This window comes from Streptomyces sp. NRRL F-2664 (assembly GCF_000719345.1).
In the GTDB taxonomy this organism is placed as follows: domain Bacteria; phylum Actinomycetota; class Actinomycetes; order Streptomycetales; family Streptomycetaceae; genus Streptomyces.
This window is the reverse complement of record NZ_JOFX01000023.1, coordinates 1-97,621: the sequence shown is the minus strand read 5'-3', so window position 1 is coordinate 97,621 and position 97,621 is coordinate 1. Positions and strand designations below refer to the sequence as shown.

The following is a 97,621-nucleotide window of genomic DNA, read 5'->3' as shown; positions in this document are numbered from 1 at the left end:
ACGGGCATCCACCCGGATCTTCTGCGTCAGATCACCCTGGGCCACAGCCGTCGTGACCTCGGCGATCGAGCGGACCTGAGCGGTCAGGTTGTCCGCCATGAAGTTCACCGAGTCGGTCAGATCACGCCAGGTGCCGGAGACGCCCTTCACGTCGGCCTGCCCGCCGAGCCGGCCGTCCGTTCCGACCTCGCGGGCCACGCGGGTGACCTCGTCGGCGAACGCGGACAGCTGGTCCACCATCGTGTTGATCGTGGTCTTGAGTTCCAGGATCTCGCCCCGCGCGTCTACGCGGACCTTCTGCGAGAGGTCGCCCTGTGCCACGGCGGTCGCGACCTGGGCGATGGAGCGCACCTGGGAGGTCAGGTTGCCGGCCATGAAGTTCACCGAGTCGGTCAGGTCACGCCAGGTGCCGGAGACGCCCTTGACGTCGGCCTGGCCGCCGAGGATGCCCTCCGTTCCCACCTCCCGGGCCATCCGGGTCACCTCGCCCGCGAACGCGGACAGCTGGTCGACCATGGTGTTGATCGTGTTCTTCAGCTCCAGGATCTCGCCCCGGGCGTCGACGGCGATCTTCTGGGAGAGGTCGCCCTTGGCGACCGCGGTGGTGACCTGGGCGATGTTGCGGACCTGGTCGGTGAGGTTGCCGGCCATGAAGTTCACCGAGTCGGTGAGGTCGCGCCACACGCCACCCACTCCGGGCACCTCGGCCTGTCCGCCGAGCCGGCCTTCGCTGCCGACCTCGCGGGCGACGCGGGTGACCTCGGCGGCGAACGAGGACAGCTGGTCCACCATCGTGTTGACGGTGTCCTTCAGCTCCAGGATTTCGCCCCGGGCAGCGACGTCGATCTTCTGGGAGAGGTCGCCGCGCGCCACTGCGGTGGCCACCTGGGCGATGTCCCGGACCTGGGTCGTGAGGTTGCCGGCCATGGCGTTCACGGAGTCCGTCAGGTCGGCCCAGGTGCCCGACACCCCCGGGACCTCGGCCTGCCCGCCCAGCGTCCCTTCGGTGCCGACCTCACGGGCGACCCGGGTCACTTCGGAGGTGAAAAGGGACAGCTGGTCCACCATACCGTTGAAGACGGTGGCGATCTCCCCGAGGAGACCGTCGGCCTCGTCGGGCAGCCGCGTGCCGAAGTCGCCGTCACGCACGGCTGTCAACCCCGCCAGGAGCTGCCGCAACTCCGGCTCACCGACCGCCCCTGCCGCTGCTGCCTTGCGTGACGATTCAGCCGTGCTGGCCATCGCAGTCCCATCTCTCGTGCCGCTTACGACACGCCCGCAACCGTCGAGCGTCCCATGCCCCAGTCCACCACATGTGCCACCGCCCCCGAAGCCGCGGGTGGACACTCGTCCGGGGGCAGGGCCGGCAGCAGGGGCGCGGGAGCATCGCCGACCGCCGGCGGGCTACCGCGTCGGGCGACCGCCGCGGTCCGTCAGCTCCGTGCGGGGCGACGGTGACGCGCCGCGCTGGTGCGGGACCGGGGGCGGGGTCGGGTGGTCGTCCCGCTGGAGGGCGACGGTGTGGGTGGGGGCCGGGATCGAGATGCCCTCAGCACGGAAGCGCCGGTGCAGGCGCTTGACGAACTCGTGCTTGATCCGGTACTGGTCGCTGAACTCGCCCACGCCGAGGATCACGGTGAAGTTGATGCGGGAGTCCGCGAACGTGTGGAAGCGAACGGCCGCCTCGTGGTCGGGGACCGCGCCGTTGATGTCGGCCATGACACCGTCGACGACGTCGAGGGTCACCCGCTCGACGTGCTCCAGGTCACTCTCGTAGCCCACTCCCACCTGGACCATGATCGAGAACTGCTGCTCCGGCTGCGTGTAGTTGGTCATGTTGGTGCGTGCCAGGCGCGCGTTCGGGATGATGACCAGGTTGTTCGACAGGTTGCGGACGACGGTGTTGCGCCAGTTGATGTCGACGACGTACCCCTCCTCGCCGCTGGTGAGCCGGATGTAGTCGCCGGGCTGCACGGTTTTCGAGGCGAGGATGTGGACTCCGGCGAAGAGGTTGGCGAGGGTGTCCTGCAGGGCCAGGGCGACCGCGAGACCGCCGACCCCGAGGGCCGTAACCAGGGGCGCGATGGACACGCCGAGGGTTTCCAGGGCGACGAGGACGCCCATCACCAGGACCACGATGCGTGTGATGTTGACGAAGATGGACGCCGAGGCGGCCACCCCGGTACGGGTTCCCGCCACGGACTGGACGAGGCCCGCGACGACCCGCGCCGTGCTGAGCGTGGCGATGAGGATGAGCAGCGCGGTCAGGGACTGGTTCACGAAGCCCGAGACCCGCGCGGTGAGTGGCAGGGTCGTGGCGGCCACCGCCGCACCGGCGATCAGGGCGGCGCCGGGAGCGATGGTGCGCAGCGCGTCGACCATGATGTCGTCGCCCCGCCAGCGGGTCCGTTCGGCGTGCCGGGCCAGCCACCGCAGGAGGGCGCGCAGCAGGACTCCGGCGGCGGCGCCCGCCGCCAGCGCGATGCCGGCGACGAGCCAGTCGTGCAGGACGAGGTCGCGGTTCAACGGCCCCCCTCGGCTGCGCGGTGTCGTCGTATGAGGTGTGTGGTCACCTTTTCACCTGTCAGTTCGTCGTGCTGTGAGCCGCGTTCGGCCGTGCGCGCGCATCGGGAACGGGCCCTGCCATCCTGCCCCATGGCGGGGTGGCGCCCCGGGGCGGGGCGGGTGGCTACCGTCGCACGGCGGCGTGTTCGAGGACGGCGCGGACCTCTGCGGTGATCGCGCTCGCGTTGCGCTCGAACTCGGGTCCGGTCAGCAGGTGCGGTTCGGCCGGCAGGCCGGTGAGGACAGGGGTGTGGAGGTGGCCGCCGGGCAGGTGCGGTGCGAGTGCGGCGCGAAGCCGGTTGGAGCGGTAGGCGACCTCGTTCGACAGGTATCCGCCCCCTCCGCCCGCCACGGCGCGGGAGCCGGGCGTCGGGCCGTCGGTGCGGTCGACGGGGGTCGTGGCTCCGGCCGGGATCTCGGTGACGTCGCTGTTGAGGAGGACCGGGTACGGGGTCTGCACGGCGGCGGTCACCGCGTCGGCGGGGAGGGTGGTGCGGATGAACTCCGGGCCCGGGCCGAGGCCGGGGGCGGTCACCGGGTGTTCGCGGGTGCCGCCAGAGAGGGCGCGCGCGTTGTCGGGGTAGGGGTCGGCGGACCGTGCCCGGCCGGCCCAGTCCTCCAGGGTGAAGATGCCGGGGTAGCCCTGGCTGACGGTGGTGATGATGTCGGCGGCGGCGGGTCCGGCGGTGAGGTGCGGGGTGAAGGCCCGCTCGACGATGCCGGCGTCGAAGTCGGCGTACCGGACGGGCAGGACGACGGCGCGGATCTCTGCGGGGCTTCCGTCGGCGAGGGTCACGCGCCGCCCGTTGAGCTGGAGGGCGGCCGATCCCGACGGGTTGGCGCGGCGTATCTCGGCGTCGAGCCCGAAGGGGTCGAAGCCGCTGATGAAGATCTTCCGTACGCCGGGTGCCGTCCGGAAGGCGTTGTCGGTGAGGCCGCGGGAGGCGTCCTCGAAGCGGGCGCGGAGCGCCGCGTGGTCGGCGGTGAACTCCGGCTGCCAGCGCGCGAGGGCGGCGGTCATGCCGAGCCGCGCCCAGTACAGGGGGCGGTCGTCCCCGGGTGCGAGGTCGCCGCCGGGGCGCTGGCCCTGGGCGCGCCGTACCGAGGCCTGCCAGAGGGCCTGACCCCACGCGTCGAGCAGCCGCCCGGCCTCGGTGGGGTTGCGCGTGGCGCACAGGGCGGCGGGGAAGTGCCGTACGAAGTCGCCGAGGCCGCCGCGCTCGACCAGGGCGGTGGTGCGGGTGTCCGCGAGCCGGGACTGTTCGGCGTCGAGCGGTGCGGGCGCCGGCGGGCGGCAGGCGGTCGCGCCGGCGGCTGCCGCCTGCGCGGGCGGAGCGAGGGTGAGGGTGAGGGGAAGGATGGTGGCGAGAAGGGCGGCGGCCGATGCCGCACGGCGTAAGAACATCACGCGATGTGACATTACATAGCACCCGCCACCCCCACCAGGCACGCCGGCCGCGGCGGCCGGGACTGGCTCAACTCCGCTGCTGCGGCGTCCGGTTCGGCCTTCGTCCCGGTCGGCCGGCGCCTCTCGGGAGCCGCCGGGGAGCCACTCCGGGGACCACCGTGAACTGGTGATCGATTTTCGGCCGCCGGGTGAGTATGATCCCCGACAGCAAGGCCGTAGCGCAGAGGTCGTCGCGCCCACGCATCGAGCTGGAGGACGTCGGTTCGAATCCGACCGGTCTTGCGTATCCTTCCGCAGTTCTGAAGTACTCGTCTCGTTCCACGTCGCGTACTCCAGTGCAGTTCTCACGTCGTGTTGGACCGCCGGGCACCGGCGAAAGAATCCGGTGGAGTGGTGATGACACAGCCGACGCCCGTACGGTGCCCCGCGATCGAGCACCCCGACCTGCCGCCGGCCGACCCGGCCGGCCTGGACCCGCTGCTCGCCCGGCTCGCGGCGGAACGGCCCGTCGAGAGCGACGAGACCTTCCCGCTGGGCACCCTGCGCGCCGACGGCCGCGTGGACCTCTGCAAGCAGGGGCTCGGCCCCGCCGGAGCCGCCCGGCTGCTGCCGGCCGCGGCCGCCTCCCCGCACGCCGCCCACCTGCTGCTCGGCACCAATGCCATCGGCGACACGGGCGCCGCCGCCCTGGCCGGGGCGCTGGCCGCAGGCGGCCACGGGCTGCACACGCTCTACCTCGGCTGCAACCGCATCGGCCCCGACGGCATGGGCTCCCTCGCCGGCGCGCTCGCCGACGACACCACCGTCCGCGCCCTCTGGCTCAAGCGGAACCCGCTCTTCGAGGATGGTGCCCGTACGCTCGCCGCGCTGCTGCGCCGCAACACCGCCCTGCGTACCCTCGACCTGGTCAACACCGGGATCGGCGCCGACGGCGTACGCCTGCTGCGGGACGCCCTGCTGGAGCGCGAACAGCCACTGGAACGGCTCTTCCTCGGCGGCAACGGCCTCGGTCCCGACGCCGCCCCGACGCTGGCCGCCCTCATCCGCGACGCCGGGGTGCGCGAGCTGTACGCCCCGGCCAACCACCTCGGCGACGAAGGCGTTGCGGCCCTCGCCGCCGCCGCGGACGACGCCGCGCACCCGGTCCGCCTCGGACTCGGCGGCAACGGCATCGGCCCGGCCGGAGCGCGGGCCCTGGCCGCCTCCCTCGGCGGCATCGAAGCGCTCGACCTCGGCCGCACCCTGTCCGAGCGCAGCCTCGGCGCCCCCGGCAACCATCCCGGCGACGAAGGGGCGTACGCCTTGGCCGCCGCCCTGCCCGGCAGCCCGCTGCGCCGGCTGGAGCTGCGCCACACCGGCCTGACCGGGCGCGGCGCGAAAGGCCTGCTCGCCGCGGTGCCCCACGACACAGCCCTGGAGTACGTCGGGCTGGGCCCGGGCCTCCCCCGCCGCGTGAAGCGCTCCTTCGCCGACCGGCTGCGCCCCGCCCGGGCCGCCCACCCCGACGTGCGCGCCATCGGCTGCGTGTACCGGTGAGCGCCGCCGACACCGCCGCCGAACGGCCCGGAGGATTCCGTACCCAGGACGGCCCGGCCTGGCAGCGGATCCGCCGCTACGCGGTGCCCGGCTGGATGATCGAGCAGGCCACCGCGCACCGGCTGGCCGGCGACTGGCGGGCGGCCTGTGCGGCCGCCGCCGTGGACGTCGGCTTCGAGCTGCCCGACCTCGAAGTCCGCTACGGCCCCGACATGGCCGCCGCCGTGACCCGGGACCTGCTGCACCTCGCCCCCGACCTGCTGCGCTGGCACCTGCCCCGGTACCTCGGCGGCCGCACCACCCTCACCCCTTACCTGCGGATCGTCCTCGCCACGTACGGCGGCCCGGGCGGGCCCGCCCTGTCGGTCACGACCCCCGCCATGAGCGAGGGCCCCCAGCGGCTGCGCCTGCACTGCGAGCCCGTCGTGGTCGAGCGGAACAAGTACACAGGGCGTGGCTTCGTCCCGGAGGAGTGGAGCGCGATCCGGCCCTTCTGGGACGCCCGCCACGCCGCCGAGCTCGGCGCGCGCTTCGCCGAGCCGGACGGCCTGGCCGAGCGGATCGCCGGGCGGCGGGCCGCCGGGGACACGGTCGGCGCGTTCGGGGCGGCAGGCATCACCTGCGACCTGGCCGTACCTCCCACGCAGCCCTACCAGCGCCCGGCGGACCCGGAAGCCCTCCTCGCGCGGCTGCCCGTCGACCTCACGCGCATCGCGCCGGAGGTGGCGCGGCTGGTGGAGGCAGGCGCGGGTGATCAGTACCGGCTCCCGGCCGGCTGGCCCTACTCGGCCGTACTGGAGCACAGCGGTCCGGGGGCGCTCCGGATCCGGGTCGTCCACCAGGGCGAGGCCGCCTCCGTCCGGGCCCTGCCGCGGTACGCCTGGCAGCGACTGCCCGACCTCGAACTGGTGCGGACCGGCCGGATCTCCCCCCGCGCACTGCATCCGCTGGTGGCCGCGGCGCTGTTCCCCGGTGCCGGCCCGGCGGTGGGCCCGCCCGGACCCGACACGGACGGCGCGCCGGTACGGGTGCGCTGTCACGGCGCGTGGCACGAAGTGCGTTCGCGGGGCGGCGTCCTCGACGTCCCGCACACCGCCGAGGAGCAGCAGCGGGAGCGCGCGATGCGGGCGTTCGGCGGCGCGGTGTCGGGGTGCTTCGCCGTGCAGCAGACCTGGACCACGGGCCAGGGGCGGCTGCCGCGCGGCCTGCAGGCCCAGCGCAACGAGCTCTTCCTGCGCGCCCAGCACGGTGACACCCCGGGTGTCGTGGCCCTGCTGGACGCGAGCGTGGACCCCCGGATCCGGGACGCCCGCCGACGCGGCCTGCTGCACACCCTGCACCTGCTCGACCACGAGGTGCTCCTTCCACGGCTGCTGGCGGCCGGGCTCGACCTGGAGGCGCGGGACGCCTCGGACCGCACGCCGCTGCTGTCCGCGGTGCACTGGGGCGGTTCGGTGGACCTGGTCAAGGCCCTGCTGGCGGCCGGCGCCCGGATCGACGTCGTGGACGAGATGGACCTGTCCGTCTCCCAGGAGATCCGCCGCTACAAGCGCACCGATCTCGCCTTCCTGCGCGAGCGCGTCGACGAGCAGTTCCCGGATGTGGGCGCCGACTGGTTCGACGAGCAGATGGAGTACTGGGACGAAGAGGACGACGACGAGGAAGGGGAGGACGTATGAGTGCCGCCCGGACGCAGCCCGCCCTGACGCAGCCCGCCCGGGCCCTGGCCGCCGCCGACGCCCTGGGCGCCCGCCTCGGCGCCACCCGTACCGAACCCGCCACCAACCCCCAGCTGGAGGCACTGGCCCTGGCCGTGACGGCCAATCAGCCCGTCCTCCTCTGGGGCGAGCCCGGCATCGGCAAGTCCGCGGGCATGGTGCAGCTCGCCACCGCGCTCGGCGTACCGCTGGAGACCGTCATCGCCAGCGTGCACGAGCCCTCCGACTTCGCCGGCCTGCCCGTCGTCGGTGACGACCCCGCCACCACCGGTGTCCCCATGGCGCCGCCGGACTGGGCGGTACGCCTGGCCCGTACCGGCCACGGGCTGCTGTTCTTCGACGAGTTGTCCTCCGCGCCTCCCGCCGTCCAGGCGGCCCTGCTGCGCGTGGTCCTGGAACGCCGGGTCGGCAGCCTCGAACTCCCCCCGGCCGTACGGATCGTCGCCGCGGCCAACCCGCCCGCCAGCGCCGCCGACGGATGGCACCTCAGCCCGCCGCTCGCCAACCGCTTCGTCCACCTCGACTGGACGCACAGCCCGCGCACCGTGGCGCGCGGCATGGCCGGCACCTGGCCCGAAGTGGCGATCCCCACCGTCGATCCCGCCAGGACGTCCGGCGCCGTCGCCCGCGCCCGCGGCGCCGTCTCCGGCTTCCTCACCGCCCGGCCCGGACTGGTCCACCACATGCCGACCGAGGCCGCCGGCCGCGGTCGCGGCTGGCCCTCCCCCCGAACGTGGGAGATGGCCCTGCGGCTCCTGGCCACCGGGTACGCGGCCTCGTCCGGCCGGGAGGCCCTGGCCGCAGCGCTCACCGGCGCCGTCGGCGAGGCCGCCGGGATCGAGCTGCTGTCGTACCTCGAACACCTCGACCTGCCCGACCCGGACCGGGTACTGGCCGATCCGGACGCCTTCGCGCTGCCCGAGCGCGGCGACCGGCAGCTGGCCTTCCTCATCGCCGTGGTCGCAGCCGTGCAGAGCGAGCCGACCCGCCCCCGGTGGGAAGCGGGCTGGGCGGTGCTCGCCAAGGCCGTGGAGGCGGGTGTGCCCGACGTCGCCGCCCGCGCCGCGGCGGACCTCGCCGCGATGCGCGACCTCGACTGGCCGGTGCCCGCCGGCATCGACGCGTTCGTGGAACTGCTCCGGCTGTCCGGCTCGCTGCCGGGCGGCGGCTGAGGCACGGAGCGGCAGGTGGACCGGAGCCTCGACCGGGCGAAGCTGCTGGCGGCCCGCTACAAGGCGGCCGAGGCCCGTCCGTACCTGGCCTCCGCGCTGTACGCCCTGACGGTGGTCCCGTCGGACGGGGTGCGGACCATGGGCGTCGACCGCCACTGGCGCTGCTACGTCTCCCCCGCCTTCGTGGACGCGACCCCGGTCGTCGAGCTGGCGGGAGTGTGGATCCACGAGGTGGCGCACCTGCTGCGCGACCACCACGGCCGGGCCGAGCGGCTGCCGGCCGAGGACCAGGGCGACCACGTCCGGGTCAACATCGCCCAGGACTGCGAGATCAACGACGACCTGCTCGCCGACGGGCTGGTGCTGCCCGACGGCCGGATGGAACCCAGGCTCTACGGCCTGCCCGCCGGCGGGCTCTTCGAGACGTACCTGCCGGGGATCCCGCCGACGCCCCACGGACCGGACTGCGGTTCCGGCGCGCACGGCACGCCCACGCCCTGGGAGCTGGGCGGGGCCGGCGGTCCCGCCCGGGTCGGCCCGGTGGAGGCGGAGGCGCTGCGGCGGCAGACCGCACAGGCCGTACGGGCCCACATGCGCAGCCGGGGCCGGGTTCCCGAGGGCTGGGCACGATGGGCCGACGAACTGCTGGAGCCGTCCGTCGACTGGCGTGAAGCACTTGCGGGCGCGGTGCGCGAAGCCGCGGCGTGGGCGGCCGGCGCGGTGGACTACACCTACCGCCGTCCCTCGCGCCGCACGCCGGCGCTCGGCGGCCGGGTGGTGCTGCCCAGCCTGCGCAGGCCGCTGCCGCGGGTGGCCGTCGTCGTCGACACCTCGGGGTCGATGGGGCCGGAGGATCTGGCGGCGGCGCTGGCCGAAGTCACCGGCGTGCTGCGGGAGGTGGGCGTCGGCGGGAACCGGGTGGCCGTCCTCGCGTGCGACGCCGACGTGCACGTCGTGACCCGGGTGCGCAGTGTCGGCGAGGTGGCTCTGGCAGGCGGTGGAGGCACCGACATGCGGGTCGGCATCGAGGCCGCCCTGGCCCTGCCCGACCGGCCGAACGTCGTGGTCGTCCTGACCGACGGCCACACGCCGTGGCCGGACGAGACGCCGTCCTGCCGCCTGATCGCCGCCCTGATCGGCCAGGCCCCGCCCGCACCCCCGCCGTGGGTGGAGACCGTACGGGTCGACTCCGGCGGCCACGGTCCGGGGTAGGCCGTCTCATCCGTTTCCTCCCGATCCTGCCCCACCCGGCCGGTCGACGCGGTCGGGCGCTGCATGGCGTCGGACGTGCGGGGGTCGGGCAGCGTGCGGGGGGAGGTGGAGGGCGAAGCGGCGGACGGCGTCCGTGAACTCCTGGGGGGCGTCGAAGTTGGCGAGGTGCCGGGCCCGTGGGACCAGCTCGATGCGGGCGTCGTGGTGGGCGCGGGCGAAATCCTGCTCGCCGGAACGGAAGACGGTGTCCTTCTCGCCGTTCAGGATGAGCACCGGGGCCTTCACGTGCCGCATGGCGCCCGCATCGAAGCGGCCCAGCACTTCGCCCCACGCCGCCGGGAGGCTGTGGAAGGCGTAACCGGCCCGGATGGTCGCCTCCACCACCTCGGGCGGATAGAGCCGGCGCAGCAGCCGGTCGTTCCAGCGGGTCAGCCGGTCCGCGGGGAGGCGTCCGGCGAGCCCCGCGACGCAGCGGTACGGGGCCGTCCAGGCTCCGCGTGTGGAGGCGCTGGCGCCGGCCAGGACCAGCCCCCGCAGCAGGTCCGGGCGGCGGCGTGCGAACTCCAGTGCGGCGTAGCCGCCGAGCGAGTGGCCGACGACGAGGGCGGGCCCGCGGTCGAGCGAACCCACTGCGGCGGCGATGACCTCCGTCGCCGCATCCAGGCTCCAGGGCTGGCGGGCACGGGCGCCGTGGCCGGGGAGATCGACGGCTGCGACCGGGAAGTCCGCGCGCAACGGACCGAGTTGCTGGCTCCACTGGGCTGCGCTGAACCTCGTACCGTGCACCAGGACGATGGGCGGTGCGTCCGCGAGCGTCATGGGTCCCCCGATCCGCAGTCGATGCTTGCCAATGCACTCTATCCGTGCCGGAGTTCACCGCCGCCGAGGTCGACCACGCCGCGCGCAGGGCCGGCGTCACGTCCCGGGGGGAGGGCGTGAGCGGGGCGGGTTGGCCGAGAGCCGGGCGCGGATGTATCGCCGGCGTATCGGAAATCCCATACGCCGCCGCAACCGGCCCACCTGTCCAATGGGCGCATGAACGACGACGCTCCGCTGCCCGCGCCGCTGCGGCCCCCTCGACCCGTCCCGGCCGCTCGGTCCGCCACCCGGCCTGCCCGCCGTCCGGGCCGGATCGTGCTCCTCGGGGCGGCGCTCCTGGGCCTCGCGGGCGCGGTGTTCCTGCTGCGTCGGCCGCTCATGATGGCCGCGCCCGCGTGCATGGCCGGGCGGTGGCACGGCTGCTTCGACACGTTCAACGGCGTGGTGCTCATGACGCTGGTCGCGCTGCCGTTGGCGCTGCTGTCGGCGTGGCTCCTGGCACGGGTGCGGCGTGCTGCCGGTGCCGCGTCGGCGTGGCGGATGTCGCTGGCCGAGGTGGGCATGGTGCACGGGACGCTGCCGTTCGTGTGGATGATCCTCATGCCGGGTGCCGCGGCAGGCATGGTTCCCGGCCGGGTGAGCCTCGTACCCCTGCGGGACCTGGTGACGATGGGGCCGCTCGGGATCGTCGGCAACCTGCTCGTCTTCGCCTCCCTCGGGTTCTTCGCCCCGCTGCGGTTCCCGGCGCTGGCGTCCCTGCCGCGCATCCTCGCACTCGGCGCGGCCTGCTCCGTCCTGGTGGAGAGTGCGCAGTACGTGCTGGAACTGGACCGGGTGTCGTCCGTGGACGACGTACTGGTCAACGCCGCCGGTGCGGCGCTGGCCGCGCTGGCGTCGCGCCGCTGGTGGCGCAGGGGGGCGGCGCCCGGACGGCCTAGGCTTCGGTCATGCGTGTACTGATCGTGGAGGACGAGCCCTACCTCGCCGAGGCCGTCCGTGACGGTCTGCGACTGGAGGCGATCGCCGCCGACATCGCCGGTGACGGCGAGTGCGCCCTGGAACTGCTCAGTGTGCATTCCTACGACATCGCGGTCCTGGACCGCGACATCCCGGGCCCCTCCGGTGACGAGGTCGCCCGCCGCATCGTCGCCTCCGGCAGCGGCATCCCGATCCTCATGCTGACCGCCGCCGACCGGATCGACGACAAGGCCTCCGGCTTCGGGCTGGGCGCCGACGACTACCTCACCAAGCCGTTCGAGCTGCGCGAGCTGGTACTGCGGCTGAGGGCGCTGGACCGCAGGCGCGCGCACTCCCGGCCGCCGGTCCGCGAGCTGGCGGGCCTGCGGGTCGACCCCTTCCGCCGCGAGGTGTTCCGCGCCGGACGCTACGTCGCCCTCACCCGCAAGCAGTTCGCCGTGCTGGAGGTCCTCGTCGCCGCCGAGGGCGGGGTGGTGAGCGCGGAGGAGCTGCTGGAACGGGCCTGGGACGAGAACGTCGACCCCCTCACCAATGCCGTGCGCATCACCGTCTCCGCGCTGCGCAAGCGGCTGGGCGAACCGTGGATCATCGCCACGGTGCCGGGCGTCGGCTACCGGATCGACACCCTTGCGTAGGCGCCCGGGACTCAGCGCCCGCGGGAAACTCGCCCTCAGCTATGCCGGGTTCCTCTTCGTCGCCGGGGCCCTGTTGATGGCGGTGGTGTGGGGGTACCTGCTGCGCTATGTTCCCGACAACTCCCAGGGTCTGCTCGGGGTCTCCCCCAACCGCTACCTCCTCGTGCGCACCTTCGCCCCCGCGGCGGCCGTGGCGATGGCCTTCCTGCTGGTGTTCGGGCTGGTGGGGGGATGGCTCCTGGCCGGCCGGATGCTGGCACCGCTCACGCGGATCACCGAGGCGGCACGGACCGCCGGGAAGGGGTCGCTGTCCCACCGGATCCGCATGGAAGGCCGTCAGGACGAGTTCCGGGAACTGGCGGACGCGTTCGACTCGATGCTCGAACAGGTCGAGTCGCACGTCGCGGAACAGCAGCGGTTCGCCGCGAACGCCTCCCACGAGCTGCGCACCCCGCTGGCGATCTCGCGGGCGCTCCTGGACCTCGCGCGCAAGGACCCGACGCAGGATCTGACCGAGATCGTCGAACGCCTGCACACGGTGAACGGGCGGGCCATCGACCTGACGGAAGCCCTGCTGCTGCTCGGCCGGAGCGACCGCGGGAACGTCGGCGGGGAGGAGGTCGACCTGTCCCTGCTCGCGGAGGAGGCCGCCGAAACCCTGCTGCCCCTCGCCGAACAGCGCCGGATCACCCTGGACGTCACCGGGGGCGCGGCACCGGTCTGCGGCTCCGCGGAGCTCCTGCTGCGCATGGTGGCGAACCTCGTCCAGAACGCCGTCGTCCACAACCTGCCCGCCGACGGCACCGTGACGGTCCACACCGGGACCTACGGCGACACCAGCGTGCTGCGTGTCGAGAACACGGGCCGCCCGCTCCCGCCGGAACGGGTGCCGACCCTGACCGAGCCCTTCCAGCGCGGGGCGGAACGCGTGCGCACGGACGAGCACGCCGGCGCGGGCCTCGGTCTGGCCATCGTGCACAGCATCGTCCGCGCGCACGGCGGGATCCTCACCCTCGTCCCCCGCCCCGAGGGCGGACTCACCGTCACGGTCCGGCTGGCCAGCGCGCCGTAGCGCCCGGCCGCGAGCGCGGCCTCGGCGGGCGTGGGGGACGGCAACCGGCCACCGCCGTTCGCCCCGCAGCGGCGCATGGTCGGATAATGCTTCGGACCCCCTGGTCACGACGGGTGTGACCGACCCCTGGGGGCGTGGCCGGCAGCCGCGTGAGGCGGCTTCCCCGACGTACCGAAAAGGCGATCGCGTGAGTCCCCAGCACCCCCGCTCGACACGCAGGAACGACGATCAATTACTGCAGGCCTCCAGCCGTTCCGCAGTGCCCCGGCAGACGTCCGAGCCTCCGACGGCACTGATGGCGCAGCAGGCCGCGGCCGGCAACGCAGCAGTCGTGCAGATGCTCCGCAGGGCCGGTCACGCACTCGCCCGGGAAGAGCACCGGCACACCGACGGGTGCGGGCACCAGCAGGCCGGCGGGCAGCCGGCCGTACGGGGTGCCGCCGTGCAACGGTCCGCCGTGCACGACGTCCTGCGGGCCCCCGGGCGCCCCATGGACACCGCCACCCGCACCGACATGGAAGCCCGGCTCGGCGCGGACTTCTCCGATGTCCGCATCCACGACGACAGCGCCGCCAAGGCTTCCGCAGCGGAGGTCGGCGCCCGCGCCTACACCTCCGGCAGCCACGTCGTCATAGGCTCCGGCGGCGGCGACAGGCACACCCTCGCCCATGAACTGACCCACGTCATCCAGCAGCGCCAGGGACCTGTCGCGGGTACCGACAACGGTGCGGGGCTCAGGGTCTCCGACCCGGCGGACCGGTTCGAGCGGGAGGCGGAGGCGAACGCCACCCGGGTGATGGCACCCGGCCATCGCGCCCCCACGGACGTGCAGCGCCACGCGGCGCCCTCGGCCGGGTCCGGTTCCGGCGCGCCGGTGCAGCGGGTCGACGACCCGCAGGCCCGGCTGACGGAGGAGTACTGGCGGGACAAGGCGGGGCTGGGCGGGGCCAGCAGCAGCGCCGCGAAGAGCAGGGCCACGCACATGGCCGACTCCAAGAAGGCCGCCAGGAAGTTCAAGGCCAGCAAACCTGCCCGCACGATCGACGAGATCATCAAGACCGTCGGGCCCGCACTGCTGGCGGAGCTGTCGAGCAAGGGGCAGGACGCCGGGCGCATGGAGCTGTACCGGTCCATGAGTTTCGAAGAGGCGGAGAGCGCTCTCGCCTACTGGGGCGACGCAGCCGCACGCGAGGAGATGCTGGCGTACGTGGCCTCCGGCGAGGGCTCGGCGAAGGAGTTCCGGGAGAAGGGCTACACCGGTATGACCATCGGGGCCCACCTCGGCGACCAGGGGCAGGCCGACGGGTACTACGACACCCAGGGTGATCCGTACGCCGTCCAGCTGAAGTTCACCCTCAAGCCCGGAGCCCACGAACTCCTCTTCCGGCAGGACCACATGGCCCTGGGCCCGGGCTACAAGAACGACTACATCCGCAAGGCGAACGCGGGCGGCGGCGACTACAAGAACGCCAACCCGAACGAGGGCACTTTGGGTGGCTACATCGGCGTCAAGGCCGAGGACAAGGAGCCGTACAGCCTCGGCATCGCGCAGGGGAACAACGGCAAGAACGGCCGGGAACTCGGGGCGAGCCAGCTGCTCTTCCAGCTGTTCGTCGACAACGTGGAGCTCGTCAAGAACCGGTCGGGGAAGGAACTGCCCTCCGCCGCGTCCCAGCAGGAACTGGCGGCCTGACGCCCGCAGCACCGCGGGGCCCCGGACCGGTCCGGCACGACCGGTCCGGGGCACGGGCGTCTGCGGCAGGGCCGGGGGTGTCCGCCGGGCCGGCGGGACCGATGCGCACCCTAGATCGAGCCGACGACCTTGCGGGGAACCACCCGGACCACGACGCGGGGGGCGTCGTCGACGGAGGCCGGGTTGAAGTCCCGGTACTCCTTGCCTGTGTACTTGCGCGAGAGTTCGTTGATCAGCTCCTGGCCGCCCTCTTCGGTCAGCTCCGCCGTCCCGCGCACCTCGGCATAGGTGTACGGCGCGTCGTGCGGGTTGATCATCACGGTGATCCGCGGATCGCGGCGGAGGTTCTTCTCCTTCCGGCGGCCCACCGTCGTGGAGATGAGCAGCTGGTCGCCGTCCCGCCGGAGCCAGACCACGGACAGTTGCGGGCTGCCGTCGGGCTGGATGGTCGCCACCGTCGCGAACACGGGGGAATCGTCGATGAGACGCTTCAGATCATCGGAGAGCGCAGCAGACACGGGTGAGTACCTTTCCGGAAGGGCGTCCCGCGCGCGGCACGGAACCCGACGACATCCAACCCGGCGCCACCCTATCCCCGCCGCCGCCACCGAGCGTGACGACGCGGCCGCCTACGCGGCGCGGGGTGGGAGGGGTGTGCCGCAGCCGGAGCAGAAGCGGGCGTCCGCCTCTATCGCGTGGCGGTGGCACCGGGGGCAGACCGCGTGCAGCGCGCACGGTTCGGGCGCGGTGGTGGGCGTGGTCCGGCCGATGCTCATACCGCGGCGCCTGCGGTGCGCGGTCAGGACGAGCAGGCCTTCGGGGCCGGCCAGCAGGGCGCGGGAGGTGCCGCGCGGCAGGAGGCCGAGGAAGCCGGGGGTCAGGCGGGACGTCGTCCCGTCCAGGGTGAGGGTGCCGCCGCCCGCGACGACGACGAGCAGCACGTCGACCTCGTCCTCGGTGTAGGCCGCGCCGCCGGTCCCGGGCAGGTGGCGCACCAGGTTCGCGTCGAGCTGGCGGTCCGCGCCCTCCAGCCGCCACAGCGCGCCGCTCTCCCCCTGGGCAACCGCCGCGAGCAGCCCCGCGACCGTTGTGACTTCAGCCTCCCGCACAGCTTGCCTGTCCTTCACGCCCGAGCCGATCCTCATCGCACCACACCATCATGATCTCCCCTTCGCGGCGTACGGGCAGTCCCACAACTTTCGCGGCCCGTGACTGTCGGCCTCGACGGGGCCCGGGGCCGGAGTCCGGTGCAGGGGTCCTGGTGTCGCGGCGTCCGGGGCCACGGCCGAATGCACGTGCGCGCCCTCGCGGCACGCCGAATTCCGGCACTTCCCACGATATCTCCCGTACTCCTATGTTATGGATATACGCGGCAACATCCGCTGAGCAGGAGGTATGTGACGATGCGTACGACTCTTCTTCGTGTGGCGACCGTGCTGGGTGCCGCGGCCGTGGTGGCCGTCGTCGGTGTCGGGGCGGCAGCCGCCGACGGCGTGGGCAGCTCGGGCATCGGCAACTCGGGCGTCGGCAACGCCGGCGCCTTCAACAACGGCGTAGGAAACGCCGGCATCGCCAACTGGGGGCTGGGCAACGCGGGCATCGCCAACACCGGCATCGGCAGCCACGGCATCGGCAACTCGGGCATCGGCACTTCCGGCATCGGCAACTGAGACGGCCCACGGGCCGGCGCGAGGACCGCGTGACACGAGGCGCCCGGCCGACAGCGGCCGGGCGCGTCCCCCACGAGGCCCCCTCCGCTGCGGGCGACGCCCGGGTGCGACGCCCTGCCGGAGAACCGGGCCACCCTGCACCTGGAGGGGAAGGGAACCCGTGGACCGTCGTGTCGTGACCGCCGCATTGCACGTTCCCCTCCCGCCCGAAGTCGCCTTCCGCCTCTTCACCGCCCGGGGCGAGCGCGATTGGGTGCCCGGCTGGGAACCCCTTTTCCCGGTCGCGGCGGCCGACGACACTGCGCCGGGAACCGTCCGGCTCACCTCGTCCCCCGACGAGGAGACGACCTGGCTGGTCGCCGCCCGCGACTTCCCCCGGTCGGTCTCCTACGCCCGCATCACCCCCGGCGTCCGCGCCGGCACGGTCACCGTCGCCCTGGCTGCGACCGCAGCCGGCAGTGAGGTGACGGTCACCTACGACATGACGCCCCTGACTCCCGCCGCAGCCCGGGCACTCGACGCGTTCGCCGCCGATTACCCGTCCTTCATCCGCTCCTGGGAAGAGCTCATCACCGCGCACCTCGTGCGGGGCGGGACAGCGTGAGCCGCCCGGGACCGGCCGTGGCGCCCGCTCCGCTGCCGCGGTCCGGCAGATGCGGACACGCCGCTGACCCGGCCGGCTCCGTCAGCCCACTCCGCCCTGCGTGAGGGACGGGTCCGGCAGCCAGTCGCGCCCAGGGTCGTACTCCAGCCAGCGGCTCCGCCGCGCCTGCGCAGCGCAGGCGGCGGTGAGCCTGTTCAGGCCCGGGTGGCCGTTGCCGGGGCGCCACACCAGGTGCCAGGCATACAGCGGAGTGGGGTCGACCAGGGGGACGGAGCGCAGCCCGGGGAGCTCCGGCCGGGGCACGTCGGCCGGCAGCAGCGAGAAGCGGCGCGGGTCGTCCGCCACCTCGGCGAGGAAGTGGGCGAGACCCAGGTTGACGCTCGATGCCCGGTCGGGGATGTCGAAGCGGTCGGCGAAGCGGTGGAGGAAGTCCAGGCGTTCCAGCGCGCCGGGGGCCCACAGCACGCTGCCGCTCAGTTGCTCGGGGCGCAGGGCCGCCTCGGCCGCCAGCGGATGGTCCGTGCTCAGCACGGCGTCGACCGGTTCGAGACGGACGAGGCGGTGCACCAGTCCGGTGGGCAGGGGCGGGTGGACCCGGCCGAAGGCCGCGTCGACGGCGCCGGACAGCAGGGCGTCCGTCACCGAGGGGAGGTCGCGGCCGTGCCCCAGCACCAGTTCCCCGGCCTCCGCCGCCACCTGGGCCACGGTCCGCAGGGGGGCGTAGAGGTGCCCCCACACGTCCACATGGAGCGGACGGTCCGTGCCGACCGCCGCGGCGACCGCGGCGTCGGCGGCGGACAGGGTCTGCCGTGCGGGCGCAAGGAAGCGCCGCCCGGCCTCGGTCAGGCGTACCGCGTTGCCGTGCCGCTCGAACAGCGTGGTGCCGAGCAGTGATTCCAACCGCGCGACCCGTTTGGACAACCCCTGCTGGGTGATGCCCAGCAGCCCCGCCGCCCGGCCGAAGTGCAGTTCCTCCGCGGCGTGCACGAAGGCACGCACCTGCGCGACGTCAAGATCCACGGCTCCCACCTTAGGGGTGGCCGTCGGTGACCGAGCACGCGGCCGAGCTGCGATGACAACGGATGGTTGTCGCTCGTGCCGGATCGTTGTTGGACCGCGGGGCGGGCGTCGGCGTTGGATGCGCGGCATGCACCGACTGATTCCGCCGGGCGCCGTGGAGCGCCCCGCCGCGTTCGCCGACGTCCCCCGACCCGTCCCGGGGGGGGCGGCGAGGCCGCCCTGCTGACGGGACGAGATCGATGAGCGTCGCCGAGTTCGCCGCCGCGCAGTGGACGCGTGCGACCGGCGCCGGCCTCGACCCCCACGAGTACCGGCACGTCACCGGCGGCCTGACCTCCGTCTCCGACTGGGGGCCGGCCTTCGAGGCCATCGGGCACGCCTACCTCCGGCGTGCGCAGCGGGCGGCATCCGCCGTCTCGGCGGGCGGGTACCTCACGATGGCGGCCCGCTGGTTCCACGTCGCCACGCTCGCGCCGTACCCCGAGGCGCACCGCGCCGCAGCACTGGCGGACGAGGCCCTGGGCCGGGCGCTCGCCGTACGGGAGCCTGCCGCGCGGCGGGTGAGCGGCGCGGGCTTCACCGGCTGGCTGCGCGGCCCGGCGGACCCGGCCCAAGCCGTCGGCACCGTGATCGTCGTACCCGGTCTGGACTCGGCGAAGGAGGAGTTCCTCGACCTGGCGTCCGCGCTGCTGGCGAGGGGCCTCGCGGTGTTCGCGATGGACGGCCCCGGCCAGGGCGTCCTCGCGGCCACCAGCACCCTGAGGGCGGACTACGAGCAGGTCGTGGGCGAGGCGATCGACGCCCTCGGGGTGGCTCGGGTGGGACTCGTCGGCCTCAGCCTGGGCGGGTACTTCGCGGCCCGTACCGCCGCGCTGGAGCCGCGCGTGGCGGCGGCCGCCACGGTGAGCGGGCCCTTCCGCCTCGACTGGGCGCACCTTCCGCCGCCCGTGCGGGAGGTCATGGCCCGGCGGGCCGGAGGGACCGCCGCCGCACGCGAGTTCGCCGGCCAGGTCGATCTCGCCGCTCTCGCACCGCGCATCACGGCGCCGCTCCTGGTCGTGGACGGGGGCCGGGACCTGATCCCCGGCGTCACCGACGCCGCACCGTTGGCCCGGCTGGCGCCGAGCGGCACATACCTGTCCGTCCCGCACGGCGACCACCTCCTCGGCAACGCTCGGCCCGACTGGCTGGCCCCCCTCGCCGATCACCTCGCCCACCACCTGGCCGGCGACGCCGAGGGGGCGTGGCGCCGGCCGGCTCACTGACTGCCGAGGGTCATCCACCGCTCGGGCGCCTCCAGCGGGGCGAAGCCGATCCGGGCGTAGATCTCGTGCGCGTCGGCGGTGGCCAGCAGGACCCGCCGGAGCCTGTAGGGGGCGAGGTGGTCGCGCACGGCGGTGACGAGCGCGGTGCCGATGCCCTTGCCGCGCACCTGTGGGGAGATGTACACGTCGCACAGCCAGGCGAAATCGGCGTGGTCGGTGACCACGCGGGCGTAGCCGACCTGGGCGCCGGAGGCGCGTTCGTATACGCCGAAGTTGAGGGAGCCTGCGATGGCGCGGTCCTGCTTCTCCCTGGACCGGTCGCGGGCCCAGTACGCGTCCTGTGACAACCACTGGTGGACCAGCGCGTTGTCGATCCGTGCCGTGTCGGCGGATATCTCGTATGCAGCGGGAAGGAGAGTGGTCATGGCTGCATCCAAGCAGTCCCGATCACTGTCCCACCGCCGATTTTCCACGGGGCTCCCCTCAGCACCGGAAAGGACGCATGCACCGGCGCACCTGCCTCTCGGTTGAGGACAACAGGCTCCCGGTCACCACCCTGGGCGTTCCGATCGCTGCCGAGCGGCGGACGGCCTCTGCCCGGACCATCGACCGCTTGCTGTGACCGCAGGCCGGCGCCGGGTCGCTCGCCGCCAGACGGCCGCCACCCGGTCGTGTCCGCCAGGGCCGGCCGCTGGGGTCGTACGTCAGCGCGCGGTGACCGAATACGCGGCGAGCGCGCGGTTGCCGTGCGGCTTGGCAATGGCCCGGAGAACGTCGGCCTGGCTCAGGGCGAGGTGTCGCACCGGCTCGGGCAGCGCGGCCAGCCGCTCATCGCTTCCGACCAGGTCGAGGCAGGCTGCGATTTCCCAGTCGCCATCCTGAAGTTCTCCGGTGTCGACCGGCTCGCTGCCGTCGGCGGTCCAGCCGGTGTCAGACAGGAGCCGCAGCAGGCATTCACGGGAGAAGGGTGTGCGGACATTGCCTTGGCCGTGCGATCCCGCGGCCTCGGTCTGCCCCTGGATCAGCACGGCGAGCAGGTGCGCCAACTGGTCGTCGGAGGCAGGCGTCAGGTCCCACTCGGTGAAACACAGCCGCCGCGCCCACGGCCGTACCCGGGTCAGCGTGTCGCGCAGGTGTCCGAGTGAGGAGAAGTACCAGGAGGAATGTGTGAGCACCACGTGGTCGAAGGTGCTTAGGGGGAAGTCGACCGACGGGTCGAGGACGTCGGTGCCGAAGCGGAAGTCGATGCGTGGCCCGAGAGGGCCCGCGGCGAGCCGGGCTGCCGACTCTCCCAGCGTGACCGGCGCCCCGTAGGAGGGTGCGGCCACGTCAACGGCCACCACGCGCCCTTTCGGCCCGACCGCCTCTGCAAGGACGGCGGTCATGTCGCCCTGGCCGCAGCCCAGCTCCAGGACGGTTGAGCCGGGTGCGATGTGCCAGCTCGCCACGAGCGCGGCACGGTGGCGAGTCTGGGACAGCTGGGTGTCCGGGCTGTGATCGGCGGCGGCCATGCCGGCTGCGAGCGAGGGGGCCTTGGTGAGGAGATCGGAGTGATTCACAAAGTCCTTCGTGACATTCGACGGGCCGGTGCGGACCGAGGGTATGAGACGTGCGGCTGGTGGCGCTTCCGATTTCCCGGACGACCGGCGTGACGGCGCCCTGCGCAGCAGTACGCGTACGACTTGATCGGTGCGGCCAGGGACATCCGGACACCGGCTCCGCTCATCGGGCTCGGGTCGGATGGGCAGAGGGGCGCGGGCCGCGGCGGGTGTCTGGCCGCTGGGTTGCGTCTTCGGACCCGGCGGGGTGCCACTCCCCTGCTGCGACCTGCGGGGGCGGCTGTCCCCCACCCCCGCAGGTCGCAGCTGTCACACCCTTCTTCCCTCTAGGTCGTGCCTGCCGGCCCGGAACGCCTCCAGTCCGTCGAGTCCGTTCGCGGCCACCGCTACCTCATAGCTGTACCGTTCAAGGGAAGGCAGCCCCAGACGGTCAGGGGAGCCAGGACTGCGACGGCCGCGAGCCGGGAGCGGCGTACCGCCGCCGCCCCGAGGAGGACGGGGACGGTCAGCCCGGCCCAGGGCAGGAAGGTCTGGAACAGGCTGCCGAGGTTGGCGGCCCCGTTCGGGATTCTGGTGTGCAGGGTCATCGTCAGGGCCGCGCACACCGCGACGGCGGCGATCAGCGAGTCGCGGCCACGGCCGGTGGGCACGAGTACGCGGCAGCGGTTGGCGGACGGAGGCGGAGGCGGGGCGGGCGGCTCCGCCTTCCTGGCGGCCTTGGAACGGTACGGAGTGCTCAGCACGGCATCTGCCTTCCGGGTATCTCGTAAGCCGGTGATCCGGTACCGGCACAGCGTCGGTGAGGCGAGCTTCCAGGGCGTCAGGCGGCCCCTTCGAGGGACCTGCGGTTGCGTTTCAGCCGGGTATCGGTCATGCGGAGCAGACTGACGCCACGGGTCGTTGCCTGCACGGTCACCCGTGCAGGCCGTGATCATGATCTCGGGCACCCTCGTTGTCGTCTCCGCAGGCATCCTTTGGGCCACACCACCAGGAGGAATCTGTGTCATACCCGCAACCGCTGACCCCGGAGGAACAACTCGCCGAAGCGAAGAAGCGGCTGAGCCTCCCCCGTATCGTCGTGATCTGCGGCTCCACCCGCTTCATGGCCGATATGACCGAGGCCGACGTACGGGAGACCAAAGCCGGAAAGATCGTCGTCAAACCGGGCTGCGACATGAAGTCACCACACGAACTGTGGTCTGATCCCGTCGAGGCCGAGGCGCTGAAGGTCCGGCTCGACGAACTGCACCGGGCGAAGATCCGGCTCGCCGACGAAGTCCTGGTCGTCGGCGACTACATCGGAGAGAGCACCCGAGCCGAGATCGCCTACTCCCGGTCACTCGGCAAACCTGTACGGTTCACCCACCCCGAAACGGACCCCGACACCCGACCCGCACACTCCCCCACCCTGCACAGGCACCCTGCGGAGCCGCTGCCGCCGTCGCCGTCCTGACCGGCCACCCGAGCAGTGACCGAAGCCAGCCGCCGGCGGCGGCATCGGCGACATGGACAACCGTCCGTGTCGAGGCCGGGGCCCGCAAGGCAGCTGCGGGCAAAGCCCCGAGCCGAACAACAACCAGGCGGCGGAGGTAGCCGAGGACCGGCTGTCGTTCAACGACGCCTACGCGGCAGCGCCGTCGGCGGCGCCGGATGCTGCGATCCCTGACCCGGACCGCCGGACACGACGGCATCGCCAGGGCATGGGCTGGATGATCCGGCGGCTCCAGCAGCGCTGACCGGTGCAGCCGCCCCCTGGCCGCCCCGGCCGGCTCCCGCGAGGCCGACCGGGGCGCAAGGCCGTGCAGGCAGCCTTGCGCGCTGTGGGATGCGGCTTTCCCTGCGTCGGACGACTGCGAACGCAAGCGCGGCCGAGCGGAAGCGTGGGTGGAAGGCTCGCGGGGCGGTCGGCGATGCGGCGTTCGCACATCGCCCGGTGCTGCTCCGGGAAGCGCACGGCGATCTCAGAGAGCTTGGCTGTCATCAACGCCAGCGTGCGCCGGGAGCAGCACGCGTGGTGCGAGGCGTAGGCGAACGGCATCGTACGCCTTGCGCACGCAGGTACGTCCTTCTCGATGGCCTGGCAGCTCGCCGACCGTAGGCGCCCGGACCCGCCGGGCAGCCGCCCGCCTCGCACACACCTGCGCCCACCAGGACTCCGAAGCCGGGCTGTGCGCCGAATACGCCGCTACGTCGGTGAGCCCGACCGCCACGACGAGGACCGCCGGCGCACCGTGCCCTGCGCCGCGGCAGTCGCCGCCGTATACCCAACCGCAGGCATTCTGTCGTCGCGTGGTGCGCCGACGCCCGCTCGTACGTCGTCACCGGCGGCGCCCTCCGCCAGCGCACCCAGGACCACGGCAAAGGCCGGCACCGGCGGTCGCCTCATGCCCTGACGAGCTGCCCGGGCGCCGTCCGGGGACACCGGGACCGAGGAGCGGTACGGGGACCCAGCCATCGCGTCGACGACCGGGCGCCTGCCCCGCCCCACCCGTCTGCTGCCGACATCCGACGGCGCCTTCGGACCGTACGAAACCACCGGCCGCCTCCTGACCGAAGACCTGCCCGGCCCACCGGACACCGCGGCGCGCAACCTGGTCGGATACGCCGACATCCGCGCCCGGGAGCTGTAGCGCCCCGCGGCCGGCAAAGCCTCCGCCCTCGTGGCAGACCCACCGGGCCCGGCGAGGCCGTCCGGAGCTTTGATCGTCGGTCGACCCAGGGCGCTCCTGGGCCGATGGCTAGCATCGCCGCATGGGTGCGGACATAACAGTCCTGGTCGCCGACTGGGCGCATGTGATGGATCTGGCTCCGGAAGACCGGCTGCGGGTGGTACAGGAGTCGGCGTACGCGGACGACGACCCCGACGGAAGCGGTGACGTCGTCGACGGGTGGGTGTGGCCGGCCGCCGGGTCGGAGCGAGCCTGGCTGGGGCGGTACGAGTTCCCGGGCACGCTCGGCTCGTACAAGCCGCACTTCTGGGCCGCGGAGGGCTGGGAAAGGGTCCGGGGCGCCGCCGAGGACGGGGTGAGGGCGGCGCTGGACGAGTTCCTGGAGGGGTTGATCTGGTGGGGGCCGCAGGCCGACGTCGATGCGGAACAGGTCGACCCCGGGGTGTTCGCCTCGCTGGAGGGACTGTGGAGGCCCGGACCGCTGATCGTGCTCAGTCCGGCGACGGTGGCACGTCTGCGGCGGAGGTGGCTCGAGGCCGCCCCGGGTCTGGAGGGTCTGCGGGTCCCCTACGCGGAGCTCGCGGGGCGGCAACCGGGACAGTGGGTCGCCAGGTTCGATGAGTTCACCGAGTTGGTGTCGGGCTGGGCCGAGGTGGTCGACGAGGCAGACCGACGGGGGTGGCGCGTGATCGGCCTGCCGATCTAGGCCGTATATCGAAAGTGGATCTTGGGTTGTGAATGATCACGGTTCATGGGTCGGGGAGATCTCACGGACGAGCAGTGGGCGGTGCTGGAGCCGTTGTTGCCGAAGGGCGCGAAGGCGGGGCGGCCGGCCGTCTGGTCTCGGCGGCAACTGATCAACGGCATACGGTTCCGGGTCCGGACCGGTGTGCCGTGGCGGGACGTCCCTGTCGAGTACGGGCTGTGGGGCCGGGTCTACGACCTGTTTCGCCGGTGGCAGCGGGACGGCACTTGGCATTGGATCCTCACCTGCCTCCAGTCTTTGGCCGACGCGAAGGGTGCGATCACGTGGGATCTGAGTGTCGACTCCACGGTCTGCCGCGCCCATCAGCATGCGGCCGGGGCCCGCAAGCAGGGAGACCTTCAGAAGGAACCACCAGGTGGCGTGTTCACCGAGCCCCGTGATCACGGGCTTGGGCGAGGCGCTCGCGCGGCGGGTTCACCACCAAGCTGCACCTGGCCGTCGAGCAGGGCCAGAAGCCCATGGCGATCGTGATCACGGCAGGACAGCGCGGGGACTCGCCGCAGTTCGAACCGGTGCTGGAGAAGGTCCGTGTGCCTCGAATTGGGCCGGGCCGGCCGTGTCCGTCCCGATCGGGTGCGGGCGGACAAGGCGTACGCGTCCCGTAGGGACCGCGCCTACCTGCGACGCCGCGGGATCCGCTGCACCATCCCCGACAAGGCCGACCAGGCACGCAACCGCCGGAAGCTCGGCTCCCGCGGCGGCCGACCACCACATTTCGACCCGGCCGACTACCGCCAGCGCCATGCGGTCGAGTGCGGGATCAACCGCCTCAAGAGATACCGCGCCGTCGCCACGCGCTATGACAAGCTCGCGGTCCGCTACGAGGCGACCGTGCTGATCGCAGCTCTCAACGAATGGCTTTGATCGGAGGCGGCTTTCCCGTCCTCGTTCACCAGTCCCGGCCGGAAGCCAGCTCCTCCGCATCCGCGTCCGTGAACCCGTATGCCGACGCGACGAAGCAGAACTCGTCACAGATCCACTCACGTGCAACCGTCTCGATCCCGCTTCCGGCCGCCACGAACTCCCTGTCCAACAGGTTGAACTCCTCCGTCGCAGCCTGGGTAAGTACATACAGGCTCTCCAGATCCGACGGCTGCTCGGCCTCAACGCGTTCGCACAGCCGCAGCAGGATCGCTTTCCCTTGATCGACCACGTGATCAGGAAAGTACGAGTCGTCGTACATCTGCCGCAGGAACGCGTGTCCCGCTATCTGCTGGTTCGTGATCGACATGGTGCTTCCCTACCTCCGTGAAAGGCTGACGCGCCGATCATGCACAGCACCACTGACAACGACGCTCAATCGATGCCGGACCCCACGCGACCTGGACTTTCACAACAGGCCCTAGGTGGGGTCTTGGCGGCCGCCGCGGTGACGGCCTGGCCACCCCGGTCCGTCATCAGGTCGAGCCGGCCGGTCTGGAGGACCGGTTCACCGAGCCCCGCACGGCGCCCCGTGCGTCACCGCGACCGGGGCCCGCCTCCCGAGCGGCAACCGCTCCATCTCCGGGGGCCCTGCACGACGTCGTCCTCCACCGGCTGCCCGGCCGACCGACCGGCCGACCGGCCGACCGGGTGTGCCCCAGCGGCGAGCGCGGGAGGCGCCTCCGGCGCGGGACTCAGGACGCCCCCGGGCCTCGGTGCAGGGAGTCCACAACGGCCAGGTCGGCCGCCGTGAGGCGAAGGGCGCCGGCGGCCACGTTGGCCGCGAGGTGCTCCGGGTCCCCCGTCCCGGGAATCGCCAGTACGTGCGGTCCCCGCTGCAGCGTCCACGCCAGCCGGACCTGGGCCGCGCTCGCCCCGTGCGCACGCGCGACCTCCAGCACCTCGGCGCAGTCGTCCCCGACGGCGCCCGCCTGCCGTCCGGTGCCTGCGATCGAGTAGAACGGCACGAACGCAACACCCCGTTCGCCGCAGATGCGCAGGAACTCGTCCTGCTCCGGCTGTACACCGATGCCATACATGTTCTGCACGCACACCACCGGCGCGATGGCCAGGGCCTCGTCCAGGTGGTGGGGCCGGACGTTCGACAGCCCCAGGTGGCGGACGAGGCCGGCCTGCCGGAGCTCGGCCAGCGCTCCGAAGCGTTCGGCGATCGAGTCGGTGCCGACGATCCGGAGGTTCACCACGTCGAGGTGGTCGCGACCCAGCTGGCGGAGGTTCTCCTCCACCTGGCCGCGCAGCTGTTCGGGCCGCGCGTGGGGCAGCCACTCACCCGAGGGGTCGCGGCCGGGCCCGACCTTGGTGGCGATCACCAGGTCCTTGGGGTACGGCGCCAGCGCGCGGCCGATCAGCTCGTTGGCGGAGCGCAGCGGCGAGAAGTAGAACGCCGCCGTGTCGATGTGGTTCACCCCGAGGTCCACCGCGCGGCGCAGCACCTCGACCGCCCGGCCGCGGTCTCGCGGGACGGCTCCGCTGATGAGGGCCTCGCCGTTCTGTGCCAGGCGCATCGCGCCGAAGCCGATCCGGTTGACCGTGCGGTCGCCGAGCTTCCAGGTGCCTGCTGTCGTCATCGTCTGTGAGGTCATGCACGGGATGTTCGGTGGCGGGTAGGCTGCCGGGCCATTGGTTAAGGCATGTGTGAATCCTCGGGGTGGCGGTGCGGGCGGAACTGGCGTTCTCGGTGGGCGATCTGGCGCGGATGCGGTTCGCCGTTTCACCGATGTGGGAGGTCGGGCCCAGTCTGCGGCTGCTCAGGTCGGGGCACGAACACCCCGTGCACCGGGCCTGGACGGCGCAGGTGCGGCCACGGCTGGCGGCCACGGGACTCGACCGCGGCCGGCTCGCCGAACTGGTGCCGCCCTCCGGCTACGTTCCCGACTTCCTCAATCCCGCGCCCGCAGGGCCCTGCCCCACCTTCGAGGAAGAGCTCGCCGCGATCCGGGCCGCACCCGCCGCCAGGGTCCGCGGGGAGCTCGACCGGCTGCGGGCCGATCAGGGGCGCCTGGGCCCGGGGCTGAGCGGCCTGTACGACGACGTACCACGCCTGCTGGAGCGGGTGGCGGAGGAGATCGAGGCCTACTGGACAGTGGCCCTGGCGCCCTACTGGGTGCGGATCCGCACGGTGCTCGACGCCGACATCTTCCACCGGACCCGACAGGTCGCCGAGCACGGCGCGGGCCGCCTCCTGGGCGAACTGCACTCCTCGGTGAGCTGGGACGACAGCTTCCTGCGGCTGGACGACCGCCGGGCGCCACTGTCTCGGCAGTCGGCCGGCGCCGGCCTGCTGCTGATCCCCTCGGTCTTCACCGGGCCGGTCCCGTTCACCCGGCTGGCGCCGCCCGATCCGCCGCAACTGGCCTACCCGGCCCGCGGTATCGGCGGGCTGTGGGAACCCCGTCCCGTCCATCGGGGCGGGGGCGGCGCCCTGGCCCGCGTACTCGGCCGCTCGCGCTCCCTGCTGCTGGCAGAACTGGACTCGCCCGCCACCACGACCGAACTCGCTCGCCGCACGGGGTTGTCGGTGGCCGGGGTCTCCCAGTGCCTCACGGCGCTGCGCGGTGCGGGTCTGGTCAGTGCCCACCGGGCCGGACGCTGCGTGCTGTACGCCCGCACGTCCGTGGCCGAGGCCCTTCTGACCGCCACCTCCGAGGACCCGCCGCCCACCTGACCCGCCCCGGCGAGCAACAGCCCTCAGCCCGAGTCACCCCGTGCGCGCACCAGCGACGGCGAGTCCGTGTACCGGCGCTGCTCCACCGGCGACCGCCACCACCACCATCTGGTCTGCCGCAAGTGCGGCAAGTCCGTCGAGGTGGAGGGTCCGGCCGTGGAGAAGTGGGCGGAGTCCATCGCGGCCGAGCACGGCTGCGTGAACGTCCGCCCCCACGGTGGAGGTCTTCGGCACCTGCGCCGACTGCGCCTCCGCCTCCTAGAGGCGGCGCAGGTTCCGGTCCAGGATCGCGCGCAGGCGGTCGACGTCGGCGGGCTCCTCGGCCCCCCGCTTCGGCACCGCCGCGAGGCAGCCCGCACGCGGGGCCCCGACCAGCACGAAGAGGTCCGGCGTCTCGGCGTAGTGCGTGAAGAGCTTCCAGTCGACCGTGTACGACATGGTCTCGCCCGTGGTCACGGCGCCTCGATCGTCGACCACCGTGCGGCACTGCCCGTAGGGAGCCCACACCGCGTGAAGCCGGCGCGCCATACCGCGCCGGCCCCGTACGACTCCGAGGACTCCGGCACCGAGCCCCAGCACCGCGGCGACCACGACGACGCCCGGCAGCAGCCCACGGAACAGCGCGAACGCCAGCACGAGGCCAGCGGTCGCCAGGGGAGGCAGGAGCGTCTCCGCACGCCCCGCTCCCGTCCGACGGGCACGCACCCGGACGACGCCCTGAAGGTCTGCGAGCGTCAGCCCGTAGACGTAGGCCGCCTGCTCGGTCCGCTGTGCTTGATCCCCACCCGTGTTCATGACAGTGAACCCTACCGGCGGGGCGGAGCCCGGCGGTCACGCGCCCGAGTCAGGACGTGGATTCCGGCTGGTTCGGGACCGTGCCGCCGCGCGGCGAGTCCCGCACAGGTGCAGCTCCGCACCTCCTCGGGGGCTCACCGGCTCTTCGGGGGCCTGGTCCGCGATCTGGTGGACCGTGGTGGTGGGCACCAGCGGGAGGTCGGGGCGGATGCGGGCACGCGGTCGACCGTGGCCGTCGTTGGTGCGAGTGGTGGGGCTGGGAGGTCAGGAACCGCACCCTCCGGGCGCCCCTGAGCCTGGTATACGCCGAGGAGGGCGGACGCCGGACCGCCTTCGCCGCAGACGGACGACTCCGGGCGATGTGGGACACCGGCAAACGCACCGCCGGCGGGGAGCAAGAGCTGAACATCGCGGGGGGGTATGCGCAAGAGCTGGGCCCAGGAGAGACCGCCGACGTTCGGCCGGCTCCCCTGGGCCCCGAGCAGTGGAGGGCACGTGAAGTGCCGCGCTGCGATCAGCATCGATCTCCCGGCAGGGCCCCGTTGCTAGCGCTTCATGTAGTCCTCGCGGAGGGTCTCCAGGATGTGGGCGGCGTGCGGGAGGTCGGCTGCGCGGCAGCGGGTGGCGGCCGTGGTGAGGCGGGCCGCCGCCTCCTTGAAGCGGGCGAGGCCGTTGCCCTCGATGAGGGCTGCAATGCGGACGGCTTCGGCACGCGGGACCTCGCCCTGTTCCCCGCCTTCCTCGTGGGCGGCGATGGCGGCCTCCGCCTCGGTCAGGGCCTGCTCGAAGCGTTCGGCCTCCGCGAGGACGCGGGCGCGGCGGTAGTGCACGTTGCCGCGTTCGTACCAGGCGGCGAAGTCGTCGGTGTCCTGCGGTACGGCGGCGAGGACCGCGTCGGCCCGCGTCAGGTGCTCGAGGGCCGCGTCCAGGCTCTCCGGTCCCCTGGCGTGGAGCGTGAGGCGGGCGAACTCGCACATCATGTGGATGATCAGAGGCGGGTTCGCTGCCTCGGCATGTGCGGCGACGGCCCGTTCGTATGCCGTGGTCGCCGCGTCCCAGCGATCGGCCAGCGCCAGCGTGGTGGCCGCCTCCGCGGCCACCAGGGTGAGGACCTGGCGGTCGTCCTCCTCCCAGCCGGCGACGGCGTCCGCGAGCCGCACGAACTCCTCGGCCGCGGGCAGGTACTCCCCGAGCTCCCGCAGTCCGCGCGCCAGGGTCAGGCGGGCCTGGGCGATGGCCCGCTCGTCGCCCGAGGCGGCGCCCTCACCTGCGAGTACGGATTCCAGGACGGCGACGGCGTCGGCCTGCCGGCCGGCCCGGGCCAGGACATCGGCGAGCTGGAGCCGTGCGTCCATGGCCTCGTCGTGGGCTGCGTCCTGGTCGAACCGTGCGGCCGCCTCGGACAGGTGGCGCACGGCGCCGTGCACGTCGTCGAGGTGCGAGGCCGCGTGTCCGAGGAGGGCGTACGTCGGCGCGACCGCGAAGTCGGCGTCGTCGTACCGGGCCGCGTCGGCGAGTGCCCGGTGCAGGAGTTCCGCCGCCTCGGCCGGCTGCCCCTTGCCGAGCAGCAGCTGGGCGAGCAGGGCGCGGGGGCGCGAGCCGCGCCAGGGTCGGTCGGAGGCGTCCACGGCCGCGAGGGCGGCCCGCAGGCCTTCCTCGGCGCGTTCGGACTCGCCGGCGCGGGCCGCCAGGTCGGCGAGGAACTGGAGTGCGTTGGCCACGTGGTGGGGCACCGACAGGCGCTCCGCCTCCGCCTTCAGCCTCCCGGCGTGCGCCTCGAAACGCTCCCGGGCGGAGGGATCGGGCTCCGGCAGGGTCCGCACGGTCTCCTGGTAGGCGGCGAAAGTGGCCGCGTACAGCACGGTGAGGTACTCCAGCGCGACCTCCGGCTCGGTGGGCGTCAAACCGGTTTCCGACATGAGGAGTTGCGCCTCGGCCAGGAGGGCGTCCAGGCCGGTGCGGGCCGCCTCGTGGTCCGCGTCGTCGGAGGCGCTCAGCCAGGCCAGGCTGCGGGCGCGCGCGGAGAGGGCGTGCCAGGGCATGCCCAGTCCTTCGAACAGCTCGGCGGCCCGCTTCAGCTCGGCGGTGCTCTCCGCTTCGCGGTCGTCCTTGGACAACCGGAACGCACGCTGCTCGGCGAGCTGGGCCCGCAGCAGTTCCTCCGGGCCGAGTTCTTCGGTGTGCGTGGCGCTGCCGTCCGCGAGTCGCTCCTCGATGCGGGTCCAGAGCCGGTGATCTCCCGGATGCCCGGCGAGAGCCAGACGGCGCGCCTCGCGCACCAGGGCGACGAAGTCCTGGGGGACGTCCGCTGTCACGGCGGGCGCGGGGGAGGTGCGGGAGAGGGAGGCGCGCAGGCCGAGCGGCAGCGGCTCGGCGAGCAACGGTCGCTGCTCGAGACGCTTGCGGCGCCTGTCCCCCACGGCGGTGGTGGCGTTGCGCGCGTCGAACGCGGCGGCGAGCCGGTCCGCCTCGGCCCGGACGTGGGCGAGGAGTGCGCCGGCGGTCCAGTTGCGTCCGGGCGGGCCCGCCACGGCCGTGTCGGTGTGTCCGTCCTCGGCGAGGCGGGTCAGCAGCACTTCGACGCCGGTGAGGAAGCCGAGGTGGGCCAGGGGCGCGCCGGTCGCCTCGAACAGCGGGCGGTTCTCCGCGAGGATCTCCAGCCCTCGGCCTTCGTTGCGGGAGAGGGCGCAGAACTCCAGGTGGAGGCCGACCTCGTCCTGCATGCCGGTGTTGCCGCGGACCCGGCGGTAGCCGGTGAGGTGGTGCGAGCGGGCCTCGTCGGTGCGGCCGACGCGCAGCAGCGGCAGCAGGGCGCGCGCCTGGCTCATCTGCGGTTCCTCGGTGCAGTTCGTATCCCCTTCGAGGACCGGCTGCCAGACCTCCAGTGCTGCGGCGTCGTCGCCCGAGGTCACCCGGTGCTCGGCGAGGCACCGGACCTCGCAGGCCTCGCAGTCGCTCAGCTCCGTACGGGGGCGGGTGACCCAGAGGTCGTAGGCGTCGGCGAGGCCTTCGCCGGTGTGGTGCGCGACGTGGTAGCGCATCGCCGCGACCGGCTGCATGCCGTGGTCGGCGTCCGCGTAGCGGGTGCGCATCTGCTCGATCCACCCCTGGATCGTGGCCAGGGGCATTTCGGGTACCTGGAGGAGGGAGGTCGTCACCCACTTGAAGCGCCAGAAGACCTGGTGGGCCTCCCACTGGCTGAAGGCTGCGGGGGCGGTGTCCCAGAGCTTGAGAACCCGGGCGAACACGACGGGGGACTTGCGGTGCTCGCCGGTGTGCTCGTACGCCTCCATCAGCTCCAGCAGGGCGGTGACGAGGACGTCGGGCTTGGCGGGTTCGCCACAGGATTCGGCCGCCTCGACGAGCTCCTCGGCGGTGATGGTGCGCTGCAGGCCGTGGGGGCGGTCGTTGTTCTCGCGGAGCGCTTCGACGACGGCCTCGGGGGTGTCCAGCATCTACAGTTCCTTCCGGGGCTCGGAGCCGGGTGCCGCCGTGGCGTTGTGGTGCATGGCGTGGGTGAGCAGGCCGATGAAGGCCCGGTTGAGCAGGGCGCTCTCGCCGGCGCGCAGGGGGCGGCGGCTGAGCAGGAGGGCTTGGCCGTAGAGGGCCTCGGCCGTGGTGACGGCCAGTCCGCGTTCGGTGATGGTGAGGGCCTGGCGGACCAGCGGGTTGAGGTGGTTCAGGACGAGCTGGGCCCGCGGGGTCTCGTGGCGCAGCGAGCCGAGGATGTCGGCCCACAGGCCGTCGCTGTCGGCTGCCATGCTCGACCGGGTGCGCTCGTGGCGGGCGTCCCGGTTGTCGAGGAGCAGGGCGGGGGCGGTGACGGGCTGGAAGTCGCGCAGGACGACGTCACAGTCGTGGAGGCCGATGGTCTCGCGGGCCACGGCGAGGAAGGCCGCAGCGCGCAGTTCCGCGGACGGGTCGACGGCGTCGAGGTGGGCGGTGACGGTGGCTGGGTCGAGGTCGGTGACGGCCGTGCCGGGGCGGATCTCCGGCAGCCGGTGCACGAGGTCGCGGTCGTAGGTGTAGCCGCCGTTGACGACGCCCAGACCGGCAGCCGCGGCGATGGGCGCGACCTGTCGGAACTCCTCGACGCTCCGGGTGACCAGGAGGGTCGGGTGCGTCCGCGTGAACTCCTCCAAGGTGACGTTGCCGTCGGTGGTTTCGAACGGCAGCCAGGGCAGCACGATGCGCAGCAGCTCGTCGTCGTAGCGGGCGAGGGCCTTGACGGCGAGGTGGTGTGTGTCGATGAAGCGGTGCAGCAGGGACGGGTCGCTGGCGGCCAGTCCGGTGAGCCAGTCGCGGATCCGGTCGCCGAGGGCGTCCCGTACGGCGGACAGGGTGCCGTCCTCGTAGAGGGCTTCGCGGGAGGCGGTGGGGCGCAGGCTGGTGGTGTCAATGACGCAGCGAACGAAGAACGCCCACTCCGGGAGCAGTTCGGGCGCCTGGTCGGTGAGGAGCATGCCCTTGAGGTGGACGCGGTGGCCGGCGCGCTGGGCCGGGCTCACGGCCGCGGGCAGGACGTAGGCGACGCCGCGCAGCCCCGCGGCCGGCAGGTCGAGTTCGATGGTGTCGAGGGGGGTGAAGTCGAAGAGGCTCCGGCAGTAGGCGATCATCGCCTCGCGGCGGGCCAGCGGGGAGCGGTGGGCGCGTTCCCACGGGGGTGTGTCGTTGATCTGGTGGGTTTCGCCGTGCGGGTCGACGACGGTGACCTGGTGGCGCAGCAGTCCGCCGTAGTGGCGGGCCAGCGAGATGACCTGCTGCGGGGTGGTCCACTCGGCGTTGTCGGCGCGCGGGGTCAGGCGGACGGTGGTGCCGGGCTCGGGCACGGCCGAGGCGGGCAGGGTGCGGATGGTGTAGCGGCCGTCGGAGTGGCCGCGCCATTCGACGGCGGGCGCCGAAGGGTGGGCGGCGGACCGGCTGAGCACCGTGATCTCGTCGGCGACGACGAAGCAGGCGAGCAGTCCGATGCCGAACTGGCCGATGAAGTCACCGCGGGCGGTGTCGAGGCCGGCCCCGTCGAGGACGCCGTCGGCGGTCCGCTTGGAGCTGCGGCCGATCGTGGCGAGGAAGCGGTGGACATCGGCCTCGGTCAGGCCGATGCCGGTGTCCGTGACGGTGAGGGTGTCGCCGGTGCGGACCGTGATGGTGGCGGGGGCGCCTGGGGCGACGGCCTGCCGGGCGGTGATGGCGTCCACGGCGTTCTGCAGCAGCTCGCGAAGGTAGACGCGGGGACTGGAGTAGAGGTGGTGGGACAGCAGGTCGACCAGGCCGCGCAGGTCGACCTGGAAGGTGTGGGCAGTCTCTGAGTGGGGCACCTGGCGAAGTCTTTCGGTGGGCGCGTCCCGCGGCCGCGAGCGGCGTGGGCGGGTCAGCGGAGGGAAGGGGTGCACGGGTGTGCGGCGGGGGTGGAGGCGGCAGCTGCCGGGGAGGGGAGGAAGGGGCACGGAGAACCGGCCGTCCTGGCCGGGCACCTGGTGAGGGGTGGGCGGCCGGGTGGGACTTTCGCGATCACGGCCTTCGCGGGCCCCCGCGGCCCCCGCGGCCCCGTCGTTCTCGTTGCTCCGATCGCTCCGGTGGCTCCCGTGCGATCAGCGTCCGATGGACGACCGCTGCTTGCGGTACGCCGCGGCCGGATCGGAGCCGTTCAGGTAGTACCAGGGAAACTCCGTCACGCGGCCGTCGGTGATGCGGAAGCACTCCTTTGCGGCCTCACGGTCCCCGGCCAGCGAGAAGGCCATCGCGAACGTGTTGAGGACCTGGATCCACCCTCCGGTCCGGACGAAGTCCGGGTGGCGGTAGGAGTGGTCGGCCGCCTCCTGCAAGGAGGCCGCGACCTCGGGCCGGCGCATGTAGGCGGCGTCCGGTCCGGCGTCGAGGGAGAGCCAGTGCTCGAGGTGGGCGATGGCGACGAGCTGACCCAGCCGCGTTCCGGCGGGGGCGCCGAAAGCGGACGCGCGGGCGAAGGCGTGCATCTCCTCGTGCGATCCGCCCCACTTGTCGCAGACCTGCTGCAGTTGCTGCTGGTGCGCTCCGAGGTGGTGCGGGTCGCGGCGCACCGTCGCCTCGAAGCGGCGTCGGGCGGTCGTCTGCCCGACCTGGAGTCCGCGGCCGGTGATCTGGAGGCCGTACCAGGGCGAGGTCCAGAGGGGCTCTCGCTCCGCAACCTCGTACAGGTATGCCTCGGCGGTACGCAGCCTCGCGTGGAAGACCTCGAACTGCTCGCGGGAGACGTCCTTGGCCCGGGCCCCGGTCCGCGCCTCCCAGCCCCAGCTGATGTGGCGGATCCCGGCCACGAGCCGGGGCAGGGCGGCCTCGGGATCCGCTTCGAGGACCTTGGCGATCCACCGCTCCACCCCCGCGGTATCGCCGACGGCCCACAGCAGCTCGGTCCGGTCCTCGCTCTCAGGGCGCGCTTCGAGCACCCCGCGCACGGCGGCCCAGTCCGCTGCCGCGGCGGCCTCGCGCACGCGCCGTACGTCGGGATCGCCCGAATCCTCCTGGACCTGCGCGACGGGCCTACCAGCCCATTTGCCCAGCGTGAGTCCCCATTGACGGAGCAATGCCATGCCCCCCACCCCTTGTTGCGTTCGAACGGGGAGGGCGTTGGTCACCTCCCGTGAGGGTAGTGACTATCACGCAGCACCGACAATCGCACATCCGTTTCCCCAGACCCTTCCCCCGTCGGCCGCCGCTCGCCCCCTTATTCCCGGACGGGTGGTGTTTGTCCGGCCGGGGCGGCGAGGTCCCGGCCGCCGTCCTGCCCCTCCTGAGCTGACGGCCGCGACCCCGCCCCCTGCTCTGACCTCGCCTTATCCTTGGCCTTGACTATTGCGGAGAGTGATCAGTTCGGGAATCATTCCCCGCCGTGACCCTCTTCCTCGCCGTCGTACTCGGCGTGTTTCTCGTCCTCCTCCACCGCCTCTTCATCAGCCCCGGCCGCGTCGACCGCTGGGTCGGCAAGCACTTCGTAGCGTCCGACTACGGCCTTCCGCCCCGCGAGCAGCTCAGCTCGCGGCGCTCCGGTCCGCCCCCGTCGGCGCACCGGGCCGAGGAGAGGCAGGCCGTCGCCGACGCCGCGTGGGAAGGGGACTGGAAAGCCGCCGAACGGTACGTCCGGGCTGCGGGCGAGGACTGGGACGAGCGGTGGGACCGGCTGGAGCTCCTGAAGCACGTCGCCCAGAGGGACGATGCCTGGCTCGACGCCTGGCGCGCCGCCGAGCCGGACAACTGCGACGCGGCAACCCTGCACGCGAGCATCATGGTCCGCCAGGCTTGGGAGATCCGGGGCAGCGCCTACGCCCACGCGGTTCCCGCCTCCGACATGAACCGCTTCCGCGCCATGCTGCCGGCCGCGATCGAGGAGGCCCGGAAGGCGGCGCTGCTCGACCCTGCGAACCCGGGTCCCTGGGTCGTCATGGTCACGGCGGCGCGCGGGGCGCAGTACGACCGCTCCCGGTTCAGGCCGCTGTGGGAGGGCCTCGTCGAACGCGCGCCCCACCACTACGAGGGGCACGCGCAGGCCCTCCAGTACTGGTGCGCCAAGTGGTACGGCAGTGACCGGCGGATGATGCGGTTCGCCCGACAGGCCGTTCACAAGGCCCCGCCCGGCAGCCCGCTCGCCGGGATCTACCTGCACGCGCTGAGCGAGCTCACCGAGCGGTCCGCCGCTTTCGCGCTGCCCGTGACTCCGATGACGAGGAGTCTGCTGAAGCGGATCGCCGCCTCGTTCGACCAGGTCGCGTCCGACGACGAGCGCCTGCCGGTCCTGCGGCACCTGCTGGCGCACTACATGCTCCGGTCGATGATGTACGCGCCGGCCCTGGAGCAGTTCCGCCGGATCGGGCCATGGTGCGGAGCCCACCCCTGGCGCGAGGCGGGGAATCCGGTCATGGCGTTCGAAGCGGCCCGCGGCCGGGCCGCGAAGCTGTCCCGGACTCGTCCCACCCCGACGCCGCGGGTCCACGGGATGGCACGCTGAAGGGTGTTGCAGAAGGCTCGGTTCCCGGAGTTCCTCGGCACACCTTCGCCTGCATGAAGAACTGGAAGATCCTCCGCGACTGCCGGCAGGAGGGCGACGGCCTCCACCACGCCGTCCAGGCCGTCCCCACCATGCACAACCTCGCCATGGCACGGGGAAGCAGCAGGCCAGGCACCACACCGGCCTCCTCGAAGTGGACCTTCTGCACCACCCTTCAGAAGGGTTCGGCGGCCGCCAGGAGGTACTGCGGCAGGTAAGGAGACTCGACGCGGATGTTCCAGCCGCGGCGGCGGGCGTGGCAGGCGAGCGCGAGGACGTCGAGGTTGACGGAAACCTCGGGGCCGTCGGCGCGGTCGGCGACCTCGTAGTGGGCGCGGTGGGCTTCGAGCGCGTCGGCCAGGGCCAGGTTGAAGCTCTCCTCGTCGCCTTCCACGAGCTGCGACAGCAGCACGGTCGGCGGCATCGCGAATCCCCAGTCCTTGGCCTTCTCCGCCTCGTGCAGCGCCCGCTGTGTGGCTGCTTCGGGCTCGGCGCCCTTGAGGTAGGCGTGGAGGGCTTCGCGGTACGCGGTGAACGCGGAGCCGTCCGGGCCTGCGAAGGTGGGGCCGGTGAGCACCAGCGGCGCGAGGTCCTCGCGCACGCCGGTGATCAGGGCAAAGGAGACGGCCATCTGCCAGTACCCGGGGCCGGCTTCCCTCCCGCGCTTGGCCGGGTAGCGCAGGGTGCGGCCGCCGATGGACACCTCGACCTCGGTGTCCGGCTCGGCCAGTGCGATGCGGAACAGGGCAGCGCCCGTCTGTGAGGCCAGCCGGAGAGTGGCGAGCTGCGCGTCCGCGATGTCGCCGGGATTTCCCGACCGCCACCGGAACAGGCGCTGCTGGTCCTCCAGGACGCTGCCCAGACGCCAGACAGGGAGGGACTTGCCGCCGACGGGAGTGAACGCCTCCTGGAGGTGTTGCTCGTACATGGCCTCGATCCGCTCGATCCCCTCCCGCTCGCAGGCCGGCCGCTCCACCACCAGCGGGCCGGCGGCGAGCGCGGCGATAGCGTCCGGCCGCCGGTCCCGGCCGAACCCCGCGACGCGCGGTCCCGGCGTCTCGAAGCCGGTGACCAGCGCGTGCGGGAGGTAGTCGCTGCGGACAGCCGGCTCCCAGCCCAGCGTCCGGTACGCGAGCGCCGCGAAGGCGATGGGGACGAGCGGGAGCAGGCTGCTCGGCGAAGCCTTGGGCCCGTGCAGGGTCGACTCCCGGCTCAGCAGGCCGGCCAGAGCACTGTCGAACGCCTCCTTGTCCTCGGCCGCCAGAGCCCTCAGCGTCCGCAGCGCCGCGCTGTCCAGGTGGTCCAGCAGGGGCTCCCCGGTCTCCTCGGCGCGGATCCGGATCCGGTCCAGAGCGGCGTCGACGGCGGCGAGCTTGGCCCGCGCGCTCGGCGGGTACTCCTCGTCGTCGCCCGTGTCGTCCAGGACCACAGCCGTCAGGCCGGTGGCGAGCTCACCCAGCGGCGTTCCCTTGGCCTGCTCAGCGAACTTCTGCCGGGCGAAGTGGAAGGCCTCGCCGTGCCACTTCGCCTTGTCCCGGAGCACCGCCAGGCACAGCGCGTCGATCCAGTCCCCCGGCGTGACCATCTCCTCGGGCGAGTCGTCACCCGGGTCGTAGCTCATGCCGAAATTCACGTACGCCAGGAAGACGTTGAACGTGCAGTGCGGGTGGTACGCGGCGTAGGCGACGGCACCGGCCGCGGCTTCGGAGGCGTCCTTGAGGGCGGCCTTGGCCTCCGGGGTGTCGAGGTCGGGTGTCTCGACGGAGAGGGCGCCCAGGTAGTCGAGGAACTCCTCCGCGATCGACTGCCATGCGTAGGTCGCCATCCGGCCGGCCCTCGACATGGAGTGCACCTGGCCGCCGATGCGGTTCGTGAAGTCCTCGCGCGCTGCCGACAGGGCCGCCTGGCCCACCTGGTGACGCTCTATTCGCACTGCTCTGCTCCTTGATCGATTGCAGTCACAGCCTAGGTGCGGGATCCGACAGGACGGCGAGACGACCTGGAAGCAGATCGGACGCCCGCACGGGCTGAGCGCGGCGCGGCCTGGGCCCGGCACGGCCGGGCCCGTATCCAGTGGCCGCGTCCGCCGACGCCGGGTGATGGTAGTTCGCGGGGAGGGTCGGTCAGCTGCGTCTGATCGTGCGCGGTGCGCGGCTGGGCCGAGGTGGCCGGGCGCCGCGCCGTCATCGAGGCGGAGGTGAGCACGCTCGACGGCGTATGGATCTCCATCGGTCGTCACGGCGGGCTGGTCGGCCGTGCGCTGGCGACCGCAGCCGCGTCTCCCCCGGCAACGTCGTCCCGCGGGTACGGGGGCTCCGCCGGGCTCGTGGGCGTCGGGTTCAGATACGGCGAAGGGCCCGGACGGATCCGGGCCCTTCGGTCAGTAGCGGGGACAGGATTTGAACCTGCGACCTCTGGGTTATGAGCCCAGCGAGCTACCGAGCTGCTCCACCCCGCGTCGGTGAGGCCACTCTACACAGGGCGCAGCGGGGCGGCGCGCAGCCGGCACGGTGGTGCGCTGCCGATGTGCGCCCGGCCTGGTTAGTCGTCCCAGGTGGGGTCCAGCACCGGGCCGCCGTCCGGACGGACGGCGGCCCGGTGCTGCAATGGCGCTCGTCGTGGCAGCCGGAGCCGTGCCCTGACAGCCCTGCCCACTTGCTTACCGAACCGGACCCCCACGACGCCACCGCCGCACGCTGCCGCCCTGCGGTGCCCGTCCGATAGCCAGTCAGGCAGCGCGAATACGGGGCTGTCCGTCGTGGTGGTCCAGACAGGCGCCGGGGCCGCAGCGACGCAGGCGGTCAACCGTCGGCCGGTGGGTGGCTGACGCTACGTTCATTGCGCCTACTTGCCGCCGGTGGCTGCTCTGGGCGACCGTAGGCGGGCCTCTTCAAAGCCAGGGGAATCCACGCAACCACAGCTTCTTCCGCACGGCATACCGGCGGCTCGCGCATCCCACGCGTGCTCGTCGCGACAGTTCGCGAGGGTCGCGGTCGCTGTCGAGCGGAGGTAGCGGATGTGTAGTTCCCCAGGGCCCGATGGCCGGGGCGCGGAGGTCGAGGGCGACCAGCCCTCCTCAGCCGGGCGCGGTACGGCCAGGAGTTGGCGTACACGGGATGTGAGTTCGTGGTGGACCGGATTGCGGGCGGTACTCCTCATAGGGGAGACCGTGGCCGTCCTCAAGCACCACGAAGCCCTCGCCCAGGGGGCGAGGGCTCTCATCGCGTTGGGTGACATGGCTGTCGACGCCGGCAAGCACGAGCGGCCATGAAACCGAGGGGGGTCTGGCCGCCGACTGGCGGTCAGGCCCTCCCCACCCAGGAGACCACGAACCGCGTCTTGCGCCAAGTGCCCCCTCCTGCAGGTGCTCTCACAGGCCGTCACGAAAGCAGTTTCGTGTCATGCTCGCCTCGTGTCCACGAGGAGGTTGCGTCATGGGAACCGAGCAGGGGCGCTGCCGGGAGTGTGAGGGGCCGCTGCCGGCGGCTGCGGAAACCGGCCGGCCCCGCCGGTACTGCTCCGACGTCTGCAGATCCGCGGCCCGGCGCTCCCGTGCCAGGGTGCGGACGTCACCGGACCCCGCGGCGCAGCAGTGTGCGACGGACATCGCGGGCCATCGGTGTGAACGCCGTGCCCGGCATGTCCTGACCGTGGACGGCACCGAGCTCCAGGTGTACGCGGAATGCCGGGAGTTCACGACGGCGTTCCTGACGAAGGCAGGAGTAACGGCCTCGACCGTGGACGCTCAGCCTTTGGACCCGCTGGCGCAACCCGTACCCGAGGCGAAACACCGGCCGCCGGCGCCCGAGCCGGCACCGGCCCTCCCGCCGGCCCCCGGCCGCCGCAAGGCGCGTGTCCTCCTCATCGAGGATGATCCGGGCGTCCGGGCCGCCCTGGCGAAACGACTCAGCGAGCACCACTACACCGTCCTGCACGAAGCCTCCGGATCCGCCGGCCTGCGTACGGCGAACAAGCAGCGTCCCGACCTGATCCTGTTGGACCTCGGCCTCCCCGACATCGACGGCGCCCAGGTCCTGACCCGCCTGCGGACGGTCAGTGACGTACCGGTCATCGTCGTCACGGCCCGAGACGACGTCGGGGCGCTCCTGCAGGGCTGGAGCCAAGGCGCGGACGACTACCTCGTCAAGCCCGTCCGAGTCGCGGAACTCCTCGCCCGCATGGACCGGGTACTGCGTCGGCGTTCCTCCCCGGAGCAGTGGGCGGAAGGCGTCTGGGACGACGGCCTGATTCGGCTCGTCTCCCAGTCGTCGGAAGCCTCCGTGGCCGGCACCCCGCTGCAGCTCACCCGCACGGAGTTCCGTGTGCTCGATCTTCTCGTGCGCAACTCGGGCGTTGTGCAGCCCTCGGAAAAGCTGCTCGCCCGGGCCTGGGAGGACGTCGACAGCGATACGGAGAAGGTCAAGTCCACCATCTCGCGCCTGCGAAGGAAACTGGAGGCGACCGCCGTGGGAAGTGCCTCCATCGTCTCCGCCCGAGGCATCGGCTACTTCTACCGAGCACCGGAGCCGTCCGCGGCCGTCCCCGCAGGATCAGGGGCCTCCTCGGCGCGGGTCGGCTACGGGCACGCCGCCAACATCCTCAGCCACCTGGAGGCCCGACCAGCAGACGGCGACCACCTGCAGGTGGGGTCCCTGCACATCCAGCTGAGTATCCGACAGGTGCGTGTGAGCGGAACGGTCATCGAACTCACCACCAAGCAATTCGACCTGCTCGCCCTGCTCGCCCGGCGACAGGGCGAGGTCGTCACCCGAGAGCAGCTCTTGGACAGCCTGTGGCCCGGGGGCGGATTCGAGTTACAGCGCTCCCTCCAAGTCCACGTCGCCTCGCTGCGGAGCAAACTGGACGGGGCGTCACGGATCGAGAAAATCGACAATCTCGGCTACCGAATCGTACCTGCACCCAGGTAGTACCGGGCCGCTACACCGGAATGAGCAGGACCAGCACGGCACCCGGTGTCAACTCCCGAATATGCAAGCCGGTCGGACGGGCCCGGACCGTTCGAGGCGTCCTGCGCTTCAGCAGGGCATCTTTGCAATTCGGGCCGGATCGGGAGGTCCTCGGCTCGACCTCTTGCCATCCGTCCGGCCCGATGCGCGTGCGGTGGCGGGGAGAGCAGGGTGCGCGTTCCGTGGCCGGGCGACGGCTGGATGACGGTGCAGCTATGTCGCCCAGGTCCCGGTAGGTGGTGGTGTAGCCGGTCAGCAGGTCGGACGTATCCGCGCTACCGATGAGTCGTATACCCGACCCGCACACCACAATGTCGGCACCAAACCCCGCAGGACAGGCCGACGCCCTACCTCGAATATCAGCACACCGATCACATGCGATACGAGGAAAGGCGAAGGTCACCGCCGCGAGAGCCCTGGTGCCGGCGGCCATCCATGTCGCCTCGCCAGTGCTGCTGATAGCGGAGCCGCAGGCCGTCGCAGATGCCGCTGCTACGTCTACTGGGATGAGACCCCACCGATGTCGGACAAGCAGCAGGGCCGAATCGGTGTCCATTGGTTCGTGGTGACCAGCCCTCCACTCGCATGGCTCTGGCCCACAGAGGCTACGCCCGACTGGCTCTGTTCACGAGAACCGGTTCTGGCTCAACTTATGTGGTGAGGTCACCGCGCGTGAGTGGCAGCCATGGTGTTGGCGAGCTGCGTGACAGGGTCATCGGCGATCTGGTAACGGGACTGCTGGGTGGGCCAGGTGGAAACGCGTCGTCCGACCAGCGCGCGACTACGTGGAAGTGGAGGTGAGGTACTGACTGATCAGAGCCGGGTCCACCGGCGGTCAGGATGTTCACGCCTCCGAGAGCGGGCATTGACATGACCGGCCTCCAGGTGTACATCCCAGGGTCGGTCCAGCCCTTCCTTCCTATCAGGGGCGGAATGCGTCAGCGTGTGCGGCGGCCCATTGCGCGAAGGTCCGCGGCGGACGGCCGACCACTTCCTCGACCACCGACGTCACCTCGGCCACCGTCTCGGGCACGGTGGCCCACATGTGCAGCATGAACTCGATGCCCTCCTCGGGCCAGCCCTCGGCGCGCCACTGCCGGCGGGCCTGGTCATCGGTCAGCTCGGTGAAACGGATCTCACGGCCCGTCGCCGCCGCGATGGCTGACACCTTGTCGATCGGCGTCAGCGCTTCGGGCCCCGACACGAGGAGGCTCCTGCCCGCGTGACCTCCCCCGGTGAGTACCGTAGCGACGACGTCGGCGACATCCGTCTCGTCGGCCGAGGCGGTCCTGCGATGCGCGTACGGCTCGCGGACCTCCGCCGCGGTGCGGATGGCCTCGGACCAGCCCAGCGCGTTGGACATGAAGTCGATCGGCCAGATGAACGTCCACTCCAGGCCGCTGTTCCGCACGGCCTGTCCCAGTTCTCCTTCCTCGCCGGCCGACAGGACCGTCAGCCGGCGTACGCCCGCCTCGGCGGCCATCGCCATGATCTGCGGTCCTGTGCGCAGCGGGGTGTGGTCGTGTCCGGTGGCTCCGAGCAGGTGCACGGCCGAGACGCCGTCGAGAGCCGCTGCCAGCGTCTGCGGCTTCGTGAGGTCGCCGCCCACCACTTCGATGCCGTCGGGCAGGCCGGTCGCCTCGGCCGGGGCGCGTGTGAGCGCGCGCACCGTCTGTCCGGCTCGGCGCAGTCGCTCGACCACGTGGCGCCCCAGGGTGCCCGTAGCACCCGTGACCAGAATCGTCACATCGCTCCTTCCGTACGGCCGTTGGGTGGCGGGCACCGCCGCTCGGGGCGGCAGTCGAACCTTCCGGTGCCCGGCCACGGACGACAGTAGGTGGCATTTAGGTCAGATGGTGTCCTCGATCGCCGCCTGTCCGATACCGATCCGCCGGACGGGCCTGGTGGCCTGCGGTGTGTCTTGGATGCGCCGACGTCGGCCGTTCCGGGTGCATACCGAGGTACGCACCGAGCCGGGCATCGTGAGCGGTCCGACCGCGGTACCGCCCACGCCAGGGCACAAGTGAATGGCTGGTCGCGCCCGCGACCAGCCATTCACTCGTGCCCATCACTGCAGTGGGCCCGCGATTACCGTGAGGGCGGCGAGGTGGCCCAGGTAGGCGGCCGCTCCGTCCTCGGTCAGCCGCAGCCAGGTCCGCGTACGGCGTCCGACCTGCCCCTTCTCCACCGGCACCCAGCCCGCTTCGTCGAGCCGCGAGACCTGCTTCGACAAGGCGGAGTCGGTGAGTTCCACGAGGTCCCGTACGTAGGCGAACTCGGCCTTCTCCACAGCGGCGAGGGCTGCGACGATCGACAGGCGCACCGCCGAAGCCAATAGGGGCTGCAATGGTTACCTCATCGACGTCTTCGGCCCCGACGGCCGGCTCATCCACCGCATGGACACCCGCCCCTAGCTTGATCTCCACCCTGTTTAGCGGGGTGGGCGTGGTCGAGCTCGGATGGCGAGCGAGCCGGTGGCGGTCACGGCGGCGCGGCGCGCAGCACGGCCGCGTCGGAGGCGGCGTTCGCCTGCACCCGAAACTCCTGCACGCGCTGCCAGGTGGTGATGAACGTCTGCCTCGGGGTGTATGAGTGCGACCTGTGCCCTGACAAGGACCACGACTGCACCGCCCGCGCAACGCCGCTGGCGGACCGCACCGTACGGGCGACCTGCGCCCACGGGCCGGGTCGGCCGCCGATCCTTGGAGGCGAGCAGGTCCCTTGCTGATACCCGCCACCGGGTGACGCGTGTGACCACCGCCGCCGGTCGTACCCGCCAGTACCTGATCGACGACCGGTACCGGGTGGTGGCCGAGACCGACCCGCTCGGCGCGGTCACCCGGTACCAGTACGACAGCGGCGGCCGGCGGACCGCGCTCACCGATCCGCTCGGCCACACCACCCGCAGCACCTTCGACGACATGGGCCGCATGGTCTCCTACGTCCGGCCCGACGGCCGGGAGGCCCGCGCCGAGTACAACGACCTCGGCCGGCCGGTCAAGGTCGTCGCCGTGGACGGATCGGTCGTCCACCAGACCTACGACGAGCGCGGAAACCGCACCGCGGTCAGCCGCCCCGACGGGACGATCACCCACTTCGGCTACGACGAGAGCGGCCACCTCACCACCGTCACCGACCCCCGCGGGGCGGTCACGCGGATCCGCACCGACCGGGCCGGGCTGCCGCTGGCCGTCACCGACCGGCTCGGCGCCACCACCACGTACGAGCGGGACGCCTTCGGGCGGGTCACGGCGTCACCGACCCCCTGGGAGCGGTCACCCGCATGGAATGGACGGTGGAGGGCAAGCCGCTGCACCGGAAGGACCCGAACGGCCGGCGCCGCTCGTGGACGTATGACGGGAACTGCCTGACCCGTACGGACGGCCCCGACGGCGGCGGGGTGCACTTCGAGTACACCCACTTCGACCTGCTCGCCGCCCGGACCGATGCGGACGGCACGCGCCACGCATACAGACGTGGGCAACCAGACCTCCGCGCACTGGCCCGACGCCCATCCCGGAGGCGGGGAAGCCACCGGACCGCGCACCTACGAGGGCACCCGGCTGATCGGCGCGGGCCGGGTCCGCCACGAGTACGACGTCCTCGGCCGGGTCGTGCTCCGCCAGAAGGCCCGGCTCTCGCGCAAGCCCGACACCTGGCGCTACGAGTGGGACGCCGAGGACCGAATCACGGCCGTCACCACCCCGGACGGGACGCGCTGGCGGTACACGTACGACCCGCTGGGACGGCGGACGGCGAAGGAACGGATGACGCCCGACGGCCTGGAGGTGGCCGAACGCACGGTCTTCACCTGGGACGGCACCGTGCTGTGCGAGCAGCGGACCGCCGCCGCGGCGCAGGAGGCCGGCGGGATCGCCGTGACCTGGGACCACCGCGGCCTGCAGCCGCTCGCGCAGACGGAGCGGATCCTGGGCGCCAGCCAGGAGGTGGTGGACGAGCGGTTCTACGCCATCGTCACCGACCTGGTGGGCGCACCCGCCGAACTCATCGACGAGGGCGGCGGACTGGCCTGGCGCAGCCGCTCCACACTGTGGGGATCCACGGCCTGGAACCGGGACGCCACGGCCTACACGCCGCTGCGCTTCCCCGGCCAGTACTTCGACGCCGAATCAGGCCTGCACCATAACTACTTCCGCACGTACGACCCCGAGACCGCCCGCTATCTGAGCCCGGACCCGCTGGGCCTGGCGGCGGCCCCCAACCCGATGGCGTACGTTGCCAACCCCCACGGGTGGTGCGACCCCTTCGGGCTGGCCCCGTACTCGGACCTCAACGAGGCGGAGAGCGGCAAGGACAACCACTACCTGAAGGGCATCGGGAACGACGAGGTGAAACTGGAGAAGTACCTGCGGGGCCATCTGCAATCGCCGGCCAACTATGTCGACAGCGATACGGGGGCGCGGATCATCATCGACAGGACCCTGGACCCGTCCAGGCCGGTGGCCATCATCCGCCAGGACCATATGATCCACGCGTACCACATCGAGCCGGAGGACCTCTCCAACTACATCACTCCGCGGGACGGCAAGGACACCGCGAAGTGGCGGACCCCGAAGGACGACGAAGTCAATGAGTAGCCGCAGCGGTATCCCCCGCGATCCTGTACCCGGCTGGCCGGGCTACCGCGCCGAGCCGTCCTACGACCCCGGCCAGAGCCGGGTCTTCCCGGCCCCGGTCCCGGCGGAGCTGCGGGCGCTCGGCAACGACGTCCGGGCGGCCGACTGGCCGGTGCGGCTCGCCTTCCGCAGCTCCCGGACCACGCTGCTCGACACGCTCTGCCGCTGGCAGACCCTGCGCGCGCTGGCGTACGTGTACCTGCTGGCCGCCCGTACCGGAGACGAGCGGCTGCCGGTCGACCTGAGGGTGGTTCCCGACCCGGAGGCGGTCGGCGATCCGGGCCTGCCCGAGCTGCTGGGGAGGCTGGAGCATGCCGCCGCCGGCCTCCCGGCGGACCTGCTGGACGCGGTCGTCTGCGACAGCGGCGGGCTGCTCGCCGACAATCGGTTCGCGGCATCGGTGCTGGCCGCCGGGCTCACCGCCGATTCCCGGCCGGAGGACCCGGACGAGGCGGTCTCCCGCGCCGTGGTGCTCACCAGCTACTGGTACGAGGTGCCCGGGCTGCGCGGCGCGCTGGCCCTGGCGTGGAGCGCGAACCTGTTCGTCCGCTCCTGGCTGGGGTGGTCCCAACGGTTCGTGTACGGCGACCCGGCGGGAGGCATCGGCATCACCTCCGACCCCCGGCCGCCCCGCCCGGCGGCGTCCGCCCTCCCGCAGTGGGCGGAGCCCCTGCTGGACCGCATCGAGCAGGGTCCGGGGGCAGCCTCGTGACCTGGGCCGACTTCGTCGTGAACGACAAGCCCTTCGCGCCGTACACGACGAGGTCGGCCCACTCGCACTCGGGCTGCCGGAGCTGGTGCGGCTGTGGCTCGTGGCGCCGTGGTGGCGGGAAGCTCCCGGGCGGACGGCCGAAGTACTTCTGGCGGTCGCCGACGAGTACCAGGAGGACCTGCCCGACCTCGACCGGCGACGCGACCGCGCGGCCCGGGCCCTCGGTCTCGACCCGGCCGGCCTGCCATCCGAGGCGGCGGCCCTGGCCCGGCTCATGGAGCTCTCTGGGGGACCGGTGACTGCGGCTTGTCTCATCGTGGGGTACGAAGGCGAACCGCTCGATCCCCTCTTCGATCCAAGCCCCACCCGCCCCTGACCGACCAGCCATCGGACCCTGTCGTGCCTGTGTCTGAGCCGCTCATGATGAGTGAGGATTGGGTTCGTTGTGGCATGCCCCCACGGCTACTTGGGGGTCATCGCTGTCGCAGGGGTAGACGAACTGGTGGGGACTGAGTTGCCACTGGGTTAGGACGTCTACTAGCTCAGACTCGTCGGGCGCCTCCGCGGAGGCGACGAGGACTGCTCCAATATCGTAGGCGAAGCCGTCGATGAGTTCGCTGGCGTACTCCCAGTGCTCAAGCCGGAAGGTGCGGTCCGTGTCGTTGTGGACCCGGCCTTGCGCGCGTTGCCTCGAGTCGCGCGGGTCTGCCTGGGAGTGACGTCCACGAATGCGCGGCGGTCTGTCCGCGTTGCTGGGACCTCCGCCACCAGTCTCCTCCCGAGGCGGAGCCCGGTCAGCTTGCCTGTGGGCCGCTTTGAGGCGTCGTTCACGAGGCTCTATCCTCGCTTGTCCCGGCGTCGGTCTCTGGAGATCTTCTTCTGGACGACCCTGCGGGTCATGAGGGTGATGGCGGCCCAGACACCTCAGGCGGGTAGGAAGTCAAGTTCATCGCGCTGGGTCCGTCTGTAGCCTGTCGATCTGTTCGAACGGATGAGAGGGCTGAGGGTGGACTCGCAACGGCAGCAGGTGGGCATGCAGCTGCCTGAGGGGGCCTGGTGGGACTGGGACGTCATCGCCTGGGATGCAGCTGAGCTTCGGCTCGCGGCCGGCCATGACCTCACCTACTACCACGGCTTGGAGCTCGTCTTCGGTGATCCGACCCTCGTCAGTTGCCCGGCGAAGTTCCTCGATCCGGTCTTCCGTGCGCCAACAAGCGAGGAAATCGCGAGAGTCACCCGTCAGATCGGTGAAGAATCGCCTGTTCTCGTTGCCTTCGAGGCGGACGCGGGCGGGCTGGAACCCGTCTCCTGTCTCATCGCCGCGGAACGGTTCGAGGTCGTGTACGAAACGGTTCTGCGGTACTGGCGCGCCGATGCGGCTCCTGGTCAGCGGTTTGCGTCGTGGGTGCGGCCGCAGGGGAGCTACTGAAGTTTTCCGGGTGGGGTCGGGCCTCCGGCGGGGCCGGCGCCGCCGGGCTCGCCGCCTGCCGCACCACCCGGCGCTCATGCGGGACCTGTTCGAGATCGCCACCACCGTCGAGTGGAACCCTGGACCGCTGGTCCCCCCGGCCGCCTGATGACCGCCGTCCTCGCTCGACACCGCCACCGGGCAACTCTCCTGGATCAACTGCGGGCATCCTGCGTCGCTGCTGATCAGGGGCGGCCACGTACTGCACCAGTACCGCGTTCGCCTCCGCAGCGATGTGGTCACGGAAGCCCGCTCCCCCGACGGCGGCCTCTTCGGCGAAACAGCGCCTGGGCGACGCCGTCATCCGCTCCCCGGCGGCCGGGGGACAACGCCCCGGAGGCCCTGCGCCGCCTGGTCCGGGACGTGCGCACCCACCAGGATCACCGGCTGAGGCGACGCCACCGTCCTCCTCACCGGATGGCAACCCCTCCTGGGCCCTGCCGTGCGGCACGGCAGGGCCCGCGGGACGCCGCGGGCGGCACCGCGGGGGCGGTGCCATCGGCGATCGGGCGGTCAGTTGCCGCCCAGGGACCCGAGATCGTGCGCGTAGCGGCCGGCCGCGTCGGCGATGACGTCGATGTTGACGTCGAAGGATCGCATGTCGATGTTGGCGAGGTCGTCGCCGGGCTTGTGGTGGTTCACGTCGTACGCGGTGCCCGCCCGGCCGCCGAACCTGGCCGCTTGGGCCTCGGTCTTGGTGCCGTCGGAGCCGGTGAAGGTGCCTCCCGAGGGGATGCCTGCCGCGAGGAAGGGCGCGTAGTCCGACAGGCCGACGAAGTCGGTGCCCTCGTGCGGGACGCCCTTGGCGTCGAGGAAGTCGGTGATGCCCTTCTCGAGCCGGGCGGAGCCCTCCGGGCCGGGGCCGGCGCCGACGCGGTCGGAGTCGTCCCCGTCGCTGACGAAGAACGCGCCGTTCGGCGAGGCGATCGTCTCGACGTTCAGGTAGAGCCGGATCTGCGCGCGCTGCTCCGGCGTCAGGGCGGAGAGGTATGCCTGCGAGCCCGCGACGCCGAACTCCCGCGCCGACCACCAGGCGAACCGCACCTTGTTGCCCACCTTCTCCTGCGACTTGGCGAGTTTCAGCGCGACCTGGAGGAGCCCGGCCGAGCCGGAGCCGTTGCTGTTGATGCCGGGGGTGCCGTGCTGCGAGTCGAGGTAGGAGCCGAGGAGGACCGTGTTGGCGGCGTCCCCGCCGCTGGTCTCCGCCACCACGTTGAAGCTCCGGCGGTTCTCGCGCAGTTCGTGGATGTCGAGGGTGACCGTCACCGGCCCGGCGGCGGCCTCCGCGGTCAGCGCCGCGCCGTCCTCCTGGCTGATCCCGCCGGTGGGGATGCGGGCGAGGGAGGAGTCCCCGATGGTCCCGTTGATCTTGCCGGAGATGTTGTTGTAGACGATCGCGCCGAGCGCGCCCGCCGCGTGGGCATGGCCCTGCTTGACGGCGAAGGAGCAGCCGCCACGCTTGACCAGGGCGATCCTGCCGGTGAATGCGCCCGCCGCGAAGTCGCCCGGCTCGCAGCCGTGGGTGTTGTCGGCGTCGACGGGGACCACGGCCAGCTCCCCGGTGACCCCGCCCTCGGGGCTGCGGGCGGTGAACGCCATGAGCTGGACGGTGACCTCGCGCGGGGTGGGCGAGTCGACGGTGAGGGATTCGGCGAGGTCCTCGGTGTAGACGAAGCCGAACTCCTGGCGGGAGGTCCGGTAGCCGGCGTTGCGCAGCGCCCCCTCCACGTATGCGGCCGAGGCTTCGTGGCCCTTGGAGCTCGCGACCCTGTCGCCGCCGTTGTAGTCCGCGGCCGACTGCAACGCCCGCAGGTGCCGGAAGGCGTCCTTGGCCGTGGACTCCCGGACGAGTTGCGCCGCCAGGGCGGCGCCGCGGGCGGCGGCCCGGCCCGGGTCTTCGGCGCCCGCGGCGGCGGGGCCTGCAAGGAGCAGCGGGGAGACGAGTGCGGCGGCGGCCAGGGTGGCGGTCGCCGCGACGGTACGACGTGCGGACATGGCTGGGTGCCCTCTCGCGGCAGGTCGAACGGACCGGTCGGCAGGGCCGTGGTCGGCGGTCGACGATCGGGAAGCACGTGCGTGTCGGGAGGAGATCGAGGCACGCTAACCCTGCGGCGGGCCCCTGCCAAGGAGAAGCTCCGAGCCGGGCCGGGCGCCCCGATTATTGGCCGAGATGCGGCGGGCACACGGCCGAGACGGCTGCCGGTTCGCAGTTCATCTATTTTTATTGGACTTTGGCTGGTTCGTGCCCCTGACACCCTCTCGCGTGATCCCGTATCCATTGTCGTGAGCGCCGGTGAGCCCCACCGCGTGCCGACAGGACAGTGCGCCCGAGGGCGCCGGTAGCGCGGGGGTGGCAGACCAGTGCTGGCCAGAACCGAAAGATCCTCGTCAGATCCCGTCAACGGCCCCCCGGCGGACCCGACTTACCCGGTTGCCCCGGGCCCGCCCCGGACCCGACCGGCGGGGGCGGGCCGAGCGACGGGCCGACGTACCGGATCCTGGGGCCCCTGGAAGTCCGCCGGGGCGGGGTGCCGTGCACGCCCAGCTCCCTGAAGCGGCGCGCCCTGCTGACGCTGCTGCTGCTGCACGCGAACCGCCGCTTCCCGATCTGCTCCCTGATCGGCGAGTTGTGGGACGACCGGCCGCCGCGCTCGGCCGTGGCGACCGTGCAGATGTACGTCTCCGGGCTGCGGCGTGTGCTCGCCCCTGAGCACAGCCGCGGGGGCGGCGACCCCCGCAGGCACCCGCTGCTGCTCACCTCCGGCAACGGCTACCTGCTGCGCGTACAACCGGGGGAGCTGGACCTCGACCGGTTCCGCACGCTGGCCGCGCGCGGCCGGGAACTGCGGGCCGCGGGCCACTGCACCACCGCGGCAGAATCGTTTCACCGGGCCCTGGCCCTCTGGCGGGGCACCCCCTTCGAGGACCTCGGACCCGCCCGCCTGCCCGCGCACTACACCGTCCGGCTGGAAGAGGAGCGGCTCGCCCTCGTCCACGACCGGATCGGCGCCGACATCTGCAGCGGCTGGGCCCGTGAGGTTGTCGGTGAGCTGGAGGAGCTGTGCGCGCGCCACCCGCTGCGCGAGGACTTCCACGAGCAGCTGATGCTCGCCCTGGCCGCCGCAGGCCGCCGCGCCGAGGCCCTGCACGCCTACACCCGGGCACGGCGCGCCGTGGTGGAGGACACCGGAATCGAACCGGGACCGGGCCTGCGCGCGGCCCAGCAGGCGCTGCTCAGCGGGGCCCGGCCCGACAACACCCGGCACGACGGCTGCCGCCCGGCGGGCGCCCTCCACCCCGCGGCGCTCGGCGGCTGAGGGCCGCACGGCCGCGCATCCGCAGGGCCACGGGTACGTACGGCTGCCGGTTCGCACGGCCGTACCCGCAGGCAGCCGTACACCAGCTCGCGCAGACAGCAGTACGCCGGTACGCGCGCTCCGCGTACCGGCGTACTCACCCCGCTGACCCGCCCCACCCCGCTCAGCCCCCGAGGCTCCAGTCGAGCCGCCGCCGGAAGTACACGAGGGGGTCGTCCTCCGCCACCGCGCAGTCGACCACCTCGCCCACCACGATCACGTGGTCGCCGTGCGGGAGCACCGCCCCCGCACGGCACTTCGCGTACACCGGGACACCCGTCAGCCGCGGCACCGTCCCGTCCCAGTCCCAGAGCACGTCGGCGAACTTGTCCTGGGAGCTGCCCGCGAAGGTCCTCGCCAGCGCCGCGTGGCTGCGGGCCAGCAGGTGGACACCGAAGTAGGCGTCCGGCCCCTCCGCGATCTCCCGGCAGGTCCGGGAGGTGCGCGCCAGCGCGACGAGCACCGACGGCGGGGCCGCGCTGTAAGAGCAGACGGAGGAGACGAGCAGCCCCGAGGGCCGGCCGTCGCCCCGCCGGGCGGAGACCACCGCCACCCCCGAGACCAGCCGCGACATGGCCTCGGTGAACGCGGCCCCGGACACGGCCCCGCCGGTCCCGCGCTCCCGCTGCATCTCCCGCTGGCGTTCCTGCTGCTTCTCCTGCTGACGGAGGTCCATCCCGGCCTCTACGAGTGCGACCGGTCGGTCGCGCGCAGGCATGTCTCCCGGCGGCTGCGGGTCTCTTCGTCGTCGGTGACGGCGAGGACCGCGTCGAAGTCGGCCACCGCCTGGACCAGGCTGCCCGCCGCTTCGTGGACCACCCCCCGGTTGAACCGGAACTCGGGCCGGGCCTCCAGCTCCACCGCCCGGTTGAAATCGGCCAGTGCGGCGGCCAGGTCGCCTTCCACATAGGCGAGTTCACCCTTGATCGCCCAGGCCTCGGCCAGCTCCGGATCGTGGCGCAGGGCCGCGTCGAGGGAGTCGCGAGCCTCGGCCGTACGGCCCTCCTCGCCCCACAACCGGCCCTGGAGGCACAGCAGATGGGGGTGCTCGGCATCGACCAGCAGACCGGCCTCGACATCGGCCAGGGCCGCTTTGGCCTCGCCCTGGTCGGCCAGCAGGCCCGCGCGGGCGAGGAGGGCCTCCAGGTTGCCCGGCTCCAGTTCGAGGGTCCGGTCGAAGTCGGCCAGCGCGCCGTCGAGGTCGCCGAGTTCGCGCCGGGCCTCGCCGCGGTTGTAGTGCACCTCGGGGAAGGGCGACTCCAGGGTGATGGCCCGCTCGTAGTCGGCGATGGCCTCCTCGATGCGGCCGAGCCGCCGGAGTATGCTTCCGCGGTTGAAGTAGTGGTCGGCGAAGTCGTGGTCCAGTTCCATGATGGCGGCGTAGTCCTCCAGGGCGTCCTCCAGCCGGCCGCTCATGCCGTTGACCTGGGCGCGGTTGTAGCGCAGGCCGACGCGGTGCCAGGTCCGCTCGCCGATGCCGAGCTCTCGGTCGAGCCGTTCGATGCCCTCGTCCAGCAGCCGCAGGGCCTCGTCGGGGCGGCCGGCGCGGACCTCGACCAGGGCAAGGCCGTTGCGGTTGAACACGGAGAAGAAGGCGCGTTCCTTCAGGTCCGGCAGCAGGTCCGAGATCGCGATGGCCTGGTTGACGTACGCGCGGGCCCTGCGCTCATCGCGCAGCTCCGGCGGGAAGTGGCGGGCGTACAGCATGCCCGTCTCGTAGGCGAGGCTCATGTGGTGCTTGGGCACGGTGGTCTGCGAGCGCGCCTCGTCCTGGACGGCGGCGGACTCCTCCGGCCGTCCGGCGGCGGCCAGGCACACGCCCGTCTCGCGGGTGAAAGGCCACCACAGGTCGGGCCGGACGTCGGGGCCCGTACGGTGGCGGCCCTCCTCGCCCATCTCGGCCGCCGCGTGATAGAAGCCCAGGTACTTACAGCGGAGCTGGGCCCAGCGCAGGGCGTCGAGCCCGGCGCCGTCGCCGTCGCTGCCGCGCAGCAGGTGGTAGGGAAGGGCGCCCAGCCGGAGCGAGGGCTCCTCCTCGGCGCGGGCGGCGATCTCCTCGGCCCGGCGGTCGTGCAGGGCAGCGCGCTCGGGGCCGGTGAGGGCCTCGTACGCGGCGCGCAGTGGGGGCTCGTCGCTGATGCAGTCGCCGGCCACGTACATGGCGGCGGCCTCGGCCAGGCTGCCGGACCCGGCGCCGTCGGGGGCCGGACCGTCGGGCTCGGCGCCCGCGGGGGCCCCGGGGTGGTGGACGCGGGTGGTGCGTACGCCGAGTTCCGCGGGCAGGGACACGGAGACCATGCCCGGCGGATCTTCGAGCTCCGCGGTGTCGGTGGCGACGACCAGGGTCAGAAGTTCGGCGGGGATCCGGCGCAGGGCGGCGGCGAGGAACTCGTGGTCGGTGACGTCGGCGTGCTGCACGTTCTCCACGACGAGGGTGCGCGGGCCGTCCCCGGATCCGGGGAGGGCCGCGAGCAGGAAGTCCACGATCCCGTGCGAGACGCGCAGCGAGTGCAGCCGGGCCGGGTAGCGGCTGGCCTCGCCGGGGGCATTGGCCACCTTCTCCAGGGCGCGGATCCTCTGCGGTACCAGGGGCGCCAGTTCCGGGGTGCTCTCCTGGAGCTCGATGTAGTGGCGGGCGGCCAGTTCGGGCAGGCGGCGCAGCGCCTCGGGGGCGACCTGGCGCAGCAGGGCGCCCGCCGCGGAGTAGGGTCCGCGCAGCCGCCGGTGCGCGTCGACCACGGCCAGGGGGGCGGGCAGGCCGAGTCCGGCCCGCAGACGGTCGCGTTCGCGGCGCAGGGGCGCCGCGATCCAGTAGTGGCCGGTCATCAGGACTCCTTCGTGGATACCGCGGCCTTCGGGCCGGGGAGGATACGGAGCTCCCGCATTGCGGGACAGGGGGTGCCGGTTCGCCTGCTGGGCGAAGCGGCGTTGTCAGTGGCGGCGGCCGGAGTCCTGGCGCAGCGGGTGGTCACCGACGCGAAGCGAACGCCCGGGCGGGGCGTGGCGCGTCGAGGTGGGGGGCCGAGCCGACGGGGGCGTCCGTCAGCCGATGACGTGGTGGGTGCGGGAGGTGCGGCCGCGCAGGCGCTCCCGGGCGGCGATCCAGATCGTGAGGGCGGTCTGCCAGAAGGCCATGAGGAGGAAGGCCGAGGAGTCCAGCAGCTCGGCCCAGCTGGAGCCCTCGCCGCCGAAGCGGCTGACGGCTCCGGAGACCATCTCCACGAAGACGGGGGCGAGGGCCAGCAGGAAGGTGCTGAGGCTGAAGGCGTAGCCGGCCACGATCAGCCAGGAGTACCAGCGGGCGGCCCGGCGGTCGACGGGGTGCCACAGGGATTCGTCCGCCAGCCCCTCGGTGCGCCCGCGCAGCCGCAGGAAGCGGTTGCGCAGCAGGCGTACGGACGTGGTGTGCAGGTCCACGCAGCCGAGCATGGTGGTGATCAGCACGTATACGTCGGTGCGCAGGTAGAGGAAGAACTGCCACAGCACCCGCAGCACGGCGGCGAAGGCCACCGCGAGGCAGACGCGGCTGGTGGTGGTTTCGGCACCGCCGGGGCCTCGGGAGGCGTCGGCGACGGTGATGAGGAGGGAGACGAGGACGACGTCGACGACCATCCCGGCGACGATCGGCAGGTAGCGCTTGCGGCGTTCCACGGCGACGAGCCCGTCCAGGGCCGTTTCGACCACGAGGAAGTAGAAGCGGTGCGACAGCCTGGTCCTGGAGCCGATGCCCAGACGCCGGGCGGCCAAGGCGTGGAAGGCCTCGTGGAGGGCGATCAGGGGTACCGCGGCGACCAGCATGACCAGGCTGATGACGGCGTAGTACTCGCTGAACAGCATGTCTTCCGCGGCCGGTACGAGGTCCGGGGAGCGGATCATGCACCAAAGCGCCCAGGCGGTGATCAGCCCGTAGCAGATCCAGGCGGGCGGGGAGAACAGCGCGTGGCCGAGCCGCTGCCAGCGCACCGGGCCCGTCTGCGCGGGCTTCTCGCCCTCGTCGCGGACGAAGCCGAGTTCGCGCAGGGCGCCGATGATGTCGTCGATGTCGACCTGTTCGCCGTACTCGGCGGAGTACCAGTCGGCGGCCTGCGAGGGGGTGGCGCCGGCCTGGAGGCGGCGCACGAGGTGGGCGCCGTCGACCGGGAAGATCCCGTAGGAGTCCGTGTCGGGCCGCCCGATGGTGACTTCTTCGCCGTCCTCCAGGTAGACCAGCGGGTGGAACGGCAGGGGTGTGTCTGCCTCACTGCGGATGCCGTGCTCCGGCATGGAGCCTCCCTCGGCTTGCGGTCCTGACCGGCTGCGGGCGGACGCCGCCCGGGAGGCGCCGTCGTGCCGGCGGACGGCCCGAGTCGCCTCGGGCGGTCCGGGGGCACGACGGCGCCGGGCCCCGGCCGTTCAGATGCCGGGGCTCACCTGAGCCAGGATCAGTTGGGGTTGGTGTAGACCTGGCACGCCGAGGAGGTCAGGCGGACGGGACCGGCCTTGCGGACCTGGATCTTCTTCATGGGAATCTCCTTCACATCAGTGGGTGATGCGGACGTGTCCATCCTGGCGAGGGCCGCCATCGTTTCCCCAAATCTCCGCCAAACGGTTCACGGGGCACGCACGGAGCGGCGGGCCGGGCGCCCGGACAGTACGGGCTCATGGCCCGGCTACTGGGCGGACGCCCGGACACATCGCCCTGCCCGAAACTCCATCCACGCCTGGAACCCCGCCTGGTACGCCCTCGCCCCGTCCTTCGCGCCGGGCGGCCGGATCCCGACCGGCCGGGCCGTCGTCCGGCGACGCAACCACCCTCAGCACACCCCGCTGGGCATCAGTGACCGACAACGGCCGAACCTTCGGACCCGGACGACTCATGCCCTCCGACTCAGGTCACTAGGTGTGTTGTCCCGGGAGGTCGTGGACGGGTGAGCCAGGTCTCGGCTGAGGGATCTTGAAGGGGCATGACCCAGATGCGCCAGAAACCCGCCAGAACTTGATCTTGACCTGCTGAGTGCGAGGCTGTCGGGGATCTTCGCGATGCCGGTCGGCCATGCCCTCGACACGTCAGTCTCCAAGATCCCGGACGTCGTCGCCCGCGATCAGCTCTGCGTCTCCTCGCGGCGTCCCATCGGGGCCGCATCGGGTACGACGAGCAGCTTGCCGGTGGTACGCCGAGCCTCCAGATCGCTGTGGGCCTGGGCGGCCTCGGACAGTGCGTAGCGGCCCGTTACGGTGACCTCAAGTGCCTTCGAGCGCACCCACTCGAACACATCGGCGGCCCGTCGGAGCAGTTCGGACCGATCGGCGATGAAGTCCCCGAGGCTGGGCCGGATCAGGGTCAGCGAACCGCCGTGGGCGAGCCGGATCGGATCAAATGGCGGCACGGCACCACTTGCCGCGCCGAAGAGCACGAGATGGCCGCGGGTTCGCAGGCTGGCGAGGCTCGCATCGAAGGTGTGCGCGCCGACGCCGTCGAAGACAACCGGCAGTCCCTGACCGCCGTTGAGCCGCTTCACCTCGGCTGCGAGATCGTCGACTGCGGAGGAAAGGAGCACCTCGGCGGCCCCGGCACGCTTCGCCAGCTCGGCCTTCGCCGTGGTCGACGTCGTGCCGATCACCCTGCCGCCGAGGTGGGTGATGAGCTGGGTCAAAAGCAGCCCCATGCCACCAGCAGCCGCATGCACGAGCACCGTGTCGCCCCCCTGAACCGGGTAGGCGTCCTTGACGAGATAGTGCGCGGTCATGCCTTGGAGGAGCACGGCGGCGGCTGTCTCGAAGCCGATGTCGTCGGGCAGCGGCACCAGCCGGGAGGAGTCCACGACGGCCCGCTCGACATACGTACCGGGAATCTCCACCCAACCGACCCGGTCCCCGACTGCGACGTCAGCGACGCCGGGTCCCACTTCGACGACCGTGCCGGCGCCCTCAGCGCCCGGGGTGAAGGGCAGCGGGAGGCTGTACCGGCCTTCGCGGTGGTAGACGTCGAGGAAGTTGACCCCGGATGCGGCGACCTCCACAAGCGCCTCGCCCGGACCCGGCCGCGGCTGGTCCAGCTTGACCTCCTGCAGCACCTCGGGACCGCCCACTTCGTGCACCTGAATCGCTCGCATGACCCCTCCAATAACGGTTCACCCCCACCAACTCCGTTGATGGCGATCCGATTCCCGGCAAGCAGACCCCATGCGCGGTCCGATGGGGAATCAGCAAGGGCGTCGAGTCGGCCGGACATCGCCGCGGTGACGGCGGTCGGCGGGCGGCCGGTGGCCTCCAGGACCGCCTCCGCCCAGGCGAGTGGCTCGCCCTGACGCTCATAGCGCCGGCGACCCCACAGGCGGGGGACGGCGTCACGGTGGTCAGTCATCCCAGGATCGTTCCAGCAGGGAACACCGACAGCCAACGGATTTCCTTCGCCCGCCGAGCCGCCCCGGACGGGCCGAAACCGTCCAGCGATACATGAGGAAGCAGCTGGAGTAGCGCTGGGCAAGCGTGGCTCGTCACCAACGCGCCACAGCTGCACCGGGAACCAAGTCGGCCCCGTCGACAGAGCCGACGGGGCCGCTGGGAGGGATGGTAGGTCCTGGGCACCGAGGAAAATTGCTGATCAGCGCGTATGAGGATGGTCCGGCGGCGCATCCCATGCCCGGGCTGACTGTTCCCAGCCAGGTTCCGCCTGCTGTTCAGTGAGCGCCGTCGTACAGGTAGAGGGCGGAGAGCCGTGGGAGACGGCGCCGCATCTCTTCGGGGTCGTCAAAGTCGAAGTCTTCACCCATGTCCTCACCGGCCTGTCCGCGTCTTTCGTTGGGGGGCTTGTATGCGTCCCAGGCCTCGTAGAAGGCGTGGTCGTTGCCGGTAAGGCGCTCGAATGCACAGCTGGCCGCGTAGTTGGCATCCTCGTCGAAAATGGCCTCGCCGTGCTGAGCACGGACCGCGTCGATCACTGCGGGGTGTCCGGCGAGGCTGTCCGGGCAGGCAGCTGCTTTCTCAAACCAGTCACGGCCCAGGGCGATCAGACCGGCCCGGAAGTCCATGAAGCTGTCGTCCGAGCATCCGCCGCCGATGAGATAGGCAGCGGCCCACATGTCCCATCGGTACACCGCCTCATGTACCTCGTCGAATCGTTCCTGGTAGCTGAGGATGTCGACCTGGGGGCGGCTGGCCAACTCGTCGACCAGGGCCTCGGAGAAGGTTTTGTCCGCCGTGGCAGCCGAGCGTGCCGTTTCGATGACGCTCCAAAACTCGTGCATGTACATGGTCAAGCACCCTGCCACCTGGGTGCGACATCCGTTCTTCGAGCTGCCGATCGTCAAGCCCGCCTGAGCCCGGGGTAACAACGCTGCCTCTTCACCAGTCGGCGCGGCCGGCCTCGCCGCGCACCGCCGCACCGTCCACAACCCGCCGCGACTACGGCGACCGCCGCAGCACCCTCACGATCCGGCTCGACCTCTGACCCGACCGGCACGCCGAGGGAGACCCGCTGATGCCCATGTCCGAGACCGCGAAGGCGTACCACGCCGCTCGCACCCCCTGGCCCTACGCGACCGCGGCACGATGAACGCCGCCCGGCTCTGGCCCCGCCAGGCCCTGCAGTACACCACCGTCAACGGCGCCCAGTTCCTGCCGTTCCCCTCCCGGCTCCCCGACAGGTCTGTGGCCCCGGCCGCCCGCTCGGCGCTCAAGAAGCACACGGTCCACGAGCACGACGACGCCGCCCGCCCCGCGGCCGAGGCCGGACTCGATCCCCCACGGGCGCCCGGACGGCTGGGGCGCCTGCGGCCACCGGCCCGGCTGGGAGCTCGACTGGCCCGCCGCGAAGGACGGCAGACGTCCGCGCTCGGTACACGGGGGTCCAGGCCGTCACATGTGAGTCCTCGGCCGCTTCTAGCCGGATACCTATCGGAAGGAGGGCAGTGCTCACGCCGTCGGCGCCCTCTCAAGCGCTGACGGCGTGAGCACTGCGCCGCCCCGCGGATCACGGAGCGGGGTGGGTGGCCCTGCCCCCGTCGCAGAAGGGCAGGGCCACCGGACGTTGCCGGCCGCTCGGGGCGCCGGCTACTTGGGCATCAGGACGGTGTCGACGATGTAGACGTTGGCGTTGGCCGTCTTGACGTTCCCGCAGACGACGGCGGAGGTGCCGTTGACCTTGTAGGACTCACCGGAGCCGGCCGTGGTGACCGTGCCCTTCTGGAGGGTTTCGAAGGAGCCGTTCTCCAGCTGCTCCGGGGTGAGCTTCTGGCCGACGACGTGGTAGGTCAGGATGTTGGTGAGGGCGGCCTTGTCGGCGAGGACCTTGTCGAGGTCTGCCTTCGGGATCTTCGCGAAGGCGTCGTTGGTCGGTGCGAAGACGGTGATGTCCTTGGCGTTGTTCAAGGTGTCGACCAGGCCGGCCTGCTCGACCGCGGCGACCAGGGTGGACAGCGCCGGGTTGTTGGAGGCGGCGGTGGCGACGGGGTCCTTGGCCATGCCTTCGAAGGACCCCGGGCCTTCCTTCGGCACGCTGGCGCAGGCCGGGCCGAAGGGCTCGTCGGCGGCCGTCGCGTCGGCCATCGGGGTGCTCGCGCCGGTCTTGCCCTCGTCGCCGGCGGCCGCGGAGGGCGCTGCCTTGGTGTCGCCCGAGTCGGAACAGGCGGCGAGCGTGAACGGCAGCAGGGCGGCTGCGGCGACGGCGATCGCGGTACGGCGGATCTTCATGCTGTTGCTCATGATCAGTTGCTCCCCTTGAGCTTCTGTTCGGTTGAGGGTGCGAAAGGGTGGTGCTGCCGGACCGGCCCTGAAGCGGGCCGGGCCGGGGTCTCGGGGACGGTGACGAAGACGCTGTGCCAGCCGCTCGCTCCGTCGGGGATCGTCCGGGCGCGCTGCTCGGCCTGGACCTGGCCGGTGCCGTCGGTGGCGCGGACGGTGATCGTGTGCCCGCCGGCGGCGGCCTGCCAGCGGTACGACCACTGGCGCCAGGTGTCGACGCCCGCTGCCGCGGCGAGGGTCGCGTCCTGCCAGGGGCCGTCGTCGATGCGGACCTCGACGCGGCTGATGCCGCGGCCTTGGGCCCAAGCGACGCCGGCGACGGTCACCGGGCCGGCGGCGGGGCGCGCGAAGGGCTTGGGTGTGTCGATGCGGGACTGCGTCTTGACCGGGGCACGGCGGGCCCACGCGCGTTTCACCCAGTACGGGTCGTAGGCGTCGAAGGTGGTGAGCTCGATGTCGGTGATCCACTTGCAGGCCGACACGTACCCGTACAGGCCCGGTACGAGCATCCGGACGGGGAAGCCGTGCCGGAACGGCAGGGGTTCGCCGTTCATCCCGACGGCGAGCATCGCGGCGCGGCCGTCCATGACGTCCTCGACGGGCGAGCCGAGGGTCATGCCGTCCACGGACCGGGCGACCAGCTGGTCGGCCCGGCCGCCCTGCGACGGCGCCCGGACACCGGCTTCGCGCAGGAGGGCGGCCAGGGGCACGCCGAGCCAGCGGGCGGTACCGAGGTAGGGGCCTCCGACCTCGTTCGATACGCAGGTCAGGGTGATGTCGCGTTCGATCAGCGGCCGGGCCAGGAGTTCGTCGAGGGTGTAGGTACGGGGCCGCGCGACGCCTTTGCCGTGGAGGCGCAGCCGCCAGGCGGCGGCATCGAGACGCGGGACGGACAGGGCGGTGTCGACACGGTAGAAGTCCCGTACGGGGGTGGTGAAAGCGCTGATCCCGGGCACGTCGAGCTGGACGCCGGAGGCGAGTACGGGGGCGGGGGAAGCCGGTGCGGGGAGCGCGAGAGCGGCGCGGGAGGCGGCGGCGCCCCGGCCGCGCTGCCCGGTCAGGACCTGGCCCATCGCTCCGGCGGTGGCCGCCGCGGCCGCGGTGGCGGCGGCCGCGGTGAGGAACTCCCGCCGGCTCCGGCCGCCGCCCCGGGGGCCGGGCGAGCCGAGGAGGCGGGCTCGGCCCGCAAGGACGTGCAGGGCGAGTGCGCCCGCCCCTGCGCCGGCGGCGGAGGGCAGAACGTCCTCGGGCCCGGCGCTGTCGGGCCGGCTCAGGGCGGCAGCCGCGCCGACGAGCCCGAACAGCAGCACGCCGGCCGTCGCTGCGCCGGGGTACCACCGGGCGAGGACGCCGAGGGCGACCGCAAACAGTCCCAGCAGGACGAGGATGCCGAGTCGGAGGGCGACCTTGTCGTCCTCTCCGAACGTGCGGATCGCGAAGTCCTTCACCGCTGCGGGGGTCCGGTCGACGACCGCGCCACCCACCACCGTCACCGGCGCGGCCGCGGGCCGCACGAGGGCCGCGGTCAGCACGGCCACCGCCAGCGCGGTGCATGCGGCCAGCAGGCCGGACAGCGCCCCGGGGCCGACACGGGTCAGGGTGGTGCGGAAGGTGCTCACACAGGGGATTCGGCTACCGCCGGCCGGCGGATTGGGTCCTCACCCGAACGAATGAGTCCGACCGCACGGCCGGGACTGCGGCGGCGGGGCACGGGTCGGCCCCGGTACGCACCTGCGGCGTGCCGGGGCCGGTTCGCCGCGCGGGGGCGGCTGTCACTCGGCGGTAGCGCCGGCCGGAGCCGGGCGGCCGCCCCGCGGGGGCCGGCGGCCGACCCGCCCCACCGGGGAACGCCTGCTCAGCCCGCCCCGCCGGGGCCCTCGGGCGACCGTCCGCGCTCGGGCGCCGCACCCCGCTCCCGCAGCACCTCCCGGGCCTCCGGGGTGGCTTCCGTCGCTTCCCGCTTTCCGGTGCCCAGCGCCTCTTTGGCGGCGTCCTTGACCTTCTGGGCCGCCTCCTGGATCCGGCCCTTGCCCTCCGCCGGTGACGTGCCGCGCTCCCGCTCCTCCTGGGGGGACACGTCGTTCTCTCCGGTCACCCGTTCCAGAGGTGACCGACCGTCGTTCCTGTCCTGGGGGTCAGGCATGGCGGGGCTCCCTTCCTCCGTTCATGTGCTGGACCAGGCACCTGTCCGTTCTGCGCCCTTTCAACCGCTCGACCGGGCGGCGGGCCGGGTCGTCGTCGCTGCGCCCGCCACGGCACCGCCCAGCGCTCACGGCTCCGGGTACTCCTGCGCCCCGGTCGCCGTGTACAGGGCGACCTCCTCGGTCGTCACGTCCAGGCGCAGCCGCTTGAAGCGCACCGGATGCCGGTAGACGCCGCCTTGGTCGACGGCGGCGTCCGCGCTGATCTCCGCGACGAGGTCGGGACTGACGAGCGTCACCTTCAGGGCGGCTCGGCTGCCACGGGCCGAGACGAAGCGCATGCCCGTCCAGGGGTGCTCCGGAGCGGCCGCGGTGAGGTTGCCGCCGACCAGACGGGCGTCCTCGGCCCGCAGGGGGCCGGTGCGGCCCACGGGGCGGAGGAAACCCTGCGGGTCGCGGCGGCCGAGCAGGAGGAGCTGGGGGCGTATGGGTGTGCCGGTGATCGCGCCGATGATCGCCTCGGTGGTGTCGCGGCGGCGGAGTTTGTACCACCCCCTGTGCCCGGGATGGTAGGGCTGGTTCAGGGCTTTGACCACGATGCCTTCGACGCCGGAGGGTTCCGGCTGGGTTTCGAGCCACTTCTCCGCCCTGACCAGGTCGGTCGTCATGGGGCACAGCGTCCAGGGCGCGGACAGCCTGTGGTCGGCGAAGAGGGCTTCGAGCCGCAGCCGGCGCTGCCGGTACGGGTGGCGCAGGAGCTCGATCCCGTCCTGCTGGAGGATGTCGAAGGCGATGAAGAAGGCCGGCAGGGACTGGGCGAGCCCCCGCCGGGCGGTGCGTCCGCGGGCGGCGGTGCGACGCTGGAGCCCCTCGAAGGAGAAGCGGTGATCCTTGGGGTCCCAGACGACGAGTTCCCCGTCGAGTACCAGGCCGTCCGGGAGCTGTCCCGCTGCTGCGACGAGGTCGGGGAAGTGGTCCTGGATCTGCACACCGCGCCGGGTCTGCACCAGGAGCCCGCCTCCCGCCCGGGTGGGGGTGAAGAGCAGGGCGCGGTAGCCGTCGAACTTCTGCTCGTAGGCCAGCTCGCCGATGGAGGCGGTGCCGGGGACCGATTCCACGGCGTGGGCGAGCATCGGCTCGACGGGCGGCTGCAACGTCATCCCTTCCATCCCCTTCGTCTCCGCAGGTCCGGCCCGCAGCCGGGCCCGGCACGGCCATCGCTCCCTCCCGTCATGCCGTTCCTTCCCCCTGAGGCGCCTACCCGGTCCGCAGCGGCTGACCTGGCCGGCGCCCATCGGTCTGCGGAACGGGTACGGGCGTGGTGCGCTCGGGACGAGGTCCGCGGCGGAGGGTGACAGCCTTTACGGGCCCTCCAGGCCGCTCAGGGTCTGCATGGCCTCACGCTCGATGCGCGCGAGGTCCGCGAGGAGCGAACCGGCCCGGTCGAGGCACTGCGCATCGCCCGCCTCGCCGGCCTCCTGGATCAGTGCGGCTGCCTCCGTCCACAGGACGGCTGCCTCGGTGTACAGCGTGTGGCCGGTGCGCAGCCGGCCGCTGTCGATCAGGTGCGTGCATTCCGCGAGGAAGTCGCGGTAGAGGTTGCGGAAGAGGGCGCCACCGGTGCCCGCCTTCTCCATGAGGAGGGCCGCCCGGGGCAGGTCGCGCTGCGGTGCGTCGGTGCGTTCCAGCCAGGTCCGTACGAGCCGGCCGGCCTTCTCGATGCCCCGGTGACCCAGGTTCGCGATCGGCGGGTTGAGGAAGGCGTCGGCGCAGGCGGTGATGGCGGGGACGATCCGTCCCTGCGGGGCCGGCATGTCGTGCGGCGCGGTGAGGGTGAAGGACCGGTGCCTGGCCGTCATGGGGCCCCGTGCGGCTCGGGCCCGGGCGAGGCTCGTCAGGCTGGTGGAGACGGCGCCGCCCTGCTGCTCGGTGTCCACCAGGTGGGCGGCGCGGTCGTCGTAGCCGTACATGGCGACGACGTGCCCGCCGAAGTGGACCTTCGTGCCGAAGTAGTCCAGGTGGTAGCTGTCGAGCTGGAGTCCGACGGGGCGGCCGGCGTCGATGGGGGCCGTCACGTTGTCCCATGCCCTGCGCGGGGAGGTGGTCTCCTGGACGAGGAGTTCCAGGCCGAGCCGCGTGGCCAGGTTCCGGGTGAGGTCGAAGGGTTTCACCCGGCCCCCGAGGAAGGGGAAGTCCATGTTCTTGGCGTCCCAGTAGACGAAGGACAGACCGGAACCGAGGCCGAAGAGCATGGGCTCGGACAGATCGAGGCCCTGGTGTCTCAGCAGCACCCCCAGAGCTGTCGTCTCGCAGTGCTGCATGCCGCGGGCATCGATGCCCGTCACCGTGGTCATCCCGTGCTCTCCTGGACCTGGTCGATCGGTCGGGGGGCGTCCGTGCGCGCCGGACAGGGAGGTGGGCGGGCTCACCGGATGGCACTCCGGGGCCCGCCCGGTCACCCGTACGGAAGGTAGCCGCCCTTGCCGTCCGGTGCGACCTTCCGCTCCCGCCGCCGCGGCCGTCAGGTCCGGCGGCCGCGGCGGAGATCGGTCCCGGACCTGCTCATCGGATCCGGCAGCCCCGCCGTCTCAGTGGCGCACCGGCCCCGCCGGCTGTTTCCCGGACCGGGCGAGGGCGCTGGGCCACCAGGCGCGCGGGCCGATGTCGATGACGAGGGCGGGCACGAGCAGGGAGCGCACGACAAGGGTGTCGAGGAGGACGCCGAAGGCGACGATGAACGCGATCTGGACGAGGAAGGCCAGCGGGATGACCATCAGCGCGGCGAAGGTCGCGGCGAGCACGACGCCCGCGGAGGTGATGACGCCGCCGGTGGTGGTGAGGCCGCGCAGCACTCCCCGGCGGGTGCCGTGGGTCAGGGCCTCCTCCCGTACGCGGGACATCAGGAAGATGTTGTAGTCGACGCCCAGCGCCACCAGGAAGACGAATCCGTAGAGGGGAACGGAGGCGTCGGTGCCGCTGAAGCCGAGCAGGTGCTCGAAGACGAGGCTCGACACGCCGAGGGTGGCGGCGAAGTTGAGGGCGACGGTGGCCACGAGGAGTACCGGGACGAGCAGGGAGCGCAGGAGCAGGACGAGCACCAGGAGGATGATGGCGAGGACGACCGGGACGATGACGCTCCGGTCGCGGGCGGCGGTCGCCTGCGTGTCGTACTGCTGCGCGGTGTAGCCGCCGACGAGGGCGTCGGCGCCGTCGACGGTGTGCAGGCGTTGGCGCAGCCGCTGGACGGTGTCCTTCGCGGCGTCGCTGTCCGCGGCCGCCTCCAGCGTCACGTCGATCCTGACCCGGCCGTCCACCACCAGCGGGTCGCCGGGTCCGGGCCGTCCGGTGCTGGTGACGGCGGCGGCGGAGGCGACTCCTCCGGTGGCCCGGGCGGCCGCGGTGACCTGGGCGGCCTGGTCGGCGTCGGCGATGACCACGGTCGGGTTGCCGGAGCCGCCGGGGAAGTGCCGGCCCAGGGTCTGCTGTGCGCCGACCGACGGTGCGTCGCTGACGAAGATCTCGTCCAGCGGAACACCCTTGGCCGACAGGCCGGGTGCGAACGCGGCCAGCGCCAGGAGGACCAGTGCGGTGGAGACCCACACGCGGCGCGGGGCCCGGTCGATGAGCGCGGCCACCCGGCGCCACACGCCGTGGCCGCCACCCTCGGTGTCCGCGGGCCGGGGGGTGGCCGGCCAGTAGGCGGCGCGGCCGGTGAGGACCAGGACCGCGGGCAGGAAGGTCAGGGTGGCCAGCACCGCGCAGACGATGCCGATCGCTCCGACCGGGCCCAGCGCGCGGTTGTTGGTCAGGTCGCTCGCGAGCAGGGCCAGCAGGCCCAGCGCGACGGTGGCCGCACTTGCCGTGATCGCGCCGGCCGAGCGCCGCACCGCGGTCCACGCCGCGCTCGTGCGGTCCCCGCCGCGGGCGGCGAGTTCCTCCTTGAAGCGGGCGGCGAGGAGCAGCGCGTAGTCGGTGGCGGCGCCGATGACCAGGATCGACAGGATGCCCTGCACCTGCCCGTCGACCCGCAGGACGTCCTCGGCCGCCAGCCAGTAGACCACCGCGCAGGCCAGGCCGAGGGCGAACACGGCGCTCATGATGATCACCAACGGGAGCAGGATGCTGCGGTAGACGAGCAGCAGGATCAGCAGGACCGCTCCGAGCGCCACCCCCAGCAGCAGACCGTCGATGCCCGAGAAGGCGTCCGCCAGATCGGCCTGGCTCGCGGCCGGGCCTGCGATCTGCGTCCGTGTGTCGGGCACCTGCGCGGCCGTCGCGCGGACGTCCGCCAGGACGGCGGGCAGTTCCTCACCGAGGTCGGGTGCGAGCGGGACCACGGCCTGCAGCGCGTCGCCGTCGGCGGAGACCACGGCCGGCGAGGGCGGCCCGGCGATTCCCGGCCGGCCGGCCAGCTCCGCGACCGCCCGGGTGGCGGCCTGCTGTTGTGCGTCGGTCACCGGGCCTGCTTCGCCGGTCCACACCACGATGGCCGGCACCGTCTCGGACCGCTCGAAGGCCTTGCGGGCCTGCAGCACCTGGGTGGATTCGGCACTGCGCGGCAGGAACGCCGCCTGGTCGTTCGTGGCGACCTCGCCCAGCTTGCCCGCATAGGGGCCGAGCATGCCGCCGACCGCGAGCCAGACGACCACCAGCACGAGGGGGATCGTCCAGCGCACCCAGCGCGATGTTTTCACCATGTCCGTCCTCAGAACACACCGACTATGTCAGCGATAAAGTATCTCAATCATTGAGAGATCTTATGCTGAGGTCATGCGCAGTGCCGACGTCCCCTCCCAGACACCTCCGCCCCAGGACCCGAGCGGGTTGCAGGCCTTCGCCGTCCTGCTGCGCCACATGAACGCGGAGTTCAACCGCATCACCCACGAGTTCGCTCAGGCCCAGGGGCTGCACCTGACGGACGTACAGGCGCTGATCGCCATCCTCGACGCCGACCAGGACGACGCCGAGCCGGGTCCGATGACCCCCGGCCGGCTGCGCAAACGGATGAACCTCACCTCCGGTGCCGTCACCGCCTGCCTGGACCGGCTCGAGAGCGCGGGGCACATCCACCGGGTCCGCGCCGAGGACGACCGCCGGGTGGTCCACCTCCACTACGCCCGGGCCGGCCGGTCGGCGGCCCGTGACTACTTCCGCCCGCTGGCCGAGGCCACCGACACCGCACGGCGGCGGTTCACCGCCGACGAACTCGCCGTCGTCGTGCGCTTCCTCGCGGAGATGAACCGCCAGCTCGACCTCGTGCGCCGCTGAACCACGGCCGCGCGCGTCAGCCCGCCGGTACGACCGCCGGAGCGTCGATCCCCGACGGGACCCGGCCGCGACGGCCGGCGAACACGAGGGCGGTGACCCCGAGGACGACCCACAGGGACAGGACCAGCGCGGGGCGGGCGGCGCCGGCGCCGTCGAAGAAGGAGACCGAGCGGAGCAGAGAGGCGCCGGCGCCGGGCGGCAGCCACTGACCGATGAGGCCGGCGGGCTCGGGCAGCAGCTGGGGTGCGCCCGCTGCGCCGGAGAACGGGTTGCCGAGGAGGACGATCAGTGCGGCACCGAGGCCGATGCCGGGCGTGCCGAGGAGCGCGTGGAGCCCGGCGACGCCTGCGGCGACGGCTGCGACGGTCAGGGCCAACACCCCGGCCCCGGCCCACCAGTTGCCGGTGATGACACCCAGCCAGCTGTGCGCGAGGGCCGCCCCGGTCAGGCCGACGAGGGCGGCGGCGCCGAGGACGGCGGCGACGGCGCGGCCGCCACGGAGCCCGGCGAGACAGACGAGGGCGCCGGCCGCGACCCCCGCGAGGGCGAGGGGCAGCACACTGGCGCCGAAGCCGGCACCGCGCGCGTCGGTGGCGGGCGCCGGCACCACGTCGACGACGGTCACGGGCGGGCCCGCGGGCGGCGCCTGCGCGGCGACGGCCTGGGTCAGCAGTTGCGCGACGAGGGGACTGGCGGCGGATGCGGTCAGCAGGCGCGGGCCCTGCGGAGTGACCACGACCGCGCCGTACACCTCGCGGTTCTGCACGGCGGCGCGGGCGCCGGCCTCGTCGGCGTACCGGTGGATTTCGAAGGCCCCCTCGTGGGCGGCGAGTCGCTGCTCCAGCGGAGCGGCCGCGACGGCGGGTCCGGCGACGCCGAGCGGCAGGTCGCGCGGGGCCGTCCGGGTGGCCGGCCAGGCGAAGGCCCACAGGGCGAGGGCGGCGAGGAGGGGAACCACGACCAGCACGGCCAGGAGGCGGCGTGCGGCCGGGAGCGTGTGCACAGAAGCCGGGACCGCACGTGCCGACGTGGCGGCCGCGAGCGGAGAGGCAGGTGTCACAGGAGGCATGGCGAGGGCTCCGGTTCCAAAGAGAAGGATCGTTCGTTTTACGTGCTGACCCCACTGTGTGCCGACCCTCTCGCCTTGTCAAGAATGAATGTTCGTTTTAGGGTGCGGAGCATGGCACGTGTATCCCAGGCACACCTCGACGCCCGCCGCCGGCAGATCCTCGACGGCGCGACCCGCTGCTTCACGCGCAACGGCTTCCACGCCACGTCCATGCAGGACGTGCTGAAGGAGGCGGACCTGTCCGCCGGCGCCGTCTACCGCTACTTCCGCAGCAAGGAGGAGCTGATCGCCGCTATCGCCGAGGAGACCTTCGTCTCGATCCGGAGTGCGTTCGACGCGGCAGCGCAGCAGAGCCCGCCGCCCGGCCCGGACGTCCTGATCGCCCAGGTCCTCGAAACGATCCTGGGGGTCCGGGCCGGGGATCCCGGGGCGGATCCCAGGGACTTCCCCCGCCTGATGCTCCAGGTCTGGACGGAGACCCTGCGCAACGAGGAACTCGCCGGTCTGCTGCGCAGGGGCTACACGGAGATCAGCCGGGCCTGGATCGGGCTGGTGGAGACCTACCGGGCGACCGGCATGCTCGACTCCGACGTCCCCGCCGACCACATCGCCCGCACCCTCATCGCGGCGGCCCAGGGATACATCGCCCAGCAGGCGCTCTTCGGCGGCATCGACCCCCGCATGCTCCGGGACGGCCTGCGCGGACTGATGTCCATGACCACGCCCGCCCCGGCCCGGCACTGAACCGGCGGGATCGGCCGCGACCTTCGTCGCCGGTCGCGTACTGCTCAGGTCGCACAGGCGCCGCCGGAAATCATCATCGGGGCGCACGGGGCCCGGCGGGTGTGCCGCGATGATGTCGTTCATGGCAGAAGAACTCGCAACCCTCGCCCGACGGACCGCGGACCGGCTGGCGGAGAAACACGTCGGCGTGGTGGTGGCGGCCGTGGCGGGGGACGCCGTGGAGATCCGGGGCGCCGGGAGCACCGGCGCCGGCCACGGGCGTCCCCCCGGCCCCGACACGCTGTTCGACATCGGGTCGGTGACGAAGCCGTTCACCGCGCTCGCCCTGGCCTCCCTGGCCGTCTCCGGCACGGCGGGGCTCGACGAGCCGCTCGCCGATCTGCTTCCCGAGGGCGCGGCCGTGCCGTCGCGCGACGGCCGTCGGATATCCCTCCAGCACCTGGCCACCCACACCTCCGGGCTGCCGCGCCTCCCCCGCGGCATGCTGCTGCGGGCCCTGCTGCGCCCGTCCACGCCGGATCCCTACGCCGACTGCACGGCCGAAGCCCTGCTGGCCGGGCTGGCCGGAACACGCCTGGGGGCGGTGCCGGGGAAGCGGTTCCGCTACTCCAATCTCGGGGCGGGACTGCTGGGGCTCGCCCTCGCCCGGCGCACCGGCACGGACTACGAGTCCCTCATCACCCAGGAGATCTGCGTGCCGTTGGGCATGACGGACACCGTCGTGACGGTGGACGGGGCCCGTACGGGACGCCTCGCCCAGGGCCATCGGCGCCGCGGCCGCCCCGTCCCCCCGTGGCACTTTGCCGACCTCGCGGGCGCCGGTGCCCTGCGGTCGACCGCGACCGACCTGGTGGCCTTCGTACGGGCCCAGTGGGACGGCGCCCCGGCAGGCCCCGCCGGGCTGACCGAGGCGATCCGGCTGAGCCGCTCGGTGGAGCACCGCAGGAACCGGTTCGCCCGGGTGCACCTGGGCTGGATGGCGCACCGGCTCCACCCCCGCCAGGGCGGCCACCTCCAGATCTGGCACAACGGGGGGACCGGGGGCTTCTCGTCGTTCGTCGGCTTCGACCCGGAGACCCGCGTCGCCGTCATCGCCCTCGGCAACACCCGCACTCCGGTGGACGCGCCCGCCTTCGACCTGCTGCGCGCGCTGCAGGCGGACCATGCGTCCGGGACGAGCTGACAGAGGGCGGTTCAGCACGCGTGGCGAGGGCGGCCAGGACACTGCAGTCGCCCGCTCACGCCGCGGCTCCGACTCTGCCGGTGAGGGTCCTGCCCGGCATGGCACGGGTATACCGAGGGGGTGTACCCCGGCATGCCCCGTTTGGGCAGGTCGTGCCGGGGCACACGACGTAGCGTCAACCACCGACTGCACGGGAGGATTCGTGTCCGGGCTACTCCGCAAGATCAAAGAGTTCAGCCGCAGTCCCCAGGGGCAGCGGACGATCGCTTCCGCCCGCCGGGCGGCCGCCGACCCGCGCAAGCGCGAGCAGGTGCGCGTGCTGTTCGGCCGGCTGCGCGGCAGGCGCTGACGTCATCGGGAGGCGGGCCGGAGCCCCGGCGTTTCACCGGGCTTCGGCCGGCACGGCACAGGGGCGAGGCGGGAGGCGGCGCGGCCGTCCCGCCTGTCCAGCGGTACGCGCACCGTCACCCCGCTCTGCACGGGGTCGCGGATCTCCACCAGGAACGGGTCGGCGGCGTGCAGTCGCATCTCGTGGACTGCCGACCGGCCCGATGGCATGCTGCCACCATGACGACGCGACGGCGCAGCCAGGCGGAACGTGACGAGATCCCCGTCGAGATCGGCTACGCCCTGCTGAGCGCGTGCTTCCTCGGAGGTCTGGTTCTCGCGACGATCGCCGGACCGACTCTCATCTGGGAACTTCCCGCTGCACTGGACGAGTTTCTGTGGACGGCAGGGATGTGGACGGCCGGAATCCTGGCGGTGATCCGCGTGATCCACGTCCTCTGGAGACATGCGCAGCGCCGCTGACGGTCTCCTTCCGGGCGGGTTGCGCTCAGGTGCCTGCGAGCGCGGCGCTCAGACGGCGGGCTTCTGACACCAGGCCCGAGGAGCCGCGCCGGGACGCCACCGTCGCCACCGCGTCGGGAACCCGGCCGGTGGCGCCCGCACGCTCCGCGCAGGAGGCGGCGACGGCCAGGACCTCGCCCGCGCCCCGCACCGAGGGCAGGAGGGCCGGCAGTACCTCCGCGAGGACGGTCCACAGCGTCGCGTGCGCACCCGCCGCCGCAGCGGAACGGGCGGCGTCGGCAAGCCTGTTGGGTTTCACCGTGCCCAGGGCCGCCATGGCCGCGAGTTCGCGGCCCAGCAGCGGCGCGTCCAGCTCCCCCCGGTCCGCAAGGACCAGGAGCGCCTCCACCGCCGGACGGCGGCTCTCCACGTACCGGCCGCCCAGTCCCGCCGCGAGGGCGGCGTGCAGGGCCGGGCCTGCGGGCCCGCCCAGTCGGGCGAGGTGAGGCAGCATCCAGGAGCCGCCCGGATCGTCCGTCGTCGCTGCCAGCGTCACCTGCGGCAGCAGCCACGCGGCCTGGGTCTCCCGGTCCTCGGGCAGGACGGAGGCGCGCACGGGGTGCCCGCCGTGCCAGTGGTAGCACTGCGTAAACCCGTCGTGCGGACGGCCCAGCCACCGGAACGGCTCGGGGAACTCCCCCTGCAGTGCGGGGCGCTCTGCGCTGCGGTACGCGACCTGTGCGGCGGCGGCGCCCGTCCGCCGCCACGCCCTGTGCGTCGCAGGGTCCGGTTCGACGACCCGCCGGTGTGCCGGGGCCGGTTCTCCTTCGGGCCCGAGCCAGGCGGCGAGGCGGGCGCCCTCGGCGGTGCCGAGGCGGGTCGCGGCCGCCGCGGCGGCCCCCGCCGCGCCGGGATCGCCACGGCGTACGCGCAGCAACGCCTGCCCGAAGTCGGCCGGACCGGGCAGGGCGCCCAGGCGGCGGTAGGCGGTGAGCCGTTCGACCAGTTCGGCCGCGTCCAGCGCGCCCGTGTCCCAGGTCGGCGTCGACAACAGGAACGGCAGCGGCTCCTTGGACATGAGCGCGTACCCGATCTCGCGCAGCCGTGCGGTGAGCACCAGCTCCAAACCACCCTGTGCGCACTCCCCGTGCCCCGGGCCGCGGCGTACGTACTGCGGTGCGAGGCTGTACCCCGGGACGCGCCACAGCAGCGAGGCCACGACCACGTCGAGACCGCCGAGCCGGTGTGCCCCGGCCTCCTCCGGGTGGCGGTCCCCCAGGACATCGGCGAGCGTCCGCACGAGCCGGCGGCGGTCGCGGTGCGCCTCGCGCACCAGTCCGTCGAGGGAGCGCTCGAAGTCCGACACGGTGTAAGCAGAGGACGTGAGGTGGGACGCCGTCAGCTCGACGGCGCCGACCGGCCCCTCGGGCGCCGGGTCGAGCCGTCGCGCGGGCGGCACCGGCGGAAGGATGTCCTGGGAGGCGGTCCACGTCATGCCGTCACGCTAGGGCAAGCCACTGACAGCTCGCCCGCCACAGCCCCGCCTCCCCGGGCACCTGCGAGGCCGGCGGGCGCGGGGAGGGGTGACGCGGCGGTGCGCGTCACCCCCGGTGGTCACTTCGTCTGGTAGACGCCGAAGACGTCCAGCACCAGGTCGGCGTCCTCGTGTCCCTGGTTCCAGAACGTGATGACGCCGTGGTCGCCGTCATTGGCCTGGACCAGGTTGGGCACGGTGTCGCCGGTGGTCCAGTTGAGGGTGGAGGAGACGGGCCGCGGTCCGGCCGGTGCGGGCGGCTCGCCGTCCGCCGGCAGTGCGTAGGGGCTGGGGGCCACGGAGAGGAACCCGGTGCCGCGGGTCTCGGTGACGGTGGCGTTCAGCACGTAGGCCTCCACCCCCGTCGCGGCGTCGGGCGTGAACCCCTGGGTGATGAACTCCCGGGCGCGGAAACGGCCGCCGGGCCAGCCGTACGCCTCCTCACGGGTGTCGAGCGTACGGAACGGGGTGAAGGGCAGGAAGGCGGCCTTGCTGTCCGGGCTGTAGTGGCCGACCACGTCGACGACGACGTGGGTCGGTGACCAGGCGCCGTTGAAGATCTTGATCGTGCCGTCCTCGGCCACCGGCACGATCACCGCGTTGGCCACGGTCTGGCCGGGTACGAAGTTCAGGTTCGACGCCGTGGGGACCGGCCCGGTGCCGGAGTAGGCGGTCAGGTGGCCGGGCCCTTCGGGTTCGGTCACCGTGACGTTGAGCGCCACCGCGGTGATGTTCTGCGGGACGCCCTGCAGGCCGCCGATCCGGGTGGTGAACGCGCTGCGGGCGGCGAGCTTTCCGCCCGCAGCCCCGAGGCCTTCCCGGGTGTCGACGAGGCGGGCGGGCGTCATCGAGGTGTAACCGCTCGCCGAGGCGCGGGTGAAGTAGCCCGTGACGTCGGCGATCAGGTCGACCGGCTGCCGGCCTCCGTTGAAGAGCTCCACGTACCCGTCCTCGCCGACGGGCACGATCACCATGTTGGGTACGGAGCGGCCTGCCGTGTAGTTCAGGTTCGAGGTGTTCGGCCGGTCGTGTCCGGCTCCGGGCCACACGGTCACGTGGCCGCTGTCCACGGTCTCGGTGACGGTGACGTTGAGGGCGACGGCGGTGGCGCCCGCCGGGACGGACGCGTTGCCGGCCACCTTCACCCGGGTGGAGCCCTGCCCGCCGACCTTGCCCGTCGACGGCACTCCGGTGCCGTTGCGGGTGTCGAGGAGGCGGGTCGGGGCGTGCGGGGTGAAGTCCGCGCCCGGGGTGAGGAAGGCCCCGCCGTTGGTGGCCTGTACGGCGTTGGCGGTGTCGGTGACCTTGACCTGCACCTGGTACTCGCCGGACTTGTCGTACGTGTGCGAGCGGTGCACTTCGGAGGTGCCCTGCGCGGTGAGGGTGTCGGTCCTGCCGTCGCCCCAGTCGATGACGACGTCGAGTGCGAAGTCGGCGCTCGTGATCAGGGCGGTGAGTTCGATCCCGTGCGCGGTGTAGCTGGTGCCGCTGACGTCCACGGCCAGGGCCGGGTTGGCGGTGGCGTCCAGTGCGGTCCGTTCGGCGGGCGCGACGGGCGCGGCCTCCGCGGTCCGATCCGTCTGAGCGGTCCTCGGTGCCGCGGTCTTCGGTGCGGCGGTCTTGGTGTTCGCCGCGGGCTTCCCCTCGGCGGCTGCGGGCAGGGTGGTACGGATCGTGCGGTCCGCGGGGCTGTGGAAGCCCTCGGACGTGGATGCCTCGGCGATCGCCTCGGCCACCCCTGCCGCGACGGGTACGGGATCAGCCGCTTGCGCGGTGCCCGGGATGATGCCGAGACCGGCCGCCACGAAGGCAGCGGTCATTACGAGTCGGTGGTTGCGCACCGGCCCCCCAGTTGTGGTGATGAGCGAAGAGGCGCCACCGTATGGAAGGTTCCGGCCAAGGGTCACGGGGTTCCGGCGCGATTCACTCCTTGGGGGCCTGCTCTTTACCGACTGTGCGGTTTACGATCGACACATCGCCCCCCGCTCGCCCGGTACCGGCCGAGTCCCGACCAACACCGAGGGCCGTCACCCGGGTAGGGGTGACGACCCTCTGGCCCGTACCGGAAACCGACTCTTCGGCCTGCCGGATCAGGGGCCGATGGAGACCGTCATGCCGGTGGAGACCGTCAGCCCGCCGTGCCGGCGCGGCGCATACGGGCGGCGAGCAACAGCCCGGCGCCCGCGACGAGCGCCGTACCGGCGCCGCCCGCGATCAGGGTGGTGTGGTCGCCGGCGCCCGTGGTGGCGAGAGGTGCGCCACTGCCGCCCTGGGCGGTGACGGCGCTCTGGCCGGAGCCGGTACCGCCGCCGGTCGACGCACCGCCCGTGCCCGCACCGGTGCCCTGGTTCTGGTCCTGGCCGTCCCTGCCCGGGGCGGGCTTCTCCTTGTCCTTGGCCGCCTGGTCCTTGGCACGGGCCTCGTGCTGGCCCGTCGTGAGGAACTCGACCCGGTCGGCGGCGGTACCCGCCAGCGCGGCGCGACCCGCCTTGACGAGTTCCAGACCGCCGCCCGCGATGATCTGGGCGATCTTGACGCTGTTGTCCTGGTCGCGCAGCTGGTGCTGGGTCACCTCCAGGAAGTGGCGCAGCTCGGCCGGGGTCGCCGATCCGTTGAGGAGCTTGCTGATCGCTTCGCTCAGGATCGGGCCGTCCCAGCCCTCGTCGATGCGGGCCAGTTCGACGCGGTCGTCCTCGGCCTGGGCCAGGTACCGGCCCGTCTTCAGGAAGGCCGTACGGTCGGCGGGGGTGCCCTTGAGGGCCTCATTGCCGGCCTTCTTCACCGCCGGGCCGCCGGTGCTGATCAGCTTCGTGATCTCGACGCGGTGGTCCACGTCGCGCAGCTCGTGCTGGGTCACTTCGTAGAAGTGGCGCAGCTGTTCGAGGTTCGCCCCTCCGTCGAGGAGCTTGTTGATGCCTTCCGTGAGGCTGGGGCCGGCTCCGTGGGTGAGGCGGATGATCGCCACACGGTAGTCGTCGAGGCGGATCCTGTGCTGGTCGACCTCGATGAACGTGCGCATGGCCTGCGCGCCGTCGGCCATGGCCTTCCGGCCGGCTTCCTTCATGTGCTCGCTGGCCATCGGGTGAGCGATGATCGCGAGGATGGTCTTGCGGTCCTCTTCGGCCTGGTCGGGCACCGACTGGTCCGGCGCGGTCGGAGCCGGCTGGTTGCCGGCGGCCGGAGCGTCCGGGCCGGCGGCGAACGCCGGTGACGCGATGAAAACGGCCGGTGCCAGGGCAGCGGTGGTGACGGCTGCGGCGATCCGGGACAACTTCACAGACAAAACCCCCTGGAAACGTTTCTTCTCGTCAGGAGACATGTCAGCACGGTAGATGGTTGCGTGAGTACACCAATGTTCCTGCCGAGCAGCATGAGCGCCGTGGGGTGCCGGACCGCCGGCACGACCGCAGGGTCGCGGAAAACAGGTCCCGCGCCCCTGCGGTGGTGGTCGGCCGCAGCGCCGACGGGATTCGAACCCGCGAGACAGTCGGGGGCAGGTCCGCCCCGTCCCGTCACTCGCCGCGGGAGGGACCTCTCCCGCGGCGATCGCAATGGACCGCTCTGCCACGGCTCCGCGACCTGACGGGGGTGCGCGCACCCCCGCTGCGGCCCAGGGTACGGACACCGTCCTGTGCGAGTCCTTGTCGGCTCCGTTGCGTCCGGTGCGCCGGAAACGCCCTGCGCCGGCGGGGCCGGCGGGTCAGCGTACTGCCGCCCACTGCGCCGCCCTGCGCAGGACGGCCCCCCGGCCCCCGTCCGGGACGGTCCACAGGGCCTGTCCCCGGATGCCCCAGCGCCGCAGGAGGGCGTTCGCGGCGAGGAAGCCGGTCGTGGCCGCGCGTTCCATCAGGGCCACCGGGAGGTCGGTGCGCACTGCGTCGCCCGCCACCACGAGGGCGGGGTCGGAAGTGCGGACGGTGGGGCGGTCGGCGTACCCGCCCACCGGGAACAGGGGGCAGTCCTCCCGCCATTCGTGGCGGACGTCGACGACCGTGGCGGATCGGGTCTCCGGGTACACCCGGTGCAGTTGCTCCGTCAGGTGCCGCTCCTCGGCCGTGCGGTCGGCCGGCGGGTCGACCGCGTAGGCGTGGAGTTCCACGACGGATCCCCCGGTGCGTGCCGCCCAGCGGGCGGACTCGTCCTCCCAGCGCTCCAGGACGCTGATGTTGTCGAGACCGCCGAAGCCGCTCGTGCCCAGGAATCCGGGGCGGTCGGCGGCGACGGGCCGGTCCAGCCACAGGCGGGTCACCAGGAAGGGCGGGGCGGGGCGCAGCCGCGCCACCCGCTGCCGCCAGGCCGGGTCGCCCAGCCGTTCGGAGCGGGCGGCCAGGGAGCGCAGACCGGCGGCGTCCAGGGCGAGGACCACGGCGTCGTAGTGGCGCTCGTCGTGCTCCCCCACCACGTCGAACCCGCCGTCGCGGGCGGGTGCGACGTGCTCGACGGGGCTGGCGGTGCGCACGTCGGCGGCGTGTCGTTCCAGGTAGCGGGCCAGCGGTTCCCACAGCGCCGCCGGATACGGTGAACGGGGTACGTCGAACAGCAGTCCCTCGGCGGATCCGAGGAAGTAGATGTGGAACATCAGCGCCATCTCGGCGGCCGACAGCTGTCGCGGGTCGGCGAAGAAGCTCCGGGAGAACACCTCGAACGCCAGATGGCGGGCGCGTGCCGGGAAGCGGATGGCCTCCAGGAAGTCATGGGCGCTGATGTCGTCGAGGCGGTGGTACACGTCGGGGACGCGGACGTCGAACAGCGGGAGCGCGCGCAGCGGGTCCATGGCGGGAAGGTCGCGCATCCGGAACGAGGGGCTGAGCGCGGCGAAGCCGACCGCACTCCACGGCGGGGTGCGCGGCACGCGCCGGAAGCTGTCGCGCAGCCCGTCGGCGTGCACCAGCGGGTAGTCGGGGAGGCCGGACAGGCGTGCCAGGGCGGGGTCGGTGCGTCGGAGCAGGCCCCGCAGGTTGTAGTACTGCCGGAAGAACGCGTGGAAGCCGCGGCTCATCGTCACGGTGCTGCCGTCGCGCAGCCGGGTGGGCCAGCCGCCCGCCCGTCCGCCGAGGTAGGGCTCGCGTTCGTACAGTGTCACCGTCACTCCGCGTTCGGCCAGTGCGGTGGCGGCGGCCAGGCCGGCGATCCCGCCGCCGATCACGGCGACGGTGTGCCGGCCCGCGGCGTGCCGGGTCCCCTGGTGGGCGGGCAGGACGCGGGCCCGGCGGTCCCGGCCGCGGCGCGCGGCGGACCGGTGGTGCGCGGGGCCGGTCATCGGGGGTCCTGCGTGCGGGAGGCCACGAAGGTGTGGGTGATGCCCGTCTGCCAGCCCGGCAGGGGCAGGGTGCGGACCCGATCGAATCCGGCGCGGCGGATCCGGCCGGCGAAGCGGTCGGCACGGTCGAAGTGGACGACGCTGCGCCACAGGTGACGGTACAGCGGCCCGTCGCCGAGCAGGGTCGCGGCCGGCTGGACGATGCCCCGGCACACCAGGGTCCACACCGCCCGGTCGGCGCGCCGTCCGCTGAGGCTGTACTCGTGGACCCCGAGCCGCCCGCCCGGTCGCAGCACGTCTCGGACGGTGCGCAGGACGGCGTCGGGGTCGGAGACGTTGCGGAAGAGGTAGGCGGCGAACACCGCGTCGAAGGGCCCGTCGACCCCCGCGTGCGGCAGGTGCTCGGCCGGGGCATGCACGAAGCGCACGCCGTCCGCCCACGGTTTGGCGGCGGCCCTGGCCAGCATGCCCGCCGAGGCGTCGACGGCCGTGATGTCGGCGCCCGGGAGGACGGCTCGGATCGCGGCGGTCGAGGCTCCGGTGCCGCAGCCGAGGTCCAGGACGCGCAGCCCCTCCCCCTGGCCGGGCAGGCCGAGGCGGCGCACCGAGCGCCGCAGGTGCGCGTGGTAGCCGGGATTCGCGGCCACCAGGGCGTCGTAACTGCGGGACGCGTGGTCGAACGCGGCGGCGAGGTCCTCGTCGCGCAGCAGGGTCATACGGTCTCCAGGGATGGTCGGGCGGGATGGCAGGCAGGTTCAGGTGGCGCGGCGGGGCAGGCCGGGCAGCTCGGCGGCGGACCGCAGCATGGGGCCGGCGGGTGCGTGCCGGCCGACGGCGAGGTCCTCGAAGAGGTTGGTGCGCCCGTCGAGGAAGCGCAGCAGCCGGGGCGCCGGTACGCGGGTGAACAGTCGGCAGAACAGGTCGGGGCCGTCGACGCGGCCGGTGGCCAGGGCGCGCAGGAGGACGGCGTCCATGGTGCGGGCCCGTACGGAGTGCGCGGCCGGAGGTACGGGCCTGCGGCCCTGCCGCAGCGCTGCGGCGACGGCGCGGGTCTGGCGCTGGAGCCCGGCGAAGGTGTACCCGGTGGACGGGCGGGTCGCCCCGCCGGCGGCGCCGATCCGGAACACCGAGCTACCGACCCGGCGGGGCACAGGGGCGTCGGTCATGGGGATGACGCCGGTTTCGGTCGCCAGGATCTCCACGTCGCCGAGGTGCAGTACGTCCGCCGTGTAGTGCCGCAGGGCGGTCTCGTAGCCGTCGGCCGTCAGGACGTGCGGGGAGAACTCCGTGTATTCGACGAGGGCTTCATGGGGCCCGGTGGGCAGTATGTAGCCGAAGGAGAGTCCGGAGGCGGGCTGCGGTGTCCGGAAGTCCATCAGTTCCGCCGTCCCGGGGTCGAAGGCGGGGCGGGCCGTACGGACGAACCAGCCGTGGAAGTGCTGGAGCAGCGTCGTGCGGGCGGCCGGGAGACTGCCCAGGGGGCGCGAGTCGAACACCCACCGGGCCGCCAGCGTTCGGGACCGGCCGCCGGCTGCGGTCATGAGTACGTGCGCCCCGGCCGGGACCTCCTCGACCGCGTCCACGGCGGCCTCCAGGCGCCGGACGTTGGGGCTGTCGCGGAGGTCCCGGGAGACCAGGGACTCGAAGTCGTCGGAGCGGATCATCTTGTAGCGCAACGGCGTGATGTCCGCGTCGACGGCGGGGCCGGAGGGCGGCCGTACCCGCAGGCGGTGCCACTGCGAGCGGACGGCGGCGTCGAAGCGGCCGCGGCCGGACTCCCAGAAGCACCACGTGCGCGGGCCCGGACGCAGCGGGCCGGGCGGGGCGTCGACCAGGACCACGGACGGGGTGAGGGCTCCGGGCACCTCTCCGCTCAGCCGGTGGGCCAGCGACAACCCGGCGGCCCCCGCCCCGATGACCGCGACGTCCGCCTTCAGCACGGCTGCTCCCTCCATCCGGTCCGCGGGCACTTCCCGCGTAAGGATTCCTGTCCCGGGGCCGGTTCGGATGCGCTCTGCGCCCACGGGTCACCTGGTCGGCCGCGTCCGCACGAGGCATTCATGCATGAATCGGGCATCCGCGCGGAGCCGCATCCGTAGGACGGGGAAGGACCGAAGACCCGAGACAGCGATCCGTACCGCGACGAAAGGAACCGGGATGCACCCGATTCAGGCGAAGGACCTCTCTGCGGCCGCGCCGTCGCCCGTCCCCCGCCTGGCAGCTCCCCCGGACTCCCCGGCCCGGGCGGAGTGGGGGGACTCCCCCGCGGGGCACGACACGCCGGCGCACGAGGCCGTGGCGGACGCCGGGGCCGGGGCGGAAGCACGGGCGAAGGCCGAGGCGGAGGCCGAGGCCGTCGACGCGGACGTGTCCGCCGCGGTCGGCCACGTGCTGGAGCAGGTCCTCGCCGACCGGCTCGCACGGGCCGGTGTGCTGGACGCCCTCTTCGCCGCCGAACTGGCCGAGCGGGTGGCACGCTTCACCTGCGAAGGCGGCAAGCGGACCCGCTCGCAGCTGCTGTGGTGGTCGATGCGCGCCTGCGGCGGAGGCGACGCGCCCACCGTTGCCGCGACCCTGCGGATCGGGGCCGCCCTGGAACTGCTCCAGACCTGCGCCCTGGTCCATGACGACCTGATGGACGGATCGGCCCTGCGTCGCGGCCGACCGACCCTGCACGCCGCCCTGCAGGCGCGCTACGACACTGCAGCCCCCGCGGCCCGCACGGCCCGCTTCGGGGAGGCGGCCGCGGTGCTGGCCGGCGATCTGGCACTGGCGTGGGCCGATGACCTGATGGCGGAGACGGCACCCGAACCGGCGGCGCAGCGGGCGCCCGCGGCGGCGGCGATAGTGCGCAGGGTGTGGAGCGACATGCGCACCGAGATGGTGGCCGGTCAGTTCCTCGATCTGCAAGGCCAGTTGACCGGTTCGCGTTCGCAGGCGCAGGCGCTGCGCGCCGCCCAGCTCAAGAGCGCCCTGTACTCGGTTCAGCGGCCCCTCGCACTGGGCGCGGCCATGGCGGGCGCGGACGGCCGCACCACACGCGCGCTGTGTTCCGCAGGGCGTTGCGTGGGCATGGCCTTCCAACTGCGCGACGACCTCGACGACGTCTTCGGCGACCCCCGCCGCACGGGCAAGAGCTGCGGGGACGACATCCGCAACGGGAAGCCGACCTACCTGGCCGCGCTGGCGGTGGCACGCGCCGAGGCGGCCGGCGACCGGACGGCCACGGCCGTGCTGGAACGGGCTCTCGGTGACGAGGACTTGAGCCACGAGGGGCTGGACGAGGTACGGGAGGTCCTCGTGCGGACGGGTGCCCGGCACGCGGTCGAGACGAAGATCGACCGGCTGTCGGCCCGAGGACTGCGCCACTTCGAGGGCGCCCTCCCCGACACCGGCGCCAAGGCGCGCCTGCGGGACCTGCTGACCGCCGCGGCGACCTCCCGCGACCAGGCGGGCCGGCGCGACCACGCCGGTCCGGAGGGCTTCGCCGCTGCGGAGGCCGGACGGTGACCCGCACCGTGATCGGCCGCACCGACCACGTGGTGGTCGTCGGCGCCGGTCTCGCCGGCCTGTCGGCGGCCCTCCACCTGCTCGGCGCCGGACGCCGGGTGACCGTCGTGGAGCGTGACGCCCTGCCGGGCGGGCGTGCGGGCCGCCTCGACCTCAACGGCTACCGGATCGACACCGGCCCCACCGTCCTGACCATGCCCGACCTCGCCGACGAGGCCTTCGCAGCGGTCGGCGACAGCCTTCACCGGCGGGTGGAGCTGATTCCGCTCCACCCGGCCTACCGGGCGTCGTTCGCCGACGGCAGCACGCTGGACGTGCACACCGACGGCGGGGCGATGGCGGCGGAGGTCGAACGGTTCGCCGGTGCCGGGGAGGCGGCCGGCTACCTGCGGCTGCGCACCTGGCTGGAGCGGCTCCACCGGGCGCAGATGCACCGCTTCATCGACGCGAACTTCGACTCCCCCCTCGGCCTGCTCAACGCCGACCTCGCCCGGCTGGCCGCCCTCGGCGGCTTCGGCCGGCTGGACCGGCGCATCGGCCGCTTCCTCAACGACGAGCGCCTGCAACGGGTCTTCACCTTCCAGGCCCTGTACGCGGGTGTGCCGCCGGCCCGCGCACTCGCCGCGTACGCCGTCATCGCGTACATGGACACGGTGGCCGGGGTGTACTTCCCGCGCGGCGGCATGCACGCCCTGCCGCAGGCCATGGCGGACGCGGCCGCCGACGCCGGCGCCGAACTCCGGTTCGGTGAGCCGGTGACCCGGCTGGAACGCTCCGGCGAGCGGATCACCGCCGTCGTCACCGCGAAGGACCGCATCCCCTGCGACGCCGTCGTCCTCACCCCGGACCTGGCCGTCACCTACCGGCTGCTCGGCCGCCGACCCGGCAGGCCGGTGCGGCTGCGGCACTCGCCCTCGGCCGTCGTGCTCCATGCGGGCACGCACCGTACGTGGCCGCACCTGGCCCATCACACGATCTCCTTCGGCGCCGCCTGGCGGACCACCTTCGACGAACTGACCCGGCAGGGACGGCTGATGACTGATCCGTCGCTGCTCATCACCCGGCCGACGGCGACCGACCCCACCCTCGCCCCACCGGGCCGCCACCTGCACTACATCCTCGCCCCCTGCCCGAACACCCGGATCGGGCCCGGCGGCGCGGCCTGGGGAGAACTGGGCCCCCGCTACCGCGACGACCTCCTGCGGGAGTTGGAGCGGCGTGGCCTCGACGGCATCGAGGCGGCCATCGAGGACGAGTCCCTGGTCACCCCCGCGCACTGGTCGGGCCAGGGCCACGCCGCCGGCACCCCGTTCTCGGTGGCCCACACCTTCCTGCAGACGGGGCCGTTCCGGCCCCGCAACCTCGTCCGGGGCACCCGCAACGCCGTCCTCGCGGGCTGCGGCACCACCCCAGGCGTGGGCGTGCCCACCGTGCTGGTGTCGGGGAAGTTGGCGGCAGCCCGGATCACCGGCACGGGCAGGCGCGGCCCGGGCACGGGCACGGGCCGACGCCCCTCCACCGACAGCAAGGGAGCGACCCGATGACCGCACGCGAACTCGACGCTGCGGGCATCACCGACCCGGTGCTCCGCGCGGCCTACCACCGGTGCCGGGAGCTCAACGCGGCACACGGGAAGACGTACTTCCTCGCCACCCGTCTGCTCCCCGCCGCGCACCGGCCCGCTGTGCACGCCCTGTACGGCTTCGCCCGGTGGGCCGACGACATCGTGGACTCGCTGGACCCCGCCGTCGACGACACGCTGCGCGGGACGCGCCTGGCGGCGCTCCATCAGCGCCTGGACAGCGGACTGCGCGAGCACAACAGCAGCGAACCGGTGGTGCTGGCCCTCGCCGACACCGCCCGCCGGTATTCCATCGACCACCGCCACTTCCGCGACTTCATGACGGCGATGCGCTCCGACGTCACGGTGACGGACTACCCGACCTACGCCGACCTGCGCGCCTACATGCACGGCTCGGCCGCGGTGATCGGTCTGCAGATGCTGCCGGTGCTGGGCACGGTGGTGCCGCGCGAGGAGGCCGAGCCGCACGCGGCAGCGCTCGGTGTCGCCTTCCAGCTCACCAACTTCCTCCGGGACGTCGGCGAGGACCTCGATCGCGGACGCGTCTACCTGCCGGCCGACCTGCTCGCCGCGCACGGAGCCGACCGGGAGCTGCTGCGCCGCTGCCGGGACAGCGGCCGGCAGGACGCCCGCGTCGTGGCCGCCCTGAGGGAGTTCGAGGCGCACACGCGCCGTGTCTACCGCGAGGCGCTGCCCGGTCTGGCGATGCTGGACCCCGTCTCCCGGCCCTGCATCCGCACCGCCTACGTCCTGTACGGGAGCATCCTGGACGCCGTCGCCCGGGACGGGTACGCCGTACTGCACCGCCGCGCCGTGGTCCCACGCCGCAGCCGTGCCGCGGTGGCGGCGGACGGGCTCGTCCGGCTCGCGGCGGCCAGGCTGCGCCACCGGCGGCGGTCCGCTCCGGCGCCCCCGCCGGCCCCCTCGCGCTCCACTCCCCCCACTCCGTCGCCCTCCCGTCCCTCCTGCGCCACTCCCCCGCCCGCCGCTGAACAGGCCCGGTCGAACCCGACGGCTGCCCCGGCCCTGAAGGAGAACGCGTGAACCGCCAACCGTCCGGCCGGGGCCGGCCCCGGTCCCGGTCCCCGCTCCCGCTGTCGTTGCGCCGCAAGCCCGTCCCGTGGGACCGGCAGCGGCCGACCTGGCGGGACGCGAGGCCGAGCCTCATCGCATCGGCGCTGAAGCGGGCACAGGCCCGCCCGTCGGGCAACTGGTACGTGGTGGGGGCGGCCTCGGACCTGGACGACAGCCGTCCCCTGGCCCGTACGGTCGCCGGCCGGGAGGTGGTGGTCTGGCGCGGCAGCGGCGGACGACTGCAAGCGGGTCCCGGCGTCTGCCCCCATCTTGGGGCGCCCCTCGCCGACAGCCCGGTCCGGTGCGGGACGCTGGTGTGCCATTGGCACGGACTGGCCCTCGACGGGTCCGCCTTCGGGGGCTGGGAGCCCTTCCCCGCCTTCGACGACGGCGTCCTCCTGTGGGTGCGCCTGGACGAGGTCGGCGGGGAGGAACCGCTGGAGGCCCCCGTCGTACCGGAGCGCCCCTCCCCCGCGCACGCGCTCAGCGCCGTCTACGAGGGCACCGGCGTCTGCGAACCCGAGGACGTGATCGCCAACCGGCTCGACCCCTGGCACGGCGCCTGGCTCCACCCCTACTCCTTCGTCGACCTGACGGTGCTCGGGTCACCCGGCGGTGTCGACAGCCCGGACCGGCTCGACGTCGAAGTCTCCTTCAAGGTGGCGGGCCGGCTCGTGGTGCCGGTGCGTGCGACGTTCACCGCGCCGGGACCCCGTACCGTCATCATGCGGATCACCGAAGGGGAGGGCGCGGGATCGACGGTGGAGACCCATGCGACGCCGCTCGCACCCGATGAGCGGGGGCGTCCCCGCACGGCGGTGATCGAAGCCGTCGTGGCCGCCTCCGACCGCCCGGGCTTCGCCTTCGTACGCCGAGCCGCCCCGCTCCTGCGTCCGCTGATGCGCACGACGGCGGCCCGGCTGTGGCGCGACGACCTCGCCTACGCGGAGCGGCGGTGGCAGCTCCGATCGACGGCCCGCTTCCCGGGCTGACCCCACGGCCCGGCGGCACGGGCAGCCGTCCGGCTCCGCCCGCGCACGGGCGGCGCCCCGGTGCTCGGCCCGGGGGCCGGACTGGTCCGGACGGCGGGCGGGAGCGTGGGAGAATCACACGGGTGACGGCAACAACCAGTGACATCGAGAAGGCGGCCGACGTGCTGCGCAGCGGGGGGCTGGTGGCCCTCCCGACCGAGACCGTCTACGGTCTCGGCGCGAACGCCGAGGACCCCGCCGCTGTCGGGCGCATCTTCCGGGCCAAGGGGCGCCCGCCCACGCATCCGCTGATCGTCCACCTCGCCGCCGCGGAGCAGCTGGACGACTGGGTCGAGGACGTGCCCGCGACGGCGCGACTGCTGGCCGAGCACTTCTGGCCCGGCCCGCTGACCCTGGTCCTGCGGCGTGGCCGCCGGGTCCCCCTGGAGGCGACCGGCGGCCTGGAGACCGTGGCGGTGCGCGTGCCCGACCACCCCGTGGCCCTCGCGCTGCTGGAGGCCTTCGGCGGCGGAGTCACGGCCCCGTCGGCGAACCGCTTCGGTTCGGTCAGCCCGACCACGGCCGACCACGTGCGTGCGGAGCTGGGTGACGCCGTCGACTTCGTCCTTGACGGGGGCCCCTGCGAGGTCGGTGTCGAGTCGACCATCGTCGACGCCACGGGCGGGACCGCGGCCATCCTGCGGCCCGGCGGGGTCACCCGTGAGGACCTCGAAGCAGTGCTCGGCCGTCCGCCGGCGGTCCCGTCCGCGAGCCCCGTCCGGGTGCCCGGCCAGCACCCGTCCCATTACGCGCCGCGCGCACGGGTGGTCCTCGTGGAGCCGGAGAAGGTCGCCGCCGAAGCGGAGCTCGCGCAGGAGCTGGGGCACCGGGTCGGCGTGCTCCTGCCGCCCTCCCCCGCCGGTACGACGGTCGGGGCGCACGCCGTGGTGCCCCTGCCGGACTCCCCGGCCGCCTACGCCCGCGGCCTCTACGGCTACCTGCGTCGGCTGGACGAGCAGGGTTGCGACCTGATCATCGCCTCCCTGCCGGCCGAAGAAGGCCTCGGCCTCGCGATCGCCAACCGCCTCCGCCGCGCGGCAGGACCCCGACCCGCGGCACAGTGAGCGGCGGCGGCGACGGCGTGTGACCGGACCGTCCGGACCCCCTCGCCGACGGGACGGAGCCGGCGCTCCGCAACCGCGCGGTGCGCGGCCCGGCAGATCGCGGCCGGGTCGCGGCCTTGCGGTGGAGTGCGCTCCAACTCGTAGGGTCCGGCGGTATGACGATGCGATACAGGTTCCTGGGCGGGACCGGGCTCGAAGTGAGTGTGCAGTGCCTGGGCACGATGATGTTCGGGGCGGTCGGCAACCCCGACCACGAGGACTGCGTACGGATCATCCATGCGGCCCTGGACGCCGGCATCAACTTCGTGGACACCGCGGACATGTACTCGGCCGGCGAGTCCGAGGTCATCGTGGGCAAGGCGCTGCGCGGGAAGCACCGCGAGGACGTGGTCCTGGCGACCAAGGGGCACTTCCCGATGGGCGGGGGACGCAACCGCGGCGGCAACTCGCGGCGCTGGCTGACCCGGGCGGTGGAGGACAGCCTCACCCGGCTGGGCACCGACGTGATCGACCTCTATCAGGTGCACCGGCCGGACCCGAGGACCGACATCGAGGAGACCCTCGGTGTGCTGGGCGATCTGGTGCGGGCGGGCAAGATCCGGGCCTTCGGCTGCTCGACCTTCCCGGCCGAGGAGCTCGCCGAGGCCCACCACGCGGCCGAGCGGCGCGGCCTGCCGCGGTTCCGGACCGAGCAGCCGCCGTACTCGATCCTGGCGCGCGGGGTGGAGAAGGACGTCCTGCCGCTGGCGCGGCGGTACGGCATGGGGGTGCTGACGTGGAGTCCGCTCGCCTCGGGATTCCTCAGCGGGAGGTACCGGGCCGGTCAGGAGGTCGACCTGGGCCGCGGACGGGCGGCGCTGACGCCGGCGCGGTTCGACCCGGCCGTTCCGGGAAACGCGGCGAAGCTGGCGGCCGCCGGCGAACTGATGGATCTGGCGGCCGAGTTCGGCTGCTCCCTTCCCGAACTGGCCGTTGCCTTCCCGCTCGTGCACCCCGCGGTCACCTCCGTGATCGTCGGGCCGCGGACCATGGAGCAGTTGGAGGCGCTGCTGAAGGGGGTGTCCGTGGTGCCGGACGACGCGACGCTGGACCGGATCGACGAGATCGTGCCACCGGGCACCAACCTGTACCAGCCGGACGGTGCCTGGCGGCCGGTCGCGCTGACCGATCCGGCGCTGCGCCGTCGAGCCGTCGGGGACCGCTGAGGCAGGGCGGTGCCGGGCCGGACGGGCGGGGCGGGCGTTTTCGGTGTCCGGCTCACGCCGTCCAGTGCAGGCGCCCGAGGTGGATGAGGCGGAGCTGGCCGAGGGCGGTACGGGTGGCGGCGGTCCAGTCCTCACCGCGGAGCGAGGCGGCGAGGTACGCCGACGCCGTCATGAACATGTGGTCCACCAGCAGCCGCGACAGCATCGTCACGTCCTCCCCGCGCCAGCCCGCACTCACGGGGTCGGCCCCGAGGGCGTCGGATATCTCCTCGGCGAACACGTCGAGTTGTCCCGCGATCGCCTCGCGCACCGCCGGCACGCCGCCGTGGCGCTCGCGCACCAGGAAGCGGACGTGCGCGGGCCGGTCGCGCACCAGCTCGGCGACGAGGCGTACCGCGGCCTCGCCGCGCCGCTCGGGGTCGCCGGTGGCGGCGAGGATGTCCCGTACGGTGGCGTGCAGACTGGCCAGCGCTTCTTCGACCAGCGCGGTGCCCAGCTCGTCCATGCTCCGGAAGTGCCGGTAGAAGGCGGTGGGAGCGACGCCCGCGGCCCGGGTGACCTCCCTGAGCCCGAGGCTCCCGAGGCTGCGCTCCTCCAACTGCGACAGGGCCGCGTCGAGGAGGGCGCGGCGCGTGCGGCGGCGCTGGGCTTCGCGGACCCCGGTGGAAGCACTCATGAGCGAAGTCAACCCCGTCACACTTGTACGCCGCCAGCATGAGGCCGACTGAACCGGGTAGTCAGCGAACAACTGTTACCTGAAAGGAAGGACGTCTCATGCTCTTCCTCGTAGGCGCACTGCTGGTGCTCGGCGTCATCCTCGGCGCCGTCGCCCACCTCCCCGCACCCGTCGCCGCGGCCGCCGGCCTCGGCATCGCCCTGTGGCTCGGCCTCTTCGCCGCCCGCGAACGCCTGTCGGGCCGGCACCGGACGGCCGGGCCCGGACACGGAGGTCCGCGATGAACGCGCGCACGTCCACCGGCGTGCGCACCCGTACCCGGTCCCGTACCCGAGACGCCGATGCGATGGCGGTCACCGCGTTCGTCCTGGGCCTGGTGGGCCTGCTCGTGATGAACCTGGTGCTCGGCCCCGTGGCCATCGTCCTCGGCTCCCTCGCCCTGCACCGGCGTACGACCCGCCCCGGCCGCGCCCGCCTGGCCGTCGCCCTCGGCATCACCGACGTCCTGGTCCTCCTCTGCCTCGTCACCGCCGACGGCACGTGGTCCTGGAGCATGACCTGATCACAAGCCGGGGCGCCCCACCGCGGGGCCCTGCTGCGGCACGGAAGCCGGCGCTCTGCCCGCGCCCGGTGGGGCCGCTCGCCCATATGGCTCGATCACGCCTGCGCAATGCCGGGGCCGGGGACGACAATCAGGACATACGCCGACCAGGAGGCCGTCATGGCAGCAGACGCCCACTCCGCCGCCACGCACGTCCCCGTACAGCTCACGGGTGACGAGGGCTGTGCCCGCGTGGTGTTCACCGGCCGACTCGCCGCGGGTGACGTTCTGCACTTGGAGCAGCTGCTCGGGGACCCGCGACTGGCTCTGGCCCGGACGTGGCTCTGGGACATGACCGGCCTCGTCCAGCTGGACCTGATCTGTGCGTACGCCCTGCTCCGCGCCATCCGGAGGACGGCGACCGGCCCCGTGCGCATCTGCGGCGCTCGTCGAGCCGTGGGGCGGACGCTGCGGATCGCCGGAGTGGGCGCGGTCGCGGTGATCCAGGACTGACCCTCGGGGCCGCCGCCCGGCGTCCGGCGGGTTTCCGGCCCCCGGCCCTGGCGCCTTCCGCGCGCCGCCGCGTCAGGAGGCGCGGTGCCAGCGTCGTTGTTCGCGCGTCCTGCGCCTGATCACGTACAGGTCCGCCAACGCCACGAGGGCCAGCAGGAAGCAGCCGACGGCGAGGGCCGTGCAGACGCCCTGCGGCGGGCCCGCGGCGGTGGACGCCCGGAATCCCAGGACGAGCAGGAGGACGCCGGTCAGCACGAAGACCGGCGCGAAGACGAGGGAGAGCAGGCGGCGCAGCCGCAGATCGCTGCGGGCCCAACGGGGTTCGCTGCCGTCGTGCCGCCAGCGGGCGGCTGCGGCGCGCGCCTGCCGGTCGGCAGCGCGCCCGCTGCGGTGGTGCCACTGTCGGTGATGGGATGCCATGGCCATCTCCCCCGCTGTCGAAGGACCGGCGTGCCGGGCAAGCCGCACGGGCATGCGTCCCCGGATCGGGCACCTGCCCGCGTCGGGGCCCCTCACACCAGGGAGGGGCCGGTACCGGCCCGGGCACAGGGCGGTCGCGTCGCCCTTCGGCGGGCCCGCGGTGGAGGCGTCGCGGACGGCGCCGACCGGCGTGCCGGCGGCGTGCGCGGGCCGGATCCGGCCACCTCCTGCCGCGCTGCGCGGGAAGGTGACACGCTCCAAGGGCCACCAGCCTGGTCCGGTGGGAGACCCTGCGCTACCGAGTGGTCACCATGAGCGCCCGTGAACGGGCGGGTTGTCCCGCTCGCTCATGCGCGGCCATGACCGGATGTGGCCGCCGGGGACGTTCATCGACTCGTGCGGCGCCGACGGTCTTGGGGGCCTCGGTCCGTCCGGCGAACGTGTGATCTTCGTTTCGTGGCTTACGGCGCGTGCCGGCGTCCCGTACGGTCACACGGGTCAGATCCGCTCATGATCCAGGAGGCAGCGTGATCGCGCCCCAGGTGACGGTCAGGACCGAGGCCGACGGTGTGCGGGTGGTGGTCTGCTCCGGCGAGTTCGACCTGGACACCACGGGACTTCTGGTGGACGCCTGTGATTCCGGCCCCGTGCCGCCCGGCCTCCTCGTCGTCGATGTCCGTCAGGTCGCGTTCGGCGACTCCAGCTTCCTCAACGCCCTGATCCGGCTGCGCAACGGCCACCCCCTGCTCCTGCAGGGACCGCTCCCGAAACAGCTGCACAGGGTGATGCAGATGACGGGCACGTTGCCCCTGTTCGAGATCCGCGACGCCGTCGAGCGCGCCGGATGAACCGCTGTACGGTGCGGGGGCGGAATCTCTTGCTGCGCCTGGGGCAGGCGAGGGGCATGAGGCTCCGATCCATCACGCCGGATACGCCGACCGGGATGAATTGTGCACAGGCCAGGGACACCGCCCGCGGGGTCCTGGCCGAGCACGACGCACCCCCGGACCTGATCGCCGACGTGCTGACGGTGGTGAGCGAGCTCGTCTCCAACGCCGTGCGGCACGCCGGCGGGGTCACGGGCTTCCGGATCACCGCTCGGGCCGGTCAGGTCGTCATCGAGGTGTCCGACCGCTCGGCTCTCCTGCCGCACCTGCGACCGCCGTCCCCGCACACGCCCGGCGGTTTCGGATGGCGGGTGGTGAAGACACTCGCGCCGAGCACCTTCGTCCGCTCCCACCGCGACGGCAAGACCGTCATCGCGACCCTGCCGACCGACCCGGGACGGCCTCCCGGCCCGTGACCCGACCCCGGAGCGGGGTCAGCGGCCGCGGGCCGGGATGGGTCCCGGCTGCGGGGATCAGCTCCACTTCTGGTAGCTGCCGGAGTTCGAAGGACGCGTGTACACGCTCTTGGCTGCGTTGCTGTCCAGGTAGTAGCCGGTGGCGACGTTCTTCAGCCGGTAGCTGCCCCCGCTGGAGGTGATGGCCCACTTCTGGTAGCTGCCGCCGTTGCAGGAGTGGGTGTAGACGCTCTGCGCGGCGTTGCTGTCCAGGCAGTAGCCGGTGGCCTGGTTCTTCAGCGTGTAGCCGCCGCTGACGGCCGTGACCGTCCACTTCTGGTAGGCGCCGGTGTTGCAGCCGTGGGTGTAGACGCTCCTCGCGGCGTTGCTGTCGAGGCAGAAGCCGGTGGCGACGTTCTTGAACTGCTCGGTCCCCGGCACGGCCGCCTGCGCGGGCGCGGACAGGGCGACGACGCCGGCACCGGCCATGGCCACGGACGTCAGGGCGGTGGCGAGAGACTTTCGGGTGAACACGGTGTTTCCTTTCGTCTGCTGATCGGCTTGCCGTGCCGACGCGGAGCGCGGAGCGCTCCGGGAGACGCGGCCCGCACAGGATTGCCCGGCCGGCGCACGCCCGGCTATCCACCTCCGGCAGGCCCGCGCGCACCTTTTCGGATAGCGCCGGCCGCGGGAGTCGGCGTCAACCGGAGCGCCGTCCGTTGCGCACCGTCTGCGAGGGCGTCTCCCCGTACGCGGCGCGGTAGTGGCCGGTGAACCGGCCGAGGTGGGTGAAGCCCCAACGCAGCGCCACGTCGGTGACGTTGCCCGGAGCCCGCCCCTCGGCCACGGCCGTCAGGTCGCGGCGCACCCCGTTCAGCCGGACGTCGCGCAGGTATGCCAGTGGAGTGGTCTGCAGATGCCGCCGGAACCCCTCGCGCAGGCTCCGCACGCCGACACCGGCCGCCCGGGCCATGTCGGCCACCGATATCGGCTCGTGCGCGTTCTCGGCGCAGAATTCCTGGGCGCGGCGGACGGCGCGCGGAACGGCAGCGGTTCCCCGGCCCGCCGCGGCCCCGCTGTACGTGTGGGGCTGTACGTCGAGCAGCCCCTGGAGCAGGAGTTGCTCGAAGTGCCCCTTGGCCAGGGGCGAGCGGGCCGCGAGGCCGGAGTCGGTGAAAGCGGCGAACTGCCTCACCAGGTCCAGCCAGGCCCGGACCGGGGCCGCCCGGCTCTGGAGGACCGGCTCGAAGGACAGTGGGCCCCGCGGCGGCTCGCCGATCCTGTCGGCGAGCGCCTGGTCGACGGCGGCCCGCGGAAGGATCAGGATGCGGTTGACGCTGTCCTGGTTCCAGCCCATCGACACCGTCTGTCCCGGCCCCACGACGCTGAGGGCGCAGGAGAGCCGCCTGCCGTCGACGGTGAGCGCGCCATCACCGGCGAGCGGGATGTGCACGTTGTAGAAGTCCAGCGGTCCGGCGGGCGTGACGTCGACGTCGGCGCCGTACCCGAGTTCGTAGAGCCCGACCGCCCCTTCGTGCACGCACCGGAAACGGCCGTCGAGGCCGTGGCCGTCGCGGACCCTCATCCGGTGCGGCGCGAACCTCGTACTGATCAGTTCATGCAGCTCCTCCACGTTGCTCCCCCGGAAGAGGACTCCCCCGTCACGCCCGCTCCCCTCGCAGGCCCTGCGCATGCGCATGCTCGCCACGACTCCCCCCGTTCGTCGGCCAACCTGCCTATCCTTACACGCAGTTGATGCACATCCGTCCGCATGTCCGGACGTCTGCGGGTCTCTGTCCTGATCTCCTTCCCGGCTTGCCGGCTGCGACATCACACTGGTGTGCGTGCAGGAACCTGGTTTCGCCCCGTGCCCCCGCGGACTATCGGGCAGCGCCCCGCGGCAGTGAACACACCCCCGGCCCGCCCCCTCCTTCTGCTTCGTGCGCACAGGGGTAAGTCAGCGCAGCCACCACCCGCCGAACCGGTAATGACCTGCAAGAACAGCCACCGGGCACCGGCTGACCTTCCCCCTCGTGTTCCCCACCAGTGCCCCCGCCAGCTTCCCTGTCAGATTCCCCCACCACGGTATGAGGCCCTCACTTCCGACGGGATCGCTACCGCCTCACATCGGAAAGCCGCCGCCGGCCCAATGGCGCCGCAGCCAGCCCCAGCACTACGCCGACACCCGCACCACGAGCTCACCGCCCGCCGGCGCCGGCAACCGCGCCGGCTCCCGCCGCGGCACCTCCTACACCGGCGACCCCCGCCTCACACTCGCCCGCCAGGTCCTCGCCGAACACCCCGACGAGCGCCCCACACGGCACATCGAACGCCTCCACCAGTTCATGCCCGGGTCCTCCGCCAGCACTTGGACCAAGATCCTCCAGGCCGCCCGCCAACCCGAACAGGACTGACCCCTGTGCCGACCTGCCCCCGCTGCGGCAGCCTCTCGACCAGCTCGAACCTCACCCGGTCCCGCACCACCACTGCGCGGAACCTGCCCATCTGCAACCCCTGCGGCACCGACGAGGCCGTACGCGACCACACCGGACAAGCCCTCATCCCACCCACCGACTGGCCCATCAAACACTGACACCCGCGAAAGCCCGGGCGCCTTCTCGTGGTGCCCCACACCGGTGCCGCCATGTCACTTACTCGACCCGCCAGTTACCCGATACCGTCCACGTGGCGAGGTCGCCATCTGCAGCGCGTCGCGCCCCGTCGCGCCCTGAAGGGCCCCCTGAGCTTGTTCTTCATCTTCGGCGGCCTGCGGCTGGGTCGGGCGGGCCCATGAAGGCGTCGAGGTCTTCGATGATGTTGCGGAGCTCGCGGGCTCCGCCAGGCGACATGGCTCGGATCACGCCGTCGAGTAGGGCACGGCCTTCGAGCGGGTTGCCGCAGCAGTACCAGTGCACGTTGCCGAACTCGTCGTCGTGCCAGAGCTCGCGCTCGGGGCGGCGAACGTAGTCCTTCCACAGGCGCAATGCAGCGCTGGTGTCCCCCGGCTGGAGGTAGTTCCGCATGCGTTCAAGGCGAACGATCTCGGACAGGGCTCGCGGGGAGAGGCGGTCGATGGCCGGCCTTGAGCGTTGTGAGTGGTGCCGGTCCGGAATGCTGGCCCGGATGCGTCCTGGCCGTCTACGCGGCATGGACCTTTCGGTTGGTCGTCATGCCGCACATGGTGCCACGATCCCAAGACGGGCTGGTTGCTGCCCGCTACTCGCCTCGACGGCCCCTCCGCCCTCCGGGAAGCGGGGCCGTCGGTGTCCAATTCCCGGCGAAACGTGATGAGCACTTCAAAATTTCGAACCTCGATAAATGCCCAGGTGGCGCAAATTCACGCAGCGATATCCAGCCCCCGCCGCCTCGGGGCCTGCACAGCGTCAGGTCAGGCCGGCGGAGACGTTCTCATCCCAGTCGTCATCACGCTGCATGTAGCCGAGCAGGGCGGGAGTGGCGGGCCCAGCCGCCCCGGTCGGCGATGGCGATGACGTCGTTCCCCTTCCGGCGGCCGGTGGAGGCGAGGCCGATGCGCACGGAGTGACCGGTCAAGGAAATCGGCACCCCGGCCCGGGCGGAGATGCGCTTGACGGCGCGGGTGACGGAGTCGGGGACCAGGCCGCCGGTGATGTGGCCGTGCCGGTCGAGACAGACGAAGACCGGGATGGAGGGGTCGGTCCAGCGCGGGCCGTAATCTGCGGCCAGGCGCTCGCGGTAGCCGGTGTAGGTACGGACCGGGCAGTCTCCGGGTCAAACCAGGTGCACGGCGTCATCCGCGACGGGGGCACCTAGCGTTGCCCGTGCCTCTACTCCTGCCGACGCTACGACTTCGGGAAGCGATAGCGGTAGTTCAGGTGAGTATGGGCCCACGAGACGCGAGCGTCGATCAAGCGAGTGAGTTTGTAGCCCACGGGGGTGAAGCCGTGGCCGCGCGAGAAGGCATCGCTGACGAGGTTCGCAGACGACCACTCGGTGCCACAGGTGGCAAACCCCTGGTCGGCCGCCCAGCTCAGCACGCCGGACAGCAACGCGGTGCCCACACCCTTGGATCGGGCGGATGCGGTCACGACGGCCATGCCGACCGTCGCTGTGGATCGGTACCTGGGGTCCGGGCCGGCCTGCATCATCCCCGTGAGACGCCCATGTTCCTCGGCTACGAGGAGTAGTCGGCGTTCATCGATGAAAGCGGTCCGAAAGCCGTCCTGGATGGAGCGGAGGTCGGCAAGCGCGGGCCGAAGGTTTGGCGTCCCTGCGTGGAACTGCTGTAACTCCACGGTCAGCCGGAGCAAGTCCTCCATGTCCCCGGCCTCGGCCTCGCGCAGTTGCACTCTCTCCGCGGTTGCGATCAGGGGTGAAGCAGGCCGAAGGCCCTTGACCTGGTCGATGCCGAAGCCGAGCTCGAAGAGAGAGGTGATGACGCCGCTGTGGGCGGCGGAGACCGCGATGGTGTGCTCGAACCCGCCCATTGCGGTGAGGCGGTCGGCCAGGGACGCGTAGAGGCGGCGGTAGACCTCGCGTTGTCCCCGCTGCACGGAAGCGTGCTGATGCATGCGTATGCGTGAGTGCTGGTGCCCGAAACCTTCCTCCAGCGTGGCCGACATGAAGCCGACGAGTGTGCCGTCGTCCACGGCGGCCACGGCCGGCCCTGTGCCTTGCCACGCCGCCACGAGGCGTCGGCTCGCGTCGACATCGGAGAGGTCCAATGCGCTCCGTGCCTCGCCGGCCGGCGGATGTGCACCGGCGAGCAGCAGCGCCGCCGGTTCCACGAAGAGTCCCTCGAACGGGACGACATCCAGTCCCATTCCCACCTCCCTGTCTTCCTCGGGGCCGCCACGAAACTGAGGCAACGTCACACCGTATGGGAGAACCGGCAAGACAGTGTTCCCGTATTGATCTCTCACCTCAAGAGAGTGACCCCATCCCCTGGGAATAGCCCCTCTACAGCAACAACAGGCAACATCCGACTGCCTCACACACCACCACCCCAGAACCGAGGGAACGCAAGCCCCGCTCACGAGTTTCGCGGGAGGACCTGCCTGACGAGGTGTTCCCCGTCCCAGGTGCGTTCTCGTTCGGACGAGCCTCAGCGTCGCAGCAGGATCCGGACAAGATCGTCCGTGGCAGGACGTCGTCTGGGTCACCTCGCCCAGGTAGTCTCCAGCAGCACCCCCACCGCACTGTGCGTATCTCAGGTCGAATCACCGTTCGTCGGACGTTGCTCCGCGCGGGAGGGGGTGTCTCCCGGGCCGTGGGCGGGCCAGGAGGTGGTGTGGTTTCGCGCGGGCTCCGCACCTGCCCCACGCCACGCCCCGAGGTCGCGGACGGCCTGGGGGCCTCCGTGACGAAGCGCGGCAGCGGAGCCGGGCGGAGGCTTCAGCCGACGCCGGAGCGGGAGGGGCGGCGGGCCACTCGCTGCAGTGACCGGGTGCGGGCACGCGTACGGGGGCGGCAGCCCGGTGGCTGCCGCCCCCACACCTGCGCCGTCTGACCGGCGGTGGTCTCAAGGGGTCTGGTTTCAGAGGCGGTTCGACAGGTTGCCGTAGTAGCCGCCGACCTGGCGGTGGTACTCATCGTTGCCGAGGTGCTTGTCCTTCTCGAATTCCGGAGCCGCCTTGATCTGCTCCTTGGTCCAGCCGACGTAGATCTTCTCCTCCCGCGCGTCAACCCGGTCGATCGTGCCCGCCGGCAGAAGAACCTCCTTGCCGAAGATCCACGGGCCGGTGTCGACCACGATGTACGACGAGCCGACCTCGTCGGAGTGCTTGTCCACCTTCCCGATGGAGCCGTCGGCCGCCTCGACCTTGTAACCCGTCAGGTCGGCTCCGACCGTACGGCCGGACGTCTCGCGGTAACCCCATACATTCTCGGTCATAGCAACAATCCCTCCACGTCATCTTCTCGGAGCACGAGCCCCCAATCCCACGGGCCGCGCCGCCGTCGCACTCGCCTGCCCCGAAAGGCTCAGCCAAACCAGGCCGCCGCCGGATCTCCGGGGGGGTGTCTCTATGTCCTTCGTCAAGGACGTGGTGGTGGGTGGGTGTCTGGGCTGGTTATGCGGCGAGGGTGACGGCGGGGGATCTGGACTCGTAGA

The 97,621-nt window shown here is 72.6% G+C and carries 86 protein-coding genes, 1 tRNA gene and 5 pseudogenes; 44 read left to right on the top strand and 48 right to left on the bottom strand.

The window, feature by feature from the left end; genetic code table 11:
* The 3 genes from IF89_RS0120830 to IF89_RS46070 form a co-directional block, all read right to left on the bottom strand.
* Nucleotides 1-1,242 (bottom strand): HAMP domain-containing protein (locus tag IF89_RS0120830; protein ID WP_158717902.1); only part of this gene is annotated, 1,242 nt, incomplete at its 3' end.
* 162 nt (nucleotides 1,243-1,404) lie between these two features.
* A complete protein-coding gene (locus IF89_RS0120825) occupies nucleotides 1,405-2,526 on the bottom strand; it encodes a mechanosensitive ion channel family protein (RefSeq protein WP_051807357.1) in 1,122 nt (373 codons plus the stop codon).
* Nucleotides 2,527-2,689: 163 nt separating this feature from the next.
* Nucleotides 2,690-3,970: a hypothetical protein gene (locus IF89_RS46070; RefSeq protein WP_030770112.1), complete on the bottom strand. Its 1,281-nt coding sequence runs from the start codon at nucleotides 3,968-3,970 to the stop codon at nucleotides 2,690-2,692.
* A gap of 212 nt (nucleotides 3,971-4,182) precedes the next feature.
* On the opposite strand from IF89_RS46070, the pseudogene IF89_RS46065 reads away from it, so the two are divergent.
* From IF89_RS46065 to IF89_RS0120800, 5 genes and pseudogenes are all read left to right on the top strand, one after another.
* A pseudogene (locus tag IF89_RS46065) lies at nucleotides 4,183-4,255 on the top strand.
* Between the two features lie 114 nt (nucleotides 4,256-4,369).
* Nucleotides 4,370-5,509, top strand: a complete 1,140-nt coding sequence (locus IF89_RS0120815; protein WP_030770109.1) for a hypothetical protein — start codon at nucleotides 4,370-4,372, stop codon at nucleotides 5,507-5,509.
* The gene (locus IF89_RS0120810) at nucleotides 5,506-7,188 is read left to right on the top strand and encodes an ankyrin repeat domain-containing protein (RefSeq protein WP_051807355.1); all 1,683 of its coding nucleotides are present in this window, start codon (nucleotides 5,506-5,508) and stop codon (nucleotides 7,186-7,188) included. Before IF89_RS0120815 ends, IF89_RS0120810 begins: the two co-directional genes overlap by 4 nt.
* Nucleotides 7,185-8,399, top strand: coding sequence for an AAA family ATPase (locus IF89_RS0120805; protein WP_051807353.1), 1,215 nt, complete (start codon nucleotides 7,185-7,187; stop codon nucleotides 8,397-8,399). Before IF89_RS0120810 ends, IF89_RS0120805 begins: the two co-directional genes overlap by 4 nt.
* A 15-nt stretch (nucleotides 8,400-8,414) precedes the next feature.
* The gene (locus tag IF89_RS0120800) at nucleotides 8,415-9,611 is read left to right on the top strand and encodes a DUF2201 family putative metallopeptidase (RefSeq protein ID WP_030770101.1); all 1,197 of its coding nucleotides are present in this window, start codon (nucleotides 8,415-8,417) and stop codon (nucleotides 9,609-9,611) included.
* A 6-nt stretch (nucleotides 9,612-9,617) separates the two neighbouring features.
* Here IF89_RS0120800 and IF89_RS0120795 read toward each other — a convergent pair whose 3' ends face one another.
* A complete protein-coding gene (locus tag IF89_RS0120795; protein ID WP_078628421.1) occupies nucleotides 9,618-10,430 on the bottom strand; it encodes an alpha/beta fold hydrolase in 813 nt (270 codons plus the stop codon).
* 216 nt (nucleotides 10,431-10,646) lie between these two features.
* Between IF89_RS0120795 and IF89_RS0120790 the strand changes: the two genes are divergently transcribed.
* The 4 genes from IF89_RS0120790 to IF89_RS47785 all read left to right on the top strand — a co-directional run bounded on the left by IF89_RS0120790 (nucleotide 10,647) and on the right by IF89_RS47785 (nucleotide 14,808).
* Nucleotides 10,647-11,390: a VanZ family protein gene (locus IF89_RS0120790; protein ID WP_078628420.1), complete on the top strand. Its 744-nt coding sequence runs from the start codon at nucleotides 10,647-10,649 to the stop codon at nucleotides 11,388-11,390.
* Nucleotides 11,378-12,043 (top strand): response regulator transcription factor, encoded by a 666-nt coding sequence (locus IF89_RS0120785; RefSeq protein WP_030770095.1) that lies wholly within the window; start codon nucleotides 11,378-11,380, stop codon nucleotides 12,041-12,043. The genes IF89_RS0120790 and IF89_RS0120785 overlap by 13 nt, the downstream gene beginning before the upstream one ends.
* Nucleotides 12,036-13,115, top strand: a complete 1,080-nt coding sequence (locus IF89_RS0120780) for a sensor histidine kinase (protein ID WP_030770093.1) — start codon at nucleotides 12,036-12,038, stop codon at nucleotides 13,113-13,115. Before IF89_RS0120785 ends, IF89_RS0120780 begins: the two co-directional genes overlap by 8 nt.
* A gap of 295 nt (nucleotides 13,116-13,410) precedes the next feature.
* Nucleotides 13,411-14,808, top strand: a complete 1,398-nt coding sequence (locus IF89_RS47785) for a DUF4157 domain-containing protein (protein ID WP_234327827.1) — start codon at nucleotides 13,411-13,413, stop codon at nucleotides 14,806-14,808.
* 110 nt (nucleotides 14,809-14,918) lie between these two features.
* Here IF89_RS47785 and IF89_RS0120770 read toward each other — a convergent pair whose 3' ends face one another.
* Both IF89_RS0120770 and IF89_RS0120765 read right to left on the bottom strand, forming a co-directional pair.
* On the bottom strand, nucleotides 14,919-15,326 hold the full coding sequence (locus tag IF89_RS0120770; protein WP_030770088.1) for a PPOX class F420-dependent oxidoreductase: 408 nt from the start codon (nucleotides 15,324-15,326) through the stop codon (nucleotides 14,919-14,921).
* Nucleotides 15,327-15,437: 111 nt separating this feature from the next.
* Complete coding sequence (locus tag IF89_RS0120765; protein WP_030770085.1) at nucleotides 15,438-15,917, bottom strand: zinc ribbon domain-containing protein; 480 nt, start codon at nucleotides 15,915-15,917, stop codon at nucleotides 15,438-15,440.
* Between the two features lie 294 nt (nucleotides 15,918-16,211).
* On the opposite strand from IF89_RS0120765, the gene IF89_RS0120760 reads away from it, so the two are divergent.
* A complete protein-coding gene (locus IF89_RS0120760) occupies nucleotides 16,212-16,478 on the top strand; it encodes a hypothetical protein (RefSeq protein WP_030770083.1) in 267 nt (88 codons plus the stop codon).
* Nucleotides 16,479-16,653: 175 nt separating this feature from the next.
* Nucleotides 16,654-17,082 carry an SRPBCC family protein gene (locus IF89_RS0120755; protein WP_030770077.1) on the top strand — a complete coding sequence of 143 codons (429 nt, stop codon included), beginning with the start codon at nucleotides 16,654-16,656 and terminating at the stop codon, nucleotides 17,080-17,082.
* An 81-nt stretch (nucleotides 17,083-17,163) separates the two neighbouring features.
* On the opposite strand, the gene IF89_RS0120750 is transcribed toward IF89_RS0120755, so the two are convergent.
* Nucleotides 17,164-18,102 carry a LysR family transcriptional regulator gene (locus tag IF89_RS0120750; RefSeq protein WP_030770074.1) on the bottom strand — a complete coding sequence of 313 codons (939 nt, stop codon included), beginning with the start codon at nucleotides 18,100-18,102 and terminating at the stop codon, nucleotides 17,164-17,166.
* A 239-nt stretch (nucleotides 18,103-18,341) separates the two neighbouring features.
* Here IF89_RS0120750 and IF89_RS0120745 point away from each other — a divergent pair, with 239 nt between their 5' ends.
* A complete protein-coding gene (locus IF89_RS0120745) occupies nucleotides 18,342-19,367 on the top strand; it encodes an alpha/beta hydrolase family protein (protein ID WP_051807350.1) in 1,026 nt (341 codons plus the stop codon).
* On the opposite strand, the gene IF89_RS0120740 is transcribed toward IF89_RS0120745, so the two are convergent.
* The 4 genes and pseudogenes from IF89_RS0120740 to IF89_RS49085 all read right to left on the bottom strand — a co-directional run bounded on the left by IF89_RS0120740 (nucleotide 19,361) and on the right by IF89_RS49085 (nucleotide 21,669).
* Nucleotides 19,361-19,792, bottom strand: a complete 432-nt coding sequence (locus tag IF89_RS0120740; protein WP_030770062.1) for a GNAT family N-acetyltransferase — start codon at nucleotides 19,790-19,792, stop codon at nucleotides 19,361-19,363. The two genes, IF89_RS0120745 and IF89_RS0120740, sit on opposite strands and share 7 nt — an antisense overlap.
* A 279-nt stretch (nucleotides 19,793-20,071) precedes the next feature.
* Nucleotides 20,072-20,926 (bottom strand): class I SAM-dependent methyltransferase, encoded by an 855-nt coding sequence (locus IF89_RS0120730; RefSeq protein ID WP_030770060.1) that lies wholly within the window; start codon nucleotides 20,924-20,926, stop codon nucleotides 20,072-20,074.
* A 327-nt stretch (nucleotides 20,927-21,253) separates the two neighbouring features.
* Nucleotides 21,254-21,340 (bottom strand): annotated as a pseudogene (locus IF89_RS47780) (DNA-binding response regulator); the annotation flags it as partial.
* On the bottom strand, nucleotides 21,313-21,669 hold the full coding sequence (locus IF89_RS49085; protein ID WP_030770057.1) for a hypothetical protein: 357 nt from the start codon (nucleotides 21,667-21,669) through the stop codon (nucleotides 21,313-21,315). The pseudogene IF89_RS47780 and the gene IF89_RS49085, both read right to left, overlap by 28 nt.
* A 257-nt stretch (nucleotides 21,670-21,926) precedes the next feature.
* Between IF89_RS49085 and IF89_RS0120720 the strand changes: the two genes are divergently transcribed.
* The 4 genes and pseudogenes from IF89_RS0120720 (at nucleotide 21,927) to IF89_RS42250 (ending at nucleotide 25,225) form a co-directional block, all read left to right on the top strand.
* Nucleotides 21,927-22,379 carry a hypothetical protein gene (locus tag IF89_RS0120720; RefSeq protein ID WP_234327826.1) on the top strand — a complete coding sequence of 151 codons (453 nt, stop codon included), beginning with the start codon at nucleotides 21,927-21,929 and terminating at the stop codon, nucleotides 22,377-22,379.
* A 52-nt stretch (nucleotides 22,380-22,431) separates the two neighbouring features.
* The gene (locus IF89_RS46055; protein ID WP_158717901.1) at nucleotides 22,432-22,662 is read left to right on the top strand and encodes a hypothetical protein; all 231 of its coding nucleotides are present in this window, start codon (nucleotides 22,432-22,434) and stop codon (nucleotides 22,660-22,662) included.
* 1,015 nt (nucleotides 22,663-23,677) lie between these two features.
* On the top strand, nucleotides 23,678-24,301 hold the full coding sequence (locus IF89_RS0120715; protein ID WP_030770051.1) for a hypothetical protein: 624 nt from the start codon (nucleotides 23,678-23,680) through the stop codon (nucleotides 24,299-24,301).
* A gap of 45 nt (nucleotides 24,302-24,346) precedes the next feature.
* Nucleotides 24,347-25,225 (top strand): annotated as a pseudogene (locus IF89_RS42250) (IS5 family transposase).
* 25 nt (nucleotides 25,226-25,250) lie between these two features.
* Here the strand turns inward: IF89_RS42250 and IF89_RS0120705 are convergent.
* Both IF89_RS0120705 and IF89_RS0120700 read right to left on the bottom strand, forming a co-directional pair.
* The gene (locus IF89_RS0120705; RefSeq protein ID WP_030770048.1) at nucleotides 25,251-25,592 is read right to left on the bottom strand and encodes a DUF5713 family protein; all 342 of its coding nucleotides are present in this window, start codon (nucleotides 25,590-25,592) and stop codon (nucleotides 25,251-25,253) included.
* A 385-nt stretch (nucleotides 25,593-25,977) separates the two neighbouring features.
* Nucleotides 25,978-26,886 (bottom strand): aldo/keto reductase, encoded by a 909-nt coding sequence (locus tag IF89_RS0120700; protein WP_030770046.1) that lies wholly within the window; start codon nucleotides 26,884-26,886, stop codon nucleotides 25,978-25,980.
* A 71-nt stretch (nucleotides 26,887-26,957) separates the two neighbouring features.
* On the opposite strand from IF89_RS0120700, the gene IF89_RS0120695 reads away from it, so the two are divergent.
* Entirely contained in the window at nucleotides 26,958-27,968 is a 1,011-nt protein-coding gene (locus tag IF89_RS0120695; RefSeq protein ID WP_234327830.1) for an ArsR/SmtB family transcription factor, read from the top strand.
* A gap of 45 nt (nucleotides 27,969-28,013) precedes the next feature.
* Nucleotides 28,014-28,230: pseudogene (locus IF89_RS42245) on the top strand (Fur family transcriptional regulator); the annotation flags it as partial.
* Here IF89_RS42245 and IF89_RS0120690 read toward each other — a convergent pair.
* The 4 genes from IF89_RS0120690 to IF89_RS0120675 all read right to left on the bottom strand — a co-directional run bounded on the left by IF89_RS0120690 (nucleotide 28,227) and on the right by IF89_RS0120675 (nucleotide 35,332).
* Nucleotides 28,227-28,763, bottom strand: a complete 537-nt coding sequence (locus IF89_RS0120690; protein WP_158717900.1) for a YcxB family protein — start codon at nucleotides 28,761-28,763, stop codon at nucleotides 28,227-28,229. The pseudogene IF89_RS42245 and the gene IF89_RS0120690 sit on opposite strands and share 4 nt — an antisense overlap.
* A gap of 545 nt (nucleotides 28,764-29,308) precedes the next feature.
* Nucleotides 29,309-32,218 carry a hypothetical protein gene (locus IF89_RS0120685; protein WP_030770035.1) on the bottom strand — a complete coding sequence of 970 codons (2,910 nt, stop codon included), beginning with the start codon at nucleotides 32,216-32,218 and terminating at the stop codon, nucleotides 29,309-29,311.
* Nucleotides 32,219-34,081 carry an HSP90 family protein gene (locus IF89_RS0120680; RefSeq protein WP_030770034.1) on the bottom strand — a complete coding sequence of 621 codons (1,863 nt, stop codon included), beginning with the start codon at nucleotides 34,079-34,081 and terminating at the stop codon, nucleotides 32,219-32,221.
* A 273-nt stretch (nucleotides 34,082-34,354) separates the two neighbouring features.
* Nucleotides 34,355-35,332 carry a hypothetical protein gene (locus tag IF89_RS0120675; RefSeq protein WP_030770032.1) on the bottom strand — a complete coding sequence of 326 codons (978 nt, stop codon included), beginning with the start codon at nucleotides 35,330-35,332 and terminating at the stop codon, nucleotides 34,355-34,357.
* Between the two features lie 299 nt (nucleotides 35,333-35,631).
* On the opposite strand from IF89_RS0120675, the gene IF89_RS0120670 reads away from it, so the two are divergent.
* Both IF89_RS0120670 and IF89_RS49640 read left to right on the top strand, forming a co-directional pair.
* A complete protein-coding gene (locus IF89_RS0120670; protein ID WP_030770025.1) occupies nucleotides 35,632-36,744 on the top strand; it encodes a hypothetical protein in 1,113 nt (370 codons plus the stop codon).
* 53 nt (nucleotides 36,745-36,797) lie between these two features.
* Nucleotides 36,798-37,001, top strand: a complete 204-nt coding sequence (locus tag IF89_RS49640; protein WP_420706950.1) for a hypothetical protein — start codon at nucleotides 36,798-36,800, stop codon at nucleotides 36,999-37,001.
* Here IF89_RS49640 and IF89_RS0120665 read toward each other — a convergent pair.
* Both IF89_RS0120665 and IF89_RS0120660 read right to left on the bottom strand, forming a co-directional pair.
* On the bottom strand, nucleotides 36,959-38,695 hold the full coding sequence (locus IF89_RS0120665) for an immunity 49 family protein (RefSeq protein ID WP_030770023.1): 1,737 nt from the start codon (nucleotides 38,693-38,695) through the stop codon (nucleotides 36,959-36,961). The two genes, IF89_RS49640 and IF89_RS0120665, sit on opposite strands and share 43 nt — an antisense overlap.
* Before the next feature lie 472 nt (nucleotides 38,696-39,167).
* Nucleotides 39,168-39,241 (bottom strand) — tRNA-Met (locus tag IF89_RS0120660).
* A gap of 1,192 nt (nucleotides 39,242-40,433) precedes the next feature.
* On the opposite strand from IF89_RS0120660, the gene IF89_RS40890 reads away from it, so the two are divergent.
* Nucleotides 40,434-41,711 (top strand): winged helix-turn-helix transcriptional regulator, encoded by a 1,278-nt coding sequence (locus tag IF89_RS40890; RefSeq protein ID WP_051807346.1) that lies wholly within the window; start codon nucleotides 40,434-40,436, stop codon nucleotides 41,709-41,711.
* 961 nt (nucleotides 41,712-42,672) lie between these two features.
* Here the strand turns inward: IF89_RS40890 and IF89_RS0120645 are convergent.
* On the bottom strand, nucleotides 42,673-43,497 hold the full coding sequence (locus IF89_RS0120645; RefSeq protein WP_030770011.1) for an NAD(P)H-binding protein: 825 nt from the start codon (nucleotides 43,495-43,497) through the stop codon (nucleotides 42,673-42,675).
* 321 nt (nucleotides 43,498-43,818) lie between these two features.
* Nucleotides 43,819-44,073 (bottom strand): transcriptional regulator, encoded by a 255-nt coding sequence (locus tag IF89_RS0120640; RefSeq protein WP_078628418.1) that lies wholly within the window; start codon nucleotides 44,071-44,073, stop codon nucleotides 43,819-43,821.
* A gap of 418 nt (nucleotides 44,074-44,491) precedes the next feature.
* Between IF89_RS0120640 and IF89_RS49635 the strand changes: the two genes are divergently transcribed.
* The 5 genes and pseudogenes from IF89_RS49635 (at nucleotide 44,492) to IF89_RS0120610 (ending at nucleotide 48,528) form a co-directional block, all read left to right on the top strand.
* Complete coding sequence (locus IF89_RS49635; RefSeq protein WP_420706949.1) at nucleotides 44,492-45,121, top strand: hypothetical protein; 630 nt, start codon at nucleotides 44,492-44,494, stop codon at nucleotides 45,119-45,121.
* Nucleotides 45,122-45,127: 6 nt separating this feature from the next.
* Nucleotides 45,128-46,063 (top strand): annotated as a pseudogene (locus IF89_RS47760) (RHS repeat-associated core domain-containing protein); the annotation flags it as partial.
* 277 nt (nucleotides 46,064-46,340) lie between these two features.
* Complete coding sequence (locus tag IF89_RS44655; protein WP_107047322.1) at nucleotides 46,341-47,099, top strand: hypothetical protein; 759 nt, start codon at nucleotides 46,341-46,343, stop codon at nucleotides 47,097-47,099.
* An 85-nt stretch (nucleotides 47,100-47,184) separates the two neighbouring features.
* The gene (locus IF89_RS38130) at nucleotides 47,185-47,475 is read left to right on the top strand and encodes a hypothetical protein (RefSeq protein WP_420706948.1); all 291 of its coding nucleotides are present in this window, start codon (nucleotides 47,185-47,187) and stop codon (nucleotides 47,473-47,475) included.
* Nucleotides 47,476-48,132: 657 nt separating this feature from the next.
* Nucleotides 48,133-48,528 (top strand): hypothetical protein, encoded by a 396-nt coding sequence (locus IF89_RS0120610; RefSeq protein WP_158717899.1) that lies wholly within the window; start codon nucleotides 48,133-48,135, stop codon nucleotides 48,526-48,528.
* Between the two features lie 552 nt (nucleotides 48,529-49,080).
* On the opposite strand, the gene IF89_RS0120600 is transcribed toward IF89_RS0120610, so the two are convergent.
* Nucleotides 49,081-50,562 carry a M28 family peptidase gene (locus IF89_RS0120600; protein WP_051807341.1) on the bottom strand — a complete coding sequence of 494 codons (1,482 nt, stop codon included), beginning with the start codon at nucleotides 50,560-50,562 and terminating at the stop codon, nucleotides 49,081-49,083.
* Between the two features lie 533 nt (nucleotides 50,563-51,095).
* Here IF89_RS0120600 and IF89_RS0120590 point away from each other — a divergent pair.
* Complete coding sequence (locus tag IF89_RS0120590; protein ID WP_051807340.1) at nucleotides 51,096-51,884, top strand: AfsR/SARP family transcriptional regulator; 789 nt, start codon at nucleotides 51,096-51,098, stop codon at nucleotides 51,882-51,884.
* A gap of 163 nt (nucleotides 51,885-52,047) precedes the next feature.
* Here the strand turns inward: IF89_RS0120590 and IF89_RS0120585 are convergent, their stop codons facing one another.
* From IF89_RS0120585 to IF89_RS0120530, 11 genes are all read right to left on the bottom strand, one after another.
* Nucleotides 52,048-52,599: a flavin reductase family protein gene (locus IF89_RS0120585; protein ID WP_158717898.1), complete on the bottom strand. Its 552-nt coding sequence runs from the start codon at nucleotides 52,597-52,599 to the stop codon at nucleotides 52,048-52,050.
* 8 nt (nucleotides 52,600-52,607) lie between these two features.
* Nucleotides 52,608-54,749: a tetratricopeptide repeat protein gene (locus IF89_RS49075; protein WP_030769986.1), complete on the bottom strand. Its 2,142-nt coding sequence runs from the start codon at nucleotides 54,747-54,749 to the stop codon at nucleotides 52,608-52,610.
* A 216-nt stretch (nucleotides 54,750-54,965) separates the two neighbouring features.
* Entirely contained in the window at nucleotides 54,966-56,186 is a 1,221-nt protein-coding gene (locus IF89_RS0120575; RefSeq protein WP_043194185.1) for a hypothetical protein, read from the bottom strand.
* 818 nt (nucleotides 56,187-57,004) lie between these two features.
* On the bottom strand, nucleotides 57,005-58,015 hold the full coding sequence (locus IF89_RS0120565; protein ID WP_030769981.1) for a quinone oxidoreductase family protein: 1,011 nt from the start codon (nucleotides 58,013-58,015) through the stop codon (nucleotides 57,005-57,007).
* 567 nt (nucleotides 58,016-58,582) lie between these two features.
* On the bottom strand, nucleotides 58,583-59,155 hold the full coding sequence (locus IF89_RS0120560) for a DUF4240 domain-containing protein (protein WP_030769978.1): 573 nt from the start codon (nucleotides 59,153-59,155) through the stop codon (nucleotides 58,583-58,585).
* Between the two features lie 799 nt (nucleotides 59,156-59,954).
* Nucleotides 59,955-60,605, bottom strand: a complete 651-nt coding sequence (locus IF89_RS0120555; RefSeq protein WP_030769975.1) for a fasciclin domain-containing protein — start codon at nucleotides 60,603-60,605, stop codon at nucleotides 59,955-59,957.
* 2 nt (nucleotides 60,606-60,607) lie between these two features.
* A complete protein-coding gene (locus tag IF89_RS0120550) occupies nucleotides 60,608-62,272 on the bottom strand; it encodes a molybdopterin-dependent oxidoreductase (RefSeq protein WP_078628416.1) in 1,665 nt (554 codons plus the stop codon).
* A 227-nt stretch (nucleotides 62,273-62,499) separates the two neighbouring features.
* Complete coding sequence (locus IF89_RS0120545) at nucleotides 62,500-62,787, bottom strand: hypothetical protein (protein WP_158717897.1); 288 nt, start codon at nucleotides 62,785-62,787, stop codon at nucleotides 62,500-62,502.
* A 126-nt stretch (nucleotides 62,788-62,913) separates the two neighbouring features.
* The gene (locus IF89_RS0120540; RefSeq protein ID WP_030769966.1) at nucleotides 62,914-63,945 is read right to left on the bottom strand and encodes an ATP-dependent DNA ligase; all 1,032 of its coding nucleotides are present in this window, start codon (nucleotides 63,943-63,945) and stop codon (nucleotides 62,914-62,916) included.
* A 201-nt stretch (nucleotides 63,946-64,146) separates the two neighbouring features.
* Nucleotides 64,147-65,139: a BtrH N-terminal domain-containing protein gene (locus IF89_RS0120535; protein WP_030769965.1), complete on the bottom strand. Its 993-nt coding sequence runs from the start codon at nucleotides 65,137-65,139 to the stop codon at nucleotides 64,147-64,149.
* Nucleotides 65,140-65,373: 234 nt separating this feature from the next.
* On the bottom strand, nucleotides 65,374-67,482 hold the full coding sequence (locus IF89_RS0120530; protein WP_030769963.1) for an MMPL family transporter: 2,109 nt from the start codon (nucleotides 67,480-67,482) through the stop codon (nucleotides 65,374-65,376).
* A 73-nt stretch (nucleotides 67,483-67,555) separates the two neighbouring features.
* Between IF89_RS0120530 and IF89_RS0120525 the strand changes: the two genes are divergently transcribed.
* Complete coding sequence (locus IF89_RS0120525) at nucleotides 67,556-68,053, top strand: MarR family winged helix-turn-helix transcriptional regulator (protein ID WP_030769960.1); 498 nt, start codon at nucleotides 67,556-67,558, stop codon at nucleotides 68,051-68,053.
* A gap of 16 nt (nucleotides 68,054-68,069) precedes the next feature.
* Here IF89_RS0120525 and IF89_RS0120520 read toward each other — a convergent pair whose 3' ends face one another.
* On the bottom strand, nucleotides 68,070-69,056 hold the full coding sequence (locus tag IF89_RS0120520) for a hypothetical protein (protein ID WP_051807338.1): 987 nt from the start codon (nucleotides 69,054-69,056) through the stop codon (nucleotides 68,070-68,072).
* A gap of 177 nt (nucleotides 69,057-69,233) precedes the next feature.
* Here IF89_RS0120520 and IF89_RS0120515 point away from each other — a divergent pair, with 177 nt between their 5' ends.
* The 3 genes from IF89_RS0120515 (at nucleotide 69,234) to IF89_RS47035 (ending at nucleotide 71,398) form a co-directional block, all read left to right on the top strand.
* Nucleotides 69,234-69,866 (top strand): TetR/AcrR family transcriptional regulator, encoded by a 633-nt coding sequence (locus tag IF89_RS0120515; protein WP_030769953.1) that lies wholly within the window; start codon nucleotides 69,234-69,236, stop codon nucleotides 69,864-69,866.
* Nucleotides 69,867-69,987: 121 nt separating this feature from the next.
* On the top strand, nucleotides 69,988-71,049 hold the full coding sequence (locus IF89_RS0120510) for a serine hydrolase domain-containing protein (protein WP_158717896.1): 1,062 nt from the start codon (nucleotides 69,988-69,990) through the stop codon (nucleotides 71,047-71,049).
* Between the two features lie 202 nt (nucleotides 71,050-71,251).
* Nucleotides 71,252-71,398, top strand: a complete 147-nt coding sequence (locus IF89_RS47035; protein ID WP_199820532.1) for a hypothetical protein — start codon at nucleotides 71,252-71,254, stop codon at nucleotides 71,396-71,398.
* 2 nt (nucleotides 71,399-71,400) lie between these two features.
* Here the strand turns inward: IF89_RS47035 and IF89_RS46050 are convergent, their stop codons facing one another.
* A complete protein-coding gene (locus tag IF89_RS46050) occupies nucleotides 71,401-71,607 on the bottom strand; it encodes a hypothetical protein (protein WP_158717895.1) in 207 nt (68 codons plus the stop codon).
* 9 nt (nucleotides 71,608-71,616) lie between these two features.
* Between IF89_RS46050 and IF89_RS0120495 the strand changes: the two genes are divergently transcribed.
* Complete coding sequence (locus IF89_RS0120495) at nucleotides 71,617-71,859, top strand: DUF6332 family protein (protein WP_030769947.1); 243 nt, start codon at nucleotides 71,617-71,619, stop codon at nucleotides 71,857-71,859.
* Between the two features lie 25 nt (nucleotides 71,860-71,884).
* Here the strand turns inward: IF89_RS0120495 and IF89_RS0120490 are convergent, their stop codons facing one another.
* The 6 genes from IF89_RS0120490 to IF89_RS0120465 form a co-directional block, all read right to left on the bottom strand.
* A complete protein-coding gene (locus IF89_RS0120490) occupies nucleotides 71,885-73,333 on the bottom strand; it encodes a DUF6493 family protein (RefSeq protein WP_051807335.1) in 1,449 nt (482 codons plus the stop codon).
* A gap of 119 nt (nucleotides 73,334-73,452) precedes the next feature.
* Complete coding sequence (locus IF89_RS40875; protein WP_030769941.1) at nucleotides 73,453-75,192, bottom strand: PKD domain-containing protein; 1,740 nt, start codon at nucleotides 75,190-75,192, stop codon at nucleotides 73,453-73,455.
* 308 nt (nucleotides 75,193-75,500) lie between these two features.
* Nucleotides 75,501-76,691, bottom strand: coding sequence for an ALF repeat-containing protein (locus tag IF89_RS0120480; RefSeq protein ID WP_107047321.1), 1,191 nt, complete (start codon nucleotides 76,689-76,691; stop codon nucleotides 75,501-75,503).
* A gap of 381 nt (nucleotides 76,692-77,072) precedes the next feature.
* Nucleotides 77,073-78,632, bottom strand: a complete 1,560-nt coding sequence (locus tag IF89_RS0120475; RefSeq protein ID WP_030769936.1) for an FAD-dependent oxidoreductase — start codon at nucleotides 78,630-78,632, stop codon at nucleotides 77,073-77,075.
* Nucleotides 78,629-79,348 carry a class I SAM-dependent methyltransferase gene (locus tag IF89_RS0120470; RefSeq protein WP_030769933.1) on the bottom strand — a complete coding sequence of 240 codons (720 nt, stop codon included), beginning with the start codon at nucleotides 79,346-79,348 and terminating at the stop codon, nucleotides 78,629-78,631. Before IF89_RS0120470 ends, IF89_RS0120475 begins: the two co-directional genes overlap by 4 nt.
* A gap of 39 nt (nucleotides 79,349-79,387) precedes the next feature.
* Nucleotides 79,388-80,572: a lycopene cyclase family protein gene (locus IF89_RS0120465; RefSeq protein ID WP_030769931.1), complete on the bottom strand. Its 1,185-nt coding sequence runs from the start codon at nucleotides 80,570-80,572 to the stop codon at nucleotides 79,388-79,390.
* A gap of 217 nt (nucleotides 80,573-80,789) precedes the next feature.
* Here IF89_RS0120465 and IF89_RS0120460 point away from each other — a divergent pair, with 217 nt between their 5' ends.
* The 6 genes from IF89_RS0120460 (at nucleotide 80,790) to IF89_RS0120435 (ending at nucleotide 88,098) form a co-directional block, all read left to right on the top strand.
* Nucleotides 80,790-82,142 (top strand): polyprenyl synthetase family protein, encoded by a 1,353-nt coding sequence (locus tag IF89_RS0120460; protein WP_051807333.1) that lies wholly within the window; start codon nucleotides 80,790-80,792, stop codon nucleotides 82,140-82,142.
* Nucleotides 82,139-83,686: a phytoene desaturase family protein gene (crtI, locus tag IF89_RS0120455; protein WP_030769925.1), complete on the top strand. Its 1,548-nt coding sequence runs from the start codon at nucleotides 82,139-82,141 to the stop codon at nucleotides 83,684-83,686. The genes IF89_RS0120460 and crtI overlap by 4 nt, the downstream gene beginning before the upstream one ends.
* The gene (locus IF89_RS0120450; protein ID WP_051807331.1) at nucleotides 83,683-84,768 is read left to right on the top strand and encodes a phytoene/squalene synthase family protein; all 1,086 of its coding nucleotides are present in this window, start codon (nucleotides 83,683-83,685) and stop codon (nucleotides 84,766-84,768) included. The genes crtI and IF89_RS0120450 overlap by 4 nt, the downstream gene beginning before the upstream one ends.
* Nucleotides 84,765-85,790, top strand: a complete 1,026-nt coding sequence (locus tag IF89_RS0120445; protein WP_030769917.1) for a DUF5914 domain-containing protein — start codon at nucleotides 84,765-84,767, stop codon at nucleotides 85,788-85,790. The genes IF89_RS0120450 and IF89_RS0120445 overlap by 4 nt, the downstream gene beginning before the upstream one ends.
* 122 nt (nucleotides 85,791-85,912) lie before the next feature.
* Nucleotides 85,913-86,893 (top strand): L-threonylcarbamoyladenylate synthase, encoded by a 981-nt coding sequence (locus IF89_RS0120440; protein WP_030769914.1) that lies wholly within the window; start codon nucleotides 85,913-85,915, stop codon nucleotides 86,891-86,893.
* A gap of 161 nt (nucleotides 86,894-87,054) precedes the next feature.
* Nucleotides 87,055-88,098 carry an aldo/keto reductase gene (locus IF89_RS0120435; RefSeq protein WP_030769911.1) on the top strand — a complete coding sequence of 348 codons (1,044 nt, stop codon included), beginning with the start codon at nucleotides 87,055-87,057 and terminating at the stop codon, nucleotides 88,096-88,098.
* 52 nt (nucleotides 88,099-88,150) lie between these two features.
* On the opposite strand, the gene IF89_RS0120430 is transcribed toward IF89_RS0120435, so the two are convergent.
* Entirely contained in the window at nucleotides 88,151-88,774 is a 624-nt protein-coding gene (locus IF89_RS0120430; protein WP_030769908.1) for a TetR family transcriptional regulator, read from the bottom strand.
* 98 nt (nucleotides 88,775-88,872) lie between these two features.
* Here IF89_RS0120430 and IF89_RS0120425 point away from each other — a divergent pair, with 98 nt between their 5' ends.
* From IF89_RS0120425 to IF89_RS0120415, 3 genes are all read left to right on the top strand, one after another.
* A complete protein-coding gene (locus IF89_RS0120425; protein ID WP_030769905.1) occupies nucleotides 88,873-89,058 on the top strand; it encodes a hypothetical protein in 186 nt (61 codons plus the stop codon).
* Nucleotides 89,055-89,336 carry a hypothetical protein gene (locus tag IF89_RS0120420; protein ID WP_030769901.1) on the top strand — a complete coding sequence of 94 codons (282 nt, stop codon included), beginning with the start codon at nucleotides 89,055-89,057 and terminating at the stop codon, nucleotides 89,334-89,336. Before IF89_RS0120425 ends, IF89_RS0120420 begins: the two co-directional genes overlap by 4 nt.
* Before the next feature lie 159 nt (nucleotides 89,337-89,495).
* Nucleotides 89,496-89,828: a hypothetical protein gene (locus tag IF89_RS0120415; RefSeq protein ID WP_030769899.1), complete on the top strand. Its 333-nt coding sequence runs from the start codon at nucleotides 89,496-89,498 to the stop codon at nucleotides 89,826-89,828.
* A 72-nt stretch (nucleotides 89,829-89,900) separates the two neighbouring features.
* Here the strand turns inward: IF89_RS0120415 and IF89_RS0120410 are convergent, their stop codons facing one another.
* Entirely contained in the window at nucleotides 89,901-90,248 is a 348-nt protein-coding gene (locus IF89_RS0120410) for a hypothetical protein (RefSeq protein WP_051807328.1), read from the bottom strand.
* Nucleotides 90,249-90,775: 527 nt separating this feature from the next.
* Here IF89_RS0120410 and IF89_RS0120405 point away from each other — a divergent pair.
* The gene (locus tag IF89_RS0120405) at nucleotides 90,776-91,096 is read left to right on the top strand and encodes an STAS domain-containing protein (RefSeq protein WP_051807326.1); all 321 of its coding nucleotides are present in this window, start codon (nucleotides 90,776-90,778) and stop codon (nucleotides 91,094-91,096) included.
* Between the two features lie 95 nt (nucleotides 91,097-91,191).
* Nucleotides 91,192-91,551, top strand: coding sequence for an ATP-binding protein (locus IF89_RS0120400; protein ID WP_051807324.1), 360 nt, complete (start codon nucleotides 91,192-91,194; stop codon nucleotides 91,549-91,551).
* 57 nt (nucleotides 91,552-91,608) lie between these two features.
* On the opposite strand, the gene IF89_RS0120395 is transcribed toward IF89_RS0120400, so the two are convergent.
* Entirely contained in the window at nucleotides 91,609-92,064 is a 456-nt protein-coding gene (locus IF89_RS0120395; protein ID WP_199820531.1) for an RICIN domain-containing protein, read from the bottom strand.
* 166 nt (nucleotides 92,065-92,230) lie between these two features.
* Nucleotides 92,231-93,229, bottom strand: a complete 999-nt coding sequence (locus tag IF89_RS0120390; protein ID WP_030769891.1) for an AraC family transcriptional regulator — start codon at nucleotides 93,227-93,229, stop codon at nucleotides 92,231-92,233.
* A gap of 388 nt (nucleotides 93,230-93,617) precedes the next feature.
* Here IF89_RS0120390 and IF89_RS0120385 point away from each other — a divergent pair, with 388 nt between their 5' ends.
* Complete coding sequence (locus IF89_RS0120385) at nucleotides 93,618-93,944, top strand: hypothetical protein (RefSeq protein ID WP_030769888.1); 327 nt, start codon at nucleotides 93,618-93,620, stop codon at nucleotides 93,942-93,944.
* A 339-nt stretch (nucleotides 93,945-94,283) separates the two neighbouring features.
* Here IF89_RS0120385 and IF89_RS0120375 read toward each other — a convergent pair whose 3' ends face one another.
* The 3 genes from IF89_RS0120375 to IF89_RS0120360 form a co-directional block, all read right to left on the bottom strand.
* Entirely contained in the window at nucleotides 94,284-94,553 is a 270-nt protein-coding gene (locus IF89_RS0120375) for a hypothetical protein (RefSeq protein ID WP_234327824.1), read from the bottom strand.
* Nucleotides 94,554-95,351: 798 nt separating this feature from the next.
* Nucleotides 95,352-96,332 carry a GNAT family N-acetyltransferase gene (locus IF89_RS0120365; protein ID WP_030769883.1) on the bottom strand — a complete coding sequence of 327 codons (981 nt, stop codon included), beginning with the start codon at nucleotides 96,330-96,332 and terminating at the stop codon, nucleotides 95,352-95,354.
* A 713-nt stretch (nucleotides 96,333-97,045) separates the two neighbouring features.
* A complete protein-coding gene (locus IF89_RS0120360) occupies nucleotides 97,046-97,402 on the bottom strand; it encodes a hypothetical protein (protein ID WP_030769880.1) in 357 nt (118 codons plus the stop codon).
* Between the last annotated feature and the right edge of the window lie 219 nt (nucleotides 97,403-97,621).

Excerpts from the sequence above, each read along its gene's own strand:
- IF89_RS46070 (WP_030770112.1), bottom strand. The coding sequence starts at position 3,970 with ATGTTCTTACGCCGTGCGGCATCGGCCGCCGCCCTTCTCGCCACCATC.
- IF89_RS0120815 (WP_030770109.1), top strand. The coding sequence starts at position 4,370 with ATGACACAGCCGACGCCCGTACGGTGCCCCGCGATCGAGCACCCCGAC.
- IF89_RS0120805 (WP_051807353.1), top strand. The coding sequence starts at position 7,185 with ATGAGTGCCGCCCGGACGCAGCCCGCCCTGACGCAGCCCGCCCGGGCC.
- IF89_RS0120795 (WP_078628421.1), bottom strand. The coding sequence starts at position 10,430 with ATGACGCTCGCGGACGCACCGCCCATCGTCCTGGTGCACGGTACGAGG.
- IF89_RS0120790 (WP_078628420.1), top strand. The coding sequence starts at position 10,647 with ATGAACGACGACGCTCCGCTGCCCGCGCCGCTGCGGCCCCCTCGACCC.
- IF89_RS0120785 (WP_030770095.1), top strand. The coding sequence starts at position 11,378 with ATGCGTGTACTGATCGTGGAGGACGAGCCCTACCTCGCCGAGGCCGTC.
- IF89_RS47785 (WP_234327827.1), top strand. The coding sequence starts at position 13,411 with ATGGCGCAGCAGGCCGCGGCCGGCAACGCAGCAGTCGTGCAGATGCTC.
- IF89_RS0120760 (WP_030770083.1), top strand. The coding sequence starts at position 16,212 with ATGCGTACGACTCTTCTTCGTGTGGCGACCGTGCTGGGTGCCGCGGCC.
- IF89_RS0120745 (WP_051807350.1), top strand. The coding sequence starts at position 18,342 with ATGAGCGTCGCCGAGTTCGCCGCCGCGCAGTGGACGCGTGCGACCGGC.
- IF89_RS0120740 (WP_030770062.1), bottom strand. The coding sequence starts at position 19,792 with ATGACCACTCTCCTTCCCGCTGCATACGAGATATCCGCCGACACGGCA.
- IF89_RS46055 (WP_158717901.1), top strand. The coding sequence starts at position 22,432 with ATGGACAACCGTCCGTGTCGAGGCCGGGGCCCGCAAGGCAGCTGCGGG.
- IF89_RS0120715 (WP_030770051.1), top strand. The coding sequence starts at position 23,678 with ATGGGTGCGGACATAACAGTCCTGGTCGCCGACTGGGCGCATGTGATG.
- IF89_RS0120705 (WP_030770048.1), bottom strand. The coding sequence starts at position 25,592 with ATGTCGATCACGAACCAGCAGATAGCGGGACACGCGTTCCTGCGGCAG.
- IF89_RS0120700 (WP_030770046.1), bottom strand. The coding sequence starts at position 26,886 with ATGACCTCACAGACGATGACGACAGCAGGCACCTGGAAGCTCGGCGAC.
- IF89_RS0120690 (WP_158717900.1), bottom strand. The coding sequence starts at position 28,763 with ATGAACACGGGTGGGGATCAAGCACAGCGGACCGAGCAGGCGGCCTAC.
- IF89_RS0120685 (WP_030770035.1), bottom strand. The coding sequence starts at position 32,218 with ATGCTGGACACCCCCGAGGCCGTCGTCGAAGCGCTCCGCGAGAACAAC.
- IF89_RS0120675 (WP_030770032.1), bottom strand. The coding sequence starts at position 35,332 with ATGGCATTGCTCCGTCAATGGGGACTCACGCTGGGCAAATGGGCTGGT.
- IF89_RS49640 (WP_420706950.1), top strand. The coding sequence starts at position 36,798 with ATGAAGAACTGGAAGATCCTCCGCGACTGCCGGCAGGAGGGCGACGGC.
- IF89_RS44655 (WP_107047322.1), top strand. The coding sequence starts at position 46,341 with ATGAGTAGCCGCAGCGGTATCCCCCGCGATCCTGTACCCGGCTGGCCG.
- IF89_RS0120610 (WP_158717899.1), top strand. The coding sequence starts at position 48,133 with ATGCAGCTGCCTGAGGGGGCCTGGTGGGACTGGGACGTCATCGCCTGG.
- IF89_RS0120600 (WP_051807341.1), bottom strand. The coding sequence starts at position 50,562 with ATGTCCGCACGTCGTACCGTCGCGGCGACCGCCACCCTGGCCGCCGCC.
- IF89_RS0120585 (WP_158717898.1), bottom strand. The coding sequence starts at position 52,599 with ATGGACCTCCGTCAGCAGGAGAAGCAGCAGGAACGCCAGCGGGAGATG.
- IF89_RS49075 (WP_030769986.1), bottom strand. The coding sequence starts at position 54,749 with ATGACCGGCCACTACTGGATCGCGGCGCCCCTGCGCCGCGAACGCGAC.
- IF89_RS0120575 (WP_043194185.1), bottom strand. The coding sequence starts at position 56,186 with ATGCCGGAGCACGGCATCCGCAGTGAGGCAGACACACCCCTGCCGTTC.
- IF89_RS0120565 (WP_030769981.1), bottom strand. The coding sequence starts at position 58,015 with ATGCGAGCGATTCAGGTGCACGAAGTGGGCGGTCCCGAGGTGCTGCAG.
- IF89_RS0120560 (WP_030769978.1), bottom strand. The coding sequence starts at position 59,155 with ATGTACATGCACGAGTTTTGGAGCGTCATCGAAACGGCACGCTCGGCT.
- IF89_RS0120555 (WP_030769975.1), bottom strand. The coding sequence starts at position 60,605 with ATGAGCAACAGCATGAAGATCCGCCGTACCGCGATCGCCGTCGCCGCA.
- IF89_RS0120545 (WP_158717897.1), bottom strand. The coding sequence starts at position 62,787 with ATGCCTGACCCCCAGGACAGGAACGACGGTCGGTCACCTCTGGAACGG.
- IF89_RS0120540 (WP_030769966.1), bottom strand. The coding sequence starts at position 63,945 with ATGACGTTGCAGCCGCCCGTCGAGCCGATGCTCGCCCACGCCGTGGAA.
- IF89_RS0120535 (WP_030769965.1), bottom strand. The coding sequence starts at position 65,139 with ATGACCACGGTGACGGGCATCGATGCCCGCGGCATGCAGCACTGCGAG.
- IF89_RS0120530 (WP_030769963.1), bottom strand. The coding sequence starts at position 67,482 with ATGGTGAAAACATCGCGCTGGGTGCGCTGGACGATCCCCCTCGTGCTG.
- IF89_RS0120525 (WP_030769960.1), top strand. The coding sequence starts at position 67,556 with ATGCGCAGTGCCGACGTCCCCTCCCAGACACCTCCGCCCCAGGACCCG.
- IF89_RS0120515 (WP_030769953.1), top strand. The coding sequence starts at position 69,234 with ATGGCACGTGTATCCCAGGCACACCTCGACGCCCGCCGCCGGCAGATC.
- IF89_RS0120510 (WP_158717896.1), top strand. The coding sequence starts at position 69,988 with ATGGCAGAAGAACTCGCAACCCTCGCCCGACGGACCGCGGACCGGCTG.
- IF89_RS46050 (WP_158717895.1), bottom strand. The coding sequence starts at position 71,607 with ATGCCATCGGGCCGGTCGGCAGTCCACGAGATGCGACTGCACGCCGCC.
- IF89_RS0120495 (WP_030769947.1), top strand. The coding sequence starts at position 71,617 with ATGACGACGCGACGGCGCAGCCAGGCGGAACGTGACGAGATCCCCGTC.
- IF89_RS0120490 (WP_051807335.1), bottom strand. The coding sequence starts at position 73,333 with ATGACGTGGACCGCCTCCCAGGACATCCTTCCGCCGGTGCCGCCCGCG.
- IF89_RS40875 (WP_030769941.1), bottom strand. The coding sequence starts at position 75,192 with ATGACCGCTGCCTTCGTGGCGGCCGGTCTCGGCATCATCCCGGGCACC.
- IF89_RS0120480 (WP_107047321.1), bottom strand. The coding sequence starts at position 76,691 with ATGTCTCCTGACGAGAAGAAACGTTTCCAGGGGGTTTTGTCTGTGAAG.
- IF89_RS0120475 (WP_030769936.1), bottom strand. The coding sequence starts at position 78,632 with ATGACCGGCCCCGCGCACCACCGGTCCGCCGCGCGCCGCGGCCGGGAC.
- IF89_RS0120470 (WP_030769933.1), bottom strand. The coding sequence starts at position 79,348 with ATGACCCTGCTGCGCGACGAGGACCTCGCCGCCGCGTTCGACCACGCG.
- IF89_RS0120460 (WP_051807333.1), top strand. The coding sequence starts at position 80,790 with ATGCACCCGATTCAGGCGAAGGACCTCTCTGCGGCCGCGCCGTCGCCC.
- IF89_RS0120450 (WP_051807331.1), top strand. The coding sequence starts at position 83,683 with ATGACCGCACGCGAACTCGACGCTGCGGGCATCACCGACCCGGTGCTC.
- IF89_RS0120435 (WP_030769911.1), top strand. The coding sequence starts at position 87,055 with ATGCGATACAGGTTCCTGGGCGGGACCGGGCTCGAAGTGAGTGTGCAG.
- IF89_RS0120430 (WP_030769908.1), bottom strand. The coding sequence starts at position 88,774 with ATGAGTGCTTCCACCGGGGTCCGCGAAGCCCAGCGCCGCCGCACGCGC.
- IF89_RS0120425 (WP_030769905.1), top strand. The coding sequence starts at position 88,873 with ATGCTCTTCCTCGTAGGCGCACTGCTGGTGCTCGGCGTCATCCTCGGC.
- IF89_RS0120420 (WP_030769901.1), top strand. The coding sequence starts at position 89,055 with ATGAACGCGCGCACGTCCACCGGCGTGCGCACCCGTACCCGGTCCCGT.
- IF89_RS0120415 (WP_030769899.1), top strand. The coding sequence starts at position 89,496 with ATGGCAGCAGACGCCCACTCCGCCGCCACGCACGTCCCCGTACAGCTC.
- IF89_RS0120410 (WP_051807328.1), bottom strand. The coding sequence starts at position 90,248 with ATGGCATCCCATCACCGACAGTGGCACCACCGCAGCGGGCGCGCTGCC.
- IF89_RS0120400 (WP_051807324.1), top strand. The coding sequence starts at position 91,192 with ATGAATTGTGCACAGGCCAGGGACACCGCCCGCGGGGTCCTGGCCGAG.
- IF89_RS0120390 (WP_030769891.1), bottom strand. The coding sequence starts at position 93,229 with ATGCGCATGCGCAGGGCCTGCGAGGGGAGCGGGCGTGACGGGGGAGTC.
- IF89_RS0120385 (WP_030769888.1), top strand. The coding sequence starts at position 93,618 with ATGAGGCCCTCACTTCCGACGGGATCGCTACCGCCTCACATCGGAAAG.
- IF89_RS0120375 (WP_234327824.1), bottom strand. The coding sequence starts at position 94,553 with ATGCGGAACTACCTCCAGCCGGGGGACACCAGCGCTGCATTGCGCCTG.
- IF89_RS0120365 (WP_030769883.1), bottom strand. The coding sequence starts at position 96,332 with ATGGGACTGGATGTCGTCCCGTTCGAGGGACTCTTCGTGGAACCGGCG.
- IF89_RS0120360 (WP_030769880.1), bottom strand. The coding sequence starts at position 97,402 with ATGACCGAGAATGTATGGGGTTACCGCGAGACGTCCGGCCGTACGGTC.